76 protein-coding genes and 1 tRNA gene (1 of these 77 cut by a window edge) are annotated in these 103,130 nt (G+C 44.6%); 17 read left to right on the forward strand and 60 right to left on the reverse strand.

What is annotated here, in order from left to right; genetic code table 11:
- From pbfA to B7P33_RS11970, 5 genes are all read right to left on the reverse strand, one after another.
- Window positions 1–218: the beginning of a (R)-1-hydroxy-2-aminoethylphosphonate ammonia-lyase gene (pbfA, locus tag B7P33_RS11950; RefSeq protein WP_097442188.1), read on the reverse strand. The gene continues 1,144 nt to the left of window position 1, outside the view; the window shows 218 of its 1,362 coding nt (coding positions 1–218); it begins with the start codon at window positions 216–218; the stop codon falls past the left edge of the window.
- Entirely contained in the window at window positions 205–1,470 is a 1,266-nt protein-coding gene (locus tag B7P33_RS11955) for an MBL fold metallo-hydrolase (RefSeq protein WP_245871761.1), read from the reverse strand. The genes pbfA and B7P33_RS11955 overlap by 14 nt, the downstream gene beginning before the upstream one ends.
- Window positions 1,471–1,473: 3 nt before the next feature.
- The gene (locus B7P33_RS11960; protein WP_245871763.1) at window positions 1,474–3,156 is read right to left on the reverse strand and encodes an alkaline phosphatase family protein; all 1,683 of its coding nucleotides are present in this window, start codon (window positions 3,154–3,156) and stop codon (window positions 1,474–1,476) included.
- 253 nt (window positions 3,157–3,409) lie between these two features.
- Window positions 3,410–4,852, reverse strand: coding sequence for a SusD/RagB family nutrient-binding outer membrane lipoprotein (locus B7P33_RS11965; RefSeq protein WP_097442191.1), 1,443 nt, complete (start codon window positions 4,850–4,852; stop codon window positions 3,410–3,412).
- A gap of 20 nt (window positions 4,853–4,872) precedes the next feature.
- The gene (locus tag B7P33_RS11970; RefSeq protein WP_097442330.1) at window positions 4,873–8,070 is read right to left on the reverse strand and encodes a SusC/RagA family TonB-linked outer membrane protein; all 3,198 of its coding nucleotides are present in this window, start codon (window positions 8,068–8,070) and stop codon (window positions 4,873–4,875) included.
- A gap of 266 nt (window positions 8,071–8,336) precedes the next feature.
- Here B7P33_RS11970 and B7P33_RS11975 point away from each other — a divergent pair, with 266 nt between their 5' ends.
- Window positions 8,337–8,903 carry a helix-turn-helix domain-containing protein gene (locus B7P33_RS11975; RefSeq protein ID WP_097442192.1) on the forward strand — a complete coding sequence of 189 codons (567 nt, stop codon included), beginning with the start codon at window positions 8,337–8,339 and terminating at the stop codon, window positions 8,901–8,903.
- A gap of 71 nt (window positions 8,904–8,974) precedes the next feature.
- Here B7P33_RS11975 and B7P33_RS11980 read toward each other — a convergent pair whose 3' ends face one another.
- Genes B7P33_RS11980 through B7P33_RS11990 form a run of 3 tightly spaced genes read right to left on the reverse strand, consistent with a single transcriptional unit; the run spans window position 8,975 to window position 12,083 of the window.
- On the reverse strand, window positions 8,975–9,652 hold the full coding sequence (locus B7P33_RS11980) for a phosphonatase-like hydrolase (protein WP_317042829.1): 678 nt from the start codon (window positions 9,650–9,652) through the stop codon (window positions 8,975–8,977).
- A complete protein-coding gene (locus B7P33_RS11985; protein WP_097442193.1) occupies window positions 9,652–10,806 on the reverse strand; it encodes a TIGR03364 family FAD-dependent oxidoreductase in 1,155 nt (384 codons plus the stop codon). Before B7P33_RS11985 ends, B7P33_RS11980 begins: the two co-directional genes overlap by 1 nt.
- Window positions 10,803–12,083 (reverse strand): DUF5690 family protein, encoded by a 1,281-nt coding sequence (locus B7P33_RS11990; RefSeq protein WP_097442194.1) that lies wholly within the window; start codon window positions 12,081–12,083, stop codon window positions 10,803–10,805. Before B7P33_RS11990 ends, B7P33_RS11985 begins: the two co-directional genes overlap by 4 nt.
- A 162-nt stretch (window positions 12,084–12,245) precedes the next feature.
- On the opposite strand from B7P33_RS11990, the gene B7P33_RS11995 reads away from it, so the two are divergent.
- Window positions 12,246–12,599, forward strand: coding sequence for a hypothetical protein (locus tag B7P33_RS11995; protein WP_097442195.1), 354 nt, complete (start codon window positions 12,246–12,248; stop codon window positions 12,597–12,599).
- On the opposite strand, the gene B7P33_RS12000 is transcribed toward B7P33_RS11995, so the two are convergent.
- Window positions 12,596–13,171 carry a TetR/AcrR family transcriptional regulator gene (locus B7P33_RS12000; RefSeq protein ID WP_141402466.1) on the reverse strand — a complete coding sequence of 192 codons (576 nt, stop codon included), beginning with the start codon at window positions 13,169–13,171 and terminating at the stop codon, window positions 12,596–12,598. The genes B7P33_RS11995 and B7P33_RS12000 overlap by 4 nt on opposite strands.
- A gap of 198 nt (window positions 13,172–13,369) precedes the next feature.
- Between B7P33_RS12000 and B7P33_RS12005 the strand changes: the two genes are divergently transcribed.
- On the forward strand, window positions 13,370–13,555 hold the full coding sequence (locus B7P33_RS12005; RefSeq protein WP_097442197.1) for a hypothetical protein: 186 nt from the start codon (window positions 13,370–13,372) through the stop codon (window positions 13,553–13,555).
- A gap of 7 nt (window positions 13,556–13,562) precedes the next feature.
- Here B7P33_RS12005 and B7P33_RS12010 read toward each other — a convergent pair whose 3' ends face one another.
- Window positions 13,563–14,321: an alpha/beta fold hydrolase gene (locus tag B7P33_RS12010; RefSeq protein WP_097442198.1), complete on the reverse strand. Its 759-nt coding sequence runs from the start codon at window positions 14,319–14,321 to the stop codon at window positions 13,563–13,565.
- A 181-nt stretch (window positions 14,322–14,502) separates the two neighbouring features.
- Between B7P33_RS12010 and B7P33_RS12015 the strand changes: the two genes are divergently transcribed.
- The 3 genes from B7P33_RS12015 (at window position 14,503) to B7P33_RS12025 (ending at window position 24,158) form a co-directional block, all read left to right on the forward strand.
- Window positions 14,503–18,576: a hybrid sensor histidine kinase/response regulator transcription factor gene (locus B7P33_RS12015; protein ID WP_141402467.1), complete on the forward strand. Its 4,074-nt coding sequence runs from the start codon at window positions 14,503–14,505 to the stop codon at window positions 18,574–18,576.
- A gap of 315 nt (window positions 18,577–18,891) precedes the next feature.
- Window positions 18,892–22,797 carry a hybrid sensor histidine kinase/response regulator transcription factor gene (locus B7P33_RS12020; RefSeq protein WP_172435929.1) on the forward strand — a complete coding sequence of 1,302 codons (3,906 nt, stop codon included), beginning with the start codon at window positions 18,892–18,894 and terminating at the stop codon, window positions 22,795–22,797.
- A gap of 143 nt (window positions 22,798–22,940) precedes the next feature.
- Window positions 22,941–24,158 (forward strand): DUF1624 domain-containing protein, encoded by a 1,218-nt coding sequence (locus tag B7P33_RS12025; protein ID WP_097442332.1) that lies wholly within the window; start codon window positions 22,941–22,943, stop codon window positions 24,156–24,158.
- 325 nt (window positions 24,159–24,483) lie between these two features.
- Here B7P33_RS12025 and B7P33_RS12030 read toward each other — a convergent pair whose 3' ends face one another.
- Together B7P33_RS12030 and B7P33_RS12035 are read right to left on the reverse strand one after the other, a co-directional pair.
- Window positions 24,484–24,852 carry a hypothetical protein gene (locus B7P33_RS12030; protein ID WP_097442201.1) on the reverse strand — a complete coding sequence of 123 codons (369 nt, stop codon included), beginning with the start codon at window positions 24,850–24,852 and terminating at the stop codon, window positions 24,484–24,486.
- 102 nt (window positions 24,853–24,954) lie between these two features.
- Window positions 24,955–25,764, reverse strand: coding sequence for a LytTR family DNA-binding domain-containing protein (locus B7P33_RS12035; RefSeq protein WP_097442202.1), 810 nt, complete (start codon window positions 25,762–25,764; stop codon window positions 24,955–24,957).
- A 135-nt stretch (window positions 25,765–25,899) separates the two neighbouring features.
- Here B7P33_RS12035 and B7P33_RS12040 point away from each other — a divergent pair, with 135 nt between their 5' ends.
- A complete protein-coding gene (locus B7P33_RS12040) occupies window positions 25,900–28,224 on the forward strand; it encodes a patatin-like phospholipase family protein (protein ID WP_172435930.1) in 2,325 nt (774 codons plus the stop codon).
- A gap of 36 nt (window positions 28,225–28,260) precedes the next feature.
- On the opposite strand, the gene B7P33_RS12045 is transcribed toward B7P33_RS12040, so the two are convergent.
- The 32 genes from B7P33_RS12045 to B7P33_RS12205 form a co-directional block, all read right to left on the reverse strand.
- Window positions 28,261–29,154: a carbon-nitrogen hydrolase family protein gene (locus B7P33_RS12045; RefSeq protein WP_097442204.1), complete on the reverse strand. Its 894-nt coding sequence runs from the start codon at window positions 29,152–29,154 to the stop codon at window positions 28,261–28,263.
- Window positions 29,155–29,196: 42 nt separating this feature from the next.
- Entirely contained in the window at window positions 29,197–29,700 is a 504-nt protein-coding gene (locus B7P33_RS12050; RefSeq protein WP_097442205.1) for a GNAT family N-acetyltransferase, read from the reverse strand.
- Window positions 29,693–31,144, reverse strand: coding sequence for a pyridoxal phosphate-dependent decarboxylase family protein (locus B7P33_RS12055; protein ID WP_097442206.1), 1,452 nt, complete (start codon window positions 31,142–31,144; stop codon window positions 29,693–29,695). The genes B7P33_RS12050 and B7P33_RS12055 overlap by 8 nt, the downstream gene beginning before the upstream one ends.
- Window positions 31,145–31,219: 75 nt before the next feature.
- Window positions 31,220–32,422, reverse strand: coding sequence for a succinylglutamate desuccinylase/aspartoacylase family protein (locus B7P33_RS12060; RefSeq protein WP_097442207.1), 1,203 nt, complete (start codon window positions 32,420–32,422; stop codon window positions 31,220–31,222).
- On the reverse strand, window positions 32,400–34,262 hold the full coding sequence (locus B7P33_RS12065; RefSeq protein WP_097442333.1) for a CBS domain-containing protein: 1,863 nt from the start codon (window positions 34,260–34,262) through the stop codon (window positions 32,400–32,402). The genes B7P33_RS12060 and B7P33_RS12065 overlap by 23 nt, the downstream gene beginning before the upstream one ends.
- Window positions 34,263–34,418: 156 nt before the next feature.
- Window positions 34,419–34,832 carry a VOC family protein gene (locus B7P33_RS12070; RefSeq protein ID WP_097442208.1) on the reverse strand — a complete coding sequence of 138 codons (414 nt, stop codon included), beginning with the start codon at window positions 34,830–34,832 and terminating at the stop codon, window positions 34,419–34,421.
- Window positions 34,833–34,869: 37 nt separating this feature from the next.
- Window positions 34,870–35,649 carry an agmatinase gene (gene speB, locus B7P33_RS12075; protein ID WP_097442209.1) on the reverse strand — a complete coding sequence of 260 codons (780 nt, stop codon included), beginning with the start codon at window positions 35,647–35,649 and terminating at the stop codon, window positions 34,870–34,872.
- A gap of 38 nt (window positions 35,650–35,687) precedes the next feature.
- Entirely contained in the window at window positions 35,688–36,542 is an 855-nt protein-coding gene (locus tag B7P33_RS12080) for an alpha/beta fold hydrolase (RefSeq protein WP_097442210.1), read from the reverse strand.
- A 1-nt stretch (window position 36,543) separates the two neighbouring features.
- Window positions 36,544–37,083, reverse strand: a complete 540-nt coding sequence (locus B7P33_RS12085) for an RDD family protein (protein ID WP_097442211.1) — start codon at window positions 37,081–37,083, stop codon at window positions 36,544–36,546.
- A gap of 58 nt (window positions 37,084–37,141) precedes the next feature.
- Window positions 37,142–38,848, reverse strand: a complete 1,707-nt coding sequence (locus tag B7P33_RS12090) for a tetratricopeptide repeat protein (protein ID WP_097442212.1) — start codon at window positions 38,846–38,848, stop codon at window positions 37,142–37,144.
- A gap of 103 nt (window positions 38,849–38,951) precedes the next feature.
- Window positions 38,952–39,506 carry an NUDIX hydrolase gene (locus B7P33_RS12095; protein WP_097442213.1) on the reverse strand — a complete coding sequence of 185 codons (555 nt, stop codon included), beginning with the start codon at window positions 39,504–39,506 and terminating at the stop codon, window positions 38,952–38,954.
- 22 nt (window positions 39,507–39,528) lie between these two features.
- Complete coding sequence (locus B7P33_RS12100; RefSeq protein WP_097442214.1) at window positions 39,529–40,650, reverse strand: nuclear transport factor 2 family protein; 1,122 nt, start codon at window positions 40,648–40,650, stop codon at window positions 39,529–39,531.
- 88 nt (window positions 40,651–40,738) lie between these two features.
- Complete coding sequence (locus B7P33_RS12105) at window positions 40,739–41,779, reverse strand: helix-turn-helix domain-containing protein (protein WP_097442215.1); 1,041 nt, start codon at window positions 41,777–41,779, stop codon at window positions 40,739–40,741.
- 63 nt (window positions 41,780–41,842) lie between these two features.
- Window positions 41,843–43,114, reverse strand: a complete 1,272-nt coding sequence (locus B7P33_RS12110) for an RNA polymerase sigma factor (protein ID WP_141402468.1) — start codon at window positions 43,112–43,114, stop codon at window positions 41,843–41,845.
- 3 nt (window positions 43,115–43,117) lie between these two features.
- Window positions 43,118–43,456, reverse strand: coding sequence for a YciI family protein (locus B7P33_RS12115; RefSeq protein ID WP_097442217.1), 339 nt, complete (start codon window positions 43,454–43,456; stop codon window positions 43,118–43,120).
- A gap of 95 nt (window positions 43,457–43,551) precedes the next feature.
- Complete coding sequence (locus B7P33_RS12120; protein WP_097442218.1) at window positions 43,552–43,983, reverse strand: hypothetical protein; 432 nt, start codon at window positions 43,981–43,983, stop codon at window positions 43,552–43,554.
- Between the two features lie 66 nt (window positions 43,984–44,049).
- Window positions 44,050–45,474, reverse strand: coding sequence for a sulfatase (locus B7P33_RS12125; protein WP_097442219.1), 1,425 nt, complete (start codon window positions 45,472–45,474; stop codon window positions 44,050–44,052).
- A 3-nt stretch (window positions 45,475–45,477) separates the two neighbouring features.
- A complete protein-coding gene (locus B7P33_RS12130; RefSeq protein WP_097442220.1) occupies window positions 45,478–46,887 on the reverse strand; it encodes a sulfatase-like hydrolase/transferase in 1,410 nt (469 codons plus the stop codon).
- A gap of 129 nt (window positions 46,888–47,016) precedes the next feature.
- Entirely contained in the window at window positions 47,017–48,483 is a 1,467-nt protein-coding gene (locus B7P33_RS12135; protein WP_097442221.1) for a sulfatase family protein, read from the reverse strand.
- A gap of 12 nt (window positions 48,484–48,495) precedes the next feature.
- On the reverse strand, window positions 48,496–49,968 hold the full coding sequence (locus tag B7P33_RS12140; protein WP_097442222.1) for an arylsulfatase: 1,473 nt from the start codon (window positions 49,966–49,968) through the stop codon (window positions 48,496–48,498).
- Between the two features lie 24 nt (window positions 49,969–49,992).
- On the reverse strand, window positions 49,993–51,129 hold the full coding sequence (locus B7P33_RS12145; RefSeq protein ID WP_097442223.1) for a zinc metalloprotease: 1,137 nt from the start codon (window positions 51,127–51,129) through the stop codon (window positions 49,993–49,995).
- Window positions 51,130–51,153: 24 nt separating this feature from the next.
- On the reverse strand, window positions 51,154–52,863 hold the full coding sequence (locus B7P33_RS12150) for a RagB/SusD family nutrient uptake outer membrane protein (protein WP_097442224.1): 1,710 nt from the start codon (window positions 52,861–52,863) through the stop codon (window positions 51,154–51,156).
- 10 nt (window positions 52,864–52,873) lie between these two features.
- Entirely contained in the window at window positions 52,874–55,945 is a 3,072-nt protein-coding gene (locus tag B7P33_RS12155) for a SusC/RagA family TonB-linked outer membrane protein (RefSeq protein ID WP_097442225.1), read from the reverse strand.
- Between the two features lie 192 nt (window positions 55,946–56,137).
- Window positions 56,138–60,175, reverse strand: coding sequence for a hybrid sensor histidine kinase/response regulator transcription factor (locus B7P33_RS12160; protein ID WP_097442226.1), 4,038 nt, complete (start codon window positions 60,173–60,175; stop codon window positions 56,138–56,140).
- Between the two features lie 109 nt (window positions 60,176–60,284).
- Window positions 60,285–60,959, reverse strand: coding sequence for a hypothetical protein (locus B7P33_RS19665; RefSeq protein WP_245871765.1), 675 nt, complete (start codon window positions 60,957–60,959; stop codon window positions 60,285–60,287).
- 32 nt (window positions 60,960–60,991) lie between these two features.
- Window positions 60,992–61,942, reverse strand: coding sequence for a helix-turn-helix domain-containing protein (locus B7P33_RS12175; protein WP_097442229.1), 951 nt, complete (start codon window positions 61,940–61,942; stop codon window positions 60,992–60,994).
- A 47-nt stretch (window positions 61,943–61,989) separates the two neighbouring features.
- Window positions 61,990–62,805, reverse strand: coding sequence for a TolB-like translocation protein (locus B7P33_RS12180; protein ID WP_141402469.1), 816 nt, complete (start codon window positions 62,803–62,805; stop codon window positions 61,990–61,992).
- Window positions 62,806–62,940: 135 nt separating this feature from the next.
- Entirely contained in the window at window positions 62,941–64,050 is a 1,110-nt protein-coding gene (locus tag B7P33_RS12185) for a DUF2911 domain-containing protein (RefSeq protein WP_097442231.1), read from the reverse strand.
- Between the two features lie 128 nt (window positions 64,051–64,178).
- Complete coding sequence (locus tag B7P33_RS12190; RefSeq protein WP_097442232.1) at window positions 64,179–66,287, reverse strand: M56 family metallopeptidase; 2,109 nt, start codon at window positions 66,285–66,287, stop codon at window positions 64,179–64,181.
- A gap of 1 nt (window position 66,288) precedes the next feature.
- Window positions 66,289–66,654, reverse strand: coding sequence for a BlaI/MecI/CopY family transcriptional regulator (locus B7P33_RS12195; protein ID WP_097442233.1), 366 nt, complete (start codon window positions 66,652–66,654; stop codon window positions 66,289–66,291).
- Between the two features lie 106 nt (window positions 66,655–66,760).
- A complete protein-coding gene (locus B7P33_RS12200) occupies window positions 66,761–67,090 on the reverse strand; it encodes a hypothetical protein (protein WP_141402470.1) in 330 nt (109 codons plus the stop codon).
- A 54-nt stretch (window positions 67,091–67,144) separates the two neighbouring features.
- Complete coding sequence (locus B7P33_RS12205; protein WP_097442235.1) at window positions 67,145–67,636, reverse strand: DinB family protein; 492 nt, start codon at window positions 67,634–67,636, stop codon at window positions 67,145–67,147.
- Between the two features lie 270 nt (window positions 67,637–67,906).
- Here B7P33_RS12205 and B7P33_RS12210 point away from each other — a divergent pair, with 270 nt between their 5' ends.
- From B7P33_RS12210 to B7P33_RS12220, 3 genes are all read left to right on the forward strand, one after another.
- Entirely contained in the window at window positions 67,907–68,638 is a 732-nt protein-coding gene (locus B7P33_RS12210) for a DUF2092 domain-containing protein (RefSeq protein WP_097442236.1), read from the forward strand.
- 5 nt (window positions 68,639–68,643) lie between these two features.
- Complete coding sequence (locus B7P33_RS12215; protein ID WP_097442237.1) at window positions 68,644–69,717, forward strand: DUF6515 family protein; 1,074 nt, start codon at window positions 68,644–68,646, stop codon at window positions 69,715–69,717.
- Between the two features lie 123 nt (window positions 69,718–69,840).
- Window positions 69,841–70,929, forward strand: coding sequence for a 3-keto-alpha-glucoside-1,2-lyase-like domain-containing protein (locus B7P33_RS12220; protein WP_097442238.1), 1,089 nt, complete (start codon window positions 69,841–69,843; stop codon window positions 70,927–70,929).
- Here B7P33_RS12220 and B7P33_RS12225 read toward each other — a convergent pair.
- Complete coding sequence (locus B7P33_RS12225; protein WP_141402471.1) at window positions 70,926–72,314, reverse strand: M61 family metallopeptidase; 1,389 nt, start codon at window positions 72,312–72,314, stop codon at window positions 70,926–70,928. The genes B7P33_RS12220 and B7P33_RS12225 overlap by 4 nt on opposite strands.
- A gap of 139 nt (window positions 72,315–72,453) precedes the next feature.
- Here B7P33_RS12225 and B7P33_RS12230 point away from each other — a divergent pair, with 139 nt between their 5' ends.
- Window positions 72,454–73,569, forward strand: coding sequence for an ATP-binding protein (locus B7P33_RS12230; protein WP_097442240.1), 1,116 nt, complete (start codon window positions 72,454–72,456; stop codon window positions 73,567–73,569).
- Here B7P33_RS12230 and B7P33_RS12235 read toward each other — a convergent pair.
- From B7P33_RS12235 to B7P33_RS12270, 8 genes are all read right to left on the reverse strand, one after another.
- Complete coding sequence (locus B7P33_RS12235) at window positions 73,559–74,620, reverse strand: Gfo/Idh/MocA family oxidoreductase (protein WP_097442241.1); 1,062 nt, start codon at window positions 74,618–74,620, stop codon at window positions 73,559–73,561. The genes B7P33_RS12230 and B7P33_RS12235 overlap by 11 nt on opposite strands.
- A 2-nt stretch (window positions 74,621–74,622) precedes the next feature.
- A complete protein-coding gene (locus B7P33_RS12240; protein ID WP_097442242.1) occupies window positions 74,623–76,251 on the reverse strand; it encodes a S41 family peptidase in 1,629 nt (542 codons plus the stop codon).
- Window positions 76,238–76,639: a ribonuclease P protein component gene (gene rnpA, locus B7P33_RS12245; RefSeq protein WP_097442243.1), complete on the reverse strand. Its 402-nt coding sequence runs from the start codon at window positions 76,637–76,639 to the stop codon at window positions 76,238–76,240. Before rnpA ends, B7P33_RS12240 begins: the two co-directional genes overlap by 14 nt.
- A 144-nt stretch (window positions 76,640–76,783) precedes the next feature.
- Window positions 76,784–78,637 (reverse strand): M1 family metallopeptidase, encoded by a 1,854-nt coding sequence (locus B7P33_RS12250; protein WP_097442244.1) that lies wholly within the window; start codon window positions 78,635–78,637, stop codon window positions 76,784–76,786.
- 9 nt (window positions 78,638–78,646) lie between these two features.
- Window positions 78,647–80,299, reverse strand: a complete 1,653-nt coding sequence (locus B7P33_RS12255) for a S8 family peptidase (RefSeq protein WP_097442245.1) — start codon at window positions 80,297–80,299, stop codon at window positions 78,647–78,649.
- A gap of 39 nt (window positions 80,300–80,338) precedes the next feature.
- Window positions 80,339–81,202 (reverse strand): MBL fold metallo-hydrolase, encoded by an 864-nt coding sequence (locus B7P33_RS12260; protein ID WP_097442246.1) that lies wholly within the window; start codon window positions 81,200–81,202, stop codon window positions 80,339–80,341.
- Between the two features lie 87 nt (window positions 81,203–81,289).
- On the reverse strand, window positions 81,290–83,518 hold the full coding sequence (locus B7P33_RS12265; RefSeq protein ID WP_097442247.1) for a SulP family inorganic anion transporter: 2,229 nt from the start codon (window positions 83,516–83,518) through the stop codon (window positions 81,290–81,292).
- Window positions 83,508–84,392, reverse strand: a complete 885-nt coding sequence (locus tag B7P33_RS12270) for a universal stress protein (RefSeq protein WP_245871767.1) — start codon at window positions 84,390–84,392, stop codon at window positions 83,508–83,510. Before B7P33_RS12270 ends, B7P33_RS12265 begins: the two co-directional genes overlap by 11 nt.
- 139 nt (window positions 84,393–84,531) lie before the next feature.
- On the opposite strand from B7P33_RS12270, the gene B7P33_RS12275 reads away from it, so the two are divergent.
- Window positions 84,532–86,349 carry a cation:proton antiporter gene (locus tag B7P33_RS12275; RefSeq protein WP_097442248.1) on the forward strand — a complete coding sequence of 606 codons (1,818 nt, stop codon included), beginning with the start codon at window positions 84,532–84,534 and terminating at the stop codon, window positions 86,347–86,349.
- Here the strand turns inward: B7P33_RS12275 and B7P33_RS12280 are convergent, their stop codons facing one another.
- The 4 genes from B7P33_RS12280 to lepA all read right to left on the reverse strand — a co-directional run bounded on the left by B7P33_RS12280 (window position 86,350) and on the right by lepA (window position 95,231).
- The gene (locus B7P33_RS12280) at window positions 86,350–88,620 is read right to left on the reverse strand and encodes a TonB-dependent receptor (protein WP_097442249.1); all 2,271 of its coding nucleotides are present in this window, start codon (window positions 88,618–88,620) and stop codon (window positions 86,350–86,352) included.
- 120 nt (window positions 88,621–88,740) lie between these two features.
- A complete protein-coding gene (locus B7P33_RS12285) occupies window positions 88,741–91,029 on the reverse strand; it encodes a TonB-dependent receptor (RefSeq protein WP_097442250.1) in 2,289 nt (762 codons plus the stop codon).
- Between the two features lie 47 nt (window positions 91,030–91,076).
- Window positions 91,077–93,344, reverse strand: coding sequence for a TonB-dependent receptor (locus tag B7P33_RS12290; RefSeq protein WP_097442251.1), 2,268 nt, complete (start codon window positions 93,342–93,344; stop codon window positions 91,077–91,079).
- 90 nt (window positions 93,345–93,434) lie between these two features.
- Window positions 93,435–95,231, reverse strand: coding sequence for a translation elongation factor 4 (lepA, locus tag B7P33_RS12295; RefSeq protein WP_097442252.1), 1,797 nt, complete (start codon window positions 95,229–95,231; stop codon window positions 93,435–93,437).
- Between the two features lie 173 nt (window positions 95,232–95,404).
- Between lepA and B7P33_RS12300 the strand changes: the two genes are divergently transcribed.
- Both B7P33_RS12300 and dusB read left to right on the forward strand, forming a co-directional pair.
- Window positions 95,405–97,831 carry an outer membrane beta-barrel family protein gene (locus B7P33_RS12300; RefSeq protein WP_097442253.1) on the forward strand — a complete coding sequence of 809 codons (2,427 nt, stop codon included), beginning with the start codon at window positions 95,405–95,407 and terminating at the stop codon, window positions 97,829–97,831.
- Between the two features lie 55 nt (window positions 97,832–97,886).
- A complete protein-coding gene (gene dusB / locus B7P33_RS12305; protein WP_097442335.1) occupies window positions 97,887–98,882 on the forward strand; it encodes a tRNA dihydrouridine synthase DusB in 996 nt (331 codons plus the stop codon).
- Between the two features lie 132 nt (window positions 98,883–99,014).
- Here dusB and B7P33_RS12310 read toward each other — a convergent pair whose 3' ends face one another.
- Together B7P33_RS12310 and rbfA are read right to left on the reverse strand one after the other, a co-directional pair.
- Entirely contained in the window at window positions 99,015–100,217 is a 1,203-nt protein-coding gene (locus B7P33_RS12310) for an ABC transporter permease (protein ID WP_097442254.1), read from the reverse strand.
- 2 nt (window positions 100,218–100,219) lie between these two features.
- Window positions 100,220–100,612 (reverse strand): 30S ribosome-binding factor RbfA, encoded by a 393-nt coding sequence (gene rbfA / locus B7P33_RS12315; protein WP_097442336.1) that lies wholly within the window; start codon window positions 100,610–100,612, stop codon window positions 100,220–100,222.
- A gap of 143 nt (window positions 100,613–100,755) precedes the next feature.
- On the opposite strand from rbfA, the gene mce reads away from it, so the two are divergent.
- Together mce and B7P33_RS12325 are read left to right on the forward strand one after the other, a co-directional pair.
- Window positions 100,756–101,160: a methylmalonyl-CoA epimerase gene (gene mce / locus B7P33_RS12320; protein ID WP_097442255.1), complete on the forward strand. Its 405-nt coding sequence runs from the start codon at window positions 100,756–100,758 to the stop codon at window positions 101,158–101,160.
- A 334-nt stretch (window positions 101,161–101,494) separates the two neighbouring features.
- Window positions 101,495–101,571 (forward strand) — tRNA-Ile (locus tag B7P33_RS12325).
- Between the two features lie 832 nt (window positions 101,572–102,403).
- On the opposite strand, the gene B7P33_RS12335 is transcribed toward B7P33_RS12325, so the two are convergent.
- Entirely contained in the window at window positions 102,404–102,622 is a 219-nt protein-coding gene (locus B7P33_RS12335) for a helix-turn-helix domain-containing protein (RefSeq protein WP_097442257.1), read from the reverse strand.
- A gap of 111 nt (window positions 102,623–102,733) precedes the next feature.
- Between B7P33_RS12335 and B7P33_RS12340 the strand changes: the two genes are divergently transcribed.
- A partial coding sequence (locus B7P33_RS12340; RefSeq protein ID WP_141402472.1) for a hypothetical protein occupies window positions 102,734–103,130 on the forward strand: 397 nt, incomplete at its 3' end.

A 103,130-nucleotide genomic window follows, 5' to 3' on the forward strand; every position in this document is an offset into this window, starting at 1 on the left:
AGGTAGGCTTTACCGTTGAGATTCCGGATGTTGGGCCCGTCGCAATGTTGTAGTACGTCTAAACATGGGGTAGACATGGATTGATGCAGAAAGTAGCGGGCATCTTTTTGAAGCCAGGCTTGTGTTTCTTTGTCTGTATGATCGGCCCACCATTGTTCGCGTGCGGGGGTACCGTTAATATCGCCTTCGGTACGGTAATGCGTTTTATCTAGATCCATAGGGTCCGAATATTTTTGTGATTTCCCTTTTTGGGTTGCGGTCGTTGAGTATGTATACCCAATATTGCGAACCGCCGGGGACTACCCGAATTAGTATGTGGCCTTGTTGACTTTTATAGCGATCTAGTTTACCACCGATGACCAGTTTATTGGGGGTAAGCATGGCCGTTGAAAATACATCGCGCGGACCGGGATAGGTTTGGGTAGATAAGATGCGGCGTAGTACTTCTTCACCGGGGTGGTCACTAGACCAAAGCTGTTGTACCCAAATCCGGGGCCGCAGGCTTCTAACATAAAAAGGGTTCTGCGAGTCGCGATTACCATGATGGTTTAAGGTAGCGACATCTACCGGACCAACCACTGGGGCAATATGCGATTCGACACTATTAAAGTCGGTTTGGCCCAAACCATCGATACCGCCTATATCGCCACCGGTAAAATAATCGAAGGCCCCATAGGAGATTTTGATACAACTGCTCAATGGATTTTCGCCCGGATAATCGCCTGATTTGAATAGGGCATAGGTTTTTTCACCTTCACCGGTCCATATTTGACCATTTACCGCAATATTGCGTACCGAAAATTCCGGGAAGGCTTCCGGTCGGTATCGCATGGCGATCTGGGTGTCGCTTCCGGCAATCAGGGTCTCGTGTTCCAATCCGTTTTTGGCATGGTAATCCGTAAATTTCCAAAGTTCTTTTAAGGTGGGGATCATTCCGAATTTGTCACCACCAAACCGTTTCTGCACCTCGGGATCCTTTAAGTTCAAGGGATATTCGTAGCCGCGGTCGATTAAGGTTTTGATAGGTATTCCGTGACCCACACCCATAATCCCGGTTAGGGCATAATCGCCATCATTGGCTCTAGGGCGTAAAGCATCCAATTCACCAAAATGATCATCGTGGTAATGGGTAATCAAAGCGTAATCGAGCTCTGGTTTTTCTTTTTTCGGCGCGAATTGCTGGATGTAACCTACGATCCATTCCGATACACTTTTATCGGCATTGGGCATACGTGGGGTATTGCGCTCCGATACGGTTCGTGGGTGGGTGTCGGAAGTATCGCCCGCATCGATTAGTAGACTGGTGCCATCTGGGAAAACGGCATAGGCACAATCGCCCCGACCCGTGCTAAGGTGGTGTATGTCTAAATAACCTTCTTGCCATGGGGGCAGGGTACCCCCAATCGTTTGGGCTTTGGCGGGCATTCCCCATAACAGGAGTAAAACTATAATCAGCCTAATCGTACGCATGGGCTAGTTTTTAGGGTACAAAAGGTGGGCCGGTAGGGTTTGTTTTACATACTCGGGCCCTTTGAACTTTACATCGAGATGGTAACCACCGCCGCCGTTAAAATAGTCTACCCGTATGCGGTGCCGGCCCGTTTCCAATGCTAAGGCCCCGCCTTTTTCCCGCACCCCATGATCGCCGTCGTTATCTACGATCAAACGGTCGTTTATATACAGTTTACTACCATCGTCACTATGGGTATAGAAGGTGTATAGTCCGGGCGTGTCGATTTGTATTTCACCTTGAAAACGGATGGCGATATGTGCTTCACCTTCCCCGGCCGATTTTAGGATGTTGGAGGAAAATTCATAGGTTTTTCCTTCGGAAGAGGGGGTCAGGGCGTCGAAATTGGGCAAAACCGTTAGGCTTTCTAACGGATAGGTTGAATAGCGAAGCCCGTTAGGGCCTTCTGGGGAAACAAAGCGAAAATCGGCCTGGGCCAAGGTGCTTACCAATTGCTTGTCTACAAAAATACCGGCACGGACTACGGCGGGTTCTTTTATGGGTAGGGGTTGGGTGTACAAGGGCGATTTTTCAGTGGGATTTTCACCATTCAGGGTAAAACGGATCTCGCCTTTCTGATTTGGGTTGTACAGTTCTAAAACGGCTTCTTCGTTTAGGAACAGTCCGCCCGGATTGGCAAAATGACCCTGATCGGGTTTTACGATCGGGGCCTCAAAACGTTCGGGCTTGGTATAGGTAGGTTGGGCATTGGGTTGGCCTTCGAAGGCTTCCAGTACGGGTCTGCCGATCCAAGCTTGGGGCATTTCCAGACCAAAGGCATAGGCCACCGTAGCGGCATTATCGTACTGCATTACGGTGTTTTGAATGGTATACCCTTTTTTAATTCCGGGGCCGTATAGAATAAAGGGGATCTCCATTTCGGCCAAGGTTTCGCCTCCATGACCCGTGCCCAAACCGCCATGATCGGCAGAGAGCAAAAAGAGGGTTTCGTCAAAAATCCCGGCTTCTTTAGTGGCTTGTAGTATGGCCCCGGCCAAACTGTCGGCCTTGGCCACGGCGGCATAGTATTCGGGGCTTCCATGTCCTTGGGCATGTCCGGCATGATCTACATGGTCTAAGTGGATAAAGGTAAAATGGGGCCTATGTTCCTTAATATAATCTACCGCGGCCTGAGTGGTTTTGTCTTCATGGTCGCCATCGATATCAAAATCTACGGTAGCCTTGTCGAAAAGCCTGCCAAAGCCATCCCAGTCGTATATGGCGCCCACATGGGCATCGATACGTTGGTGGGCGAAAAGGTCGAAAATGGTAGGAAAGGTACCGTTGGCCGTAGCCACATTGGGAGGTAAAATGTGATTGTTCTTTTCCCAGGCATTACTGGTTATGCCATGATGTTCTGGGCCGGCACCCATGATCATGGCCGCCCAATTGGGGCTGGAACTTGAGGGTAAGACCGATCGGGCATGCAGCGTTGCACTACCTTGGGCCATAAGGGAATCCAATACCGGGGTGTGGGCCTTGCGAATACCATCGGGACTCATACCATCGAAACCGATAACGATGAGGTGTTTTACCGGTGCTTGTTTTTTTTCCGTTGGGTTGCAAGACAAAAGTCCTGTAAGTGGTGCCAGAACCAAGAGGTAGCGCCAAAGGTGTTTTACATAATCCATAGTGTTCGAATTCATGTTATTTAGAGACTGTTTTGAAATGTGTGATTGGAATTTTTATAGGTTGTTTTTGATGCCCTATGAGGCAAAATTTTTAAGCATAGCAGGGCTACGGTTCAAAATTTTAACGAAATAGGGCGCAAACCTGCCACCGGCAGGCGGGAAGAAGCATAAAAAAACAATTGACATATTTCAAAACAGTCTCTTATACGCCAAAGGGATTACCCGATCTAACGGATAATCCCAATAACTGTTTATTATGGACGGAGATTTAGTAACGGTCTCCGGTTTCCCACCAACCTTTAATGTTGATGTCGTTACCGCCAATGGCTTGAATGGCGGCTTCGTAGTTCTCTTTGTTATCGTTCTGCTCCGATTCCGGATAAAGGAAACGTACTGGGTAACGATCTTGGTTCAAGTTATCTGGGCCAGCTTCCAAAGCCGGAAGTCCGGTACGACGGTAGTTGAACCATCCTTGGAAATCGACATTCCACAAGGCCAAGGTCTTTTGGGTCAACAACAACTCCAGCGTACCATCGTAGGCTACGGCCTCTTGGGCCAAATAAGTGGTAATGTCTTCGGCTGCAACGCCCCAATACCCTAAACTGGCTTCGATACCGGCATTGTAATAAGTTTCGGCATCGCCAGAGATAAACCCACGCTGGGCGGCTTCGGCCAATATAAACTGAACTTCCGAGTTTTTGATGATAAAGGCCTCGGCATCGGTGCGGGAGAAGTAGAATAGGTTTACATCCAATCGGCACGGACTGAACTCATCGTCATAGGCCCTAGCGTTGTCTTGGTTCAGACCGATTGGGATACCCACCCAGTTGCCATCGGTATTGCGATCGAACCAAATGTCTAATCGGGGGTCGTTAAAACGGGTCAAATACTCCAATCCGGTGGTACATAGACTTTTTTCATCAAATCCGCCGATACGGCCGGTACTTTCTGGCCAAGAATCGGTATTGGTGGTACCGCTGAACTGTAAAATGGCATTGTCGGCGTTGTCCATAATGTAGTTTCCGCCAGAGACTATGGCCTGCATTTCGCTGCTTACATCCCTTCTTTTAGAGATTCGCATGAGGTAACGCAGACGTAACGAATTGGCCAAACGACGCCATTTTAAGGGATCTCCGTTATGGATGACATCGCCAGAGTTTCCGGGAATGGCCTCGTTTTTGGCAAAAGCGGCATCGGCATCGGCCAAATCTTGCAATACCCCGTTATAGATATCTTCCTGATTATCGTACTTAGGTTTAAAGATACCTTCGGTCTTACCCAAAAGCGCTTCTGAATAAGGCACATTGATGTACATATCGGTCAAGTTCGCAAAACAAAGGGCCCTCATAGTTAGGGCAATACCCTCATAAGTGCTGTTCTGTGAACCTTCGGTACGCGAGATTTCCAAAATATCGTTTACCTCAGGCAGAATGTTATAGTAGAAAGACCACATGCCTTCATCGTCCCATTCGAACTGTCCAAAACCAGGAAAGTTGTTCTTGGCCATCAATTGGGTAATGGTGTTACCATCGTCATAACCATCGTCGGTCAAACGGCGGGTAATCTCTGAAGTAACCGTAGCGGTAAGTAGGTTCGCACTTACGTTTTCCGGGCGGTTAGGGTTCATGTTCGTCGCCTCGAAGTCGTCGGTACAGCCTACCAACATTGCCCCGGCCAGAACTGTTGCGCTAAGAATCTTATATATTTTCATCTTGTTTTTTCTTTAGGAAATTAGAATTGTACGTTTAGGTTAAGACCAAAACTACGGGTGCTTGGTAAGGCCATATCTTCTACACCTGGTACAATGGTAGCACCGGAGAAAGAGATGGTTTCAGGATCTACATGTGGGTTTTCGGTCCAAAGGGCCAGGTTACGGCCTACCAAGGCGATGCTGGCGGCTTGTATCGGGGTTTTCTCCAAGATTTTTCGTGGAAAATTGTAGCCTAAACGTATTTCCCTAAGTTTTACATAAGTAGCGTCGAACATAGAGCTTTCCTCGTTACTACGCTTGTATACATGGGAATAATAGTTAGAGGCGGCTACGTTTTGGGTATTCGGGGTATAGGTGCCGTCGCCATTATCGATAACGCCTTCGGCAACAATGCCACTTTCCCTACCGGGCACAGTGAAATCCAACATACCTGTGGTACCCCCGATCGCAACGGTACGGGAGTGGAATACCCCACCTTGACGCCAATCGAACAATACGCTTAGGTCAAAGTTTTTGTATTTGAAATTGTTCTGGAAACCTAACATAAAGTCGGGGTTGTAGTTACCCAGATTACGCAATTCACTGCTACGAATAGGTAGCCCTGAATTCTCATCGATGATCCATTGACCATGGTAAGGACTGTTTTTGTCGTCCACTTTTTCGAAACCGGTACCATATACACTACCAATACGCTCACCTATTTCGGCGCCCACGATCAGGTAGTTACTGGCCGTTCTGTAGAAGTCGAGATCATCGATCAATTCGTTTACCTTACCACGGTTCATGGTGAAGTTAATGTTGGTTTGCCACATAAAGTTGTCGGTAACCACGGGCTTGGCACCCAAAGTAATCTCGAGACCCTTGTTCTCTAGTTCACCGGCATTTACGAAACGTGAACTAAATCCGGAAGTAGTGGAAACCGGCAAAGAGATCAATTGGTTTTTGGTCCGGGCTTTGTATACGGCGATATCTAGGTTTAATCGACTTTGGAAGAAACGTAGGTCTGCCCCGATTTCAAAAGAATCGGTAAGCTCAGGTTTTAAGTTTTCGTTTGGTAGCTCGGATGGAGAATATACCCTCGAGTTTCCGTTAAAAGGGGTACCGAAACCATAGGTAGGCGCCAAACGGTAGGGGTCGGTATCGTTACCTACAGAGGCCCAACCGGCACGAAGCTTGGCGAAGCTAATCGCCTCAGGCATTTCGAACATATCCGAAAGAATGGCACTGGCATTTACCGATGGGTAAAAATAGCTCCAGTTTTCCTTAGGTAGGGTAGAAGACCAGTCGTTACGGGCGGTTAAATCGAGGAACAACATGTTCTTATAGGCCAAATTGGCGAAGGCATATACACTGTTCACTTTCTTTTTCGAATCCCAGTCGGTAGACGATAACGGCTCGGCGGCATTATCGAAGTTGTATACACCGGGTACCGACAAAGAGTTGGCACTGATCCTTTGGTAACTGTTTTTGTTCGATCTGTGGTTGGCACCTACAGAAGCCCCCAATTCCAAGTCTTCGTTAATGTCGGTATTATAGCTCAACAAGAAATCGGTATTCTGCTCAAAGCCGTAGATATAATCTTCACGGTATTGTCCGTTGGGGAAACGCTGTGTAGAATAGGCCCTTTTACGTTTATCGATCTCGTTGGAGTAGTCTAGACCGGTACGTACCATTAAATTGAACTTATCGCCCAATTTCATATCGGCCCTCATGTTTCCGATCAAACGATCTTTGTTGAAACCGTTGGTGTTTTCATGAACCGTGAAGTAAGGGTTGTCGTGGTAGTTATAGTTATAGTTGAATTGTTGGATACCTTCTAAACCTGGCTGCCAGTAATCTTTTAAAGAGTTCATATCGATATGACGGCCGAACCAGATCCATAGGTACATAATGTTCTCTGTACCATAAGAGTTGTTCGGGCGGTTACGTGAACCACTGTTTACATAGTTCATAGAACCACTCACCTTTAACCAATCGGTAAGGTTGTATGAGCCGTTAATGGCGTAAGTGCGACGCTTAAAGTTAGAGTTGGGTACGATACTCTCACTCTGTAGATCGGTAAACGATACCCTGAAATTACCATCTTCGTTACCTCCGGAAAGGGCCACGTTATTACTCATGGTAAATCCGGTACGAAAGAAATCTTCGATATTACCGGGTTGAGGGGAAAATGGGGTGGCGATGATCTCATCGGCAAAGGTACCATCGGCATTTCTGGGGCGAAGGTTTACATCACCGGCCCTAAAACCTGAGGTGGTCGGACTATCGTGTTGCGGAATCAATTGACCATTCATGGCCGGACCCCAACTTTCGTCTACGTGGTCGTTTACACCACCGGTCAAAGAACGGTTTTGACCGCCATCGCCAAAGGCGAACTGACCATTGGAACCTTGTCCGTAAACGTCTTGGTATTTAGGCATGGTCAAGATAGTCTCGAAGGTGGTGTTGTTGGTAACACTAACCCCGATACCACGTGATTTGGTACCACTTTTGGTGGTAATAAGAATGACACCATTACCACCACGGGAGCCGTAAAGTGCGGTAGCACTAGGCCCTTTTAGTACGGTCATACTCTCTACATCGTCTGGGTTAATGTCCATGGCCCCGTTTCCGAAATCCACTTCCATATTACCATCTCCACTGTTGCTACTTACATCGTTGTTGATCGGAATACCATCTACCACGAACAAAGGCGAGTTGTTGGTAAAAGAACTTTCTCCCCTTATTATAATATTGGAAGTACCTCCTATACCCGAGTTTCCCCCGGTTACCTGAACCCCGGCCATTTTACCGGCCAGTGAGTTAACTACGTTTACTTCTTTGGCTTGGGTAATCTCGTCTCCAGAAACTTCTTGGATGGCATACCCCAGTTTCTTGGTTTCCCTTTTTATACCCAAGGCGGTAACCACGACCTCGTCCAGTTCTTGGGAAGCCGGTTGTAATACCACTTGAATATTCGATTTGCCCGCGGTAGGTACCTCTTGATCGGTGTAACCTACATAAGACACTAATAATACAGCATCGTTCGCTGGTACCTCAATGGTAAAATTACCATCGAAATCGGTCGATGTTCCCGAAGAACTTCCTTTCACTACTATGGTAGCGCCCGGCAAGGGAATGTTGTTCTCGTCTAGGACCGTTCCCGTGATATTTTGTTGGGAATAGCCCGTGATAATGGCGAATAAGGCCAAAATCAGAGTTAGTTTGCTTTTCATCATTTCTTTCGTATTTGTAAACTTTAGTTGATATTGGTTCGGCAAATATCCAAGGGTGAGGTTAATAGAAAAGGCTATTTATATTAAATGATCGCAACTTTTATATTAAGATTGTTATTAAAGTGTTAAGGCGATAAATAGTAACATATAGTAAAATTCTGTTATTCTTATAGCGTGTAGGAAAAAGGAGGGTGTTATGGCAGTTGGCTCCCGTATGAAAACGAGAAGCGGACGATTTGCTTTTTCGTTATTAAGTGTATTTTTGGGCTATGGACAACTACATTATCGGTATTGGAAAACGGATCAAGGAGATTCGCAAGCAGAACCAACAGACCATTAGCGAGCTGGCCCAAAAGGCAGAGGTAAGCGGGGGGTTGATCTCGCGAATAGAAAATGGGCGTACGGTACCCTCGCTTCCGGTTCTTTTTAAGATTATCGCTTCTTTGGATGTAGAGGTGACCGATTTTTTTAAGGCCATGCCGCATATGAACGGAAGTCCGTTTTTGGTTTCCCGCAAGGCAGATCATAGTGTTATCGAAAAAGAAGATGAGGCCGTTGGTTTTACCTATGAATATATTTTTGGAAAACAGTTGAGCGCCCAAGGTTTTGAAACGGTTTTACTAACCGTATCCCCCGATTCGAAACGGGATCAGGTAATTACCGATGCCTTCGAATTCAAATATGTTTTATCTGGGGAGTGTGTGTACCAGATAGACCAAGAAGAGGTGTTGGTGTGTGAGGGCGATAGTATTTTCTTTGACGGACGTATTCCGCATGTGCCTATTAACAGGAGTAAAACACCTTGTCGAATGTTGGTAATCTACTTCTTTATGTAGGACCTACCCCCAGCTTAAAATTCCTACAAAAAAGCCGGGGCCGATCCTGGTTAGCCTGGTAAGTAGGCTCTTTACAAGTATTTCTTTAGTTCTACCAATGAATCTAATACAGCAGTGGGCTGGGCCAACTCCAATTGTTCACGGGTTTGGGCGCCAGTGGTTACCCCTATGGTAATGCCGCAATTCACATTCTTACCTTCTTCTATATCAATGGCCGAGTCGCCGGCTTTCAATACTTGGCTTGGGTCGGAAATACCGCAAAGTTCCATGGCCTTAAGTATCATGTCGGGTTGAGGCCTACCACGCTCAACATCGTCGGCGGTTACCAATACATCGTAGGTGCTGCCGGCTTGCCATTCCATTTTATCTAGTAGTAAGGTGGCCGTTTTATTATCGTAACCTGTGTTCAAGGCAATTTTTATATCCTTTTGCCGTAAAGTTTCCAGTAGGGTCTCCATACCGGTATAGGTAGTCACTTCCAAGGCATGATACGCAGCTTCCAAAAGCGATTTAAAATCGGTGAATACAGCCTGGGGATCAATATCGTTTCTTTGTTGTAAGTTGAGTATATCGGTTATAGCCGTAAGCTTTTCCTTACCGGCCCCATGTTCCAAAACATAGTCGAGGGTTACCGTACAGCCATGTTTTTCCAAGGCTTGGGTCACGGTCTTATAGACTACATTATCTTCGTTTACGGTGGTACCCGCCATATCGAAAACGACCAGTTTTATGGTCTTCAAATCCATCATTATATATTAAAGAGTTGGTTTATATTCATTCTTGAGAATCCGGCACTTCCGGTCATGCCCTTACCACCTATACCGGTAATGATATGAATGTTATCATCGATGGTCTCTTGGTAAAGATCGGCATTTTTACACTGGGAATATAGGCCGAACCAGCGCTGTTTGATGCGGTAATTGGGCAGGTCTATTATTTTTTTGGCCTCAGTTATCATGAACTCATCAATGTCCATATCGAGGTCGAATCCCAGGGAATCGGCTTGGGCGGCATCTGAGTATTGATGCGAATCGCCCAAGATTACCGAACCGTCGGCGGCTTGTTTGAACAGTATATGTACCCCCCATTTTTTTTGAGGGGAATTAGGATCTTCCTTAGCTTTTATGGCATCGTAAGAAGGACATTCGCGAAAGGACTCGTAACGGCGAATGGTAAGGCCGGTAAGCACCGATCCCGGTAAGCGGTAATTGTCTTGGGGTTCGGTCTGCATCATCTGTAGTTTGGTTACCTCAAGATCGCTCTCGGCGAAGCGTTGGGGAAAAAGACTTTTAAAATCGTGGCCGTTACAGATCAAAACCTTTTGGGTTCGGAAGGCCTTTCCGTTCAGGGCCGATACTTTAACACAACCGCTCAATGCTTCCGTTTCCACCACTTGGGTGTTGAAGAATAGATCGACCCCCATTTGGGCCAATATCGTATGTACTTCATGGATCATGCGACGGGGTTCTACGGTAACTTCCTCTGGGAAAAATAAACCGCCCTTGCAATAATCGGCACGTAGACCCGGATACTTTTCCAGGCACTCGGTTTTGGTCATCATATGGGAACTATAGCCATTTTCGAGGTTAATGCGGGCCAGTTCTTCCAATAGGGTCAGTTCTTCATAATCGGAAGCCAAGTACACCGTGCCGTGATTGCGAACACTGATATCTTGGCGCTCTTGTAGGTCTTTGTAAATCAGTAGGCTTTCGCGACCGTAGGCCTGCCATTTACTGTCCATGCCCGAGGGTACCACTTGTCCGAAATTGCGGACCGTGGCGTCTACTGGGGCGGCATTTTTTTCTAAGAGAGCCACTTTAAGGCCAGCTTTTTGGGCATGAAAGGCATGAAAGGTACCCAATACCCCGGCACCTACCACGATGAGGTCGTATTTTGACTTCATAATTCTTGAAGTTTTAGATCATTTTGAAATTCTGGTTTCTTGGTGTTCTTGAAATACAGCCAAGAATAGGCTATGGCCACCATACCCAATGCAGCTATGATATAGGTGGCATAGGAGAAAAAGGCCAACCAAGAGACTTCTTGTTGCCCAAAATTTTTATACAATAGTATGGCCATACTGCCCAAATAGCCAAAAGCATCGGCCAGGTAGATCAAAAAGCCCGAGTTGCCCTTGATCTTAAAGGTGGCGATCATTCGATCGAAGAAGACACAATTAAAAGGTACGTAACAGGCATATAGGCCAAAGCCCACACCTACCATCCAGGTAATGGGGCCAATAAGGTTTAATTGAAAACTTAGGGTGGCGGCTACCATCGCCAAGGCCCCTAGGAACAACATATAATGGTAGGCTAAAAAGGCCTTACTGTTTTGTTTGATAAATCCGGTAGCGCCAATCAATAAAAGCACCATAATGGCAATGGGTAATTCCGATAAGGTAAAAACGGCGGCATTACCGGCGTAGGCCGTGGCATCCCAGATTTCGCGGGCGAAATTGTCGCGGAAATCCCGTAAGGCGGTAAGGGTCGTATAAAATAGAATCAGTATTAAAAGGGGCCAAAAAAACTTGCGCACCAGTGCTTTTCGGTCTTTGGCGGTCATAGGCATCCTTTCGGAACGTAAGGCGATATCTTCTGCCGAAGGGGGTGGTATTTTTTCCAACAACCAGGCAAAACCTAAAAAGGGCAGTAAGAAAAATGCCCCGGTAACTGCGGGCATCCAAAATTCGGAGATGACAAAGAAATCCATAATGATCAATCCGGCCGATTTTACCGCACCACTCGATACGATAAAACTTGAACAAAGGGCCATGCCTAAAAATTCGGTAAACTTCCGTCCTTCCAAATATGAGAATACGATACCCCAGACCATACCCAAAGAAAGACCGTTCATAAACAGGAATCCTATATTATAAGGTGCTGGGGCCAGACCAAAACCGATAAGGCTTAGTTCCGCCAGGCCGATCATGGCCAAGAGATAGGGTAGTCTTAGGTTTTTTTTCATTTCGGAAATAACCTTAATTCCTAAAAACTTGGCGGTCATATAACCGATTACCTGTGCCAAAATGAGCAGTATCTTATAATCGATCCCGAAATAGAGAAGGTTTTCGAAAGTGGCTACCGTGAATGGTTTTCGAAAGGCATACATACAGAAGTAGGCACCGAAGGAAGCCAGTGCCCCATAGGCCAATACGTTCCAATCTTTTTTACCTATTCGCATGAAAGTTTACAAATAATAAATTTATAGACTACAATATTGCCCAAATATTTACTATTTGTAAAAAACTAAAGGTTATTTGATCGTTAGTAAATCTTTAAGGTCTAGGGGTATCTTTAACCTTATGTTTACTTGGGCCGTATAGCTAACGATTATATTTGCGGTATGGGGCTAACAAAGGTTTCCAATTCGGAAGAACTCGTTCAGGAGGCTAATAAAGAAGCCTTGTTCACTGCTTTGGTAAAACAACTGAACAAGGACCTGCATTTGGCCAATATCCCTTACACTTTCGAAAATGATAGGTATGTGCCGGAATTCTTGGTCGAGTTCGGCAGGATGTTGTACGATTTAATACAACATAAGTTCGATGAATACTTAAACTTGTTATATATCGTAGATGTGCCGGAACACCAAATTAAGAACATTAAAGAAACCGACTTGGAACGATTGGTACCCCAAGTGGCCTTTTTGATCTTAAAAAGGGAATGGCAAAAGGTTTGGTATAAAAACCGTTATTAGGCTTCGCTTACTTGGTAGGGCTCCAAAAAGGAAACCATCATATCTACATAGGCCTGCAATTCGCCTTCGGTAGCTTCACAATGAATGATCCAAGTTTTTAGAAACACCTCCATTTTGGTATGTAAGCGTTGAAACTGGTCGCTTTCCGATTGTACCGTAAGAGCCCCATTGTCTGACATCGTGGTCAACGATTCACGCAGCACCCTCTTCGGTTGGGCCAAAAACGCCCGCCATAATCTTTTGTACTGGTTAAATTCGCGGGTCAGGTAAACTTGATCCACAAATAAACATCGATAACGGTGTTTTAGATCGAACAGTTCTTGACAGAACAGTTTAAAATCGACCATATTCTCGCGGCCGGGCATACGATCTAACTTAAGTTCGGTGGCTTCACTCAACAAGCGTTCTAAAATTCCCGTAACCAAGGCTTCTTTGTCCTTAAAATGGTAGCGTAGGTTACCATCACTGATACCCAGGTTCATAGCAATGGTTTTGCTAGAAACGTTTGGTACCCCTTGGGAATTGTACAATAAAATGGCTTGATTGATAATATTCGGCCTAGTCTCCTTCATAGGATGGCAATAATTGGTTATTTTCGGTTTGGTTTTGAAGGCTAGGTGAAACAAATATAAAAATTCTAGGGTTTTACCCTCAATTTTGCTGCAAAAGGTGGCAAAAAAATTACGAGGGTTTCCGCTAAAAACTGAAAAATTAGCCTTGTTCGTCCGAAGCCACTATATTTATCCCATTGAAAATCCAGGCTATTGCCTATGTCCTACGTACTACTGACCGCCGATGAGACCTATGTGGTGGAATATCTCTTACAACAGCTGATTTTAAGTGAGAGTATCTCCGAGGCCATGGTTTTTGACGATATGGAACTGGCCCTTAAATTCAAAAAAATGCTTTGGGAGTGCTGTGAGCTGCAATGCTCTGTGAACACCTATATCCCTTAGGCGGTCTTCAAAGATTTTCGCTAATAAATCGAGTGAGTTCTTTTGTAAATGCCGTGGGGTTTTCCAAGGGTAGGAAATGCCCCCCTTCATCTATGTTTACCAGATTGCAGTTTTCACCGGCTTGGGCACAGACTTGTTCTATGTATGCCGGGTTTACCAGAAGATCTTGCTCTCCGACTATAAGCAATCTGGGGCAATCAGCCTTGGTAAACAAGGCAAACTGATCTGACCAAAATCCGGTTTCGAAACTGGTCAAAAGGGCCGCCCGAAAAAGGGGGTCTGTCTGGTTAAAATCCTTAATGATTTGTTGCCTGACTATTGGGTCTAGGGTTATTTTTTGGGCCAAAACGGCAATGGCATCGACCGTAGGATGGACTGTAAAATAGGTTTGTGTCTCGGCTACAGGTAAAAAACCAGCCTCAAAATTATAGGGTTTGGTTAGTGGAGGGGTGCCACAAAGGATCAATCCGGCCAAAGGGACTTTCTTTGACAATAACTCTATGGCGATATGCCCTCCAAGGGAATGACCTAATACAAAAACCGGGCCCGTACATTGGTGAAACAGTTGTACAAGATCCTGAACCAAACCCTGAAAAGAGTGCGGCGGCCAGGGCGTTTTAGCATGTCCGGGTAAACCCACGGTGACTTTCTCAACCAGTAGGGTATGTTCCTCAAAGACCGGTTCAAAAATAGCCGAACTGGAAGAGTTTCCGTGTATCATAATAAGCGTACCCTTGTCCCCGTCGCGTTTTCTTCCAATCTTCATACCCCTGCTTCAAAAAGTTGGCAGAATATATCCTTTTAGTCGGTGTTTTGCAAAACCACTACATATCATTGATTGAATATTAATAGTATTGATAGGCCATTTTACCTTTATTTATAACACTAATAAATTGGTTATCAATTTTTTGGTATTTTTAAATGAACCTCAACCAACCTTGTTTAAAATGTCTGAGTTTTTTCGGGATTTACATAGCTGTGGTGTATTTATCCAAGTCCTATTTTTTATAGGGACTAGCGTATTGTGGGGATTTCAACCTAGTTTTCCTGACCAGGCGCCCAGAGTACAACATATAGGTCAAGAACAAGGGCTTTCACAGGTTACCATTAATCAATTGATCAAAGACCATCAAGGCTTTGTTTGGATCGGAACCCAAGATGGATTGAACCGATATGATGGGAACCAAATGCAGACCTTTCGATCACAGGCTTCTGACTCCTTGTCCATCCCAGGAAATTTTATCCAGGCCTTGCAAGAAGACCACCATAAAAGGATTTGGGTAGGTACACGATGGAACGGCCTTTGTTTTTATGACCGGAACCAAGAAGTGTTTATCCCGGTAAAATTGCAATTTTCCAATCATAGAAAAGAGACTATTACCGATATAAAAATTGATTCCCAAGCTTCGCTTTGGGTTAGTTCAAAGCTATCGGGGCTTCATCGAATTCAGCTAGACCACAAGCAAGGGTTTAAGCAATCCCATTACTTTTCAGATCATCCGATTAGTGCCATTTATGTTGACGATAACCAACAAATTTGGGTGGGCGATTATGAGGGAAATGTATATACCAAGGCCAATCAGTTGGAAACTTTTCAAAAAACAGGGAAGGTCGAAGGCCAGATTAGAACTTTTTATAGCGCTAAAGGTACATTGTTTATAGGGTCTGATAGTGGTGTGTTCCAGTTAGGGGTATCGGATTTCCAAATGGAAAAAATAACCTACAAAGCCGGCAATACATTACAATTCGTCAATGACTTTTTGTTTCTAGATAAGAATCGGTTTTATATAGCCACGGGTAATGGGGTGTATACCTACGATATGGGAAACCAAAAAATAGAGCCCAGTTTTACCCCTAATGAATCGAAAACCCCACTGAGTAATTATACGATACATTCGTTTTTAAGGTTGAATGCCCATCAAATTCTAGTGGGATCTGCCAACAACCTTAACCTGATTAATCAAGATTCTCTGGTTTTTAATACGATTTCTAAAAATAAAAGAGGGGTAAGGATTTTGAACGATAATGTCGTTTTCTCCATTTTAAAAGATTCGCTACGGCTTTGGGTAGGTACTTCTGACGGCGGACTTAACCTTATCGAGGGTGATGCCGTGTATTATTATTCTGAAAAAACCGGATACCCCGATTTACGGGGAACCATTCGGGCTTTGGTAAAAGACACCGTTCGTAAGCGGTTATGGGTAGGTACCACAAGAGGCTTGTTTTTGGTAGATCTAAACGGTTTTGCCCCTGAAAGGGTACGTTTTACCAATATAACCCCCTTATTAAACCAGGGAAACCCGCTACCGATAGGGTATATAAAAGACCTTTGCCTAGATGCTAAAGGTAATCTATGGGGAGCCACCCGAGGGGCTGGTATTTTTAAACTGGCCTATAGCTCTTATCAAAAATATGATGTTGAGCAATTTACCGACGGACAAAATAGTAACACCCCAATCTCTAGTAATTATATAAACGCGATTTTGGTTGGTCCCGATCAAGGGGTATGGGCGGGTTCAGAAAATGGTTTAATTCGGCTAGATACAGATGTAAATACCCCAACCCGATATAAAGTTACCAACTTTTGGCCTCACGAAGCCCCTGGATCCAACTTGGTAGATAAGGTTATTTACGATCTGACCATGAACCATCCCGATACCCTATGGATCGGAACCCGTAAAGGTTTGGCTCGTTTGGTAAAAGGCCAAAAGATGTCTACTTGGACAGCTCGGGAGCAATTCTCTTCCGATATTGTTTACAGTGTGCTTCAAGATGAAAAAGGCTTGGTGTGGATGGCCACTAATCAAGGTATCGTTTCCTTCGATGGTACAGACGGTTTTAAGCAATACACCGTAAAAGATGGCATTCAAGGAAACGAATTCGATTTACACGCCAAACATAAAGATGCACATGGCAATCTTTATTTTGGGGGTGTAGAAGGTCTCTCTGTTTATGATCCCAAGACCCTGGCGGGAATTGATTTTGGGGTTCCTTTATTTTTTACCAGTTTAAAAGTGCATAACGATTTTGTTAAACCCCAAGACTCCCTTTTTCCCGTACTAAGTGAAAGTATCTCCGAAACGGGGCACCTTACCTTTCAAAAAAATGATTTCCCTTTTTATTTACGGTTCTCCAGTATAGATTTTAGAAGGTTTAAAGATGTTCGTTTTGCTTATAAATTGAATCCGACCGATAGTGAATGGAACTTTTTGGACGACACCGAAATACAGTTCTTAAACCTACCTACCGGCGATTACACCCTAGAGATCAATGGCTTTTCTAGAGGTAAAATGTGGGAACAAGAACCCTTGACCATGTCGTTGGCTATTTTACCACCCTGGTGGGCCAGTCGTATGGCATATGTTACTTATTTTCTATTAGCACTGCTATTAGGGTTTTGGTTCTATAAATTCCAGCTATCGCGAAAATTGGCCCTAGCCGAGAGTGATCGACTTAAGGATATGGACCAGCTAAAAACCAGTCTGTATACCAATATTACCCACGAATTCCGAACCCCTTTAACCGTTATTTCCGGCATGGTGGCACAGATCAAAGACGACCAAAGCTCGCAATTATCTACCCGGGCGACCGGATCTTTGGAGATGATCGATCGTAACGGCAATGAATTATTGGGCTTGGTAAACGATTTGTTGGACCTCTCGAAACTAGATGCCCAATCGTTGGAGGTAGATTGGGTACAGACCGATGTAATTCCCTATATAAAGTATTTGGTAGAAGGTTTCCAGAGTATGGCCGCCAACAAACAGATCCGCTTGTTCACTTATTTCGAAGAAAGCAGTTTGGTCATGGATTTCGATGCGAAAAAACTGGGATCTATACTCACCAATCTGATATCCAATGCCATAAAATTCACCCCGAATGAAGGGGAAATCGTGGTACATTTACGAAAGGTCCAAGGGCAAGACCCCAACCTTTTAGAGGTGAAGGTACGCGATACGGGTATGGGTATTCCCGAAACGGGGCTGGCCCAAATCTTCGATCGCTTTTACCAAGTACAGGACCAGCGCAGAAAAAATACGGGGGGCTCTGGTATTGGGCTGGCCCTTTGCAAAGAATTGGTGACCATAATGGGGGGCGACATCTCCGTTAAAAGTAAACTGGACCATGGTAGCGAATTCTGTTTCCGTTTGCCCATACACCACCATGCCGAACACGATACTTTGGAATTACTCATGCCCGGTTCGGCCCAAAAAAAGGCACTCTTATTGCCCCTATTACAGCAGAAAGAGCAAGAATTGCCCTTGGCCTTAATCGTTGAGGACCATGAAGATGTGGCCCATTACCTGCAAAGTTGCCTATTTACCAAATACCAATGCCTGTACGCCCCCGATGGGGAACAGGGTATAGAGATGGCCCAAGAATATGTGCCCGATGTAGTAATCAGCGATGTCATGATGCCCAAACGCGATGGGTACGAACTTTGTGCCACCTTAAAACAAGACCCCCGTACCGATCATATTCCCGTAATCTTGCTTACGGCCAAGGCCACCCACCAAGATCGCTTGGTTGGTCTGGAACAAGGGGCCGATGCCTACCTTACCAAACCTTTTTCCAAAGAAGAGCTATTTACCCGCCTAGAACAATTGATTTTAGTACGTGATAAGCTAAGGGAGAAATACGATACAATGGGTTATGCTTCTATCCCTAGGGGAAAAATCACGGACCCCAAGACCCAATTCTTGGCCAAAATGGTAGAAGAAATACAGGCGCATATAGATCAAAGTGCCTTTGGTAGCCGTCAATTGGCCCGGGCCATGGGGCTTAGCGAATCGCAATTGTATCGTAAGATCAAAGCCATTTCGGGCAAATCTACCGCCATATTTATCCGGTCGATCAGACTGAAACATGCCAAAACCATTTTGCAGCAGGGCCATAAAAATGTGTCCGAAGTAGCTTACGACTGTGGCTTTAACGATCCTTCGTGGTTTTCCAAAGCCTTTAAGGAAGAGTTTGGCATGCCACCGAGTGCGGTGTGCCAGAATGGATTACCCTCCCCATAAAATGGGTTTTCATATGCGATTTCCGGAACAACTCCCAGACATGCAAGAATACTGTAAACCCATACCAAAATAGTATAACTCCAAAGGGATGGCTTTGATCAAATTGCAAACAACTCATTTTTAGAGCCTTTAAAACCCTTATCTTTAAAGCAAGACCCAACCTGAACCAACAATGCTATGATGCCTAATAATACCCGCATCATGTCAACAACACGTATATTCTTATTTGTATGGCTTGTATTTCTATGCCATATATCCCATGCTTTTCAACCTCAGGAAGGGGGCTTACAAAATCCTCGGTACAAATGGCTGACCTTGGAAGACGGTTTAAGCGAATACACTTTTAGGGGGGTTCAAGCGGCTCGAAATGGGTTTTTATGGTTAAGCTCTGCCGACGGACTCAACCGTTACGATGGAAGCCATATTAAAGTTTACAAGAATATTCCTGGCGATAGCCTTTCCTTGGCCGACAATTTTATTGAGGCGGTTACCGAAGACAATTTGGGTAATATTTGGCTTGGGGGCCATACCGGAAAGATTTGCTATATGGACCCCAAAACCGAATTGTTCCATAGGGTAAGGTATGGAGGTACGGCCCAAATCGTACGTATGTCTTCCGATACAAAAGGCAATGTTTGGGTGGCTACGGCAGGGCAGGGCATGTTCCGGTTTTGGTTCGATGAAAATGGTTCGCTAAATCAAAAACAATATTTGCCCAATATTTATATCACTGGCTTTAGTAGGGATGGCGACATCTTATATGTTTCTACCAAATCAGGAGAAATTTATCAATTGGATTATGCAGTACCAAATTCTGAAACCGAGTTATTGGTACAACGGGACGATGCTTTTCTAAGCGTTTTGAAAAACGGTGAAGACCTGATTATTTCCTCTTTTGCCCATTTGTACCGCTACAACCTAAAGGAAAAGCAACTTTATTTTCTCTGGGAGAACATGGGCCGTTGCCTGGTCTATGAAGAAACTTTGAAAGACCATTATTTCGTGGGTAATAGAGACGGGCTCTATCTGTACGAAAAAGAGGGTAATACCCAGGTAGCTGCATATCCGAATTCTAAAAATCCCCATCAGGGGTTAAGTGATCAAAGCAAACTCGATATATCTATAATCAACCAAGATCATATTGTTGTGGGTACCGTACATTTGGTAACCCTGATCGATTTTTCGGAACCCTATGTGAAAAACTACTCCAAAGACCGTTTGGGCCAACGTATTCTGCCTTCGAATGGGCATTATGGTTTTTTCAAAGATGGTGGGGATCTTTGGTTCGGACTCACCGACGGACTCTGTTTGGTGCGGGATGGCAAGGTTTACGACTTTTCCGATTTCGTCGATAGTAGTTCGAAGAGTGTCATAAGGATCTATAAAGACCACAACAAGGCCGAAATATGGTTCCTTACCATAGAGGGCAAACTGAAAATAGACCTAAAGACTTTTGATCCCGAACAGCCGGAATTTGATAAGATCAAAGATGCCAGACCCGGTCCGCTAATGCAAGAGAGGAACTTTGTACGGGATATGGTTCACGACCATAACGGCCAAGTATGGGGGGTTACCCATGGTTCAGGCACCTTTCGAAGGGAAGATTTACCCGATGGCTCCCATAACTATTACCGATTTGGTTACGATGCCCAAAACCCCCATAGTATACAAAGCAGCATAATTCAAAAAGTGGTGCCCGATGCCCAAGGGAATCTATGGTTCGCTACGGATTCAGGGGTTAGTATGCTATCCCACGACCAGTTAAGATCTACAAACCCTCGTTTTATAAACTATAGCCCCATTGAAGGACAACAAGACCAATTGCCCCATGGTATTGGATACACCATTTTTTTCGATAGTAAGGAAAGGATGTGGGTGGGTACCCAACAAGGTTTGGCCCTTTATCTCGGTGAAGGCAAATTCAAAAGTTGGCAGGCCCAAGATCAATTTCCCAACGATTTGGTGTACAGTATCGAAGAGGATGCCGAAGGTATGTTATGGATAGGCACCAATGGGGGCATCGTTCGTTTTGACCCCAATACCGAAACCTTTGTTCATTATGGCCTTTCCGATGGCCTACAAGGATTGGCCTTTGAGCATCAGCTCAGTCATAAAGATCCAGATGGGACCCTTTATTTCGGAGGGGCCTTCGGCGTTTCTTATTTTCACCCGGAAGATCTTAAAAAGGCCGATACTCCTGTACCTCTGTATTTTACCAATCTAAGGGTGAAAAACGAGGATCTACAACCCCAGAAAGGTTACCAGAAGATTTTGGGTCAATCGTTGTTTCATACCTCCGAGCTGGAAATAGCCCATAACCAATTCCCCTTTCGCCTCGATTTTTCGAGTATAGACCACAGGTTCAATAAACAAGTGGGCTATAGGTACCGTCTGTTGCCCCAAACCACCGAGTGGACCCAGCTCGAAGATCCCGAAATCCCCTTTGTCAACCTACCGGCCGGAGACTATACCTTAGAGATCAACGGTTTTTCGAGGGGTAAAATGTGGGAACAAGAACCATTGACCATGTCTATGGCCATTTTGCCACCTTGGTGGGCCAGCCGTATGGCCTATATTACCTACTTGCTTTTAGCACTGCTACTTGGATTTTGGTTCTATAAATTCCAGTTATCGCGAAAACTGGCTGTGGCCGAGAGCGATCGCCTAAAGGATATGGATCATCTTAAGACTAGTCTGTATACCAATATTACCCACGAATTCCGTACCCCACTTACGGTAATCTCGGGTATGGTAGAGCGTATTCGGGACAACTTTCACGAAGAATTGCCCGACCAGGTCGACCAATCGTTGGAGATGATCGATCGTAATGGCAACCAATTGTTGGGGCTGGTAAACGATATGTTGGACCTGGCCAAACTCGATGCCCAATCGTTGGAGGTAGAATGGGTACAGGCCGATATTATTCCTTATATCAAATACCTGATCGAAGGGTTCCAAAGTTTGGCCGAGAATAAACAGATACGACTGGTTACCTATCTGGAAGACGATTCTCTTATGATGGATTTCGACCCTAAGAAAATGGGTTCCATACTTACCAATCTACTTTCGAATGCCATAAAATATACCCCAAATGAAGGGGAAGTACTGGTTCATGTCCATAAAACCATGGTTGGGGAACAATCGCTATTGGAAATCAAAGTGCGTGATTCGGGCATCGGAATCGCACCGGATAGGTTATCCCATATTTTCGACCGTTTCTACCAGGTGCACGATGCCCGTCTAAAAAATACCGGAGGCACCGGAATCGGGTTGGCACTTTGTAAAGAATTGTGCCAGATCTTGGGAGGTGATATATCGGCCAAAAGTCAAAAGAACAAGGGTAGTGAGTTTAGGTTTAGGTTGCCTATTCACCACAATGCTGAAACAGAGACCTTAGAGTTACTGATTCCAGGAACGGCCAAAAAGAAGGCATTACTTATGCCCCTATTACAACAAAAGCAACAAGAATTGCCACTGGCCCTGATCGTTGAGGACAACGAAGATGTGGCCCATTACCTGCAAGGTTGCCTGTTTACCCAATACCAATGCCTGTATGCCCCCGACGGGGAGCAGGGAATAGAAATGGCCTTGGAGCATATGCCCGATATAGTCATTAGCGATGTAATGATGCCCAAACGCGATGGCTTTGAACTCTGTGAAACCTTGAAGAATGACCCGCGTACCGATCATATCCCCATTGTGCTGCTCACTGCCAAGGCTACCCAAAACGATCGCTTGACCGGCCTAGGACACGGGGCCGATGCTTATTTAATCAAACCTTTCTCTAAAGTAGAACTCTTTACCCGGTTGGAACAGTTGATACTGTTGCGCAAAAAAATGCTCGACAAAATGGATCATAAAGGGTATGCTTCTTTGCTCAGGGTAAAAAGCAAGGATCCCAAAACCGAGTTTATAAAAAGTGTGGTTGAGCAGATCCATAAAAATATGGATAACAGTAAATTCGGGAGCCTGCACCTCTCAAGGGCCGTTTTGTTAAGCGAATCACAATTGTACCGCAAGCTAAAGGCCATTACCGGAAAATCTACCGCGATTTTTATCCGATCAATACGGTTGCAACATGCCAAGACCGTATTGCAACACGGTGATAAAAATGTTTCGGAAGTGGCCTACGACTGTGGTTTTAACAACCCCTCTTGGTTTTCCAAGGCGTTTAAGGAAGAATTCGGCTACCCGCCCAGTGAATTACAACAATCGGTATAGGTCTTTCTTGCCAATATAATTACCGATCTTGACGGAATACTGCACGAAGTTACCCTAGGTTATTGCGAGATTTATATCGGATATTTCAATGTATGGGGTCTTTGTACCACAGTGTCTTAGGCCCTATTTTAAACCTAGGCGATATGCATTCCCAAACCAAAGTTTCCCCACCCGTGGCCGCAGGGCCAAAACAACGCATACCCTCCTTAGATCTATTAAGGGGCCTGGTCATGGCCATCATGGTATTGGACCATGCCCGAAATTATTTTTACTATGGGTCTTTTTATGGCGATCCCACCGATATCGAAACCACTACCCCAATGTTGTTTTTTACCCGATTCATTACCCATTTTTGTGCTCCGGTCTTTGTATTTCTAGCGGGTACCGGGGCTTTTTTATACGGTGAGAAAAGAGACAGTCGGCAACTTTTTCGGTTTTTGATCAGTCGGGGACTTTGGCTTATGGTTTTAGAGCTAACCCTTGTGGGCTTCGCCTGGACCTTCGACCTAAGTTTTAGTTTTCAGATACTTCAGGTATTTTGGGTGATTGGATTAAGTATGGTCGGCCTTGCCTTTTTGGTCTATTTGCCGAAATCCCTAGTGGCCGTATTGGGGTTTGTATTGGTTTTTGGCCATAACCTTTTAGATGGGGTCGTAGAAGATGGTCATGGGGTTTCGGCCTGGGTTTGGTATCTGCTGCATCAAGATAAGTTTTTGGTCTTGCATGAAGGTTCCCATGCCATATTTTTCCATTATCAGGTACTGCCCTGGTTCGGACTTATGCTTTTGGGTTATGTATTTGGCACCTATTATTCGGGTAACTACCCCAAGGCTTCCCGTAAAAAATGGTTGTTGATCTGGGGTAATCTGGCTTTGGTACTTTTTGTGGTTTTAAGGGCGGCCAATGTTTATGGCGACCCGCATCCATGGCAATTGTACCCTACGGAAACACAAACCTTCCTTTCTTTCTTCAACCTCACGAAATACCCACCATCATTGCTGTTTTTGTTACTTACCATGGGTCCGGCACTTATTTTACTTTATCTGTTGGAAAAACCACTGGGTAACTGGGTACAACCTTTACTTTTATTCGGTAGGGTGCCTTTGTTCTTTTATGTAGTGCATTTGTACTTACTACATTTAGGTGCTATGATCTTACATGCCGTTTTGGGTGGTGATGCTTCCGAATTCGTGCTTTCGGCCCCTAATTTTTTGGAAGCACCTTTGGCCCATTATGGGTATCCGCTCTGGGTGGTTTATGGGGTTTGGGTACTTTCTTTACTGATCTTGTACCCACTCTGTTTAAACTATGCCTATTTTAAGCAATTACATCGTGGCCGTTGGTGGGTGTCTTATATCTAAACCCAATAACCGTTCTAAAGTTAGAAGAAAGACCACCTGGCTCAAAGGTGAAAGAAAATAACGAACCAACCGGTTTCAGTTTATAATAAGCTGTCCCTTGTTTTTTTCGTTTAGAGCCATTAAGGTTTCTTATGGCGCTATGTTAAACCGAAGGTGCATGGCAAAGGAAACTATGCCGACAGATCTTTAAGTTATTCAAAAACGAAGGTAAACAAAAACCAGGGCCGAGCGACCCTGGTTTCAACTAATTAACTAACCTAGGAATAGGTGGTGTATTCCCTGAAAAGTATGTTCTATATGTTTTGCGGTAAATGCTTAGGGAAGCTTACTTTACCTTTTTAAGTTCTAACGGAAACCATTCCCCATCTACGTTAACGTTGCCCTTTAAGGTGCTTCCTTCTTGCTTTAGTTTTACATAGGCGGTTTGGTAATCGATGTCGACCTGAAAACTTACGGCATCGCCTTCAACTACTACTTTTTTACCTTCCAAAGCACTGTAATCCATTTTTACCTTTACCTTGAATTCTTTGCCTTGTTGGAAAAAAGTCACCTTGCCTTTTTGGAATTCATAAGGGAACTCACTTTGGTTGTATTCCCAAACCCCAATCAAACTTTTTTTGGTTTCAATACTACTTTCTGGTTGAACCAAAGTAGCCAAGGCCACCATAAAACTAACTAATACAGTCTTGATCATCGTTTTTGTTTTTTAATGATTACAGGGCAAATCTATGTTGGGGAAGCCGCGAAAACAAAGGGGTGGGACGGAAATGGGCTATGTGGGACGAATAACGTGACCTTAGTCGATAAACGCCTTAATACTACTTTCAAATGATCGGGAAACCGGAATAGGACTACTGGCGTTTTTTACGAAAACACGATACACCCCCTCTTCTTTTTTTACCGATTGGATCATGGGTTTATGAACGATAAAAGAACGATGGCAACGTATAAGTTCTAAGTCGGCCAATTGGGTTTCCATCTTTTTTAAAGTGATCCGTATCGATTTGTTTCGAAGTAGGGTAGCATCGGAATAATGTACCACTACGTAATTACCGGTAGCTTCCAAATACAATAGATTCGATTCTTGAACACTCAACTGTAACCGGTTTTTGTCGTCTTTGATCTTTAATAGTAGGTTGGTCGGGCCCGTACCCGAGACTTCTTTTGGTTTGTGGCCCACAAAATGCGCGATCAATAAGGCCATTCCATAAGGCAATAGGGTACCGGTAAGGGCATATTGGGCCGTATTGAGGTATTCGCTCCAAAAATCTTCCAACAGATCGCCATAGATCAGGGCCAAAATCAGGCTAATCCCCAAAAGTTCTAAGACTATTGTAATAATTAAATGATATATCTTAAACCTTGAGAAGTTAAGGAGAGGCCTAATGATTAGTTGACTCACCGCTACTACCATAGTGCTAAAAATGGCCAAACCGCTTAATTTGAAAACCGCAATCCATTTGGGTATATGCAACCATTCGGTAATGTTGAATGGATTGAGTACTACCATTAAAAATGTGCCCAATACCAATAGTGCGCCCACAAAAACCAGACGACTTTTTAACGGATCGAGACCATAATAAGGTTTGCTTAGTACTGTAATCATAGTATGCGACCAAAAATAGGAAGTTGTCGGCTTTTCTCGAAACCTTATGTAAGTATATTGATAACGCAGGTATTCTGGTTTCACCCAGTGGAAACAAATTCACTAATTTTGCGAGAGCCAATTCACTATGCTATCATGAAACGTTTACAGGTTTTTCTCTTTTTGAGTTTGTTGAGTCTGGTTGGTTATGCACAACCGAAAGATTTGGGCCAAAAGAAACCCAAAGTGGCCTTGGTGCTTAGCGGTGGTGGTGCCAAAGGGTTGGCCCATATACCCACCTTACAGTTATTGGATTCCCTAGGTATAGTACCCGATTTGGTGGTGGGCACCAGTATGGGAAGTATAGTAGGGGGCCTATATTCCATGGGGTATTCCGGCGATAGTATTGCCCAGATCAGTAGGGGGATCAATTGGTCTAAATTGTTCAAAAACGATATTCCGTGGCACTATATCAGCATGGAAGAGAAAAGCGAATACAAACGTTATTTGGTCGATCTCGATTGGGTAAAAGGAAGGCCTGTTTTAAAATCGGCATTGATCAACGACCAAAAACTGAGGGAACTGATCGGACTGCTTACCTACCCGGCTTTTGAAGTGAACGATTTCGATAAATTGCCCATTCCGTTTAGAGCCGTTACCACTGATATCGTAAACGGGAAAGAAATCGTAATCAAAGAAGGGGCCTTGGGTAATGCGCTTCGTGCGAGTATGTCCATTCCCACCGTGTTCTCTCCGGTTCCTTATGAGAATACCCTATTGGTAGATGGGGGCGTGCTCAATAATTTTCCGGTAGACATTGCCAAAGCCATGGGGGCCGATATAATCATCGGTAGCGATGTGGGGGGCGGAATGCTACCTAAGGAAAAACTGGACGATATGACCAACTTGATTTTTCAGACCGGGATGATCAATAGTAACTTAAAGAATCCGGCGAACCGGGAACTATGCGATGTGTTGATCGATCATGTGCCGCACTTGACCTATGAAAACAGCGATTTTACCAGTAGCGACGAAATCTATGCCCAAGGAATTCCGGCGGCAAATGCCATGCGACCCCAATTGGCCCAACTGGCCCAAAATCTAAAAGGGTATCGCCAGCGTGAGGTTACTTTACCGATAAATCGCGATACATTGGTGTTGGATACCGTTATTTTCAAAAACATTAGCAAAACCAACCTAGAGTTGGTCAAGGCCCGGGTCGGGGTTTCTTCAGGGGATAAGGTTAGTTTGGAAGATATGGTCGAGAGTATGGAAAAAACCATTGGCACCAACCTCTTTAACCAGATTACGGCCGAACCTTATATTAAGGATGATTCCGGATACGGCTTGATAGTTAACGTCTATGAAAAATCGCCCCATCAAATAAAAAGTGCGTTGCATTACGATAATTACAGGGGCATTGGGCTTATTTTGAACTATACCGGCCGTAACGTATTGGGGCATTCCTCGCGTTTGTTGGGTACTTTGGATATTGCCGAACAGCCGAGTATTCGCTTACAGTTCCAAAAGATTTTTGGGAAAAACAAAAAATGGTGGACACGTACCGAACTGCTCAATCGAAGTCTGGAACAGAACATTTATCGTGACGGGGCCTTGATCAAGGGCATGGACTACGATTTTTTCCAGCTGTTCGATGAGATTAATTTAAGCCTTGATCCTTATTCCAGTTATGTGGGTCTGGGAATCAATTTTGAAAGAAATGGGTTTACGAACCCAGATGTGGGTGACCCAAACAATTTCTTGGATTTTGAACGCTACCGATCCAAAAACCTCGAACTGTATTCGCATTTTCAGTACAATACCCTGGATCATGTATTTTTTGCCAAAAAGGGAGGTTTTGCCCATCTGACCCTAGCGCGTTCGATATATAATGATATCGATGTTAGGCTTATAGAAGACCCTAATGACGATATTAATGGCCAACTTTCCGATTTTACCCGTATATCACTCGATGCCCAATACCGTTTTCCTTGGAACGATAAAATTAGCGGAATCGTTGGGGCACAGGCCGGATTTGTGTTTTTGGATCATACCGGGAACGAGTACGTAGATTTTAAGGAATTCGGCCAGTTTGTCCGATATCCCTTGGGAGGCCATATGCCTAATACTAATAGAAAAGGTTTTGCCTTCGCGGGTTTACAAGAAGGGGAACTGAATGCGAGTCAGTTGGTCGGCCTGCAATTGGGCATACAGCTCAATCTATTTGAAAACCTCTATTTTACCCCGCATTATAATTTGGCCTCGGTAGGTTTTGGCGATTTCGATGCTTTTAAGGATGATATGTTCAACCCCAAAGGCAATTGGAAAGACACCTTGGATACCAGTGATATCCAATCTTTCGGATTGACCGGATCCTATGATTCCATCTTAGGCCCCATTACCTTAGATGTGACCTGGACCAACCATTTAGTCGCCGAGTTCTATCTGGGGATCGGCCTTCAACTGAACCGTTCCAATTAAACCGAATACGTTTTTGACCATCGCTTTGTAAAATGATTATTGGTCATTCGGGTTACCAAAAATATCGGGCCGGGCATAATGGCCGATTACATCAAAGTCCATACGGGCTTTAATAAGGTCATCTAGATCCAGGGTCGCCACAAGTACCCCGGCCTCACCAAAAAGGGGCCCGGCCATAATCTCACCTAAAGGCGATACGATTAAGCTACCACCTTCGCAAAAGTCTTCCGGAGTTCCTTGGAGTTGTTTCTGGATAGCTTCCGGGTGCATGTCTTGGGTAATGTATTGGTTGCAGGCCAAGACAAAACAGCGCCCCTCTAGGGCAATATGTTGCATACTGGCTGTCCATTGTGGACGCGAATCGGCAGTAGGGGCCAGGTATAATTGTACCCCTTTCCCATAAAGCGTCATACGGGCCTGGGGCATATAGTTTTCCCAGCAAATTAGTCCGCCCAAAACCCCGATTTCCGTATCAAAGGCCACTAAAGATTCGGCCCCGGCCTCGGCCCAGATAACCCTTTCGTGGGCCGTGGGTTTTATTTTTCTATGGATACCCAAAAGCCCTTTTTCAGGCCCAAAATAGAACATGGAACAGTAGAGTGAACTGTTGTTAGGGTGTTGCTCGGTGGCACCAAGTACGAGATAGATGCCCAAATCTTTACAGAGTGCTTCCAGAGGTGGAATATCGTCTTGGTTCAAACTATTTTTATAGTATTCCAAGTATAGTTCGCGACCGGCTTCGGACCTACTACCCACTTTGGTGCCAAAATCGAGTCCGCGCGGGTAACCCGGTACGAACGATTCCGGAAACAGGATCAGCTGACAGCCTTGGGCCGCATAAGTACGGCATAAGGAGGCCACCTTTTCCAAGGTTTTGGTTTTATCGAAAAACACCGGGGCTTCCTGTACAACAGCTACTTTTACCTTCATATCATTTTTCAAAATGAGAACAATTACCCCTAAAGTTAGGCTTTATAAGGGTCTATAAATAATATGGGCCCCGACCAAGCCCAATTGGGCATGTCTAAAGGCCTTGGGAATGGTGGCCATAATCGTAAACCCGAAGCGCTGCCAAAGGGCTATGGCCCTGGTATTGGTCTCGACTACTAGATTAAATTGCATGGTGGTAAAACCTAGGGTCTTTGCTTGGGTTAAAGAATGGGCGCATAAGGCGCTGCCAATGCCTTTGCCCGAGGCTTTGGGGTGTACCATATAAGAGGCATTGGCTACATGATCGCCCAAGCCCGTTTGATTGGACTTTATGATGTAGGTGCCTAACACTTGCCCAGCATCTTCATACACATAGGTATGCATATATGGGGCAAGCCAATGTTCGGTCAAAGCTTCTTTTGAGGTGTTTTTGGGAAAAACATAGGTGTCCTCTGTTTGGATCACGGCCTGGAAAATTTCCCATAGGGTATCGTAATCGGAGGCTCGGGCTTTTCTGATGCTACCTTTGGAGGAATTATTATCCATGGGTTATCATTTTTGAACCCAGTTCACGAATTACCTCCAACAGATAATCGATATCAGATTGCTGTTTTCTGTGGTTAATGATACAGGCGCGTAACACAAAAACACCATGGAGTTTGGTGCCGGTTATAAAAACCCGGCCATCAGTTTCCAAAGCAGGAATCAATTGCTGATTGAGCGCTGTGATTTTGTCATCGTCCATATCTTGTGGACTATACCTAAAACAGGCCACACCCAAGACGTCTGTGGCTACGAGCTCATAATCATCGGCCAACCGTACTTGCTGCGCTAAATATCGGGTAAGATCGATATCTTTTTGGATCATGGCTTTAATGGCCCCAAACCCATAGGCCTTAATACTCATCCAAACCTTAAAGGCCTTGGCGTTTCTTGAGAGTTGAAAGTAGTGTTCGTTGATCTCTAAACGCTCGGAAGTGTCTTGCAGGGCAGTGTCGAGATAATCGGCCTTTTGGAAGAAGGTACGTTTCAATTGACCCCAATCCTTTACCAAAGTGCAGCCGATCTCATAGGGTTGGTATAACCATTTGTGGAAATCTAGGGCTACCGAATCGGCTTTCTCCAAACCATTGTAATGGGGTTTTACCGATTCCAATGCGGCTGCAACACCACCATAGGCACCATCTACATGGAACCACATACGGTATTTTTTCGCCAATTGGGCCAAGGCTTCCAAATCATCAATGGCCCCGGTGTTTACAGTACCGGCATTACCGATGATACAAAAAGGGCTAAACCCGGCTTCCAGATCTTTTTGTATGGCCTGCTCCAAAAGATCTAAGCGAATCTTAAAATCTACCGAGGTCGGTATTTTTCTATAATTATCGGTACCTATACCCAAAACCACCAGACTTTTTTCTACACTATTATGGGTTTCCGTAGAACCATAAACGGTTATGGGGTTTAGGCCGAACAGGCCACTTTGTGCCATATTTTGTTCGGCCAAAAAGACGTTCCGCGCTACGTTGAGTCCGGTTAAATTGGCGCCCGATCCGCCGCTGACCATTACGCCGGCCGCGGTATCGCTATAGCCTATCGCCTTACCGATCCATTGAACCACCCGTTTTTCGATTTCGGTCATCGATGGGGCCAAATGCCATTTGGTGTTGTTCTGGTTTATGGTGGCTGCCAAAAATTCGGCCACGGTGCCCATTTGGTTACCCCCGGCCATAACATAGGCGTACATATTGGGACCCATATTTCCTGTGGCTGGCGCAAAGACCTTGTTTTGAACCTCGGTCAGAAGGGCTTGCAAATCCATGGGGTCTTCCGGTAAGGGTTCATCGAACCAAGAAGCAACCGTTTTAGGGGCATGGTCATGGAATCCTTTTTGCTGGTGTAGTTCTGCATATTGTCCTAAAACCAATTGGTTCACCTGTTCCAAAAATGATTTAAATTCTTGATGAGATAGGTCGAGACTCTTCTTCATATTCCATTTATGTAGTTGACTACACAAATATAAGGAAATTTGGATGTGAAGTGGACTACCTAAGCAATGGGAGGTCTATGCATTATACCATGGCGCCCCAATATAACTATCGGTTTTACTGGCTTTTTCCCTGTTTTTGATGATGAGGTGGGTATGGCCTTTTTGCTTGCTTCTATAGCCCAATAAGTGGAAGATATCTTTGGCCAAGAAGCGGGCGGTTTTAAGGTTTACGGCCAAAGTGCCTTGGCCGTCTACAGCTTGTACGCCCGGAAGCTTCCGTAGGATCGTTCCCCATTTCGATTTTCGTAACCAAGCCGAAAACCGAAGGAAAAAAGGATGGATACGCTTTATGATAAAAAAGCCATCGTTACCTTGGTTTTGATATAAAGGCATAAATATTTTTCCCGATCGGGGGGCGCGGCAACTTCCTGTATCGGTCTGGGCCAGTACTTTTCCTTTGGAAATGGGTTCAAAATTGGTAAAGCCCGGTAGCATTACGAAGCTTTGCCCAGCTTCTATGGCGTGCCTATATACGATTTCATGGATCTCCCGGCAACGGCCGGCCCTTTGATAAAGTCGGTCATAGTGGGTTTGGAAGGGAATAGCGTCTTTAAAGATACAGCCACTGAAAACCAGGGCCAGCCAAACAAAATCGATATGGTTTTCTATGGCTTGCCTATCGTCGTGTTGCCCGCCTTCAAAACCAAAGGCCACATAGCCCAATTCGTTGATATAACTCAGCAAGGGGCCGTCTAGGTATTCTTCTATGCCCAAGATCATGGGCACCGGGAATTGCTGACTGTAGTAACGGTTCAAGAGACTATCGTTTACCGTCATAAAAGGTTTGGTGGGTCCCGAAGTACTGTGCAGATCTATAAAATAAAAGGGGACTGGGCCTGTTTCGAGTATGTCGTGCAGACAGTGGTAAAGGGCCAATTGTTCCTCAAAATCGTCGTGGGTAATGGCCAGTTGCCCCTTTTTTAACTTGTTTAAGTTGTCCGTTGTCCATAAGCGGTTCAAATCCTCACTTTGATAGCGTTCCGATCGGGCCAAGGCTTTTAGGTTTCCGGCCAAAGCATAGATTTCCCCACAGATTTCAATGCCTGCCAATTGCTGAAGCACATGCTGTAAGGCAAAAACCCCGGAAGGTTCGTTGCCATGTATACCCCCCACGAATATCATGGTAGGTCCGGGATGCTTTCCTTTTAGGTGCCCGATGATCCTGCCAATGGTCAGGGTCTTATCTAAGGCCTTACTATGTATTTGGGTGGTCAACATAGCCTTTTAAATCGTTTTGGGTTAGAATTCCGACCAATTGTTCGCCTTGGCAAACGGGGAGACAACCTATGCCGTACTGGGCCATTACGGCCATGGCTTTGGTAATCGGGGTCGTACTTTTGGTGGTGATAAGATGGGTCTTCATGATGTCGGAAACCAAGGCATCCGGATCCGTGGTCTCGTTGATATGGGTGGCCGTTAAAAGTCCGACCAGTTTTCCGCCGGCATCCTCAACGGGTACATGATGTATGTTTTTCCATTCCATGATCCGGAAGGCCAAAAGGGCAATGTCCGACGGACTTACCGTATACAATTGCCTACTCATGATATGACCTACCAAAACCGAGGCCCCGCGCGGATTTTCGGGCAATGTTATGGGGTCCCATTCATGTACGGGCCGCTCGGTCTCCATACGTTCGTGCATGGCTTGGGTCAGATGGATCAAGGCATTGTCGTATTTCAGTACACTGCGTAGTTTGCGGTAGTTGGTAATGGTCCATTGTGATCCGTTTTGGCCACAGACCCGATCTTGTATTACCCCTAATAAGCGTTGTATGTCGGCCGGATCTATCTGGCATTTTTGAAGTCCTTCCCGGGCCATGGGCAAGAGTTCGGTAAGTATGAGCTTTTTAATGGGTATGTTTTTACCGAACCAAGAGATCACACTCTCCTTTCCGTTTCTTGCGGCCTTGATAAAATTCGATTTTACATCCCTAAATTCCATTAGATTAGGCAAATCGTTGTAGCGTTCGGGCCGGCCCATCATCAATCCGGTCCAGAAGGCGAAATTGGCCATTTCGTCCAATACGGTAGGCCCCGAAGGAATGTACCTGTTTTCTATACGCAAATGGGGAATGCCTCCTCCCATACCAAAACAAGGGCGGTTCCAGCGGTAAATGGTACCATTGTGCAAGGCAAGGGCTTCCAATTTGGGTATTTCGCCTTTTTGCACTTTTTCCAAGGAATCGTTTTCCAAGGCTTTGGCCAATATGATTTTGTAGCGCGCGATTTCGTTGCGGTAGAAATCAACTACCGAGCCCGTGGTCCATTGTTCGCCAAAAGTAACCCGGGCCAATTGGTCTTTTAAAGCGTAAGATGAAGCCCGAAGATCTATACTCTGACGGAAGAGGGCAATACGGGTCTCACACCAAAGTTCCCTGCCCAATAGTAGTGGGGAATTGGTACTGGCGCCCAATACAGGCGCTGCAATGAGTTGGGCCCAATTGTAACTTTGGGCAAATTCATGCGGGTTGATCTGCAGGTGCATTTGAAAGCTGGTATTGCAAGCTTCGAACAAAACCGAATCGTGGGTTATGGAGAGTTCGTCTACCCCACGGATATGCAATTCTATATCCCGGCCCCGTAGCTGTTTTATAATGTTGTTCAAGGCCCAGTACCTGGGGTTTGGGGTCATATAATCGAAAACCAATTCATTCTTTCCAATACTGGGTAGTATTCCGGTCAAAAGAATGCGGTCGCCGAATTCGGCGGCTTTGGTCTTGGCCTGTGCCAAAAGTTGTCTGAGCTGGTTTTCTACCTGTTGGAAACAATCGCCTTGGAGTTCAAAGGGGTCTAGGTTGATCTCTAGATTGTATTTGGCCAGTTCTGTGGTAAAATGCGGGTCTTGTAGGTTCTCTAAAATGGGTACGGCATGTAGCGAAGGCCGCCACTTTTCGTCTACTAGGCAAAACTCTTGTTCGGCCCCTATTCGGGTGACCCCAGTTTCAAAACGGTCGTTTTGTAACAACTGTTCCAAAGCCTGAAGGTCGTTCAGTAAATGGTTTACGAACTTGGCCCGGGTAGCTGGATCTATATACGTTGGCAGTTTTTGGTCCCCCATGATATCCGTTTTGTTTTCATAACCACAGACACCCAAGGTAACTTATTTTGAATCAGAAAAATATGACAAATGTTAGCTGGGCTTTTGCACTTTAGGGAACGGAAATCGAAATGTAATGAGGGTATTAGGCTGAATACTTAATAACAAATGGGTTAATTATTCATAATCCGTTTCAGACAGTCGTTTTGAGATCCACCAATAATTGCCCCAAGGGTCTTTGATTCCACCTTGACGATCGCCATAATCTTGGTCGCTTGGTGGAAAAACGGCTTCGGCCCCATGTTGCAGGGCATTTTTGTACATAGAATCGACCATTTGGGTATACAGATAAAAACAGGTACGCATGTCGCTAAAACCTGCGCTGGCCTCTGCGATCATAAAATGGGTGTCGCCTATTTTTAAAATGGCATTGGCAATGGTGGTACCATCGGGCCGGAGGGTTCTGGTGATTTCCTCGGCATAAAAGGCATTTCTTAAAAAGGTGATATAGGCGGGGGCCCTGGAAACGAACAAATAGGTATTCATGCTGCTAAAGCCCGGGGGATGGTAGGTATCGTAAATGTCTTGCATGCCTTGCTTTTCACAAAAGATACAAAAAACAAGGCTCTTAACCGTTCAGTACCATTTTCCCAACGATTTCCTTCAAGAGTTTTGCGGCAACATGGGCGGTTTGGCCTTTATTGTCCCGGTCGGGGTTGTATTCTACGATATCGGCCCCGATAATCGGCATTTTTAGTCTATGGATAATAGAAATTACCTCTCGGGTAGTGAGTCCACCCGGTTCGTGATGCGAAACCCCGGGCGCAAAGGCCGGATCCAATCCGTCGAGATCTACCGATAAGTAAATCGGTCTTTCAAAATGGGGCATTTTAAAGTGGCCCCAGTCCTTCATTTCATGCACTTCTACCCCATATTTTTGGGCCTGTTCGCGCTGGTGGTCGTTTAAGGTACGAATGCCTACTTGAACCAAACGTTTGGCCAAACCGTTTTCCATGATACGGGCAAACGGGCAGGCATGGGAATAAGGGTCACCCTCAAATTCGTGATAAAGATCGGCATGTGCATCGATATGCAAAATATCAAAGTCACCATGAGTGGCTTGGGCAGCTTTTACTACTGGAAAACTAATGGAATGATCACCTCCTAAAGTTAGGATACGTTTTTTTTCATCTGCATTTTCCAAGCTGATCTTTTCAATGTCGAAATACTCGGTAATGGTAAAATCGCCAAGATCGGTCAAGTGCTTGTCCAAATCAACACCGGTTTCCGAAAAACTATTGGCCGAACCACAGTGTAGGGCTTCCCGAATCAGGGCAGGGGCTTTTGCCGGCCCTTGTTGGTAAGACGATTTTTGATCGAAACAGATGCCTTGTAGTCTAATGGACATAGATACTCCTTTTAGTGAACCTTCAAATATAGGTATACCTAGTGGTTTTGGGCAATCCAGTCTTGGGCCAATGGCCATATTTCTTGGGCCGCGGTAGATGAGAGGAAAACCCGTGCATGGTCGTAATCTTCAGAAAACCCTTCTGCTATACCACAAAGCTGTAGTTGGTTATTGGGGTTTTCAAAAGCTTCCAAAAATTCGCGACAGCCTTGTTCCGGGGCTATAAAATGGTCTCCGGTACCGGCCAAGGAGAGTATGGGATAGTTTATTTTGGGGAGTCTTTTTCCATAATCGAAATTTTGGGCCCCGTAGAATTTCCGTTTTAAATTCCATTGAAACCAAGGGCGCATAAAATGGTAGGTTTCGTTATGGGGCCCCAGTCCGTTCAATGGCCCTGGGATAAATCCCATGATTTTCGCGGCCCATTTACCCATTAGGATCTTAAGATAGGCCCGCGTAGAGGTGGCGGCCCCAAAACCTTGACAGGCGAAGAGCAGGCTAGTGCGAATTCTACATAAGTATTCGGGGTGTTTGATCAAACACATGGCCAGACAGAGTCCGCCCCCACTATGGGTAAGGGTGCTTATTTTGTCTATCCCGCGATTGTCAAACAAATAGGCAAAAGCCGCCGGATAATCTTGCAAGGCTACGGTTTCTAGGTCGAATTTCGTTTTTGGGGTTTCACTATCGCCATGACCACGCCACTCCAAAATATAGCAGTCATATCCCCGGTCTGCGAAAGATTGGGCCAAAGGCAGACAAATATCTTTATTGGAAAATGTACCGTGACTGATAAAAAGGTGTTTGCCCAGTGAAGTACCCTTTGGTTGAAGATGCCAGAGGGCCAAAGCCGTGCCGTCAGCGGCATGGATATTGATTTTTACCGGATTCAATTTAGCTGGTTTTGATCACATAGGTTTTGGCCAGGCGATCGTGTAGTGATCTAAAACGACCGTCGGGGTCTGTCATTAACACAATGACCTCCACCACGGTAATGACCAAGCTTAAGTTGGCCACTATGCCCAGAACCGGAAAGGCTTGTGAAAAGGCGATGGAAAACTCAAAGAAATCGTTTATGGCTACTAATTTCTGATCTTGAAAGGCCCGGTAATAGTAGGGTATGGAAAAGAGCATAGGCGCCAAATGGAATACCGAGCGCATAAAAGTAGCATCGAAACTGATGGGTTTATGCTCATAATCGACCACTTTTAGGCCTATGATCATTTTGCCCAATGTAGCACCGAACCATTTCTCCAATAGGGGTTTGTATAGGCCGGTAATCAAGGTTAGGCTTAGGTACAGGCCAAAATCTTTGTATTGGGTAATGTTGAGGTAGGAGATTCCCCCACTAACGATTCCGATTAAAATCGAATCTATGACCAAGGCCAAGGCCCGGGGCCAAAATCCGGCATAGGTAATGGTGTTATTGGACATGCAGCACAATTGATGCGCCCAAGTTACAAAACCCGATGCAACCCAAAATATGATTTTTCTATTTTATACGAGAGCTGTTTAGACTGATATCGGCATGGGCCCATACTTGGGCAAGTTCTTCTTCTATTAGTCTCTCCTTCTCAGTATCTTTTAGACCTCGATATGCCGCTTTCAATCCATGAAGTGCCCAACCGTTTTTGGGTAAGCGTTTAAGATCTTCGGTATAGGTTTCAACAGCATTTTCAAACCATCCCGCATCTAATTGTATGGCTCCTAAATGGTGGCGGACCGAAAAGAACCAATCTGGTGGTTCGTTATAATTCAAGGCATCTTCGAGGGCAATCGCTTGGGTTAAAAGCCTAATGGCCTTCTCCCAATTTCCGTTGCTGGCCATAAGCTCGGCTTCTAAAATTAAGCTGGCAATTTGGGTTAGTTGTTGTACGGTATTGATATCCCAAATGGTTATTTCCGCAAGGCGGCTATCCTCAGATATGCTTTTTAACATGGCAAGTTCTTTATGGGCCAGATTTAGATTCCCTTTTCCCCAAAAGGCCATTCCACGGGCATAATGACGAATGGCTTGAATGTACGGTAGGTTCGGATAGGGGTTTTCGAGTGCTAGAATATCGTCCCATTTTCCGAACTTGACCATAATGTTATAGGGTATGGTGTAATAGTGTTGTAAAGTACCCCAACCTGCTTGTTTCATTAGTTGTTTGTTGCTATACCGAGCTACATTTTGTGCGGCAATCAAAGCTTTTTCCCCGGCACCTTCAAGGGCGGCCGTTGCTGCCAAAAAATGATGTTTATGCGGAAAATAGGCCAAGGGATAGATGCCTTGGGCATGGCAGGCCGTAAAGTATTCGTTGTCCGTAGCTATGGCCCTTTCATTGGCCAAGGTACCTAAATGGTAATCGCCGGTACGTATATAAATATGTGAGGGCATATGTACCAAATGCCCTGCCCCGGGTACGAGATCCTTGTCGAACATTTGGGCACTATTCCAGCCTTTTTCGGGTTGTTTAGAAGCTTCTACGGCATGGATGTACAAATGATGGGCACCGGGGTAGCGGGGATCCCATGCCAATACCTGCTCCAAAACGTTTAAGATTTTTGGTGTCCAGGCTTGAGGTTGGCCATCTTTTAACCAAAGATCCCAGGGATGTAGATCCATTAATGCCTCGGCATACATGGTTCCTATATGCGGATTGCCTGGAAATTGGTTGAACAAGGCCTTCATGGCATGGGCATAGTTTTGATCTAATTGGGCTCTATCGATAACTGGTTCAGGTGTATAGCGTTGCAATAGTGCCTCGATAAGGCCTTGTTCCCATGCCTGCGTTTTATGTTTCAATGCCCGGGCTTTTTGTATGGCCGTATAGGCGCGATTATAATTGGCCTCTTCCATGACCGCATTAATATTGGGGCCGAGCACCAAGGCAAAACCCCAATAGGCCATGGCACAATCGGGGTCTAATTTACTGGCATAATAAAAAGAGCGGGCAGCTTCGGCATGGTTGAATCCATAGGCGAGTACCAATCCTTGTTCTACATATTTTTTGGCTTCGGCATTGTCGGTGCTAATCGGTAGGTCTAGTACATCTAATCCCTGTAACAATGGGGGCTTGTTATCGGTATCGTACCAAGCAATGTCGTTTACCGGAGTCGCGCAACCAATGGGTTCACGGGTACTGATATCGCGTTTAGAAACCTCTTTACAGCTCCAAATCGATATTCCCCATAACAAAATCAATAGGTATCGCATCTTGTTGTTTTATAGTACCTAGGGGGAACGGAACTAGGTCGGTTGTTTTTCAAATGTATAAAAAGATGCCTAACTTATAGAAAACTAGCGGGTTAGTTTCTCGTTATTCCATGGTATAAAAAGCTTCGCTAAGTCGGTATTTGGTTTTTCCCGCTTCTTTCCAGAGTCTATAGGAACCGCCCCAAATGTGTTCGGGTCGGTTTAAAACCTGCCGGGTCATATCACGTACCGCCAAAATGATTTTAGCATCGGGCAAGGCCATCATTTCCAAGGCTTTTTCCTTTGAAAACCATTGGGCGTCTATTTTACCATCCGGTATTTGAAGTCGACCTTGGATCACTTGTGCCCGATAGTATTGCCTAAAGGAAGCTTGGTTTTTGTACTCTGGGATAAAGGTGAAGATTCCGGCCAATTTAGGCCGGCTTATTTCATATCCAAAATCCGTAGCCAAGGTGTACAGGCCTTGATTGGTCGATTGCTTTTCTTGATGGCGTAGCGCTGGGGTCATCCAACCGTTCGGATGTTTTTCCAAGAGGATTTCATCTTTATCATTAAAAAGCAATAGGCGCTGTATGGTGTAACTGTCCTTTTCGGTCGATTGTGCCACCATTACCGAACCGAACAAGACCCATACGGTTGTGACTAGGAAATACTTCATGATGCGATGGTTAAAAAATGGCCTATTGTTGAGTCAATGGTTTAAGCTGGGCTATTATAGCCTGGGCCACTCCGGCCGACGATTGGTAGTTTTGTCCGGTTACCAAACGGCCATCTACTTCTACATGCGCCTTTCCTTTGGGTGACACCTTAAAGTGGCCTCCTCTTTCTTCAATGGTTTTTTGAATTAAGAACGGAAAGGTTTTAAAATGGGGTCGCGATTGGTTTTCGTATGCTTCTGGATAGCCGCTCACGTTTTTTCCGGCAAAAAGATAGTCGCCATTTTTGGTCTTAAGGTTAACGATACCTGCGGTACCATGGCAAACCGCCGCTACTATACCTTCATTTTCTTCGTAGATCCGAAGTGCCAATTGCTGTATCGCCTTGCTCTCGGGTACTTGGAACATGGCCGAACCTCCTCCTACATAATACACGGCACTATAGTCCTTTGGATTTACTTCTTCTGGTTTTTGGGTGTGTTGCAGGGCCCACATTAGATCGGGGTCGTACACATATTTTTTCTGTAGGGGGTCCGAGGTATTGATATAGACCAGGGATACGGCCCCGCCATCCGGACTTACAAAACTGACATTGATACCCGCTTTTTCGAATTCTTCATAGGCATAAGCGATTTCGGCAAAACTATTGCCGGTGCCCAGTTCGGTATCGCCATAGGTATGGGCATTCGATACAAAGAATAGTACCGCAGTTCCGTTTTTTTCAGTCGGACCATTACTGGCCGTTTTGGCGATGATTTGCCATTTGCCTCCAACCTTTTTTAATAAAAAGGCGTCTACGAATCGTAGTTTTCGTGGGGTAATCAAGATTTCGGCCTTAGCCGTGGCAATATCTCCCAAAACCTCGATTTGAAGGATCTTACCCAAACGCTTGGTAAAGGTGCCCGGTTCTTTTTTGGCAAACCAAGCAATGTATTCTTTAGAAGGGACTACCCAAAAATCGTTGTCCTTTTGACTGAGATAGAGATTACTTTCGGGATGAAAGGCCTTTTTCAATCGATCGGGATAGGTGTAGGAGGTACCCTGTATATAATCGTCTACCGTTTGTTTTACCTGTTCGAAATCGGTTTGGGCGGTTGCCAAAAAACTAAGAAAGACCGTTACCCCAAAAAAGATGTTTTTGATCATGATGTTATTTTTCCGGCAATTTCATGATCATGGCATAGGTAAAGATGCCATATTATAGATTCGGGGTACGGAATTATAAATTACTACCCTAGGGCAACGATTTTCGGAATTGGGCGGGGGTTTGTCCGCTCTGTTTTTTAAAGGCGGAGTAAAAGGTAGATTTTGAATTGAAACCACACTCATACCCAATGGCTTCGAGGGTTAGGGCCGATTGGTTTTGGATCAAAGTTTTGGCTTCCTCTATGCGGTAATGGTTTATATAATCTGAAAACGACTTCCCCATATTATCGTTCAGCAATTGCGAAAGCTTGTGGGCGCTTACCCCTAGGCTTTGGGCCAGATCGGCCATTTTCAGATTGGCGTCGGTATAGGGTTTATCCGATTGCATCAGGGTATTCAAGGCATAAATGAGGGGCTTGGCCGCATCGGCATCCATTTTGGTGTTTCCATAGGAAATAGGTACTACCGGACTCCAGGGAAAACGCGATTTAAATAGTAACACCAGGGCCAAAAGGTAGAGTATAAAACTAAAAGATAAGGCCCCTGCGATATAGGAAGTATAGCGTACACTCCAAAAAACTATGCAAATAATCAGGTTTCCTGCATAAATACCCACTAACCATTTTTCATTGGCCACCCAATTCGATTGTCGAAGTACCATTTTCTTTAAGGTGTTACGCAGGTACCATCCTGTGGCCAAAACATATAAGGCCCAGAAAGTATAGATGGCCCGAAAGAGGGGGCCGCGCCAGAAATCGAAATAGGTGGTATAATCGTATTTGAGTATACCGGCCAACAAAAATATCAAAGGAATGGCCAAATGTACCAAGGCCATTTTTTGGGTACTTTTGGTACCGTTGTTATTGGCATAGGCATATAAAAACAAAAATGGACCGATAAAGGCACAAGCGGTTAACCCGATTTGCAAGAATACCAACGAAAGCTCTGAATTGAAGTAGTAGAACACCGATTTTCCGATACGGGTGCTCAAAGCCAATAGAAGTAGTCCCAAAAACAAGTTGGAATGGTGTTTAGGCCTGGCAAAGGCCATAAAATACAGACTGAGCACCAAGCCGTTAAAGGCGCCCAAGGCACTGAAGAAAAACAAAAGGTTAGCAGTAGGTTCCACAACCCAATATTACGAAATTTTGGACCGCCTATTCTTTATAGCACCGTATGAATTTGGTGTTGATCAAAGGTTGGCGTTTTTCTTTTGTATAAACAGTTTTTCGGATTCGGATTGACTGTGGTTGAGGGCCAATTCGAAACTTGCCCGAGCTTGTTGGGTCTGCCCGGTCTTTTGATACAAATCCCCTAAAATGATATGGTATAGTGGGTATTTCCCCAGGTCTTTCCCTAAATCCTTGGATTGCAGCTCTACCAACGCTTTTTCCGGGCCCTCGATTTCCATAATTACCACGGCGCGGTTTAAAAACAGAATGGGATCGTACCCATTTTGCAAAAGAGCATCATAAAGAACACGGATGTTTTTCCAGTTGGTAGCTTCGTAGGTCGCAGCTATACAATGTTCGTGGGCAATGGCGGCCTCGATATTAAAATGGCTTACTTCCCCTTTCGGTGCCGAACGATGTATAAAATGCCTACCCATTTCGATCATTTCCCTATCCCATAACGAACGGTCTTGGTCTTGTAAAAGTACTGGATGACCCTGCGCATCGGTACGGGCCGGAAACCGGGCCGTATGGAAACACATTAAAGCCATTAGGGCATAGGCTTCGGGCAATTGGGTTTTGGGGTGGTCTATAAGGGTTTTGCATAAATACAGGGCCTGACCGATAAGATCTTTTCGGATCGCAACTTTATGATGGGTACTCTGGTAACCTTCGTTATAGATCAAATAGATGGTTTGAAGCACCGTATGGGTACGTTGTCCCAGGTTTTTGGCCGAAGGTATCTTCGGGGCTTTTTCGCTTTTTCTAAAATAGCTTTTGCTACGGAACAGGCGTTTCGAAATGGTTTCCTCGGTGGTCAGAAATGCCCGGGCGATCTCTTTGGTACTGAAACCGCAGAGGGTTTTTAAGATAAAGGTCATTTGGTTGGCCTCCGAAAGTTTCGGATGGCAACAGGCGTACATCATACCCAAGAAATCGTCTTGGATCTTGTCGGTTTCCCAATAGCGTTCCACCGTATTTTTCATGGTATAACCCGAGTCGAGCAATTGGCGTTCCGGATCTGAAAAATCGAAGGCGTGTACCCGTTTTTCCTTTCGTAAAATATCGATGGCCTTATTTTTGGCGGCACGGTACAACCAGGCTTTGGGGTTGTCGGGCATGCCCTTGTATTTCCAGGTTTCCAAAGCCGATATCAAGGCTTCTTGCACGACATCTTCGGCCAAGTTTAAATGGGCATTGCCAAAGATCTGTACCAAAACAGCGACCATCTTTCCGGACTCTTGCCTAAAAAGATGGTCTACTTCAAAACTTATTTTTTCTGGGTTACCCAAAGTTTACATAGGGTTGATCTCACGTACTTCTATGGTACAATCGTGATCGAATCCTGGGCAGCCTTGGGCCAAATCGGCAGCCTGTTTCAGGTCATTGGCTTTTACGATAATGTAGCCGCCTACCAATTCCTTTCCCTCGGCCAGAGGGCGATCGGTTACCTTGCTACCTTTTTGGGTGATTGAAATGGCTTGATCAAATAAGGGTTGGCCTCCTACCAATTGTTCTTTTTGGGCCAAGCCTCCCATCCAATTTTCCCAGTCGTTCATATGCTGCTGCATTTCTTCCGGAGAATAGGAATTCATATCCTCTCCGCCCCTGATAATAAACATAAATTCTTTCATGATGTGTCTTTTGTTTCCCTTTCGGGAGGGTTTCTATGCCCCTATGACGGATTAAGAAATCTTATTGGGACACTAATTTTCAAAAATATCCCAGATTATTTTAACCAGCCTAAATTTACGCCCTTGTTCGAGAGCCATACCATAAAAATGCCTATGGCCACAACAAGGGTTGGCATCAGGGCCGCCATGTTACCATAAACTTCCATGGCATCGGTCATAAATAGGTTATGCGACATTTGAATGATTATGGCGACTAAAGAAATCCAAAACAGGGGCTTTGCCCATGCTTTTCGCATCAGTAGCCCAAGGCTACCCAGGGTACCCCCGAGTACAGCAATGGCAAATACGACTTCGGTCCAAAGCGGAAATTGACCATAAAGATTACGCTCTGCCTCAGGAAGTACGGCCAAAGCTTCCTCCGAAATAAAGACATGCATAAAAAAACTGCCTAGGCCCATGAGGTTCCATAAAAGGGCCAAAACGGCCACCACGGTAAACCATTTGGGCACGGTATTCGAATTTTCCATAATTGTTAAGGATTGGTTACCCTTTCAAATTACGAAAAATTAGGATGTTGGGAATATGGGATAAAATCAGTTGGGGGCAAACTGCGGGTTTAGGCTCTTTGGAATTGGGGCGCCGGTCTTATTTTGCCAGGCTTTTAATTTCCGTAAAAGATTGGCAACCACCTCTTTTTCGGTTCTGGATACATCGTGCTGCTCACTTATATCGGTATCTAGATTGAAAAGTTGTACAGATCCGTCTTCAAAGTATTGGATCAATTTCCATGGGCCCGAACGTATGGCACTGGCTGGGGTGGCCCGCCAATAGGGGGTTTCCGTTCCGGAAACAGCTAGTGTTCGGTTACCTTTAAAACCTTTTAAATACAAGGGGTAATGCCAAAAAATATCTTGGTTTCTTGTCTTTTCTTTACCCAAGAGCATGGGTGCTAACGAAGCTCCATCGAAATCTTGTGTTTTGGGTAGTTTCAATTGGGCCAAGTCAGAAAATGTGGGTAAAAAATCGACACTACTTATGGGGCTATGGTTTACACTTTTTTGGGGTATGGTACCCGGCCAACTGAATACTGTTGGTACCCGTATACCTCCTTCATGCAAACTACCCTTTCCGGCTTTTAAGGGGTGGTTTTTGGTAATATGGGTGTGTCCACCATTGTCGGAAAGAAATACGACCAAGGTGTTTTCACTCAGCTGTAGTTCTTCAAGTTTTTTAACGACACGACCTACCGAGGTATCGACAGCTTCGATCATGGCCGCATAGGTGGTGTTCCAAACCGTAGCTGTGGTCTGTTGTTTTTGGTCGTATTTTGCTATGACCTCTGGTCTGGCCCGTAAAGGGGTATGTACATCCCAATGCGATAGGTATAGGAAAAAGGGCTTGTCTTTGGTGGTTTCTATAAAAGAAATGGCCGCATCGGTCAATTGTTCGGCTATATCAATGTCGCCATAGTGCTTTTTTTCAAGCCCTAGATCGGTACCGTTGCTACTACTAATGTCAAAACCTTGGGTATCTGGGCCAATGTGCCATTTTCCAAAACGGGCCGAGATATATCCGGCTTCTTTCAAAACTTCGGGGATACAGATGATATTCGGATTAATGGCATCATTATTACTTACAAAGGTTTGAAAAGTCTCAGGTGCCCCTTTGGTAGGCACTTTTAATTTCATGTATTGCAGTTTACCTTTCGATTTTCCGCCCGGGGTATACAATTTATGTTTTGGCGTATACAGACCTGATAATAGGGAGGCCCTGGCCGGAGCGCAATTAGGACCGGCGGCGTAGGCATTGGTAAAGACCATACCAGAATTGGCCAAGGCATCTATATTGGGGGTTTCGTAAAATTCGGCCCCATTGTATCCGACATCTTTCCAACCCAGATCATCGGCCAAAATGACCACTATGTTGGGTGGTGTACTTTTTTGACCTAGGGTGGTGCAAGACACCAACGCGCTTACGATTAAAAGGAGCCAGGCCTTTTTAATAAAGTAATCTTTCATGCTTTATTGGGGCATTGGTTTTTCGTTTTTAATGGCGGTATTGGCCTTTTCGGCCAATTGCATAAGTCGCGTAACCATTTTTGGATGTTGTGCGGCCAAGTCGGTGGTTTCCCCAAGATCTTTAGAAAGGTCGAAAAGCATGGGGGTCTCTAATGCTTTAGCGGCCCAGTGGCCCTTGCTGGGTACGGCCAGTTTCCAGTTTCCTTTACGTATGCTTTGTAACATACCCTGGCCATTGTAACCATAAAAAACGGTGTGGGGCGATGGGGCTTTGGTATCCCCGCCTAGAATATGGCGAATATCTTTGCCATCAATGGCCCGATCTGAAGGCAGGGGAATGTCTAGACTATTGAGAAAGCTGGTGAAGAAATCGAAGCCCCCAACCAACTGATCGCTTTCGGTGCCGGCCTGGGTGAGTCCGGGCCAACGTACGATACAGGCCACCCTGGGGCCCCCTTCGAAACGGGCTTGGTATTTTCCGTCGCGTAATAGATGCTGCCGATTTTCGTCTACGGTGGCATATTTGCCGTAACAGGCCTCCAATTCGGGATATCTTTTAACCAAAGGACCATTGTCGGAGGAGAAAACGATGATAGTGTTTTCGTAGATCCCCAACTTTTTAAGATAGCCAATCAAAACCCCAACGGTGTAGTCTAAATAATGTACCGCATCGCCATAGGCCCCTTGGGTACTGGTGCCTTCGAAGCCTTTGGGCACGAACCAGGGCGTATGGGTCTCTATATTGGAAAACTGCATATAAAATGGGGTGTTGGTATCGTGTTGTTCCTTTATATAAGAACAAGCCTCGCGAATAAAAAGGGCCGGTAGTTCGGCCAATTGGTTGTTATCTACCCTATGGTCTACCTCATTACCACGAATCAAAGGTATTTTAGGCAAATTGCGCGAACCGGTATTTCCAAAGCGCTCTGGGCCGTGATCATTGGGATAGGGTATGCCTACGAACTTGTCAAAACCGTGGGCCAAGGGTAAGAATTTGGGTAAGTGTCCCAAATGCCATTTACCGATAATGGCCGAATTATACCCTTTTTGTTTCAGTAATCGGGCGATTGAGATTTCTTTTTCGGGGTCCATTCCGGTAGTGGCCGTGGGCCAAAGTACATCGAGCCCGGTGCCGTTGTTCATTCTCGGGGCATAACGGCCCGTTAGCAAAGAGGCCCGGGTTGGGGTACAGGTGGCATGGGGTGCCATAAAGTTCGTAAAACGCATTCCGGCAGCGGCCAAGGCATCAATATTTGGCGTTTGCATGTCGTTGGAACCATAGCAAGAAAGATCGTCGTAGCCGACATCGTCGGCCAATATATGGATGATGTTCGGATATTGGGCCTCTTGTGCATGGCTGAAACCAATACCTGTACAAATCATTAGCAAAAGAATGCCGATTAACTTATTCATGGGTTGTGTTTTTTATTAGTGTTGAAAGTGGACCTGGGAAGTTAAATGCCCAAAGGTATTTGCTATAAACGACTCATGGTGAAGTACCTTTGGGCGTAACTCAAATAAATACAAAAACTCCTTATGGAATTACTGTAAGCGTTCATCTAAATAGGTTTCCCACCATAGAAGGAAATCTTCATCGGAAATATCTTCTGGCAAACCAAATCGTTTCATTTTTCGGGTATAGGCTTTTTTCGCATTCGTTTTCCAGAATTCGATTTGTTGTGCCGCTTCCGGATAGGTTCCGGTATCATTGTCATCTAACCAAAGATCTAATTGATTCGATAAGGTATTTTTAATGGTTTTATACGCGGCTGATTCTGCCAAATTGGTCAGTTCATTGGGATCTGTATCCAAATCATAGAGCTCTTCGTTCGGCCTTATGGTATCCATAAATTGGGCCTGGGCACCACTTAGTTGCCCTTTTTTATGCAACACTTGCATTAGGGTCAATGTGGGGTACGATGTTTTTTTGTAGGTGTTATATTGGGTATATGGCCTGTTCGGATAAAAGTTACGTATGTACTTATACCGCTGGTTTCGTACACTACGAATACGGTCTACGGTTTCGTCCCGTCGGTCCCGCATACTGTACACATAAGCTCTTTTTTGTTCCGGGTTAAAGAAATCGAGACCATCGAAGTATTCGGGGATTTTTATTCCGGCAGCGGCCAGGGTGGTAGCCGGAATATCGATATTACTTAGTATATGTTTATGTCTGCTCCCTTTATCTGTAGCTTTTGGGGCTCTTACGATCAAGGGCGTATGTACGCCGCCGTCATATAAAAATTGTTTGGCCCTTACGTGCGGGTGGCCTTGATCGCCAAAGAAGAAAACGAGGGTGTTCTCGGCCAAGCCTTCTTTTTCCAAACGCTCTAAAATATGGCCCACCATACGGTCTACTACCTGAACATTTTCTAAATATAAGGCCCAGTCTTTGCGTGATACCGGGTGATCTGGATAAAAAGCAGGCAGGGCTACCTTTTCTGGGTCAATGGGCCTTATGGTATCGGGTACAAAAGGTCTGTGCGGACTTGGAATTTGGATTTGGGCGAAAAAGGGTTGACCCGGCTTGCGTTGCCCCCAATCGGTACCATCGAAAATACTATCGGCCTTGAAATTGTAGTCTTGTTTACCCGGTTTGTCAGGCTGACCGTATTTACCGTTCGATGTAAAATAACCCGCTTGCCTAAAGTAATGGGTTATAGGGTATACCCCTTGGGGCAGTACTTTTTTAGCACTGGAATGTGTACGATGTTGTTGGGCATTAAAACTTACCGGATACAAGCCCGTCATTAAGGCCGATCTACTGGGCGAGCAAACCGCGGTAACGGTATAGTGCTTTTCGTATAGGGTACCTTCATTGGCCAATTGATCGATATTGGGGGTATGTACATCGGTATTGCCATAACAACCCAATTCGGTGCCCAGGTCGTCGGCAACGATCCATAAGATGTTCATTTTGGTGGCTTCGGTGTTTGGGGTAGGCTTGTTTTTACAACCCAAGAAGCATACGACAAGTCCGAAGAATAACAGCGATTTTTTTAAACGCATAGCTTAAGTAAATTACTTTTTAAAATTCCATTTCGATATGGGGGAAGGTTCCCTGCTTTCCATGATTTTTTCCATTTTAGCAATTATTGCAGGTTGTTCTTTTGCCAAATCGTGCTGCTCTTTGGGGTCGTTTTTAAGATGATACAGCTCCATGGAACCAACTTGGCCTTTTGACCAATGCCGTACCCCTTTCCAATCGCCTTGTATTACCGATTGCGATTTGTTGTATTCCCAATACAAATGGTCGTGTTGGGCCTGTTTTTTTCCTAGGAGTGTGGGCAATAAACTAAGGCCGTCGATATCGTTTTGTGATGGTGCCCCGGCAACTTCGGCCAGCGTGGGAAATATATCCCAAAAGGCACTCACATGCCCTGATATACTGCCAGCTTTTATGTTTCCGGGCCAACTAGCTATCATGGGCACCCGAATACCCCCTTCGTAAACGCTGCCTTTGTGGTTTCTTAGGCCTCCAGAACTGTTAAAGTGTTGTGGGTTGGCCCCACCGGCCACCGAGGGTCCGTTGTCACTGGCAAAGATTACCAGCGTATTTTGGTAAATACCTTGGTCTTTTAAGGTTTGGATCAAGGTGCCGACCTCGTTGTCCAATTTACTTATCATGGCGGCATAGGTAGCTTTGGGTTCCCAGTTGGGTACATAACCACGTTGTCCTAAATAGGGGGTTTCTTCGAAAGTGCCTGAATAAAGTTCCAGGTCGTTTTCGGGTACTTGAAGCGCTACATGTGGTAAAGGGGATGCATAGTACAGGAAAAAAGGGTTTTTGGCTTGGTCTTTAATGAATTTTACCCCTTCGGCCAACATAAGATCGTTGGCATGGTTTTGACCTTGGTATTTTTTAAAAAGATCGGCATGTAGTGTTTCAATGCCGGTAGTATCCATGGCTTCACGAAGCGGGATGTCAGGGTTCTCAATGGGCCACATATCTTGGTTTTTCCAGAGATAGGTCGGGTAATATCCATGGGCGTGTGTTTGACAGTTAAATCCGTAAAAGAAATCGAAACCTTTATTTTCGGGGCTGCCTGAAGAGCCAGGATATCCCAAACCCCATTTACCTATAATCCCGGTTTTGTAACCTTGTTTCTGCAAGACTTGGGCAATGGTAACGGTTTCTTCCTTGAGGGGAATCTGTCCTTCGGAAGCGCCCGGAAATCTGGCATTGCCCCGAATATCGCCTCGGCCGCTATGTTTACCGGTCATTAAGGCACAACGCGATGGGGCGCAAACCGCGGAACCCGAATAGTGTTGGGTAAATAGCATGCCCTGTTGGGCCAACAGATCTAAATTTGGTGTATGGATGTTCTTTTGCCCATAGGGCCCAATATCGCCATAGCCTAAATCGTCTGCCAAAATGTAAACGATATTAGGTTTTTTACTCGTTTTTTTAGGGGCACACCCTATAAAAAGAATTAGACCAAGGGCCCCTGTCAGGTATTGCCTCACCATTTTTTGTTTGTTTCTGAACTTCATTCTACCGTTTTGGGGCTTCTTAATCTAAAATTGAAAATCGTTGTTGCTGTAGGTATAGCTTTTTGTGAGCCCTTTGTTTAACCCGAACTCCCCTGTGGTACCACTTATGGCCCCATTGTTAAAACAAAAAGCGATTTTAATTTGGCCATTGGTTTTATTGGGGTTTTTGATTTTAATTTCGAAACTACCATCGCTTTTGATGCGAGCCGAGTAGGCTTTTCGCCAATACTCCTTAGTTTGGCTATCCTTGTTTTGAATGACCACACTATGGGCTTTGGAATCGGATTTTAGGGTGCCTGTAATGGTTATTTCGTCAAGGGTTGCTTCATACTCGGCCTTAAATCCTTCTAACGCTACTGTTGGAGATTGATGGACCTTGTCAAAACTACCGGCAAATAAAGGATGTTTCCACAATAGGGCCGCCTCGGCCTTGGGCATATACACCCGGTCATCTTCTGGGAATTTTTTGTGGTAGGCATTATTAACGGGACCCATTAACGAATTGCCCAACCCATCGTCTTCATGGGGCCCCATATGTCCCATTCCCAAAGCATGGCCCAATTCGTGGATAACCGCTTTTAGTTTAAATTCGGCAGCCTTTCCTTTGGCCAGTTCATCATCGCCGATTTCAATCAAAGTGCCTAAGCCACTAGTGAAATTCGCAGATGAGGTACCTCCTTTAAAAGTACCCCCTCCTCGAAAGGCTCTTTTCTCGGGCCCCGGGTAGCTAAAGATCCACCAGGTTTGGTTCTCAGGTAATAGACCGTACTTTTCCAAGGCGGCTGGTATTACCTCTGTTTTGGCATAACCTAACTTATCGTATGCCCCACTGGCTAACGTATTTTTTCCTTTTACGAATAATATTTTCGGATCTCCATTCTCATTCCTCGATATTTTTAAGGGGTTTTCAACGGGGTATCCCCAATGGGCCATCCATTTTTTAAAAAAGTACTGGCTGTAATCGACTACTTCGCGCATGCGGGCCTTGGCATCGTCAGGTACCTCAACATCGACAGGTGTAAAGAATACGATCTGAAGCCCGGCATTCGGGTTTATTATGGGGTCCTTAGGTGTTGTTGTATCGTCGGTACTATCGGCACTGGAACAGGCCAAAAGTGCCAAAACCAGAAACGGCAGGGATAGTTTTATGGAACGTATCATAAGAATGGATTGATTAAAACCGGTTTATTCAGGGTTTTCCAATAGACTCGGATTCAGGTCTATGGCCGATTGCGGAATGGGCCAAACATAATAGGTAGCTGCATTGAACAGTTTTTGGCCACATATATTCTTCACCGCATCGTTCAAGTCACCTTCTTTTACTTTTTTGTTCGGTTTTCTGTTTTTACCCAATGGAATACCATATACATTAGGATCGGCAAAGACGGTTTCTCCCAAACGGTGTCTTCTAATGTCAAAATAACGTTGGGGCCCCTCTGAAGCGAACTCGAATCTTCTTTCGTTTAAGATCACCTCTAAAGCTTCGCTTACATCGGCAATGGCGCCATAACTGTCGTTAACAGATGGCATGCCCACCCGATTGCGAACTTGGTCTACCAGTTGTATGGCACCAGAAATATCGGAATCGCCTCCCAATAGCGCTTCGGCCCTGAGTAGTAGTACTTCGGCATATCGCATTATTTTATAATCGATATGGCACTCGGTTGAAGAAACCACATCGTAGGCGATGTATTTTGAAATATTGTATCCTGTTGGGTTGGTAGCCTTGTTTACATCGTCTGTCTTTACCCCTCCTGGAGGCGTAATTTTTGGGTGGGCATCGAATATATAGGTGGGATCTACCCCATTACCTCCTTTTTTTGGAATAGACTCACCGGCACGTAGTACGGTAACGTCTAATCGAGGATCACGGTCTAGCCATGGGTTTTTATCGTCGTAACCCGAACTCTTATCATGTACATCTTTACCATTGTTCATTTGAAAAGCCTCTACCAATCCGTTACTGATACCCATGTAACAGCCATGTTTGTTACTGCCCGAATAGGCTCCTTTTGCCGCCATGCCCCGATTATAGGTATGAACCCGGGTGCCCGTGGCGTAGTTAGAGGTTAAGACCGACTCCTTTGAGTTTCCATGTTCCGAAGCCGTGGTAAAAAGTCGGGCGTACCCATCTGCCCCGGGATCTAGGCTGTAGACCCCACTATTTATAATGGTCTCCGTGGCGTTTTTTGCTTCTTGGTATAGGGCGTTGGTATCGGAATGCCAATCAATGGCGTTCATTAAATGTCTTGCCTTAAAGGCTAAGGCCGCGCCTTTGGTTATTTTGCCTATTTCGTTACCTGAGTACGATTCGGGTAGTATTTGGGCAATGGCATCGAGTTCGGAACGTACGAAATCGAATACGGCTTCCCGAGTGGCTCGTTTGGGGAAATCGGTGGGCCCGGTAGGCTCTGTTACCAGCGGAACCGCCCCAAATAGAAAGTTTAACCGGGCGTAATTAATGGCGCGGATAAAACGGGCTTGGGCCACGTATTGTTCCTTGATTTCTTCTGAAAACTCGGCGTTAGGGGCCCTACTGATCAATTCGTTGCAATCGCGAATTACATTGTACCTAGACCATTCGTTACCTATAACCCCGGATGATGAGGTAAAATTGATATCGGCATTCCTGACGGCACCCTTACCCCCACGATCCCAAGCATCGTCGGTAAAAATGGTATATATAAACTCTGAGTTATTGGCAAAACCAAAGTTGTTCGAGGGAAAACCGGGAAGCTGTCGATATAGGCCGTTTAAGGCAAAATCGAAATCGGCCTCAACTTTCCATACACTACCTTCGGAATATTCTTGTTCGGGTAGCCGCTCTAGGTAATCTTCACAAGAAATACATAAAACGGTAGCAATCAATAAAGGGATATATCTTAGTTTTTTCATTCTGATGGCATTAAAAAGTTACATTTAGTCCCATGGAAATGGTTCTGGCCAATGGGTAGGCTACTTCCCCTGGGGGCAATTGTGGATCCCAACCGTAGTCTTTGGCGAAATAGTTGGTCCAGATCATAAACGGATTTTCGGCAGAGGCGTATAAACGCAGTCCTTGTAAGAAAGATATCCTTGACATTACTTTTTTTGAGAAATCATAACCTATACTTATGTTTCGCATGCGTATATAGCTAGCATCGCGTAGCCAATAATCAGAGAAATCGTATCGGACCAATTCGGGTTTTAAAATGGGTAGGGCGGCATGTGCATTCGGTGCAGCTGGGTCGAAAGCTTCACGTTGGAAAGCAAACGGAGTACCCACACCCCCTGAGAACGGAATTTCGAACTGGGCGCCACGGAATACCACTTGGCGATCTAGAACCCCATCGATCATAGCCGAAAAGAAAACCCCTTTATAATCGAGGGCCAAACGCGTACCCAAGCGATAGTGGTTTTGATTGTCGTCGAAGACCTCGCGGTCGTGTAAAGGATCTATTATGCCATCTGGCTGGCCTTCCGGACCACTGATATCCTTAAGTTTTACACCGCCGATATATGGGGCAAAGGGTCCGTTTAAGGTGTTATTGGCCAAATAAGCATCTAAATCTTCCTGAGAGGTAATCAAACCATCGGTTCGATAGCCATAATAGGCATTAACTGGGTGACCTTGATCTAGTATCTCATTGCCTATATCGGGTTTGGAACTGCCTAAATCGGTCAATTCATTACGCTGATCAGATAAGTTTACCATGATTTCGTAACCAAGTTCCCCTATGTCATTTTTATGGGATACCGAAAATTCCCAACCCCAACTCTTTACATCCCTTACGTTTTGGGGAGGTGCTTGCAAACCGAATTCGGTAGGCACATCTGGGGTACCCAATATATCGGTTCGTTTATTGGTAAAATACTCGGCTTGTAAACTTAGTTTTCCCCTCCAGAAACTGGCATCGAACCCTAAGTTGGTTACCGTAGCGGTCTCCCACGTAATATCTTTATTGGCTGCCCTACCCGTGGCAAACCCTTGGCTTGGCCCATCGGGCCATACGTAACCCGGATTTACATCTACCGTTTGGTAAGTAGCGTAATTACCCACCTTAAAGGCATCGCCCAACTGCCCGACCGAGGCCCTAAGTTTTAACAAATCTACCCCGGAAGCGTTTTGAAGAAAAGCTTCGTTCTTAAGGTTCCACCCCACGGATACCGACGGAAAGAAGCCCCATTTCTTGCCCGAAGCAAAACGTGAGGTACCATCGTACCTAAAGCTGGCTTCTAAAAAGTATTTGTTTTTATAATCGTAGTTGACCCGACCAAAGAGGGACACGATCGACCACTCGGCAGCCGATGAGGTACTGCCTTTTCCATCGCCAATGGCCGGATCTGGGTCTGAACCCAAGTCTATATCTTGAATACTGTTGTTCAGATAACCGATACGACCTACCCTGAAGGCTTCATTTTTGTTTTCTTCGGTTTGGAAACCAGCTAAGGTCTTTATAAAATGGTTGTCGTTTTTCCAGTTATACCTTAAGAAGGATTGGGTAGTTAACCGAAGGTTTTTTTCGGAACGTTTTGAATATTTCCTGTCGGTAGGATTGGCCATGATCGGAATTTCGTCGGTATACCCATCATCACCCACATCTAGGGTAATATAATCTACGGCATTTTCCCATATGGCACCATTGGTCAATGTTTTTTTGGCACTGAACCTTTGTTCGAAAGAAAGCCCTTTGGCCAATTGCAGCTCGGCGTATAACTGGGTTTCCATAACGTCGCGGTCTTCTCGGTTGAACGAACCGGACTCCGATCGCATTATAGGGTTCGAAGAATCGCCACCCAAGCCTACTACATAGGTGCCATCGGCCTGGGTAATGGGGAAAAAGGGTGCGGCGCGTAAAGCCCTTCCGGTATTGATCAGCACATTATCGCGATCTCGGTTGGCCCAAGCGGTATTAGTACCCACACGTAACCAATCGGTTATTTGGGAATCTAATTTTAAACGTATGTTGTACCGTTTAAATTCGTCGGATCCCCTTACGATACCGCCTTGATCTAAGGCACCTAACCCTAAATAATAGGTCGTTTTTTTGTCGCCCCCGCTAATGTTAAGGGCATAGTTGGTGCGCACGGAACTTTGACCATAGAGTTCTTTCGCCCAATCGGTATTGGCAAAGCCACCGGAACGCATTAGGGCCAAAGTGGCCTCGCTATACTCGGGTAAACTTCCCTCATATTCCAAAGCGCGGTTTTTCATTTCCATAAACTCGAGACCCGAAACCAGTTCAGGGATCGTAGTAGGGGCCTGAATACCCAAATCGGCGGTAAAGTCTACCCGCATTTTTTGCGATTTTCCGCCTTTTTTTGTGGTTACAAGAATGACACCATTGGCGCCACGTGCTCCGTAAATAGCAGCAGCGGAGGCGTCTTTCAATACAGATATTTCGGCGACCATATCGGGGTTTAGATCGGCGAGGCTACCTTCTATACCATCGATCAGTACGAGAACCCCCGAAGAATTTCCAATGGTACTTAAACCACGTATGTTTATGTTCGGTGCGCTACCGGGGGCTCCATTGTTTTGATTAATGTTCAATCCGGGTGCAGTTCCAACCAGAGCCTCTTGAATGCTGGCCACAGGTCGGTTTTGGAGCACTTCGCCCTCTACCGCCGTTACCGCCGAGGTAACTTTGGATTTTATTTGGGTACCATAACCGACAACAATGATCTCATCCAATTGTTCCTCCGAAGATTTAAGGGTTATGGTTAAATCGTTCGTATGGTTAACAACGACCTCTTTGTCTGCAAAACCAATAGATGAAAACTGTAAGGTGTCCCCTAGGGCCAGTTGTATTTCGAACTGGCCATCGTCGTTGGTGTTTACCCCGTTAGTGGTTCCTTTAACCAATATGTTTACCCATGGTATGGGTATGCCGTCGGTATCCAATACCCTACCTTTAAGGGTGGTTTCTTGGGCCCATAGTTGCCCTAAGGACAACAGGCCGACCATTAAGTAAATTGTCAATAGTTTTTTTCCCATACCTGAATTGAGTTGAGTTAGTTCTTGGCGTATTGATCGGTAGGGTTGGGTCCCTTGGTTTTTGAGTAGACCAACACGGTATGGGCAAATGTTATGAAAAGGTTAATGCGGCCGTATACGAAATGTTACAGATACCCGCACTCTAGGTTACATGCCAGGGGTTTTGGCCTTAAATTGGCCCAAAAGCATAACTTATTCTTGGTTGTGGGCTTCGCGATAGGCCAATGGAGAAAGGCCAAATTGCCGTTTAAATGCACGGCCGAATGACACCGGATTTTGGAACCCGACCTTAAACGATATATCGGAAACGTTGAGTTTACCCGATTGTAATAATTTGGCAGCCTGTTTTAAACGAATGGTCTGTATAAACTCTTTCGGACCTTGCCCCGTAAGGGCTTTGAACTTACGAAATACATGAACGCGGCTTAGACCTAGTTCATTGGAGAGTTCTTCAACGGTAAGGCTCGGATCTGAGGCACGTTGCTCTACAATGGCCAAGGCCTTGGTCAATAACTTTTCATCGTAAGAAGCATGGGTAATTTCTTTAGGATCTAGGTTTACCGTTTTGGCAAAGCTGTTTTTCAGTTCTTTTCGAGATTGTATCAAATTGGCCAGCCTGACGCGTAACAATTCTGGGTCAAAAGGTTTGGCAATGTAATCGTCGGCGCCCAGTTTATAGCCGATAAGTTGTTTGTCTACACTGCCTAAGGCAGTAAGTAATAGAATGGGAACATGACTTATTTCCGGGTCTTGGCGAAGTTGTTTACAGAATTCGAAACCATCCATTTTGGGCATCATAACATCACTAATGATCAAATCTGGATGATGCTCTTTGGCAAGTTCAAGGCCTTGCTGGCCGTTTTCCGCCTCTAAAATCCGATAGGTGCTCGTTATACATCGTATGATAAAACGACGGAGATCGGTATTGTCTTCCACCACCAATATCAACGGAAAATCTGATGGCTTGGCGGTGTTATCGAATGCTTTTTGGATGGGAGCCGTTGAGCCTTGAGGTTGATCCAGGGGTTTTGGGCTTGGGGTTTCTTTTTGGGCCTTGACCAATGGGAGGGAGACCCTGAAAGTAGAACCTTTTCCTTTTTTGCTTTTCAAATGAATGCTGCCTTCCAACAGATCAACTAGGTTTTTCACAAATGATAGACCTATGCCTGTACCAGAACTTGAATTGGGAGCGTGGTAAAAACGATCGAATATGCGTTCTTGCCGGTCTTGATCCATACCAACACCATTGTCTTGTACCTGTAGCTCTAGGATGTTTTCCAATATGCTTAGGCTTAAACGGATCGTACCTCCCTTTGGGGTAAACTTAAAGGCGTTGGACAAGAGGTTAAAAGCGATTTTATCGAGCATATCCTTGTCCATGGAAACCCATAAAGGGGATGAAGGGAGCTGGACCCTAAAATCGATGCCTTGTTGATGGGCTTCTTCCTTAAAGTAATCGGCTATTTCCCTCAGAAAACCAACCATATCCAGGTCTTGCCTTTGTACTGGTAAACGATCTTGTTCCATCTTCCTAAAATCGAGTAATTGATCGATCAATCGTTGTAACCTTTTGGCATTACGATGTATAATGCCAATCTGATCGCTTCCCTTGGTTTCCGGTTGGGTTCGGATAAGCTCTTCGATCGGTCCCAAAATGAGGGTGAGCGGGGTCTTGAATTCGTGGGAAATATTGGTGAAAAACCTGATTTTGGACTGGTTGAGCTTAATTATACCTTCTTTTTCCAGATGTTCTTGTACCAATTGATTTTTTAGACCGAACCATTTTTTTATATACACATAAGACAAATACACAGCGATAAGGGTAAGTATTCCGTAAAGTGCGTAGGCCCACCAGGTTAACCACCAAGGGGGAAAAATGTCTATGCGAAGCGATTTTACTTCTGGGTTCCAAACACCATCTGGGTTGCTCGCGGTTACTTTAAACTCGTAAGAACCGGGCTGTAGATCAAAATAGTTTACCGAAGGATTTTGGGCGTCTAGGAACTGCCAATTTTCTTGGGCCCCTTCCAGAATACATTTGTAACGTACCTCTTGAGGATTTAAAAAGTAAAGTGAAGCAAAATCTAAGGTAAGATTGTTTTGGTTGTACTTTAATGTAAGTGACGTAGTGGTGCCAATGGATTGTGAAAGGCCGAATTTTGATTTGGGACGGATAGGTAAAGCTTGTCCGGATACTTTAATTTGAGTGATACCTACCTTGGGGTAACTGCCCAGTGTGGTCAGTTTATCTGGATCTAGGTAAAAATATCCCTTGGTCTGGCTACCTACCCAGATCAAACCTTTAGAGTCCCTAAAAATCGGATTGTGTGTAAATAATTGATCGGTCACCGTATTTTGAATACGATAGTTTTTTTGATTTCCCTGAATAAGGTCGATCTGGGTTAACCAATTACGGCTTAACACCCATAGCCTTCCTTTTTGGTCTGAGGTAATCCCAATGATATTTTTATCGGGTAAGGGATGGTTGGGTTTGTAATGTTCGATTTTGTCTTGTGATCGATCATACTTTAAAAGGCCCTTTATTGAACCAAACCAAATATGACCTTTGTCGTCTTCGTGGATCGCCGTAAAATGATCGGTACCCAGTGCCCCAAGTTCAATGTGGGAACTGTAGTGGAAGGTGTTTCCGGTATTTAAATCGTGGCGGTATACCCCATCGCGGGTGGTACAGGCCCATAGTTGATTTTCTTTATCTGTCAGAAGTACTTTTCTGCTTTGTTTAAATTTGGGGTTGTTTGCAATGGCCCCCAGGTTCAATTCGTTAATCTGAGGATTGGATATACCAATATCGGAATTCGGCAAAACATCTACGCCCCCACCCATGGCGCCCATATAAATGTCGCCCGCTTTTGAGGTGGTGAAAGAGGTTATCGTATTACTACTTAACCCACTGTTTCCGGTATTGAGGCTAAAAAGCACTTCACCCTGTTGTGTGTGGCCTTGAATACCATTACCGTAATCACTGGTGTAAAAGAAACCTGAGGGAGTCGGTTCTATATCAAAAATGGTTTTACCTTCCTGTACAAGTTCGGGGTCTTGTAATCCGTTGGCTTGTAATAAACCATGGTTGGTACCTATCCAGAGATTTCCGTGTACATCTTCGACAAGGGAATTTACATCCAATAATTGTTGGCGATGTTTTGAGTCGTGATTCCAATGAAATGGGGCCGAATCGAATGTTATTTGCATTACACCATTACCTCGGGTACCTACCCAGAGAACCCCCGTTGGATCTTGGAAAATGGAGCGTATTTTGTTGTCGGGCAAAAAATACTGATTGCCAGAGTTTTGAAAAAGATGTTGTGTGGCTTCTTCATGTTCCTTTTCCAAGGAAAAACCAAGGGAACTAAATCCGTTTTCTTCGGAACAAAGCCAAAGGTGGGTTTTGTCGTTTTCTTGGTTTATATACATGGCGTTTCCCCCTTCAAGAGGGATGTATTTGAATTTTGGCAAATGAAAGCTTCCATTTGACCAGTAAAATAGCTTACCCGAACGCTTTAGAAACCAAATATGGTCGTTTGAAGCACTAGAGATAACCTTTACGGGGTCGGCTATATCTTTTTGCTGAATAAATGGTGTGCTCAGGTCATCTAAAGAAAGCCCTTGTAATAGGCCAGATTCGTATCCGACCCAAAGTTGATCTCCTATGCAGGAAATTGTAGCTATGTTTTCGGATTTTTCTGCCGGATGCCTTTCATATTCAAAATCAAACGGCTGTGCTACTGCAGTGCCGGACTTGTTTTGGGTTATGGCTATTAGTTGTTTGGTAGTATAAACAAAAAGCTTGTTTTGCGATGTCAAAAAAAGTCCCAAAAGAGGCCCTTTCAAGGGTTTGGGAAGCTTTATTTCCTGTAACGTTTCCGTCGTAAAATCGTAAAACTTCAGGGCGTTTCTTGCTCCCACCCATAGACCATTGTTCGATGCCGATTCTACAATACCAACGATTAAAGTGTTAAGACCACCATTGTAATTATCGTTTTCAGACCAAAAGGATAGTATGTTGTAACCGTCGTAACGGTTTAGGCCATCTTTAGTGCCAAACCATATATACCCTCTATTATCTTGATAAATGGCACTCACATAATTATGAGACAAACCATGTTCAATGTTCAAGTTATTTACCCTAAAATCTTGACTTTTTGAAGGTTGGGCCAAGAGAAATAAGGGGTATATATAAAAAAGCCATAAAAGCGCTCTTAATCGCGTCATAACACGGCCATATTTTGTGTTTACTTTGGTAATATAGGGTTTCGGCCCAAAAGTAACACTAATTGAAGTTCTCTAAATCTGAACTATTCTATCAAATGGATTATCGTATTTATAATTCTATGCGGGCCCAGACTTTCAACAGACACTGCCGAATGGAAAAAATATGGAGAAAGAGGGCTATGGCCACCAAAATACCGGGTAAGAAGAAATAGGGCAATTGACTAAGCGATAAGGTAATCTCTTGGGCGATGTAAAAGGAGTACACGAAAGACGCTAAAGTTCCGGCGAAAACGACCAAGGAGGCGATGTTCCAATACAATAGCCCCTTTTTACCGACCTTACCTTTTTGGACGAGATAACCCATAACCAGGGCCGAAAGTCCTACCAAAACATCGAAGTTGGTACCTTCGAAAGTGACTTGTTTAGACAATATCCCATTTAAAAAAGCACCCCAGATCAGAAACTCTACCAGAATACGGAACGCTTGTAGGTATACCGGAAAATGCAAGGGTACTTTTTCTAAAATGGGTTTAAAACCTTTTTGGGCCGTAATTATTAGGGAAAAAGCTATGGTAGGTAGAATTACCAATAAGGGCATACGGGGTGGTAATTCTAAACTATCTAGCCAATCGGTTCGGGTCAATCCTATGAGATAGATTAGCCATACCAAAAACACAAGCAGATAAACCTGGCTGTACTTTTTGGGGTTTGGGGCATATTCGAATAGGCGCAAGACCAAGAGTACCATTATAAAGGGTAGTATATAAAATCCGATTTCGACCATGGCACTGTTTTTATGCAAAGATAAGGGCAGGGCTACGACCGCACTTGACCCAAATTGCTTTTTCGGTAGGCTGATGGGGTGGTCCCAAAGTGCGATTTAAAGAACCTACTAAAAGCCGCAGGCTCTGAAAAACCGAGTTGTGCCCCAATTTCTTGGATTTCCCACAGGGGATCTTGTACTAATTGTTCGGCCCTATCGGCTTTTAGCTTGGCGGTATATTGAAATGGGGTAAGACCGAAGGCTCTTTGAAAACAGCGTAGTAAATGGAATTTGGAAAGACAGGCCGCCTGAGCGAGTTGATCCAACGTAAAATTCCGATTCGAATGCCCATGGATAAAATCAAGGGCCCAAATAAGGCGTTTACCCATTTCTTGGCGTGTGGCCAAATTGTTGTTCTGCAATACAGGCTGACTGTCCCAGTCAGTTTGTAACAGACTGCTTAAAAGGGAATGGAGTAATTCTTCTTCCCTCTCTGGATTCGAATTGCCGAAGTGGGCATAATACCTTTGTATATGGCGAATGCTTTCTTGAAGTTGCCCTTGCATCCAAAGGGTTCGTGGATAGGTATGGTAGCTAGAGCTACGGGTAGCGAATGGCCCATCCAACAATTTTTTGTCGGAATTTGATAAGCCCTGAATTACGCTTTTCACCAAAGATGGCCCAAAATGAAAATTCAGGGTTTCTGCTCCCTTAGGAAGTATAAGATTGTATTCGGCACCCAAATTGCTCAGGGCAACAGATTGCTGTTGTACCTGTAAATCCCTGCCTTCGGTCTGTACCCAGCCACTACCTTTTAGGTTAATAAACAAACTTAATGTACCGGTTATTTTAGTGCGTTCGGTTGGGGCGCTGTCTACCCAAAGGCTAACATTGGGCCACTCTTTTTTGGGCAGGGGTTTGCCTTGTGGACTAAGGGCCTGGGCAAAACCGGTTTTAGAATGTGTCCGGATCCATGTTAGGTCAGGAAATTGTTGGAGCAACATGCCTAATTCTGGGGGTTATGGTGTTCGCATTTATAGTACGCAGGAGCTTAGTTCATGTTTTGTTTTTCATTGAATATGATATCCGCACTTACCCAATAAACCTCTCCTTTTTCTACACCGGCCCATCCTTTTGTATCTGGGTTGTTATATCTTCTGGAAAACATGAAATATTTTCCATCAGAAGACATATAGGGGCAATAATACCGCCAGTTACTTTCATAATCTAACGGAATTTCCCTGGGTGTTGACCATTCGCCATCATCATTGAAACTTACTTGAAACTTTCCATTTCCATTAGTAATCGCATACTGTTCATCTGGGGAAATAAAGCTTAATAGTTCCTTTTTCTCAAACTTGGTGTTTATTAAAACTGGTGATTCAAATTCATTATTTCCTAAATATTGTGCGCGATAGGTATGCATTCCACCTGTATCGCTTGGTCTATTCGAGCGAAAATATAAACTGCCATCCGCCGTTACCACCGGATAGGTTTCAAAGTGTTCCGTGGAAATCGAAAAATCTACCTTAGAAGCTAATTCCCATTTACCATTGACTTTCTTACTCCTATAAATGTCCGGGGGTATTGTATAAAGCTCTTCCCGAGAAACATCACTTTTATACAACTTCGGGTCTACACCAAGAAAATACATGGTCTTTCCGTCTGTAGTAATGGTAGGGTCACAGGCAACCGAAAACCGGACACTATCGGCATACATTTTTATGGGTTCAATGTCAGACCATTTACCATTAATCAGCTCGGAATGGTGAATAACAAAGCTACTGTCTACAATTCTCGAAAAGAACATCTCGGTTTGGTTCGCATTAAAAACTACATTGAGTTCAACATGGTCGGTATTAACCATTTTTGGAGCAAACAATTTGGGAACCGTTGAGGGTGGGCTTTGGTCGAAGTAGGAAATAGTATTGTTTTTACAACCACAAAAAGTAATCGCAAAAAAGAAAATGAGCAAGTAATTATTCACTACTGTATTTTCTATCTAATTGATATCCTCTCCCTTGGCCAGCTTGTCCAAATTGGCCTGTACTCGGCCTTTGCTAGCAGCATTTGGGGCATTTTCGAGGGCCTTTTTTAAATATTTGGTAGCGGTTTTGTAATCGCCTTGGGCCGAATAGCCCCGTGCCAAACCATAATTCACCGGCCATTGGTTTTTATGTTTTTTGGCGTTCATCTTAAAGATTTCCAAGGCCTTTTGAGTGTTTTTCTCACCTAATAACTGACGACCGTATTGGTGCAATTCCAAATTATCACCCATGGTTAGGGCCTCGGCCATTACCTGGTCGGCCTTCTCGCTTTGCCCCAGTTTACTCAATATCTGCGATTTTAAACTGAGATTGGTAAAGTTCTTTTCGCTAAAAAACTGGCCATCAATAGCGGCATCGGCCCAACCTAAGGCTTCGTAAAGGTCACCATCGTTGTTTAAGGCGTAGCGGGCCGCTTGCTCCCAAGTCTGTCGTTGAAAACCGGGTTGGTTTTTTAGTTTTTTACGAATGTCTTCCAATACGATCTCATTTACGGCTACATCTATGGTCAAGGGAAACGATTTGGTGCCCCATTGCAATTCCAAGACCGTACTATTGGGTTTTAGTTCGGTAAATTCAAAGGTCAATAATTCTTTATGGGCGATTTCTTTGGTGTCAATATCAATTCGGGCCGCATCTTGCTGTTCTTCATAAAAATAACTTCCCCAAGAGGTGTGGTCTTTCGATAGTATAACCGTGGCCTTATCGGCATCTTTGATGTTAATATGGAAACCGTAGGTTCCGGCCGCCACTTTTTGTCCGCCCAAACTAACGGCATCACTGAACTCAATAGTGGTGTTTTCGTTGGCACCGGCACGCCAAGGTGCGGCTTTAGAGGTACCAAAACCAAGGTCGTTCATACCATAAGGTACCAAGGCACCATATATTTCGCGCCCATTAACGGCCGGTCTAGAATAGGTTACCGTAATATCGGTTATGCCCACACGCTGACCCACTGTGGCCTGTTGGCTGCCCCTTGGGGTATTGAGTTGGGCATGTGATTCGGGCCCGAACATGAAAATGGTGAATAGGGCGCCCAATAATATATTGGTGTAAAAAGGTTTCATAACGTTCGTTTTTAGGATTGGATAAATTCGTTCCTGAAAAGTACGCAACTCCCTTTTTGTCAACCGTTAGCGGTTTGTTAAGATAATTGGGCTAAGTGTTAAAAAGCCCGTGCTATGAAAAAACGGCTTTAATCTATTTGTACTACCACAGCTTTTTTACTCAAGGTTACCACATAATCGGAATTACCGATACGTTCGGTGAGTACGCTTAAACGCGGATTCGTCCGCACCAAGTGTTTGGCTTCTTGGGCCTGAATGTTTTTACCGTTGTAATTAAAAGTGGCCCCTTTTTTAGCCATCTCTTCTATATGCTCCGTGGGGCTTTTAGGTTTTGGTGAAGGCGGAATACCTTCAGTACGGTTTGGATTATCGCTTAAATGAACCTTAAACTTGGCCTGCGAGCCATCGGAACTGAGAACCACACTATTACTCTTAATATGGTCGATACTGTTGTGTTCATTGGCAAAACTTAAGGCTTCTTTAGCAGAAATGGCTTTTCCATCGAGGTAAAACTCGGTTTCTTGAAAGGTAATCTTGCCGTCACCTGGCGAAGTACCGGAAACTTCGCTTAGCTCTTTGATATATACAGGGAAGGATTCTGTGGCCGCTTCAGACGGTATTACCCTAAGGGGTGTCTTTGTTGGTTTTTCGGTTTTGGCCTTTTTTATGACTTTGGTGTTCTTTTCTGCTTTAGCTTGTTTTTCGACTTTAGGAAATTTGGCCTCCTTTGGCGCTTTGGTCTTTTTCACTGGTTTTGCTTTATCGGTTTTCGGTGGAGGCGGTGGCGGTATATGGGTTTCACCCTTTGTATCGATATTCACGGTAATTGTTCCATTCGCATTATCGGAGGTCTGAAGGGCGATACTATTCGTTGGCGGATGCTGCAGTAATGCTTTGGCTTGGTCTACCGTAATGGCTTTTCCATTATGTTGGAATTGGGCCTTTTTTTGGGCCATCTCATCAATATAGACCAAAGGCGATTTTGGAGGAGGGGGTACATCGGCCGGTGCCGTATGTTGTAGGTTTTCTACCAAAGATACTTTTGGTGGGGGCGGTGGCGGTATACTACCGGCCGGATAGCGCTGACCCACTTTCACTTCTTTACCGATATGGGCCGGGTTGGGTACTTCTTTTACCTTTGGGGGAGGCGGAACCATTTCCGTAACCCTAACCGGAGTAACCGGTGGAGGTGGCGGGGGGAGTTCCGGAAAGGGTTCTGCGTTTTTCTTTTGCGCCGGGGTCATAAGGGCATAGATATGTTCCATACGATCCAGTTCTTTTTTACGGATGACCTTATTATCGGACGCGTTCATTTTTTTGGCCCAACGGTCGTATTCCTTTACCATTTGGGTGGTAGCCCCTTCCTGGGGTAAGGTCTGGTATACGGTTTCCCTTTCTGCGAAGCTATATACCAGTAGGCATAGTAAGGGTAAAATGGACAACGATTTGACCCATTTCACCGGGGTAGATGTGGTTTTTTTCATGATGTTAAAACGTTTTTTGATGAATGAATAATCCATGGCACTTGCCATAGGGCTGATGGGTTGTTGGGTGGCGAAACCCAGTATTGTTTTTTGATAATCTGTGGGGGAGGTACCTTGGCTGAGCACGGCTGCATCGGCCAAGAACTCGTGGTTTAGCTTTACTTCCTTTTTTAAGAGGGTCAATAAGGGGTGGAACCAAAATAGGATTTGAAAAAGTTCCAATACTATAATATCGATGCTATGCCATTGTTGGGCGTGGGCTTCCTCATGAAGTAAGACCTCGGCAGGAATTTGGGCATGTTTCCATTGCGCACGATTAAAGAATAGGTATTGTAAGAAAGTGTGCGGTGCCAAAGGTTCGCCATGGTAAACATTAACATAGTTTCCTTTGTTTTCTTTGGGGTTTAATCGAATACGGTGTCGTATTTGACTCAGGTTGCGAATGAAGCGGATACCAAAAACCAAACAACCAGTAAGGTAAATGATCAATACTGCAAAAGGGAGGTATTCCCAGATGTTAATAGAGGTTTCGGCTTCTAAAATTTGCGTGCTGATAGGAAGTATGGTTTCAGTTGCCGGTGCCAGCCAAACCACATCGGTAAATACAAGGGCGGGAATACCGAAGGACAAGGGTAAACTCAAAAGGAGGTACCAACGTTTGAGCCTGTGCATTTGCTCTTGGGCCAGCCAAACTTTATAAAGCGCAAGCAAAATACCAAGAATCAATATCGATTTAAACAGATAGGGCCACATATTATTTTTTGTCTAATTCGTTATCGATAATCTGGCGTAAGGCTTCTAGTTCCGATTTACTCAAATTGGTCTGTTGGGTAAAGAAGGAGGCAAATTGTGATGCGGAATCATTAAAGAAGTTTTTGATCAACCCGTTTACATGGCGTGAGAAATACTCCTTTTTACCTACTAACGGATAATACTCCCGCGACCGGCCCTGTTGTACATAGTCTACAAATCCCTTGTCTTGCATACGCTTTAAGAGCGTGGCCACGGTAGTCTGGGCGGGTTTAGGATCAGGATGCTGGGCGATGAGGTCTTTCATAAAAGCCTTTTCGTTTTGCCAAAGCAGATCCATAAGCTGTTCTTCCGTTTTTGATAATGGCATATTGAATTATTTTCTACAAATGTAGAATAATATTTTAATTCTACAAACATAGAATGAATATTTCGAAGGAAATAACCCATGAATTAAACCCGTGAAAAATCTAAGATTATCGGAACCAGCCCGAAAAAGTGTTGGCTACCCAATGCAACACGGCGGGGCTGTTGAAAAGGAATACCCCTAGGGCGAGAAGTAGGGTGAAAAGGATGGCACTGGCCCATATGCTTTTGTATTGAGCGGTTTTATCCAATTCAGATTGCTTGGCAATCTGCCGAAGCACTTTGCTTTTTCCGTTGGGGTCGGTTTTGCCGTAGTCTGGTGTTGCGCCTGAACCATCGAGGGAGGCGGCCAGGCTATCTCTACGGGCTTTATGCCTTTGGCTATTGCGCATGGCCCGGTTTTGCCGCATGCGGTTTACCATGTCGTATGCTCCGCTCATATGGGTTGGTTATTAGGTTTTTATGAAGATACGACTTTTGTGTGATATTGGAACCTAGTGCTTTTCATTATTCATTTTCAGGGCCCAAGCCAATTGCCCCATATGGTAGGTTTCGTGTTGTATCATGCCTTCGAGCAAAAACCGATAGCTGAATTCTTTTTTAAAATCGGGGTCGCTGTAGGTCGTATCTAAAAAGGTATCATCCTTGGTTTCCAATAGGGTTTTTAAATTCACCCATGCTTGGTCAAATTCGTGGATAACCTCTTTCCATCCTTGGGTTTTCAATTTGGAGTTCTCCGGCCAATTATCTGTATGGCTATCGGAGGCAGGGCCAATTCCCGTTTTTACCCTAGTGTAGATCTGTCGGTTCCAAAAGGTAAGATGGGCCAACAATTGTGCTGGAGAAAACAGATTATTCCCGGCAGAAGTAAAGGCTTTGGTTTCAGGACAACGCGATAAAAGGATCTTAAAACTAAAACCTAACCAAGGTTTCCCCAAACGGATTTCATCCATTTGATGTATAAATTGCATTAAATTATGCTTCATAAGTTAAGGTTTTCAGGTACTTCAGCTAGGTCGTAAAAACCGTGATGTAATGTCGGCACTAACGACGATTTTAAAGATAGAGGATTAATTTCTTAAATTTTTAACCGTATCGTTGTCAAGGTAAAGGCCACAAAAGCGTATGGATAATTCTACAAATTTTACGAAGGTTATCTTATCTTTGTTAAAACACGGCTTCTTACTGGTCCTATGTTCCAGTACTTTTGCCTAACCAAAAGTTGCATTTACTTCATTAACTAAAACCATTCTTACATGAAAGTTTTCGCATTCGCATGGGCCTTGGTACTTCCTTTTTGTGCCTTTGCCCAAACCCCTCAACCCGAGGCTAAGGATCCGACAGCGATTTTGATCTTGGATCAAATGGCCGATGTAATCGGCGATCTTGAATCTTGTTCCTTTTCCTTGGAAACATCACACGATGTAATGGATCAAGACCATGGCTTCCTAAAAAATTACGCTTATGAAAAGGTATATCTCGATGGACCCAATAAACTTATGGTCGAAATCAAGGGTACTAAAGGCAAGCGTGGCTTTTGGTATAATGGGAGTGAATTGGATTATTATTCGTACAAAGAGAATAATTATGTGAGTATACCTGCGCCGGCGAGTACCTTGGCCATGATCGATAGTATCAATGCCAAATACGACATTACCTTTCCGGCGGCCGATTTCTTCTATCCTTCATTGACCGACGATATTATTGAAGCTTTCGATAGCATTCAATTTGTAGGCAAGCGTATGGTAGATGGGCAAGAGTGCTTTTTGATCAAAACCAGCAATGCCAAAATGGATATGCTACTCTATGTAGCCAACGATGCCTATAGATTGCCGAAAAGGCATGTAATCAAATACAAGGAAAAAAACGGGAAACAATATGAGGCTACCTTTAGCGATTGGCAATTGAACCCCAATATTCCCAATGCCATTTTTGAGTTCAAAGCACCTGCCAGTGCCCGTCAAATTTCTATCCAAGCCAAAAAGTAATTGTAATGATTTCAAAAAAAATAAGCTCCGGAGGAGCATCCTATAGAAACAAATTTTTCATTCTATTCAGTTTAATCGTCTTTTGTCTGCCCTTTAGTTTAGAGGCCCAACGCTTTGGCCATGGAGCGTCTAGGGGAGGTGGTGGTGCCCGTATGTCGCACTCGCGTTCTGCTGCATCGAGACCTTCTATGAACCGTAGTAGTAGACCCAAAACTACGGCTCGTACCAATAAGTCGGCCAGTAGGCCTTCTACTTCCAATAGAAAGTCGATTAATGGGGGGCATAAGAAATCTACCAACAGAAGTGTCTCTAGGCCCAATACGAACAAAAGCACCAACAGGAGTGGTTCGAACATAAAAAACAAGAGTACGAATCGCACTACCAACAGGGGTAGTAATAATAAAGTCTCTAACCGGACCAAGAACAGCAATAATAAAATCGGTAATAAGAATCGGGTTGGTAATAACAATGTCAATATCAATATCGACAACAGTAAGCATATGAACGTGCGCAATACCCGAAATACCCGTGTGCGCTCCAGTCGTGTGGCCTATACGCGGCCACCTTACCGTTACGGCGGTCGTGCCTTTTACTGTCACAGGCCTTACTTTTACCACCCATATACGCCGTTTTATTGGGGGCCATACTACCACCCATGGGGTTATTTCGTAACCTCTTTGGCCACTACCGCCATTGTGGTAAGTATTGCCAATAGTGGAAATGATAAAGACGACGACAAAGAAGAGTACCATTACGAAAACGGGAACTATTATATGAAGACGGAAGACGGTTTCGTTGCCGTTCAGGCCCCCGTTGGCGCCCAAGTGCCCGAGATACCGAAAGAAGCCCAAAAAATTGAGAACAACTACTATTATGGCGGGGCTTTTTATGAGCAGAATTCCGATGGCTATATCGTAGTACCAGCTACGGCCGGAACCATTGTGCCCAACCTTCCGGAAGGTGGTGAAGAAACCAAGATCGGTGATAATACCTATGTGAAATTCGGGGAGACTTATTACCAACCTATTCAGGTAGATGGGAAGAATATGTATGAAATCGTAGAGGTAAAAGAAGATTAATTTTTCCGCTACGGAAATTGAATAGGGAGCTTTCGGGCTCCCTTTTTTGTTAAAGCTATGTTGATCTTTGTAATGAATAGCTGATTTTGGTGGACATATACCCATAATCCAAATTCATCAATCATGTACATCAAGACCAGCTTACTATTCTTTTTTATTTCGACCTTCGTTTTCGCACAATCGCAATCCATTGCCTTGGAAGCGGCGAATTGGGAGTTTCTGCCCCAGGCTAAACACGAGTTCAAGACCGTTGAAGGTAAAAAGGCCCTTTGGCTAAACGGTACCGCCTTTGTTAAAGATTCCGATTTTGGCGATGGGGTGCTCACCGTTGATATACTAGCAACGGATAAACGCAGTTTTGCTGGTATCGTATTCCATCAACAAGACGGTTTTTTTGAAGAGGTGTACCTGCGCCTTCACAAATCGAAGCAGGTAGATGCCCTACAATATACCCCGAAATACCATCACGAAAGTAACTGGCAACTATACCCGGAACATCAAGCCCAAGTTGCTTATTTGGATTCGGGTTGGAATCGTTTGCAAATCACAATACGTGGGAATACCGCCCAAGTATCTGTTAATGGTTCACAGGTTTTGGTGGTACCCCATCTCAAGACTGGTTTAACACGGGGGCGCATTGGTCTATTCGGACTTTTCGGGGCCACCTTTACCCAGTTTACCATGGAAAATACTATGGCAAGTGCTTGGGAAGTTACGCCGGCTGTGACGGATCCACTTTTGGTATCAGATTGGGCATTAAGTGATGCTTTTGTGTATGATGATAGCGAAGATTTGCACAAATGGCTTCAGAAAGAACCTAAACAAAGAGTTAAAACCGAAGCTTCCGGACTTTTACCGGTATCGAAGTATGTGGCCAAGTCTTCTAGTGGTAGTTTTGACCGTAATCGGGAAGATGTCGTGGTTGCCTCCATAAAAATCGAGAGTGATGGCCAACAGACCCAATGGCTCGATTTTGATTATAGCGATAAAGTCCGGGTGTTTCTGAACGGTACCGAAATTTATAGGGGGTCGGAATCTTTTCGAACCTTGAACCCGCAGTTTATGGGGCATCTGGGTAAAGGTCAGCGACAAATTCCCTTAGCCCTTAAAAAAGGGGAAAACAACTTGCAGGTCGTATTGATAGAGAAGGCCAATGGCTGGGGCCTTCGGGCCGCTTTTAAAAATGCACAGGGCATTCGTTGGCAACCCTAAGGGGCTTTTTGCCAGGCTTCCCAAATGGCGTCGCAATCAACCGTGGTAGCTTGCTTTAGTAGATTCGGGAATTGTTCGTAACGGAACCCTTCCGGATGCGTTTTAGTATAGTCCATAAGGTATTTGATAACATCCAAAAGTGATTTTTTACCAGCGCTTTGGTTTATGATATGTTGATCCAATTCATGGGCCAATAAAGCGCCACGGGCGAAGAGGTTTTTCCCGATCCTAAAATCCAAAGAGTATTGGGTAGACCCTAATAACGATAGTTCTTTAAGGGATAGCTTACGAATAAATTCGGGTGCATTGTTAACGATGTTATCATAAAGGTGGAGCTTGGTATCCTGCATACAATAGTAGGTGGTCACATACCAAATAAAACCTTCGTTAAGCCAGATAGTATCTTGTAAGGGGGCCGTTTGCCAAGCAAAAGGACGGTAGCCTTGTCCGTAGGCCCTAAGTGGTAACCAAGCATGGCCCATATGGTGTATCATAGAGCGAAATTTTCGCATATTAGAGACCGCCCCATCTATTTGGGAAACGTCTAAACTGGCCGTCATGCTGTTTAGGTGTTCTATAGAGAAACCATAATCGTGCCTTTCGCTTATGGGTTGGGTAAACTCGTAACAAAGGGTGTAATGTGGCATGGGAACAAACCCAAAATATCCCTGTAATCGATTAAGGGCGTCTAATGCGCGTACTCCGACTTTTTCAATAGCTATTGGGGCTTCGCTATAGAGGGCTATGAACAAAGGAATTGGGGCTTCAGGTACCTGATGTAGCTGTATTTCCGTCCCCATTAAAAACTGGGCATCGGCCAGTTGGGCGAAGTTGGATATTCGGAGTTCCAATGTTCCTTTATCGGGCGCTAATTTTGGAGAGGTGGTTGTAAAAATCGGCCAAGTTTCCGGGGTGATAATGCTGAGGTTAATAGGCCATGTTTCCGTGCCTTCTACAAAGCCGAAAACCGAATACCCCAGTACGCCTAAATAGTTCTGACGGAGTTTTGAGCTGGCAAAAGTACCTAAAAGACGGGTTTCCATATCCCGAATAGCTACTCTATAGGTAACAGAGCGAATGGCCGCGGTCTTCGGAAATTTAAAAAACGACCCATCGCCCAAAACCGCGGCATGTGCTTTGCCCCCTACATCGGTAGCGCTTACCTGATCTACAAAATCGATATATCGGGTTATTTCATAAGTGCCCGGAGCACTTTGGGGTATTACAAGTACCGGATCGGGTATGGGTTTTTCGAATCGGATATGGATAGTAACATAATCACCTTGGCCCGAATATGCAAGATTATATACCATGGGTGCTTCTTGCCCAAAAAGAGAAGTGGTTGTAAATAGCAGTAATAAATAAGGAAGGAATGGTATTTTCATTGTCACAAGATAGCAATACGTATCTATTAAATTGGCCACGGATTGTATTATATTTGGTGAATACATTCACTAAAAACATATATATTTGGTGAATACATACACTGAAAATATATATATTTGGTGAATAGAAAGGCAGGTTATGATCAAAAGAAGGCTGGAAGAAAGTATACGGAATAGTATTAATAAGGGCAAGGCTATTTTATTGGTAGGGCCCCGACAAGTTGGGAAAACGACTTTGATCAAGTCGATGCTGGCCCACGACGATTATTTGTTTTTAGATGGCGACGACCCAAGTGTGCGCGAAAGTCTCACCGATGTCAATACCGCCAGATTAAGGCAGATCATTGGCCGGCATAGTCAGGTTTTTATAGACGAAGCCCAACGTATTCCCCAAATCGGAATTACCTTAAAATTGATTACCGATCAAATAGAAGGTGTTCAACTTTGGGTAAGCGGTTCGTCGGCATTCGAACTTAGTGACCATACCATGGAGCCTTTAACGGGTAGAAAACGGGAATATCTGTTATATCCGTTTTCTTGGTCGGAATTAGAAGATCATTTTGGCTATATGGCCATGCAGCAGCAATTGGAACTGCGGTTGCGTTATGGCATGTATCCCGAAGTAGTGAATAGCCCAGGGGAAGAGGTGATGGTGTTACAAGAATTGGCAAACAGTTATCTGTATAAAGATGTATTGGCTTTTGGGGGGATTCGAAAACCCCAGGTGTTGGATAAACTATTAAAAGCATTGGCCCTGCAAGTGGGGCATGAGGTGAGTTATAACGAATTGGCCCAATTGGTAGGGGTAGACAAGAATACGGTGTCTACTTATATAGATTTGCTGGAGAAGAGTTATGTAATCTTTAGATTGGGTAGTTTTAGCCGTAACCTTCGTAATGAGATTAAGCGAGGGCAAAAAATCTATTTTTACGATAACGGTATTCGCAATATGTTGATAGGTAATTTCAACGACTTGGATTTACGTACTGATGTGGGTGCCCTTTGGGAAAATTTTTTGGTCTGTGAACGGCAAAAGAAACAGATGTACGAAGGCGCCATTACACAAAGCTACTTTTGGCGTACCGTGGCACAACAAGAAATAGATTATATAGAGGAAGGCCATGGTGAAATAAAGGGTTACGAGTTTAAATGGAACACCAAGGCCAAAATCAAAAAGCACCTAGCTTTTAAACAAGCTTATAATGCAGAGCTAAGTGTGGTACATCGTGAGAATTTTAGGGAGTTTATAAGCTAATCGTCATTCCCGTACGTACCGATTCGTCTGCCGCCAATACTATTCGGAGACTGTTTACGGCATCTTTCCAATGATCTTCCAGCGATTCATTTTCGGTTATGGTCCGTAACAAATATTCTTGTTCCAAACGGCACAGGCCGTCGTGGTCGGGTTCGGCCGCGGTATCGATGCGTTCATCCGAATTAATGAATTTTCCCTGCTCATTTAACTGCCCATGGTGTAGTATAAGTCCTCCGGTTTGGGTATGTCCTTCTACATCATCGGAAGCCCCTTTTGGGGTATCGGTAATGGAAACGGATCCTTTGGGGCCGATCACATCTTTGATAAAAGTGGCGGTCTCGCTCATCATAGGACCCCAACCGGCTTCGTACCAGCCTACCGAGCCGTCTTTAAAACGTACCTGAAGCTGACCGTAATTATACATTTCCGAATCTATCTCCTCCGAAAGCCGTACTCCTATGGCGCTAACACTCACCGGGGTCGATTGGGTCATGCTGCACATGATGTCTACATAATGTACCCCACAGTCCACAATGGGCGACATGCTTTGCATCAGTTGTTTATGGGTATGCCATTGGTCGGCCGAACTTTGTTGGTTCAGGTTCATCCGCATCACCAAAGGTTTGCCCAAGCTACGGGCGGTTTCTACGAATTTGGTCCAAGACGGATGTACCCGTAGAATGTATCCTACGACGAGTTTCAGTTCTTTTTCCCGTGCCAGATTTACCAAATCTTGGGCGTCGGCCACGGTGGTAGCCATGGGCTTTTCCAAGAACACATGGCAACCTGCCTCTAAACTGGCTTTGGCATAGGTATAATGGGTATCGGGATAGGTATTGATCGAAACTACATCGGGTTTCGTAGCAGCAAGGGCCTTTTCAAAGTCGGCATAGGTGGGATAGCCTCCCAATTCTTGTGATAGGCTTTCCCGACTTTTTTCGGTACGGCTTACCAAACCTACGATTTCAAAACCCGAAAGTTGGCGATAGGCCAAGGCATGTGAACGGCCCATATGGCCACAACCTACAACCAAAACCCGTAATGCGGCCATGTTTATTGCAGTATTTTTTGGTATTCACTTGGGTTACCCAAAAGTTCAGTAGCCGCTAAAATAGCCTCGTCTTTCTTCAAATAACGCTCATATAGTCCTTCGCGATAGAAGTAGCGTTTTACGATCTCATCTTCCAAACTTTTCGAAAGTTCTTTTTGGTATTGGTCCAAGGCACTTATCTTTCCCGCTTTGATCTCTTGTTGCAAGGCTTTGTATTTGGCCGTAATCTCTGGGCCATATAGGGCAATATCATCTGCCGCAAGGGCTTTTTCCAAGGCCTCTTCGGTTGGGGTCTGGTAGTCTATGCCCCTTTTCGACACAAATGCGGTAAAATCGTTAAAGTCGGCTTCTGTAAAATCCAAGTCCTCTGGTTTGGCCAATTGATGGCTATAATGGTATTGGGTGGCATAATCGAACAAAACCAAATTGGCTTCCAAAGCTTTGGTAAAATCATTTGATTGTAGAGATGCTATCTCGATATCGGGTAATACGCCACCACCATCTTGAACTGGCCTACCGTTTCGGGTTTTGTAATTGTTGAATTGAGTATTGCGTTTGGCATTTCCTTTTTCGTCCCTATGCCAATAATCTAGTGCTTGAATACAGCGTCCCGAAGGCGTATAATAGCGCGAAATGGTTACCTTGAGTTGGGTGCCATAGGCCAATTTCATGGGTCGTTGTACCAACCCTTTCCCGAAACTGCGAGCCCCTATGACCACCGCCCTATCGAGGTCTTGTAAACTACCCGATACGATTTCGGAGGCCGATGCCGAGCGACCGTTGACCAAAACGGCCAAAGGAATTTCGGTATCAATGGGTTTCTTTTTGGTAAAGTATTCTTTGTTGAATTTTTTGACTTGTCCACGGGTGGTAACGATCAACTCATCTTTGGGCACAAAGAGATTGGTAACGTTTATGGCTTCGGTCAATAGTCCGCCCGGGTTGCCACGTAGGTCCAAAATGATACGTTCGGCCCCTAGGTCTTTTAGGTTTTCTAGGGCTTCTTGGGTTTGTGCAGAGGCTTTTTTGTTAAAGCGCGATAATACGATATAGCCGGTTTTATCGTCTACCATTTTAAAGAAGGGTACCGCATCTACATCTACCTGACCCCGGGTAAGGGTGGTTTTATGGGTCTCACCCTGTCTTTTATACACTAATTCGACATCGGAATTCTTGGCCCCTTTCAACAGTTCAACGGCATCATCCTTAAGGTCGGCCACAGCACTACCGGCGATTTCCAGTATCTCGTCCCCGGCCTTTAACCCGGCCAAATCGGCGGCGTAACCTTTGTAGGGCTCTATGATGATGAGTTTGTTTTCGGTGGAGCGTACCAAGGCTCCGATCCCGGAATACACCCCCGCATTGTTCATACGATAGGTCTCTACATCTTGCTCGTTCATATAGGTGGTGTAGGGATCTAAATCTTCGAGCATATTTTTAATGGCGGTATCCATGAGCTCGGCCGGATTGGTCTCATCTACATAATTCATGTTCAATTGCTTGAACAAGGTGGTAAAGATCTCTACCTGTTTGGCGATTTCGAAGAATCCGCTTTTGTATCCCGAGGCTACGAACAATACCCCAACCGCTAGAATGAGGACACTGAACTTTTTGAATTTATTTGGGTTCATCTGATAGCTGTTTTTGGAATTTTTCCGCCACTTTTTCCAGGGCTTTATGTACTGCCTGTTGTGTAGGAATTTCTTTTCCAATATATAAAAATAGGAACGCGTAGGCTGTTGTATTGTTGTTAAAAAACAGTGATTTTCGATGGCGATACCCTTCACGCATCAATCGTTTGATGCGATTGCGGGTTACGGCTAACTTAAATCGCCTTTTGGGAACGGTGACCCCAGCTTGGGTAACCGTTTTGGTTGTCGTGGGCAAATACACCAGTTTTAATGGGTAATGGGAGACCGAATGACCCTGCTCGAACAAGGCTGCAATCTGTTTGCGGCTTTTTAATTTTTCTTGTTTGGGGAAACTGGCACCCGCCGTGTTCTGGGGTAAAGCTGTCATAGTTCAAAAGTAAAGTAATTTATAATACCCCCCTTGTATTCCCCCGGAGGGGGAAGAACTGACCCTGATAGTTTGAAGGATTTAGTAAGTAAATAAAAAACCCCGACCAATGGCCGGGGTCTTTTCAACTATTTTGACTGACTGCTACTCTGCAGTAAACGTATTGTTGTTCAGATCTACATCGGCCATAAGGGCAGAAGGATCTAGTTGTATCCCCTTAACCTCCGACAGTGGTCTGTCTATGGTAAATTCATAGGTAGGGTTGGTCCAAGGCCAATCTTCCAAAACCGTTCTTTTTAAGCTCGGATACGGATTCGCTTTTTCGCCGCGCATCATACGCAATGGGGCGTAAAAGGTTTCTTGGGTGCCGTCTTTGTAGACCACTAAAATGTCCAAAGGCATGGGCATAAGACCGATACGCTCCAAACTAATCTTGGTTTTGTTCCCTTCGGCGGTTACTTCTTTTACCCCGTAATCGATGGTGTTGGTGGTTTGGGTCCAATCGGTTAGGTACCAATCGAGCTCAAGACCCGACACCTTTTCTGCCGTACGTTTGATATCGTTGGGCGTAGGGTGTTTAAACTTAAAGTCTTCAAAATATTTCTGAAGGGTCTGCATCAGTTTATCCTGACCGATTACATAGCCCAATTGCGACAAGAAGATGCTTCCTTTGCTATAGGCGGCAATGCCGTAAGGCATATTTTCGGCATAGCGGTCGGCATGGGTACTTTGAGGCTGTTCCTTACCCGATTTTACCAAATAGTAATAATTTCTATAGCTACCTTCGAATACATTGGTCTTGCCTTGCTCCATAATCTGGTTCATGCATAGGTCGGATATAAAGGTGGTAAAACCTTCATCCATCCATTCGTGTTTGCTTTCGTTCGTGGCCAATACATGTTGGAACCAAGAGTGGGCCATTTCGTGAACCATAACCCCAACCAAACTGCCAAATTTACGTTCTCCGGTAATTAGGGTACTCATGGCATATTCCATACCGCCATCGCCCCCTTGTACTACGGAATATTGGTCATAAGGGTATTTTCCGACATTGTTGCTAAAGAATTCCATGGCTGCGGCGGTCTTGGGCTGCAAACGCTTCCATTTTTCTTCCAATTCAGGCTTGTTCTTGTAAAAGAAATGCAGGGTTGGTCCTCCTTCTACAGGATATACGTCGTGAACATATTCTGGATCGGCACCCCACATAAAGTCGTGGACCATGGGGGCTTTAAAATGCCAGGTAAGGGTTTTTCCCCTTTGCTTTTTCACCTTGATTCCGGGAGCCTCATAGCCATGCCCGATTTCTTGCGGATTTTGCAGGTACCCAGTACCTCCGATAGTGTAGGTTTTATCTATGGTGATCTTTACATCGTAATCGCCCCAAACACCGTGGAACTCCCTAGCGATATAGGGATGTGCATGCCAACCTTCAAAATCGTATTCGGCCAATTTGGGGTACCATTGACTCATGGATAAAGCGACCCCTTCTTTGGAATTACGGCCCGAGCGACGGATCTGTAACGGCACTTGCCCGTTAAATTCCATGTCGAACGTAGTTTTGGATCCGGGTTGAAGCGGTGTGGCCAATTCGACCACCAACACGGTACCTTCGGTGGTATGTTTTACGGCTACCCCATCTTGTTTAAGGTCGGTAACTTTTAAAAAGCCAATCTCGTCTTCACTTAAACTGGCGATCCTACTTTTCTTGTCGGTCGTGGTCATACGCCCATCGGGATCTTTGATATTCTGAAGGCGAATATCCATTTCACTCCCTGGCTGGAAGGCGTTGAAATACAAATGATAATATACCCGGTTCAATACATCGGGGGAGTTATTGGTATACACCAATTTTTGGGTACCCGTGTAACGATAGGTCTTAACATCCATATCGATGTTCATGGTGTAATCGACATGTTGCTGCCAGTACCCGGGGGTTTGTGCCTGTAGGGAAAATAATCCCAAACAAATGAAAACGCAGTTCAATAGTTTTTGGAGCATAGGAGTAGTTTATAGGTTTACTTTACCTTTTGATACTTGTTCCGCCAAGATAAGGGCATTATACAAATTGGCCATTTTTCCGGAAGAGGTAACATCGCCAAAAGATTTTACGTTGTTATCATCACCAGCCACTATAACCTCGGTATTCAAGGATACACCCGATTCCATAATAATCTTTTTGATCTGCCCGGCTTTAAGGTTAGGATATTTACCCCAGACCACGGCAGCTACACCGGCCACGGCAGGAGCTGCCATAGAGGTACCTCCCATAGTTTTGTACTTGCTTTCGGGAACGGTGGAGTAGATTTTAGCGCCTGGTGCCAGTACATCTACATTGATCTTACCATAATTGGAGAAACTTGCCACCATTTCTGGGCCGTATTTCGGTGCCAAGGCCCCTACGGTTATTACATTGTCGGCCATTTCTGGTCCGTTATTGATTTGGTCGTTCGGGAAATTCGGATTGGCCGGGTCATCTAGATCCTCACCATCGTTTCCGGCGGCATGTACGATCAATACGTCATTTTTAGCGGCGTATTTAATGGCATCGTATACCCAATCGGCATTCGGTGAATATGATTTACCGAAACTACAGTTAATGATCTTGGCACCATTGTCAACGGCATAACGTATACCTAGGGCAATATCTTTATCGTATTCGTCTCCGTTAGGAACGGCTCGAATCGACATCAGTTCTACGTTGTTGGCCACCCCATTGGCACCTAAACCATTGTTGCGTTCCGCTGCGATAATTCCGGCTACGTGGGTACCATGGCTCTCATCTTCCTTAACATGGCTAGGGTTACCATTACCATACTTGGTGTCTTTAATGTCGTAGGGATTATCGCCCACAACTTTACGACCGTCAAAGGCTACATTAAGGTTATAATCTACCGATTCGGTTAGGTAATCTACATACCCTTTCATCTCTTCCAATACATCTGGAATGTTCGTGGCACCTGGAATATTTTGTGCAAATGCGAAGGCTTGCGATAAAATGCCCGAGTTTTGGATCATACTGGCATCTTTGGCAGCCAATGCCCTTAACTCTTCTTGGGTGTAATCTTCTTTACCCAAAGCTTTGGCCACACTTTGGTGGGCTTCGTTAATGGCCGAATAAATGGCGCCTATCTGGGTTTTTTCGGCCGAATCTTTGGTCAGTTTTTCATTGAGTTCGTTCTGTGCGGCAGTCTGTAAAGTGGCATCGCCCAATTTTAACTTTACGATACGGGTCATTTCTAGGTTTTCGTTATAAGAATCGCCTAGGAAATTGTACCCATGTACATCGTCTATATACCCATTGCCATCGTCGTCTTTACCATTACCGGCAATTTCCTTTTTATTGGTCCAAAGTACATCGTCTAGATCTTCATGCTCTAAATCCATACCCGAATCCAATACGGCTACGATTATGGTCTTGCCTTTTTTGTTACCCAATAGCTCGGCATAGGCCTTATCTACACTCATACCGGGAATGGTATCGGTAATCAAATCGGTATGGCCCCAATGTTGCTTTTCTTTTTCGGTGAGCTCCTCGATCTTAAGGGGCATGGTATCTATATTCTCAATGGGCGTGGAAACTAAAGGCTGTGTCCCTGAACAGGCGACCAATAATGCGGCCATCCCGAGGGATCCCAGTGTTCCGTTAAACGTCAACTTCATATGCTTCAAATTAAATTCCTCTTGTTGTTATTTGTAGTATTAGCTATTAAAAAGTTCTTCGAAAGTAAAAATAGTATTGACCCTGGCCCCTTTTGGGGTCTCTTTTAAGGTACAAAGCTGGTTGTGGGCATCGTGCTCAAAGAACAGATACAGGTTCTGTTCCAAGGCAGTCTGCATAAACCGTGCCTTTTCGTCCATACTGAGTAAGGGTCGGGTATCATAACCAGTAACATAAGGTAGGGGTATGTGGCCTACGGTGGGTACCAAATCGGCGGCGAAAACTAGGGTTATTCCCTTGTAGGTAATCTGGGGCAGCATTTGTTTTTCGGTATGCCCATCCATAAACCAGATGGAAAAACCCAATTCAGATTCTTTTTGGAACATGGCACCACTGCGCTCAATAAAGCGCAATTGTCCGCTTTCTTCCATGGGTAACAAGTTCTCTTTAAGAAACGAGGCTTTTTCCCTTACATTGGGTTCCGTTGCCCATTTCCAGTGGTTTTCGTTGGTCCAGAAAAGGGCATTTTTAAAGGCAGGACGGTAGCCGGTGCGATCATCGTTCCATTCAATACTACCGCCGCAATGATCAAAGTGCAGGTGGGTCATAAACACATCGGTAATATCGTCTCTATGGAAACCGTGGGCGGCCAAAGATGCATCTAAACTGTGGTCTCCCCAAAGGTTGTAATACCCAAAAAATTTATCGGATTGCTTGTTGCCCAGACCGGTATCGATTAAGACCAACCGATCCCCGTCTTCAATTAAAAGACTTCGGGCGGCAATGTCTATGAGGTTATTGGCATCGGACGGATTGGTACGCTGCCAAATGCTTTTGGGAACCACCCCGAACATGGCCCCGCCGTCTAACTTAAAATTCCCTGTTTCAATGGGATATAGATTCATCTACAAAATGGTGTAAAGGTTTGCAAATTAAGAATTCTAAGAAGTTTTGGGGGAGGGAAACTACCTAATTTGGGCAATTTTTAACACTTAGCGCCCTACGAAACTGGGGCTGCGCAACAACTTACACAATTGTTGGCCGTAAAATATCAGGGCTTTGATCTCTTGTACACTAAGTAGTCGTTCTTTCTTTTGGATCAAGAGACTCTTCCCATTCGATTCGACATGGTAATACGGATTACTTTCAAAAAACAAGATGAGTTCATCGGTCATTAAATCGCGGATCTGTTTTTCATCGGGACCGCTTAGGTAATATCGTTTGTTAAAATCGGGATGGTCGGCGATGTCGATATCAGAAAAACCGGCTAGGTTATAGAGTAAACGCATTAAACCGTCTTTGTCTAAAGAAAAAACCGGAATGGCATCTTCCAAACTATAATGCAATACCGTGGTCTTCACCACCTCTTTGGCAATAAAGGCCCCTTCGGTAAATTCTAGGTCGAAAAGGTTGAACTTGCCCTCGGGCCCCGACAAACGGTTGTAGGTATATTTGATTTCCCGATTTTGGAAAAACACAAAATCCGATAAAAACTGGGTGTCGGTATTACGTTTGGGGTCATATTGCCACTTAAATTCTTTGGCAGTACTTTCTAACAACCGTTGACGCTTGGTCAGGTATTGTTCAATGGGCTTGATCCTATTTAGGGGTAAAACCTTGCGAACGGCAAAAGGGTGGCCCGATTTGGTGCCGTGCTTGTCCAGCCCCACGATTTCAATGCTGCCCCCTTTTTTGGCAAAGGTATCTGTATAGTTCTCCAAACCTTGCATTACCGTATGGTCTACAAAATCGCACATCGAAAAGTCGACTACGACCGTCTCGTCTTCCGAGATGGCATCTAGTTTGTTCTTTAGTTTGTAAAAATTCATAAAACTACAGAAGTACTTTACACTAATATAAAAAGTACCTCCGTCGGCCTCTTTGAACATAAGGATATTGGGCTTGGCCAAGTTTCCAAAGAACAGGTGTAACGAACGGTTCATTACGATGTGGATCAACAGGGTTACCACAATACCGGCGCTGATACCCGTAATAAGATTGGTAAACAAGGTGGTGATCAAAGTGGTAGCAAAAATCAGGATTTGCTCCGTACCGATCTTGGCTATTTTTTTCAAGTTCTTGGGTGTGGCCAGTTTATAACCGGTATACACCAAAATGGCCGCAAGGGCCGCTAAGGGTACTTTTTTGATATAGCCTTCGAATAATAATATGAATACGGCCAAAAATAGGGCATGGAATAGGTTGGCCGAACGATTGGTGGCCCTGTTGTTTACGTTTACCGAGCTTCGGGCGATAACCACCACTACGTTCAGTCCGCCTAAAAAACCACTGATAATATTGGCGATTCCCAGGGCTTTAAGGTCTCGGTTTACGTTCGAGCGCCTGTTGGCCGGATCTAGTTTATCAACCGCTTTTATACTCAATAAGGATTCGATACTGGTAATCAGGGTGATGGAAAACACCGCCAAGATAAATTCCGTTTCTCCCAATTTGGCAAAATCGGGTCGGGCCAAATTACCCAGCACATCCTCGGGAATCTGCACTAAATAAGAAGCATCCAAAGGAAAAGGAAGTTTCAAAAATATATAGACATAACTAAAGCCTACACTCAGCAAAAGCACCCACATCGGGGCCGGAATCAGCTGAAAATAGGGGTTTCGCAATTTGGAATAAAACACCATGATGGCCAAAGAGATCAGGCCAACCGTGGCTACGATCCATATACCTGAATCCATGGATTGCCAAACGGAAACGAAAGCTTCGGGAATTTTACCCAATAGCTCCATAATGGAACCGGTGGCCCCATTATTACCTATCATAATGTGGAATTGCTTTGATAAGATCCCAATTCCGATGGCAGCCAACATGCCTTCTATGGCCGAAGCCGGGAAAAAATCGGCCAAACGGCCCATTTTCAAAAATCCGAATAGTAAAATCAACACCCCAGAACAAACAATGGCCGCCAGGGTATATAAAAACCCTTGGTACATATCGCCGCCTCCCAAGGTCATTATGGTTGCCAAAATAACGATGACCAAACCGTTACCCGGGCCCGATATGGTCACATGGCTTCCGCCTAATAGTGCCATAACCACACCGCCCACAATCGCGGCCATGATACCCGATATTGGTGGTGCCCCACTGGCCAATGCCAAGCCCAAACCTAAGGGTAGGGCTATTAAAGACACTACAAAACCCGAGAACATATTCTTGGGGAGGTCTTTGGCGAATGTGATATGTTTTTTCTCCTTAGTTACCATGTTTGGGGCGTATGATCAAAAGGTCTGTCGGTAGATCCGATAATATATGTTCGATATCATGAGGGAACAAGCGATCCCACAAACGGGTTTTTAAAGGGGCGTTCATGACCAAGAGATCGGCACGGACCACTTCGGCATAATGCCCAATAGAGTAGCCCCGCCTTCCGAAAATACTTTGGGTCTTAAGGTTAATATTGACCATCCAATCTTGGGGCAATGCGTTTAAAACACCTTTTACACGGTTGTCTTCCCGTAAGGTTAGCCGCTCTTTTTTAATGTAGGCACGTTTTAATGACTTATCGTCTTCTACACGTTCTACCTCTTGCTGGCGAATCTCCTCCACAACAGTGAGTTGCCTGGCCTGTAAGATATGGGCCATATAAACGGCATGCCCAATGGCCTCAGGGGTATCGGGGGCATCCAATCCATTGACCACAATGTGCTGGCAAGGGATACGTTCTAAAGAGGGTTTGATTAAGAGTAAGACCGAACAGACTACTTTTCGAGTCAGTTTCCGGGCTATGGAGCCTACATAAAAACGGAACAGACCTTCGTGTTGCAAGGCCCCGAGGACCAAAAGATCGATGTCCATGGCCTGGGTAGTTTCCAGGATTACCTCATAGGGGTCACCGGGTTTCCATTGGATGTCTATCGATAGATCGTGATGTTCGGTACTGTTTAAAAGCGCCTTGATTTTGGCTTCTTTTTCAGCATCTTTCTCCCCGACATGAAGCAATACCAACTTGGCCTGCATATAATAGGCAATTCGGGTCACCTCCATAATATTGGCATCCAAAGTGGGCGAAAAGGCAAATCCGAAAAGTAGGGTTTTAAAAGGCTTTTGGTTGTTCAAGGTCTGACACTTTGGGGGCAAGATAGTATTAATTTTGGTATTGAACGGCTTGGTCTGGGGGCTCTCTTTTTTCGCTTTCGATTAAGTTTCCTATTTTTAGTTGAACACTAACGTTGCCCGTTTCATGCTAAGTATGGAATCCGCAACTTAAAACCAACCTATGGTAGAACTCGCTGGTATTGTAATTTTAGGGATAATAGCCCAATGGGTGGCTTGGCGTTTAAAATTGCCTGCCATTCTTCCTTTGATTTTGATCGGACTTTTGGTAGGACCTTTATCTACCTTATATACCGACGATGGTAGTAAACTGATCGAACCGATATGGAATGGTGAAAAGGGACTTTTTCCGGGCGAAACCCTGTATTATTTCGTGTCTTTGGCCATTAGTATCATTCTTTTTGAAGGGGGGCTGACCTTAAAAAAGGCCGAGATTGCCAATGTGGGGCCGGTTATCACCAAGTTGATAACCTTGGGATCCGTCATCACTTTTTTTGGGGCGGGTATCGCTGCCCATTATATTTTCGAACTTTCTTGGCAGATTTCCTTTTTGTTTGCCGCCTTGATCATCGTGACCGGCCCTACCGTTATAACCCCGATATTGCGTAACATTCCCCTGAAAAAAGATGTCTCGGCCATTTTAAAATGGGAAGGTATCTTGATAGATCCCATTGGGGCTTTGGTGGCTGTTTTGGTATTTGAGTTTATAAGTGTTGGGGAAGGCAGTGGGTATACCCAAACCGCCTTGATCGAATTCGGTAAGATCGTATTATTCGGTACCACCTTCGGGTTTACATTCGCCCACGCCTTGGCTTTTGCCATTAAAAAGAATATGATTCCGCATTACTTACTGAATGTAGTATCACTATCGGTGGTGCTCTTGGTGTTTGTCGAGTCTGATGTATTTGCCCATGAGTCCGGACTTTTGGCCGTGGTGGTTATGGGTATGGTGCTTGGGAATATGAACTTGCCCAACCTTAAGGAATTGCTCGACTTTAAGGAATCGCTTAGTGTTTTACTGATTTCCATCTTGTTCATTTTATTGGCGGCCAACATTAATTTGGCCGATCTGGAATTGGTGCAAAACTGGAAGACGGCCCTATTGTTCGGAATAGTCGTCTTTATAATAAGACCGCTTGGTGTGTTGTTAAGTTCACAGGGGTCTAACCTGAAATGGAACGAGAAACTATTTATTGGTTGGGTGGGTCCACGGGGAATCGTGGCGGCCGGAATCGCCTCACTTTTTGGCTCGAAACTTTTGGTCAAAGGCGAACCCGGGGCCGAATATATTACCCCATTGGTTTTTGTAATCGTACTGGGAACCGTTCTACTTAATGCTACCACCGCCCGTATGGTGGCCAAATGGGTAGGGGTAATGCTGCGTGTGTCTAAAGGGATATTGATCGTTGGGGCCAGCGAGCCTTCTCGGTTAATAGCGAAATACCTACAGAACAATGGTCGGCATGTGGTGTTGTTAGATAATAACACTGCCCATATCGCAAGTGCAACTCAAGATGGTTTGGAAGCTTTGGAGACTAATGTTTTTACCGATACTTTACAAGACAATATCGAATTGAACGATGTCGGTTTTTTATTCGGATTTACCGGCAACAACGATATCAATAATTATGTGATCAATACTTTAGGGAAGGATTTTGGTGAACATGGTACCTACCGATTAATGAGTGGCCAAGAACTACTTCAACAAACCCCCAATAGTGAGAATCACTTATTCTCAACCGAATTCGATTTTAATAAGTTGGTTGAGGTGACCCATAGGTTTCCTGAGATTCACGAGACCGTCTTAACGGATTGGGAATCGCTGGATAAAATGAAAAATGGTAACCGTTTGCCCCTTTTCTTAAAGGAACCCGAAGGCGAACTACACGTATTCGATGCCAAGGCAGAAACGGTGTTCAAAGATTTTGAGGGAAGCATGACATTGGTATACCTGGGCGAAGTCTTATCAGAAATAAAATAGTTAGGGTTCCCAATAGATTTTTCGGGTGGCCCATAGGGGAGTGCCGTTTGCTGAAATACCCTGAACATTGATTAAATAATATCCGGCAGAAAGGCTGCTGGGCATGGCTATGGTATGTTTGCCTTTGCTATTCATTTTGAAATCGGGATCCCAGTAGATCAAATCGCCTTTTCTTTTAGTAAGCTTGAGCTTATCCGTATCGGCCAAACCGGGTATGGGTACAATAACCTGACCCGATCTATCTGGGGGCAAGGTGTCGTGTTTCTCACCTCTTTTGGTATAAATGGCGATAACACCCCCCACGCCCCGTCGTCCGAAAAGGGCGGTCCTTCCTTCTCGTATTACATCAACATAGTCTACAGAGATTATGGGAATGGGGTTAAGATCGGCCGAATCTATAAAAAAACCATCCAACATTATCGAGGCTGGGGTTAGGTTACCCGCGGTTACCGAATACCTTAGGTAATAGGCGCCTTCAATTACCCGTAGACCGGGTATTTTTCGTTGTAATAATTCTTCGATGGAATTAGTTGCACTTAGTATTTGATCCGTAACCTCTACGGTTTCGGAAGGGGTAATGTATAGGGATCGTTGCCTCCTTCTTTGGGCTTGTTTTTTGGTTTCTACTTCGGTCTCCAAAGTGACTTCATCGAGTTGGGTAATACCGTCGCCAGAAAATCCTTCAACTTCTTGAGTTTGGGTTTCCCTTGGGTCAAAATCGTATTCCGGTACGGCAAAATCAGTGGGTAAAAGGGAATCGATTATGATTTGATACGAATCCGAAAATTTTACCTTATCCTTTTTACGTCGTTTGGCCACCCCAACTTTTACATTCGCTTCTGCCCCAGAGGGGAAATATAGGTTTTGGAAAGAAAATTCCCCTGTGGTCGAAATCGGACTTTCCTCAAAACCGAGACCTGCACTTGAACGGGTAACCATAAAGGCCTGAATGCCTTCAAAATCAGGGTTCTTTCTTCGAGAAACAACCTTGCCTTTTAATTCCAATCCGGTTTCTGGCACATACAAAATGGTGCTGTCTTTTGAAATGGGTTTAAATGAGGCCAATAATTCGGCATCCAATGCCGATTTATCCAATAATCCGTTTTTGTCGATCACTTGGGCAAAGGTTTCGTCCAGGGTAAATTCCGTGGCCAATTGTAAATGGGTGCCGATATTGGAATAGGGTTGCCGGGCCCCGGCTAATTTGTGGACCGATACGGACATGTCGGCTAGTTTAAAGGAATCTTTTACCGCTAGCTGAATCCCCTTTTCGGCAACATCGATTGTAATGGCCGACTGGGTTAGGGTTCCGGTTTGGTGAAATAGGGTTTTTTCATAGGGAGTTTGGCCAGCATCGTCCTGAAGGCTAATATGCACCAGCCCTGGTCTTAAACGTGCTTTGGGCAGGGGAAGTACTATGGTGGGGCTCGTTGACCGTAAAGGAAGAACAAAGTCGGGCAGGCCTTTTTGCGCTACTTTAAGCTGGCAACCCGCATAACCCCCACCGTTATTGGTTTGTATGTATAGTTTATAACTTTCCGGATTTTCGATAATGCGCATGGTAAATCCCTGGGCTTCCAATTCGGGCAAGGGATATGACCATGTCCGTTGTTGACTGACCAACCGTAGGGTATAACCCCCTTCTTTTGGTGTAAAGGGAATGGCTTTGGCCAAGCCAAAGGGAAAGGGAATGCTTTCTAGAATATCGCCTTTTGAATTTACGAGCTCTAACATGGCATCAACATCTACACTATACGGATACAAGGCCTTAACCCCGATGCGGTTGGGCAAGTTGGCCACAAGGGTTCCGCCTTCCGGGTGTATTCGAAGTGCCGGTTTTTGGGTAGGGGTTTGCGGTGTGCCGCCATGGTCCGTAAGTACCAAGGGGATGCTGTTTTGATGGGAGCCCGAAGACCCTTCCATAAATTTGGTATAGGCCCGCAGGTGGTAAGTACCCGGATCCAAGGGTTCAGGAAAACTCAGGATCCCAGAGGCACTGGTCCCTTGAACGAGCAACTTTTTTTTGAGTACCGATTGTTTATCCAAAGTCAAAACCTCTATATAAACCACCTTGCTTATGGGGGACATTCCGGTATCGCCATCTACTATATACACTTTAAACGGAATTTTTTCCTTGGTATCGAATTTATCCTTGGGAAGATGGATAAAGGTTTTTTCGGTAGGTAGTTCTTGGCCAAAAAGGGGAGTATTAAAAACACCTAAGGCGCAGAGGAAAAGTATAAAAGGTAGGTTCTGAAATGTGCGGGGCATGATGTAAGATTACATTTTGCTTAAAATTAGAGTATTACCTATTGGTATTTAAAAATGTTCAACGGAATACAAAATTTTGACCTTATTTGTGTAATTCGTAAAAACGGGTTTTATTATTGACTAGTTAAATGCTACATTTTTTAGATACACCCATTGTACAAATTGAACGGTAGCTCCATCTTCAGTTACCCCTCTGATATCTACACGGTAGTAAGGAAGGTCTGGAGAGTAGGGTAATTCTAGGGCTATAGTCCCTTGGCTACCGGTGTTTACCTTGGGATCCCAGTATACAAGACCTTCTTGATTTCGATTATCACGAAGCTTGTATAATTTAGGGTTTGGTAAGCCCGGCAGGGTAATTTTATATCCGGGATCAGGTGTTACGGTTTGTTGGTTTAGATTATAATCTCCTTTTTTTGTATAAATAGCTATTACCCCTCCGGCCGCTCGGCTACCATAAATGGCTGCTTTGGAACCTTTTAAGATGTCTATGTAATCAATTTCATTTGTAAACATTCTTTCAAAATTATCTTTATAAGGTATTCCATTAAGGAGGACCAAAGCAGGAACGGGGCCATAGATAGTAGCTGTATTTCGTAAATAAAATACATTATTGATAATTGTAAGACCGGGAACCCGGCTTTGAAGAAGTTCAGGCAAGGTTAAGGCGTTGTTTCCTATTTGATTACCAACCTCTATAGTTTGATTCGGGTTTTTATATAAAGTTCGACGCTTGTTTCGGGTAGATTTTATAATATCTATGGCATGGTCTTCCACGACAACCTCGTCCAAACGGTTTACCCCTTCGGGTATAACTAAAGCTTCGACCATTTTTGGGTTAGGGATCTCTTGTGTAATGTTCCTGTTTTCCAAAAAAGCAAAGTCCTTGGGCGATATAGTCTCTAGATCAATGCTATAACCGTTAAGTGAACTAATCTTATGTTTTCCCTTTGCGAATGGTTTTCCCACCTTTAAACTCAATTTGGTAGAATTGGTAAAATATAGGTTGTGAAAGGCGAAACGGCCTTGGTCATTTACTATAGTATGGTCAAAACCGACCTCGTTTCCATTTTTGTATATTAGGTTAACCTGAAGGTCACGTTGCTTTTTATTCTTGGATGTTACCCTACCCGATAAAGTGATTCCGGTTTCGAATTCGGGTGTTGTAGACGCCTTTATGTTACTATTATTCTGAGGTAGGCTTAAAAGAAGTACTTCTCGATTTGCTTTATCCGCCAGATGGATTTTGGTGAGGAAATCGCCAAAAAACTGAGGGTTTTTAATCCCCCTGGAAATAGGAGGTAAGGTATCTTTGAAACGATGTATCGCAACCGATAAATCAGGGTTCCGGCCCCAAGTTTGGTGTCTATCTACTTTTAAAGTTATTGCGCTTTTCTCAGGGGTTACACCTTCTATGGAAAGCTTCGTCTCGTTGTTCTTTTTAAAAATGTTCCGTTTCAATACGCTTGTTCCTTTTGCGTTCCATAGTTCTATCTCGGCCAGCCCGGGAGCAAGTAGCTTTTTGGCTATGGGTATGATTAAGGTTTCCTTGGTTTCATGAATGGGTAGCTCCAAAATGCGATTCCCGTTTTGTTTTAAGCTTAAGACCAAACCCTCCAAGGTATCGGGCAAGGTCGATTTTAAAAAGACCCTATACTCAGTTCCGTAATCAAGTACACGAACACCTATTCCAGTGGCCTGTACTTTGGGAAGGGGATATGACCAGTTTCCCTCTAAATTATCTAGGGTCAACGTATAGGTTTCGTTGTGTTTCGGTGTAAAACGAAACAAGACTGGCATAAGGGAAGTGAGCTGAAGGGAGCCTATTTGATTGTCAGAACCATCGATTATTTTGGCATTACTCGGGCTACCGGGGGCTAGGTCTTCTAAGTACACGGCGAGTTGTGACGGAAGCCCGGCAACAAGTTGGCCGCCTTCCGCGTAAAACTGAATGTTTGGCTTTTGGGTAAGGTTCCCTTTTTGCGATTGGGATATGTTGCCCACAAAAACCGTGCTTATGGCTAGGGCCGAACCCGAAGCTTGCGAATAACGGGTATAGGCCTTTAGGGTGTAGGGCCCTTGTGCAAGATCGGAAGGTAACCAAAGGGCACCGAGCCCACTGGATCGATCCAAAAGCACCATTTTTTTGTAGGATAAGGAATCGGTGGGCGAACGCAGCTCTATATAAGCGACCTTACTCACTGGGAGAATAGGCCCATTGGAATCGAAGGCCTGTAGGTACACTTTGAAAAAGATGTTCTCTTCCTTATCGAAATGGTTTTTGGAAAGATGAAGTTGAACATTTTCTTTATAATAGTCAACTGGTTGGCCTTTGGCAACATACCAACTACACCATACAAAAAGAAATGTATACCATTTATAAAGTATCTGACTGGATTTAAACTGCATGCTGCTTGCTTGTGGTTATGAAATAAAGATAAGTTTTAGTTGATGATTTATTTAGTGTAGGAAATCCGTTCTACAAAATGCAGTACGCTACCATCGGGTTTTATTCCGCGTATATCGACCAAATAATAAGGTAGATCATCATTAAAAGGAAGTGCTATGCTTATTTTTCCTTGGACGTCGGTGGTTAAGTTGGGATTCCAATAGACCAGCCCCTCCTTCACACCTTGTTCGGTTATGGTATAGTCTTTGGCAGAGGGTAAGCCGGGAAGGGTGATTTTAAAACCGGGATCAGGCATAGCCTTTTGTTCGTTGACATCGTAGTTTCCCCTTTTGGTATAAATGGCAACGATGCCTCCAGCGGCCCTGCTACCATATATTGCGGCTTTGGGCCCAGTAAGTATATCGACATAATCAATATCGAAAACACTGCTGGGGTTCGAGCTTATTGGTGTTCCGTTCCACAGTATTAAAGCGGCAACCCCTGAGTTTCTCAAATAAAACTTACCGTTTCCACCACTTATATTGGGAACATACATGCGTAAAATATCACCAAGACTAAAGGCATGCATCCCTTTTAAATTGGCTATTTCTACGGTGTATGTTGGGTCGTTGTACATAATGCGTTGTTTGTCGCGTTCTTTAGCCTTTCTATCAATGGCCTCATCTTCCAAAACCACCTCATCCAATCGGTTTACCCCTTCGGGGATCACCATTTCGGCTACTGGATTTTTGGTTGGCACGGAGGCAATGGAAGAATTCTTTTGCTCCAAAAAGGCAAAGTCCTTGGGCGATACCGAATCCATGACAATGGTATGGCCATAAAGCGATTTTATCTTATGCTTGCCATGGGAGGTAGATCGGCTGACTTTTAAGGTGAGTTCTGTAGAATCGGTAAAGAAGAGATCGCTAAAGGTAAATCGGCCATCGTTATCCACGGCCGAATGGTCGAAACCGACCTCGTCTTTGGTCTTGTACAACAGATTTACCTGCAGATCGCGTTTCTTCTTGCTCTTGGAAACCACTTGACCACTAACGGTAAGACCCTTTTCGATATTGGCAAGGTCCGCGGTTGAGTAGGTTGGAGGGTAGATTGGATCGGTCAACAGGACTATTTCCCGTTCTTGACCATCGGCAAGTAACAGTTGGGCAAATTTGTCGGTCAAGGGCTTCAGGTTTTGTTGGCTATCCTTGGGTAATAGTGTCCGTGCCGAATTGGGAAAACGGTGAATGGAAACCGACAAATCGGTTTTTTGATCCCAGTCGCCATTAGCTTCCAATCTGAGCTGTACTTCGTTTTTATCGGTATTTGTGTAGGGGGACAAAGAAAGGGCTAACCTATCCGGATCGATAAACACCTTACGTACGAGTACGGTTTCCCCTAGGTCATTGATTAGTTCAAGTGTAGCCAGTCCGGGGGCGAGGTGTTTTTTGGCAACTGGAACGATTAGGGTTTGCTTGCCTTGATCTATGGGTAGATTGAGGATCTTAACATGGTTTTGCCACAGAATTAGCACCATGTTTTCCAGTTTTAAAGGTAGGGTCGATTTTAGGAAGACCCTAAATTCGTTTTCGTTTTCGAGTACTCGGATACCGACACCCTGGGCCTGCGCCCGGGGTAAGGGATAACGCCAATCGCCATGAGGTCCTTTGATGATCAGGGTATGCTCTTCTGTAGATTGGGGCGTAAAAAGGAACAGATTGGTTCGGTCTGGCATTAGTTTTAGGCCACCAATATTGTTTCTGGAGCCATCGACTACTTTTGCTTCGATTGAATCGGTCATGGACCCACGCATCTGTACCCCTAGTTGCGAGGGTATGCCCACCACCAAACGACCGCCTTCAGGGTAAAAGGTTATACTTGGTTTTTCAGTGGCATTCGACCCTATTTCGCTGGGTTGCTTACCCACGAATATCTTACTTTCGGTTTTGGTTATGCCTGAATGTTCCATAAAACGGGTATAGGCCTTAAGGGTGTAGGGCCCTTGTGCAAGATCGGTTGGTAACCAAAGGGCACCGAACCCACTGAATCGATCCAAAAGCACCATCTTTTTATAGTATAAGGAATCGGAGGGCGAACGCAGCTCTATATAAGCGACCTTACTCACTGGGGGAATAGGCCCATTGGAATCGAAGGCCTGTAGGTACACCTTGAAAAAGATGTTCTCCTCCCTATCGAAATGGTGTTTGGATAGGTGTAGGTATAGTTGCTCTTGTACTGTATCGCTATACTGGGCAAACGAAAACAGTGAGATGGAGATTACGGTAGGTAGAACAACTACCTTACGAAGGTATGCAAAAGGCGAAAAGTGTCTCATGTTGGTAGGTGTGGTTCGGGGTTGATTCCCAAACCTTTACACACAAAAATCATACCAATCCTACCAATTGGCTGCTCTAGATCAACCGAATTAATCGTTCAACTTCAAAACGGCCATAAAGGCTTGTTGGGGTATTTCTACATTACCCACTTGGCGCATACGCTTTTTACCCTTTTTCTGCTTTTCCAAGAGTTTTCTTTTACGCGATATATCACCCCCGTAACACTTGGCGGTCACATCTTTACGTAAGGCTTTAATGGTTTCTCGCGATATGATCTTGGAACCGATGGCGGCCTGGATCGGAATGTCGAATTGTTGTCTTGGTATCAGTTCTTTCAACTTCTCACACATCTTTTTACCAATGGTCTGCGAATTGTCGAAGTGTACCAAGGCCGATAGGGCATCTACCGGCTGGGCGTTCAACAAGATATCTACACGTACCAATTTGGAAACCCGCATACCGATTGGGGCATAATCGAATGAGGCATAGCCTTTGGATACGGTTTTTAAGCGGTCATAAAAGTCGAATACGATCTCAGCCAAGGGCATATCAAAAGTCAGCTCTACCCGTTCTGGTGTAAGGTAGGTCTGGTTGGTGATCAACCCACGTTTATCGATACATAAAGACATCACATTCCCCACAAAATCCGACTTGGTAATGATCGTGGCCTTGATAAAGGGCTCTTCTACCCGATCTACCGTCGATGGATCTGGCAGGTCCGAAGGGTTGTTCACGATAATGATCTCTTCGGTATTCTTTTTGGTGTAGGCGTGGTAACTTACGTTGGGCACCGTGGTGATTACCGTCATATTGAACTCGCGTTCCAAACGTTCTTGGATAATCTCCATATGTAACATGCCCAAGAACCCACAACGGAAACCAAAGCCCAAAGCAGCACTACTTTCAGGGGTAAATACCAGAGATGCGTCGTTAAGCTGTAGTTTTTCCATGGAAGAACGGAGCTCTTCAAAATCTTCAGTATCTACGGGATAGATTCCGGCGAATACCATAGGTTTTACATCTTCAAAGCCTTCAATGGCAGTAGGGGCGGGTTTGGCGGCATCGGTAATGGTATCACCCACTTTTACCTCACGGGCATCCTTTATTCCCGTAATCAAATAGCCAACATCTCCGGTCTTTATTTCGTTTTTAGGCGTCTGCGTTAGATGCAACGTACCTACTTCATCCGCAAAATATTCTTTATCGGTAGCCATGAACTTGATCTTCTGACCTTTTTTCATAGAACCGTTCAATACCCTAAAATAGGTTTCAACACCACGGAACGGGTTATATACCGAGTCGAATACCAAAGCTTGCAAGGTTTCATCTGGCGATCCTTCGGGAGCGGGGATACGTTCGATAATCGCTTCCAAAATATCTGCAATACCGATACCAGTCTTGGCACTGGCCGGAATTACCTCTTCGGCATCGCAGCCTAAAAGGTCTACGATATCGTCGGTTACCTCTTCTGGGTTGGCCGATGGTAGGTCTACCTTGTTCAAAACCGGAATGATCTCTAAATCGTTCTCCAAGGCCAAGTATAGGTTCGAAATGGTCTGGGCTTGAATGCTTTGGGCGGCATCTACAACCAATAAAGCCCCTTCGCAGGCCGCAATGGAACGCGAAACCTCATAAGAGAAATCGACATGACCGGGGGTATCGATCAAGTTTAAAATATATTCTTCCCCTTTGTAGGTATACTCCATCTGTATGGCGTGGCTCTTAATGGTAATGCCACGTTCACGCTCCAGGTCCATACTGTCCAACAACTGGTCTTTCTTCTCCCGTTCAGAAATGGCACCGGTATAGTCCAATAAACGGTCGGCCAAGGTACTTTTACCATGGTCGATATGTGCGATGATACAAAAGTTGCGTATATGCTTCATAAAAAGAAAGTCCCTATGGGAATTAAATGGTGTGCCTGCAAATATAATGCATTTGCCTGCTAGGCAAATCTTCTTCTACGTTTTCCGGTAATTTTGGCCCTTTTCGACCAAACACCTTTTCTTTTTACGAAAACGATGTAAATAAAAACTTATTTTTTTGTTAGATTTGACCGATGCCAACAGCCAAATTTGCACAACTTGTATTACCCCTAATCTGCTTTGTTCTTGGTGCGAATCTTCTTTTAGCCCAAGATATTACACTTACGGGAAAGGTATCTGACAGTGAAGGAAACCCTGTCGGATTGGCCAGTGTTTTTATTATGAAAACGGCCGACTCTACTCTGGTTTCCGGAGTATCTGCCGATGACGATGGTCAGTATAAATTAACCCATATTACCGCCGGAACCTATCTTATTCAGGCCAGTTATATTTCTAAATTGTCCGAATATCGTCGTATTGAGGTTGAAAAGGATACAGGTCTTCGGCCCTTGATCATAGAAGGTAGTGTAGAAGAATTGGAAGAAGTGGTGGTGGCAGCAGGTAAACCTCGCATAAAACGCTTGGCCGATCGCTTGGTCTTCGATGTCAAAAACTCAGTGGTTAGCAATAATAATAGTTGGGATATCCTTAAAAAAACACCCGGCGTACTTTCTATTGGAGATCGTATTATGGTACGTAACCAAGCGCCAACACTTTTTCTAAATGGTCGCAAGTTACAATTGACCCCAGATGAGGTACAAGACCTGCTGCAGGGTCTAGATGGACAGAATATTTCATCTATTGAGATTATTCATGCGCCATCGGCTAAGTATGATGCCAGCGATGCCCCAATTCTAAATATCGTTACCGATAAAGCGGTTTCTACTGGATATAAAGGAAACCTGAGCGGGCGGTATACGCAAGCGGTTTTTTCCAAATTTGGGTTTTCTACCGGCCATTATTACAAGACCGATAAGGTGAACCTTTTCGCCAATTATTCGATTAATCCGGCTAAAAAACTCAAAAAAGATTGGGGTTATGCCCACTTTGAGGATGAAAATGGAGTCAATTTTACCAATTGGGATTCCGATTTTGAACGGGTTACCAAATCACTAAGTCAGAATATCGGTACCATACTTGATATTGAAACTAGTGAAAAGGGTAGCTTGAACTTTACTGGAAATCTGGCCTTTTCTCCATCTACTATTGATAAGACCCGTACCCTTGTAGATATGACCAATGGGGTAGGGACGCTCGATTCTTTACAGAGCACCCAAAGTAGGTTGGATACCCATACCTCTAATTTGGGCTTGGATCTTACCTATGTACACCAAATGAGTGATATGGGTGCCGAGTTACGGTTCAATACCCACCTTACCCTTTTTGATGATCATAGGGACCAGGGGGTAAGTTCCGATTATTTGAATGCCGGAGGCGACCTGATCAATGAGGTCGATTTTGCCACCCAGGCAGAAAAGGACATTCAGATTTTTACGGCTCAGGTAGACTATAGTACCCCATGGGGCGAAAGCCGGTTCGAAACCGGTTTGAAGACTTCCCATATAGATTCGGAAAGTGGTATCGATTATTTTAATTTAATGGGGGGCACCAGCACTTTAATACCGGGATTATCTGATCTTTACAATTATAAAGAACGTACCCATGCCGGTTATGTAAATCTGGCCCACGAATGGGAAAAATGGAGTTTTTCAGGTGGTTTACGTCTCGAATACATCGATGCCAGTGGCGAATCGAACCAAGTCACGGAAATCAATGAACAAGAGTATTTGGAACTTTTTCCGACCTTTCAGTTAGGCCATAAACCTAATGCCAATCATAGCTTTGTATTTGATTATAGCCGACGGATTGAAAGACCACGTTATCAAGACCTAAACCCTTTTGCTTATTTTATCAATGAGAATCAGTTTAGTTTGGGTAACCCGAACCTACGGCCCAGTTTTACCCATAATTTTAATTTCAATTACACCTTAAAGGATACCTATTCGTTTGATTTGTATTATCGTGACAACGGACACGAAATAGCAGGACTGGCCTTTCAAGATAATGAACGGGTTCGTATAGTTACCGAACAACAGAATATTTTGGGAAGCCGTTCCTATGGGTTGGATGTAACCTGGGCCCAATCCTTTACCGATTTTTGGTACTCGTATCTCTACGGTTCCATTTTTTGGGAAGAACAAGATTTTTTGGCAACCCAAAGTGGTAATATGGCCTATACCAACGACATTCAGGCGTATTATATAGCTTGGTCCAATTTTTTGACCCTTTCGAAAGACTCCTCTTGGCGGGGCGAGGTAAGTTTGGTGTACCTCAGTAATTATCTAACAGGCACCTATATCATAGAAGCGGGTACCAACCTTACCCTGGGTGTGGTTAAATCGTTTTGGAACGATCGGGCCACTTTGAGCATCACCGGCGAAGATGTGTTAAACACCTATAACGCTTGGGCTCGGGCCGATTTTTTAAACCAAGACCATGGGTATAAGGCCCGTATTGAACAACAATTGATACGTGTTGGGTTTACCTATAAGTTCGGTAATTTTAGGTTGAACGACAACCGTAGGGAACTCGAGAAAGAAGAGCTAGATCGCTTGGAGTAACCCATTTGCAGGTAATATTTACAGAAAGCCCGTATTTTTGCAGAAAAATACGACCGTGCCAAAAATCGGAGATATACAGCTGCCGGAATTTCCTTTGTTGCTTGCCCCTATGGAAGATGTAAGCGATCCTCCCTTTCGTGCCTTGTGTAAAGAACAAGGTGCCGACGTGGTCTATACCGAATTTATCTCTTCGGAAGGATTGATACGTGATGCCGCCAAAAGTGTGATGAAGCTCGACATATACGAAAAAGAGCGTCCGGTAGGTATACAGATTTTTGGGGCCAATCTCGATTCTATGCTGCGTTCGGTAGAGATCGTAGAAAAGTCGAACCCAGATATTATCGATATCAACTTTGGTTGCCCTGTAAAAAAAGTGGTCAGTAAAAATGCTGGTGCCGGTATCTTACGTGATATTCCCTTAATGGTAAAGCTGACCGAGGCGATGGTAAAACATACCAATTTACCGGTAACCGTAAAGACCCGTTTGGGTTGGGATAACGATTCCATAAAGATTGTAGAGGTGGCCGAACGCCTACAGGACGTGGGTATAAAGGCCATAGCGATACACGGCCGAACCCGGGTTCAGATGTATAAAGGTAATGCCGATTGGAAACCTATTGCCCAAGTAAAGAACAATCCGCGTATGCATATTCCCGTATTTGGTAATGGCGATGTAGACAGCCCGGAAATGGCGGTTAAAATGCGTGACGAATATGGTTTGGACGGCGCTATGATCGGCCGGGCCAGTATCGGCAACCCCTGGTTTTTCAATCAGGTGAAGCACTATATAAAAACCGGCGAGCATATGGCCCTACCTACCATGACCGAACGTGTTTCCGCCGCACGTAGGCATTTACAAATGTCCATTGATTGGAAAGGTGAAAAACTAGGGGTGTTCGAAACCCGTAGGCATTATACCAATTATTTTAAGGGCATACCCAACTTTAAGGAATACCGCATGAAAATGGTTACCTCGGACCATGCTGCCGATGTATTTGCCGCTTTTGATGAAGTGGAGCAAAAATTCGGCGACCATGTGTTTGCCCGCTGATTTTACGTTAGCCCCGAAACTTCGTGGGAGCAAACTACCATATAGTGTTTAGAGCCTCTGCTAAAGTCAGGACAGGACTATGCCCCAACGGGTTGGTGTACACGTCCAAAAACCGACGAGCTAAAAAGTACTTTAGGATTGTAAAAGGCGTCTATTGATCCTACTACTGGCAATTTTGGCCGCGATAAAACCCAATACCATTATCGTAGCCAAAACCAAGAGCACATTGGCTAGTTTAAAGGCTACCGGATAGGCCAGCACATCTGAAATTTTGAGCCAACCCCACCATAGTTGCGAACCAATCAAAAGTGAACCGATCAATACCCCGATTAGGCCGCCTATGGCGGTTACCAATATGCCTTGATAAAAATAGATACGCCTAAGCTGGGCTAAAGGAGTACCTAGGTAGAACAAGGTTTGTACACTTTTACGCTTGTCGAGAATCATCATGATTATGGCACCTACTACATTGAACAAGGCAATGATCAAAACCAATGTAAAGATCAAATAGGTGGCTATATTCTCGGTATTGAGCATACGGTGCAGCGTGCCGTTCAGTTCCTGACGGTTTTTTACCTGAACGGTGCCATCAAAAACCTGAGCGATTTTTTCCTTTACTACAGCTTCATCTGCCTCAGGGGCCAACTTAAAATTGATGCCCGATACCTCATAGGGTTCTTTTTCCAACAAAGCCTGGGCCAGGGGTAAATCTACGATTAGGTATTTGAAATCTAGGGTCTGTTCTACGGAATACATACCGCTTAGCACGATATCTTGCTCGTTATATGGCTTTTTTGGGCCTTGCGACAGGGATCCTTTACCGGGTTTGGGAGCCAGTACCGTAAGCGGATTACGATAGTTGTCAATAGTGGCACCAAGGGCCATTCCAATACGCCAACCGAGTACCCCAAACCCGCCTTTTACCTTAAACTGCCCATAATCTACCAAGGTATCTACTCCAACCACGGGAGCAAAAAGGCTATCGACCCCTTTGATATACCCAGGATGTCCTTTTTCATCGAAGGTAAAATACACCCCTTCTTCCAATTCCTTGGAAAAATTGGCTATATCCGCTATTTGCGCCAGTTGCTTTTCGTGTTCTGGGTGAATCTCTATGAATTTACCTTGGATGGGCAAGGCCTTTAGATCGGGGTCGAAACTCTGACTAAAGGTGAGGCTGAAATCTTTGAGCCCGGCAAAGCCCGAGAGTACGATAAATAAGGCGGCCGCCCCGATTACCGTGACCAGAAAAGTAATAAAGTTTATGATGTTCACCGCATTTTGGCTGCTCTTGGAGCGTATATACCGCTTGGCGATGTAGAACGGAAAGTCCAAACTTAGGATTTCTTGCGTTTGTCCAACAAATCGGGATTATCGATAGGGTTGTCTTGTCCTTTTAGCGAACGTTCGATACCATCTATATATTCCAAAGAATCGTCTATAAAGAAAAGTAGTTCAGGTGTTTTACGCAATTGATGGCGGGTACGCTGGGCCAATTCGTGTTTGATCAAGGCCGTATTGGCTTTAATACCCTCCAACAATTCAGGACCTTTATCGTTGGGGAAAATGCTCAAGTATACCTTGGCAATGGTAAGGTCTACGGTAACTCGTACCTGACTTACCGAAATCAGGGTGCCCTTGAGTCCGCCATCGGTGGCAGCCCGTTGTAAGATATCGGCGATATCGTTTTGTATTACCCCGGCTATTTTCCGTTGTCTTTGCGATTCCATAGCACAAAAATAGGCTTTTTTACCCCATTTTTGTGCTTTCCCCCACACTAGGCTACATAGTTTGCCGAAATATGCGTACAACTGATCAAACTCAGTTTTTTGGGTCGTTGTCCTGCCGTACCTTTGGGGTAAACACCTAGGATATGGACAAAATAGAGCATATTGGTATTGCCGTGGCCAATTTGGCCGAATCGAACGCCCTGTTCGAAAAGTTATTAGGAAGCCCGGCCTATAAAGAAGAAACCGTGGAAAGCGAAGGGGTACGCACCTCCTTTTTTAAAACGGGACCGAATAAGATAGAACTGCTGGAGGGTACCCGGCCCGATAGCCCCATAAGTAAATTCATAGCCAAAAAGGGACCGGGCATACACCATATCGCCTTTGCCGTAACCGATATCGAAGCCCATATCGCCCGATTGCAAAAAGAGGGGTTCAGGGTACTGAACGAAACCCCCAAAAAAGGGGCCGATGGTAAAAAAGTGGCCTTTTTACACCCCAAGGACAGTAATGGGGTGTTGGTAGAGTTGTGTGAGGATATAGCCCCCTAACCCCCAAAGGGGGAATGAAACTAGGAGGTACGAGGATGAAATTAGGAGATGGGAAAGACGAAGTTGAAAATGATAAGGTGGTGTTTTGACAGGCATGTGGAATATGAATGATTTCCATGTGATGGCCGGTGCCCCGGTCCTTTCACCGAGTAGCGCGGAAGTTAGTATTGTCAGAATCGGTTTTTATGTTCATTAAAGATTCAGTGAAACATTATGACTAGATTTAAAAGCCTTTACATGGCTTGCGTACCATGGAAATAAATGCTAATATTGCAGCCCGAAATAGCTTTCTTGTACCTTAGGTTTTTTACAACCAAGTCCGGTTAAGAAAGAAGGTCCTATAGCTCAGCTGGTTAGAGCACCTGACTCATAATCAGGGGGTCCATGGTTCGAGCCCATGTGGGACCACCAGTAAAGACAAGGCTTCAGAGCGTTTTTCGCTTTGGAGCCTTTCTTATTTGCAAACAATTTGCAAACAGCTTCTTTTTTAACGAATTTTAACACTAAAAGGTAACATTCTAGTTGAAGCATTGGGGTTTTTGGTGTGGTTGTAACTTTTGCTTAACGATTTGGTACACGCTTCTTAAGATTTAACATATCAAAGGGCGTAGATAACAAACCTCAAACAAGGAGATTTTTGTCATGTCGATTATATGATCAATTGATTGTCCTAATAGAGGTAATTTCAAAAAAGTCGGCACAAATGTCCTCAGTATCGAACGATTCGTAGATCTTCCCGCTGAATACGACCTTGATATCGTCGGTTTTATAGTTTTCCTCAAGATTACACGGAAATAAAACTCCTAATGGGCGGCTACTTGATTTTTCGTCAGGTTCAATTGTAAAATCATTACAAAAAACACCTTTACCCCTTATCGTTCCTTCGACATTGACAACGGTATCCACAACTTTCCTATCCTTATAGCAACCCGATAAGGCATCGTCATCGGAACAAGAATAAAAATAGGAAGTAGTTCCAATGAGGCATGCATAGACGAAAATATTGATTCTATACTTTGTAATAAAATTGTTGGAAAGTCTCATTTTATTGGTCTTTTAGTTGGGTAAGTTGTTTCGGGATGGCACCCGATCTGTTATTTAAAAGGATGGGAATATTTTGGTTAGGTTGCTTCCGATTTATTGGAACACTCAAGATATTCTGGGATGGATACCCTTGAAATATCGGTTAATGGACAAAAGCACTGACCTTCTCGGATAATCAGGTAATAGGGTTGAACTGGGGCTAATGGATTTTAACTAAATAATCCAATGGGACCTTCAGGGCCAATGATAGCTCGTACAAAGTATAAATGGTGGGGTTGACCTTTCCGTTCTCTATTTTTTCAATGGCTTGTCTATCCTTACCACTTTCTTTGGCCAGTTTGGCTTGGTTCCAACCCTTTTGGAGCCTTAATTCAACTATCTTTTTGCCGATACGTTTTTTGAGATCGTCCTTGGTCATATCCCAAAGGTCATATTTTCGTATGACAGATATGTCATATAATAATATGACGATTTGATATAAAATCCATATATTGTCATACAATTAATTGACAAACTATATTATAGGATTATGGAACCGGTTAGTCATACAGGTAAAAAGAAACTTGATATCCATATCGTAAACGAGATTGTCCCTAAGCTAACGGATGTGGTAGAGGTGGATCGTATCTTTCTTAACAAGGGGCTACAACACCATAGTTTCAAATACCGTTTGATCCTGATTACCAAGATCGGGGTAAGGCGGATAATGGATCGGATTTGGCCCGTGATCCATGATATCATGGCCCAATACCCGGATTTCACTTGTAAGGTCTTTACCCTTGGATATGCCAATGAACAGCTCCAACAGGCCAACCTATTCTTTTTGAACCATTGCCATGCAGATAAATTGGTTTATATCTCTGATAAAAAAGATTGCACATGGGCCTACCCCGAACAAAACATTCAGGCGGTTTGTGAAAAGGCCA

Source organism: Sediminicola luteus, from assembly GCF_002514735.1.
In the GTDB taxonomy this organism is placed as follows: Bacteria; Bacteroidota; Bacteroidia; order Flavobacteriales; family Flavobacteriaceae; genus HQA918.

Bases quoted from the DNA above. Each gene is read 5' to 3' on its own strand.
- B7P33_RS11955 (WP_245871761.1), bottom strand. From the start codon at position 1,470: ATGCGTACGATTAGGCTGATTATAGTTTTACTCCTGTTATGGGGAATG.
- B7P33_RS11960 (WP_245871763.1), bottom strand. From the start codon at position 3,156: ATGAATTCGAACACTATGGATTATGTAAAACACCTTTGGCGCTACCTC.
- B7P33_RS11965 (WP_097442191.1), bottom strand. From the start codon at position 4,852: ATGAAAATATATAAGATTCTTAGCGCAACAGTTCTGGCCGGGGCAATG.
- B7P33_RS11970 (WP_097442330.1), bottom strand. From the start codon at position 8,070: ATGATGAAAAGCAAACTAACTCTGATTTTGGCCTTATTCGCCATTATC.
- B7P33_RS11975 (WP_097442192.1), top strand. From the start codon at position 8,337: ATGGACAACTACATTATCGGTATTGGAAAACGGATCAAGGAGATTCGC.
- B7P33_RS11980 (WP_317042829.1), bottom strand. From the start codon at position 9,652: ATGATGGATTTGAAGACCATAAAACTGGTCGTTTTCGATATGGCGGGT.
- B7P33_RS11985 (WP_097442193.1), bottom strand. From the start codon at position 10,806: ATGAAGTCAAAATACGACCTCATCGTGGTAGGTGCCGGGGTATTGGGT.
- B7P33_RS11990 (WP_097442194.1), bottom strand. From the start codon at position 12,083: ATGCGAATAGGTAAAAAAGATTGGAACGTATTGGCCTATGGGGCACTG.
- B7P33_RS11995 (WP_097442195.1), top strand. From the start codon at position 12,246: ATGGGGCTAACAAAGGTTTCCAATTCGGAAGAACTCGTTCAGGAGGCT.
- B7P33_RS12000 (WP_141402466.1), bottom strand. From the start codon at position 13,171: ATGAAGGAGACTAGGCCGAATATTATCAATCAAGCCATTTTATTGTAC.
- B7P33_RS12005 (WP_097442197.1), top strand. From the start codon at position 13,370: ATGTCCTACGTACTACTGACCGCCGATGAGACCTATGTGGTGGAATAT.
- B7P33_RS12010 (WP_097442198.1), bottom strand. From the start codon at position 14,321: ATGAAGATTGGAAGAAAACGCGACGGGGACAAGGGTACGCTTATTATG.
- B7P33_RS12015 (WP_141402467.1), top strand. From the start codon at position 14,503: ATGTCTGAGTTTTTTCGGGATTTACATAGCTGTGGTGTATTTATCCAA.
- B7P33_RS12025 (WP_097442332.1), top strand. From the start codon at position 22,941: ATGCATTCCCAAACCAAAGTTTCCCCACCCGTGGCCGCAGGGCCAAAA.
- B7P33_RS12030 (WP_097442201.1), bottom strand. From the start codon at position 24,852: ATGATCAAGACTGTATTAGTTAGTTTTATGGTGGCCTTGGCTACTTTG.
- B7P33_RS12035 (WP_097442202.1), bottom strand. From the start codon at position 25,764: ATGATTACAGTACTAAGCAAACCTTATTATGGTCTCGATCCGTTAAAA.
- B7P33_RS12040 (WP_172435930.1), top strand. From the start codon at position 25,900: ATGAAACGTTTACAGGTTTTTCTCTTTTTGAGTTTGTTGAGTCTGGTT.
- B7P33_RS12045 (WP_097442204.1), bottom strand. From the start codon at position 29,154: ATGAAGGTAAAAGTAGCTGTTGTACAGGAAGCCCCGGTGTTTTTCGAT.
- B7P33_RS12050 (WP_097442205.1), bottom strand. From the start codon at position 29,700: ATGGATAATAATTCCTCCAAAGGTAGCATCAGAAAAGCCCGAGCCTCC.
- B7P33_RS12055 (WP_097442206.1), bottom strand. From the start codon at position 31,144: ATGAAGAAGAGTCTCGACCTATCTCATCAAGAATTTAAATCATTTTTG.
- B7P33_RS12060 (WP_097442207.1), bottom strand. From the start codon at position 32,422: ATGTTGACCACCCAAATACATAGTAAGGCCTTAGATAAGACCCTGACC.
- B7P33_RS12065 (WP_097442333.1), bottom strand. From the start codon at position 34,262: ATGGGGGACCAAAAACTGCCAACGTATATAGATCCAGCTACCCGGGCC.
- B7P33_RS12070 (WP_097442208.1), bottom strand. From the start codon at position 34,832: ATGCAAGACATTTACGATACCTACCATCCCCCGGGCTTTAGCAGCATG.
- speB (WP_097442209.1), bottom strand. From the start codon at position 35,649: ATGTCCATTAGACTACAAGGCATCTGTTTCGATCAAAAATCGTCTTAC.
- B7P33_RS12085 (WP_097442211.1), bottom strand. From the start codon at position 37,083: ATGTCCAATAACACCATTACCTATGCCGGATTTTGGCCCCGGGCCTTG.
- B7P33_RS12090 (WP_097442212.1), bottom strand. From the start codon at position 38,848: ATGCGATACCTATTGATTTTGTTATGGGGAATATCGATTTGGAGCTGT.
- B7P33_RS12095 (WP_097442213.1), bottom strand. From the start codon at position 39,506: ATGAAGTATTTCCTAGTCACAACCGTATGGGTCTTGTTCGGTTCGGTA.
- B7P33_RS12100 (WP_097442214.1), bottom strand. From the start codon at position 40,650: ATGATCAAAAACATCTTTTTTGGGGTAACGGTCTTTCTTAGTTTTTTG.
- B7P33_RS12115 (WP_097442217.1), bottom strand. From the start codon at position 43,456: ATGAAAGAATTTATGTTTATTATCAGGGGCGGAGAGGATATGAATTCC.
- B7P33_RS12120 (WP_097442218.1), bottom strand. From the start codon at position 43,983: ATGGAAAATTCGAATACCGTGCCCAAATGGTTTACCGTGGTGGCCGTT.
- B7P33_RS12125 (WP_097442219.1), bottom strand. From the start codon at position 45,474: ATGAAAGATTACTTTATTAAAAAGGCCTGGCTCCTTTTAATCGTAAGC.
- B7P33_RS12130 (WP_097442220.1), bottom strand. From the start codon at position 46,887: ATGAATAAGTTAATCGGCATTCTTTTGCTAATGATTTGTACAGGTATT.
- B7P33_RS12135 (WP_097442221.1), bottom strand. From the start codon at position 48,483: ATGCGTTTAAAAAAATCGCTGTTATTCTTCGGACTTGTCGTATGCTTC.
- B7P33_RS12140 (WP_097442222.1), bottom strand. From the start codon at position 49,968: ATGAAGTTCAGAAACAAACAAAAAATGGTGAGGCAATACCTGACAGGG.
- B7P33_RS12145 (WP_097442223.1), bottom strand. From the start codon at position 51,129: ATGATACGTTCCATAAAACTATCCCTGCCGTTTCTGGTTTTGGCACTT.
- B7P33_RS12150 (WP_097442224.1), bottom strand. From the start codon at position 52,863: ATGAAAAAACTAAGATATATCCCTTTATTGATTGCTACCGTTTTATGT.
- B7P33_RS12155 (WP_097442225.1), bottom strand. From the start codon at position 55,945: ATGGGAAAAAAACTATTGACAATTTACTTAATGGTCGGCCTGTTGTCC.
- B7P33_RS12160 (WP_097442226.1), bottom strand. From the start codon at position 60,175: ATGACGCGATTAAGAGCGCTTTTATGGCTTTTTTATATATACCCCTTA.
- B7P33_RS19665 (WP_245871765.1), bottom strand. From the start codon at position 60,959: ATGGTCGAAATCGGATTTTATATACTACCCTTTATAATGGTACTCTTG.
- B7P33_RS12175 (WP_097442229.1), bottom strand. From the start codon at position 61,942: ATGTTGCTCCAACAATTTCCTGACCTAACATGGATCCGGACACATTCT.
- B7P33_RS12180 (WP_141402469.1), bottom strand. From the start codon at position 62,805: ATGGTTAATACCGACCATGTTGAACTCAATGTAGTTTTTAATGCGAAC.
- B7P33_RS12185 (WP_097442231.1), bottom strand. From the start codon at position 64,050: ATGAAACCTTTTTACACCAATATATTATTGGGCGCCCTATTCACCATT.
- B7P33_RS12190 (WP_097442232.1), bottom strand. From the start codon at position 66,287: ATGTGGCCCTATCTGTTTAAATCGATATTGATTCTTGGTATTTTGCTT.
- B7P33_RS12195 (WP_097442233.1), bottom strand. From the start codon at position 66,654: ATGCCATTATCAAAAACGGAAGAACAGCTTATGGATCTGCTTTGGCAA.
- B7P33_RS12200 (WP_141402470.1), bottom strand. From the start codon at position 67,090: ATGAGCGGAGCATACGACATGGTAAACCGCATGCGGCAAAACCGGGCC.
- B7P33_RS12205 (WP_097442235.1), bottom strand. From the start codon at position 67,636: ATGAAGCATAATTTAATGCAATTTATACATCAAATGGATGAAATCCGT.
- B7P33_RS12210 (WP_097442236.1), top strand. From the start codon at position 67,907: ATGAAAGTTTTCGCATTCGCATGGGCCTTGGTACTTCCTTTTTGTGCC.
- B7P33_RS12215 (WP_097442237.1), top strand. From the start codon at position 68,644: ATGATTTCAAAAAAAATAAGCTCCGGAGGAGCATCCTATAGAAACAAA.
- B7P33_RS12220 (WP_097442238.1), top strand. From the start codon at position 69,841: ATGTACATCAAGACCAGCTTACTATTCTTTTTTATTTCGACCTTCGTT.
- B7P33_RS12225 (WP_141402471.1), bottom strand. From the start codon at position 72,314: ATGAAAATACCATTCCTTCCTTATTTATTACTGCTATTTACAACCACT.
- B7P33_RS12230 (WP_097442240.1), top strand. From the start codon at position 72,454: ATGATCAAAAGAAGGCTGGAAGAAAGTATACGGAATAGTATTAATAAG.
- B7P33_RS12235 (WP_097442241.1), bottom strand. From the start codon at position 74,620: ATGGCCGCATTACGGGTTTTGGTTGTAGGTTGTGGCCATATGGGCCGT.
- B7P33_RS12240 (WP_097442242.1), bottom strand. From the start codon at position 76,251: ATGAACCCAAATAAATTCAAAAAGTTCAGTGTCCTCATTCTAGCGGTT.
- rnpA (WP_097442243.1), bottom strand. From the start codon at position 76,639: ATGACAGCTTTACCCCAGAACACGGCGGGTGCCAGTTTCCCCAAACAA.
- B7P33_RS12250 (WP_097442244.1), bottom strand. From the start codon at position 78,637: ATGCTCCAAAAACTATTGAACTGCGTTTTCATTTGTTTGGGATTATTT.
- B7P33_RS12255 (WP_097442245.1), bottom strand. From the start codon at position 80,299: ATGAAGTTGACGTTTAACGGAACACTGGGATCCCTCGGGATGGCCGCA.
- B7P33_RS12260 (WP_097442246.1), bottom strand. From the start codon at position 81,202: ATGAATCTATATCCCATTGAAACAGGGAATTTTAAGTTAGACGGCGGG.
- B7P33_RS12265 (WP_097442247.1), bottom strand. From the start codon at position 83,518: ATGGTAACTAAGGAGAAAAAACATATCACATTCGCCAAAGACCTCCCC.
- B7P33_RS12275 (WP_097442248.1), top strand. From the start codon at position 84,532: ATGGTAGAACTCGCTGGTATTGTAATTTTAGGGATAATAGCCCAATGG.
- B7P33_RS12280 (WP_097442249.1), bottom strand. From the start codon at position 88,620: ATGCCCCGCACATTTCAGAACCTACCTTTTATACTTTTCCTCTGCGCC.
- B7P33_RS12285 (WP_097442250.1), bottom strand. From the start codon at position 91,029: ATGCAGTTTAAATCCAGTCAGATACTTTATAAATGGTATACATTTCTT.
- B7P33_RS12290 (WP_097442251.1), bottom strand. From the start codon at position 93,344: ATGAGACACTTTTCGCCTTTTGCATACCTTCGTAAGGTAGTTGTTCTA.
- lepA (WP_097442252.1), bottom strand. From the start codon at position 95,231: ATGAAGCATATACGCAACTTTTGTATCATCGCACATATCGACCATGGT.
- B7P33_RS12300 (WP_097442253.1), top strand. From the start codon at position 95,405: ATGCCAACAGCCAAATTTGCACAACTTGTATTACCCCTAATCTGCTTT.
- rbfA (WP_097442336.1), bottom strand. From the start codon at position 100,612: ATGGAATCGCAAAGACAACGGAAAATAGCCGGGGTAATACAAAACGAT.
- mce (WP_097442255.1), top strand. From the start codon at position 100,756: ATGGACAAAATAGAGCATATTGGTATTGCCGTGGCCAATTTGGCCGAA.
- B7P33_RS12335 (WP_097442257.1), bottom strand. From the start codon at position 102,622: ATGACCAAGGACGATCTCAAAAAACGTATCGGCAAAAAGATAGTTGAA.